This window comes from Sphingopyxis sp. 22461, from assembly GCF_052044915.1.
Taxonomy (GTDB): Bacteria; Pseudomonadota; Alphaproteobacteria; order Sphingomonadales; family Sphingomonadaceae; genus Sphingopyxis.
Map to the genome: position 1 here is coordinate 1 of NZ_JBQENY010000004.1, position 109,350 is coordinate 109,350.

115 protein-coding genes (1 of these 115 only partly in view) are annotated in these 109,350 nt (G+C 65.7%); 48 read left to right on the forward strand and 67 right to left on the reverse strand.

Annotation, left to right across the window (positions count from 1 at the left end):
* Positions 1–95: 95 nt before the first annotated feature.
* Positions 96–1,229, reverse strand: a complete 1,134-nt coding sequence (locus ACTJI5_RS07325; RefSeq protein ID WP_440859840.1) for a fatty acid desaturase family protein — start codon at positions 1,227–1,229, stop codon at positions 96–98.
* 117 nt (positions 1,230–1,346) lie between these two features.
* Between ACTJI5_RS07325 and ACTJI5_RS07330 the strand changes: the two genes are divergently transcribed.
* The 3 genes from ACTJI5_RS07330 to ACTJI5_RS07340 all read left to right on the forward strand — a co-directional run bounded on the left by ACTJI5_RS07330 (position 1,347) and on the right by ACTJI5_RS07340 (position 5,132).
* Positions 1,347–2,513, forward strand: a complete 1,167-nt coding sequence (locus ACTJI5_RS07330; protein ID WP_440859841.1) for an N-acetyltransferase — start codon at positions 1,347–1,349, stop codon at positions 2,511–2,513.
* Positions 2,514–2,576: 63 nt separating this feature from the next.
* Positions 2,577–4,007 (forward strand): DUF1800 domain-containing protein, encoded by a 1,431-nt coding sequence (locus ACTJI5_RS07335; protein WP_440859842.1) that lies wholly within the window; start codon positions 2,577–2,579, stop codon positions 4,005–4,007.
* A gap of 3 nt (positions 4,008–4,010) precedes the next feature.
* Complete coding sequence (locus ACTJI5_RS07340; protein ID WP_440859843.1) at positions 4,011–5,132, forward strand: DUF1501 domain-containing protein; 1,122 nt, start codon at positions 4,011–4,013, stop codon at positions 5,130–5,132.
* A 203-nt stretch (positions 5,133–5,335) separates the two neighbouring features.
* On the opposite strand, the gene xth is transcribed toward ACTJI5_RS07340, so the two are convergent.
* The 7 genes from xth to ACTJI5_RS07375 form a co-directional block, all read right to left on the reverse strand.
* Positions 5,336–6,106 carry an exodeoxyribonuclease III gene (xth, locus tag ACTJI5_RS07345; protein WP_440859844.1) on the reverse strand — a complete coding sequence of 257 codons (771 nt, stop codon included), beginning with the start codon at positions 6,104–6,106 and terminating at the stop codon, positions 5,336–5,338.
* Positions 6,107–6,145: 39 nt separating this feature from the next.
* Entirely contained in the window at positions 6,146–6,487 is a 342-nt protein-coding gene (gene erpA / locus ACTJI5_RS07350; RefSeq protein ID WP_440859845.1) for an iron-sulfur cluster insertion protein ErpA, read from the reverse strand.
* Between the two features lie 93 nt (positions 6,488–6,580).
* Positions 6,581–7,213 (reverse strand): M23 family metallopeptidase, encoded by a 633-nt coding sequence (locus ACTJI5_RS07355; protein ID WP_294048890.1) that lies wholly within the window; start codon positions 7,211–7,213, stop codon positions 6,581–6,583.
* Between the two features lie 186 nt (positions 7,214–7,399).
* The gene (locus ACTJI5_RS07360) at positions 7,400–8,191 is read right to left on the reverse strand and encodes a ferritin-like domain-containing protein (RefSeq protein WP_440859846.1); all 792 of its coding nucleotides are present in this window, start codon (positions 8,189–8,191) and stop codon (positions 7,400–7,402) included.
* 1 nt (position 8,192) lies between these two features.
* Complete coding sequence (locus ACTJI5_RS07365) at positions 8,193–8,660, reverse strand: peroxiredoxin (RefSeq protein ID WP_440859847.1); 468 nt, start codon at positions 8,658–8,660, stop codon at positions 8,193–8,195.
* Positions 8,657–11,362, reverse strand: a complete 2,706-nt coding sequence (locus ACTJI5_RS07370; protein ID WP_440859848.1) for a bifunctional [glutamine synthetase] adenylyltransferase/[glutamine synthetase]-adenylyl-L-tyrosine phosphorylase — start codon at positions 11,360–11,362, stop codon at positions 8,657–8,659. Before ACTJI5_RS07370 ends, ACTJI5_RS07365 begins: the two co-directional genes overlap by 4 nt.
* A gap of 153 nt (positions 11,363–11,515) precedes the next feature.
* Positions 11,516–12,310, reverse strand: a complete 795-nt coding sequence (locus ACTJI5_RS07375; protein ID WP_058536866.1) for a response regulator — start codon at positions 12,308–12,310, stop codon at positions 11,516–11,518.
* A gap of 209 nt (positions 12,311–12,519) precedes the next feature.
* Between ACTJI5_RS07375 and ACTJI5_RS07380 the strand changes: the two genes are divergently transcribed.
* Entirely contained in the window at positions 12,520–12,690 is a 171-nt protein-coding gene (locus ACTJI5_RS07380; RefSeq protein WP_156377358.1) for a NepR family anti-sigma factor, read from the forward strand.
* A 3-nt stretch (positions 12,691–12,693) separates the two neighbouring features.
* Here the strand turns inward: ACTJI5_RS07380 and tgt are convergent, their stop codons facing one another.
* From tgt to ACTJI5_RS07395, 3 genes are all read right to left on the reverse strand, one after another.
* Positions 12,694–13,818 carry a tRNA guanosine(34) transglycosylase Tgt gene (gene tgt / locus ACTJI5_RS07385; protein WP_440859849.1) on the reverse strand — a complete coding sequence of 375 codons (1,125 nt, stop codon included), beginning with the start codon at positions 13,816–13,818 and terminating at the stop codon, positions 12,694–12,696.
* A gap of 189 nt (positions 13,819–14,007) precedes the next feature.
* Positions 14,008–14,496, reverse strand: a complete 489-nt coding sequence (locus ACTJI5_RS07390; protein WP_440859850.1) for a hemerythrin domain-containing protein — start codon at positions 14,494–14,496, stop codon at positions 14,008–14,010.
* Between the two features lie 61 nt (positions 14,497–14,557).
* Complete coding sequence (locus ACTJI5_RS07395) at positions 14,558–16,744, reverse strand: EAL domain-containing protein (RefSeq protein ID WP_058536869.1); 2,187 nt, start codon at positions 16,742–16,744, stop codon at positions 14,558–14,560.
* 222 nt (positions 16,745–16,966) lie between these two features.
* Between ACTJI5_RS07395 and ACTJI5_RS07400 the strand changes: the two genes are divergently transcribed.
* Complete coding sequence (locus tag ACTJI5_RS07400; RefSeq protein ID WP_310251504.1) at positions 16,967–17,629, forward strand: helix-turn-helix domain-containing protein; 663 nt, start codon at positions 16,967–16,969, stop codon at positions 17,627–17,629.
* Positions 17,630–17,701: 72 nt separating this feature from the next.
* Here ACTJI5_RS07400 and ACTJI5_RS07405 read toward each other — a convergent pair whose 3' ends face one another.
* From ACTJI5_RS07405 to ACTJI5_RS07430, 6 genes are all read right to left on the reverse strand, one after another.
* Positions 17,702–18,115 carry a hypothetical protein gene (locus tag ACTJI5_RS07405; protein WP_058536871.1) on the reverse strand — a complete coding sequence of 138 codons (414 nt, stop codon included), beginning with the start codon at positions 18,113–18,115 and terminating at the stop codon, positions 17,702–17,704.
* Between the two features lie 110 nt (positions 18,116–18,225).
* Positions 18,226–19,143: a hypothetical protein gene (locus ACTJI5_RS07410; protein ID WP_058536872.1), complete on the reverse strand. Its 918-nt coding sequence runs from the start codon at positions 19,141–19,143 to the stop codon at positions 18,226–18,228.
* Positions 19,144–19,151: 8 nt separating this feature from the next.
* The gene (locus ACTJI5_RS07415) at positions 19,152–21,779 is read right to left on the reverse strand and encodes a hypothetical protein (RefSeq protein ID WP_310251501.1); all 2,628 of its coding nucleotides are present in this window, start codon (positions 21,777–21,779) and stop codon (positions 19,152–19,154) included.
* Positions 21,776–22,579 carry a fimbrial biogenesis chaperone gene (locus ACTJI5_RS07420; protein ID WP_440859851.1) on the reverse strand — a complete coding sequence of 268 codons (804 nt, stop codon included), beginning with the start codon at positions 22,577–22,579 and terminating at the stop codon, positions 21,776–21,778. The genes ACTJI5_RS07415 and ACTJI5_RS07420 overlap by 4 nt, the downstream gene beginning before the upstream one ends.
* A gap of 99 nt (positions 22,580–22,678) precedes the next feature.
* A complete protein-coding gene (locus ACTJI5_RS07425) occupies positions 22,679–23,458 on the reverse strand; it encodes a hypothetical protein (RefSeq protein ID WP_440859852.1) in 780 nt (259 codons plus the stop codon).
* A gap of 143 nt (positions 23,459–23,601) precedes the next feature.
* Complete coding sequence (locus ACTJI5_RS07430) at positions 23,602–24,126, reverse strand: spore coat protein U domain-containing protein (protein WP_137892064.1); 525 nt, start codon at positions 24,124–24,126, stop codon at positions 23,602–23,604.
* A gap of 527 nt (positions 24,127–24,653) precedes the next feature.
* Between ACTJI5_RS07430 and ACTJI5_RS07435 the strand changes: the two genes are divergently transcribed.
* Entirely contained in the window at positions 24,654–25,325 is a 672-nt protein-coding gene (locus ACTJI5_RS07435) for a helix-turn-helix domain-containing protein (RefSeq protein ID WP_269433269.1), read from the forward strand.
* 13 nt (positions 25,326–25,338) lie between these two features.
* On the opposite strand, the gene queA is transcribed toward ACTJI5_RS07435, so the two are convergent.
* From queA to ACTJI5_RS07460, 5 genes are all read right to left on the reverse strand, one after another.
* Entirely contained in the window at positions 25,339–26,370 is a 1,032-nt protein-coding gene (queA, locus tag ACTJI5_RS07440) for a tRNA preQ1(34) S-adenosylmethionine ribosyltransferase-isomerase QueA (protein WP_440859853.1), read from the reverse strand.
* Between the two features lie 23 nt (positions 26,371–26,393).
* On the reverse strand, positions 26,394–27,203 hold the full coding sequence (locus ACTJI5_RS07445) for a peptidylprolyl isomerase (RefSeq protein WP_058536880.1): 810 nt from the start codon (positions 27,201–27,203) through the stop codon (positions 26,394–26,396).
* 86 nt (positions 27,204–27,289) lie between these two features.
* Positions 27,290–27,796: a pantetheine-phosphate adenylyltransferase gene (gene coaD / locus ACTJI5_RS07450; RefSeq protein WP_058536881.1), complete on the reverse strand. Its 507-nt coding sequence runs from the start codon at positions 27,794–27,796 to the stop codon at positions 27,290–27,292.
* Complete coding sequence (locus ACTJI5_RS07455) at positions 27,796–28,677, reverse strand: polyprenyl synthetase family protein (protein WP_440860087.1); 882 nt, start codon at positions 28,675–28,677, stop codon at positions 27,796–27,798. The genes coaD and ACTJI5_RS07455 overlap by 1 nt, the downstream gene beginning before the upstream one ends.
* A 45-nt stretch (positions 28,678–28,722) precedes the next feature.
* A complete protein-coding gene (locus ACTJI5_RS07460; protein WP_440859854.1) occupies positions 28,723–28,998 on the reverse strand; it encodes an exodeoxyribonuclease VII small subunit in 276 nt (91 codons plus the stop codon).
* Positions 28,999–29,070: 72 nt separating this feature from the next.
* On the opposite strand from ACTJI5_RS07460, the gene ACTJI5_RS07465 reads away from it, so the two are divergent.
* The 4 genes from ACTJI5_RS07465 (at position 29,071) to ACTJI5_RS07480 (ending at position 33,354) form a co-directional block, all read left to right on the forward strand.
* A complete protein-coding gene (locus tag ACTJI5_RS07465; protein ID WP_440859855.1) occupies positions 29,071–29,733 on the forward strand; it encodes a hypothetical protein in 663 nt (220 codons plus the stop codon).
* 130 nt (positions 29,734–29,863) lie between these two features.
* A complete protein-coding gene (locus ACTJI5_RS07470; RefSeq protein ID WP_310251487.1) occupies positions 29,864–30,160 on the forward strand; it encodes a hypothetical protein in 297 nt (98 codons plus the stop codon).
* Positions 30,161–30,244: 84 nt separating this feature from the next.
* Positions 30,245–32,488 carry a phosphoribosylformylglycinamidine synthase subunit PurL gene (gene purL, locus ACTJI5_RS07475; RefSeq protein WP_440859856.1) on the forward strand — a complete coding sequence of 748 codons (2,244 nt, stop codon included), beginning with the start codon at positions 30,245–30,247 and terminating at the stop codon, positions 32,486–32,488.
* 128 nt (positions 32,489–32,616) lie between these two features.
* Positions 32,617–33,354: a DUF72 domain-containing protein gene (locus ACTJI5_RS07480; protein ID WP_440859857.1), complete on the forward strand. Its 738-nt coding sequence runs from the start codon at positions 32,617–32,619 to the stop codon at positions 33,352–33,354.
* 6 nt (positions 33,355–33,360) lie between these two features.
* Here the strand turns inward: ACTJI5_RS07480 and ACTJI5_RS07485 are convergent, their stop codons facing one another.
* Positions 33,361–33,699, reverse strand: coding sequence for a winged helix-turn-helix transcriptional regulator (locus tag ACTJI5_RS07485; protein WP_440859858.1), 339 nt, complete (start codon positions 33,697–33,699; stop codon positions 33,361–33,363).
* A gap of 135 nt (positions 33,700–33,834) precedes the next feature.
* Here ACTJI5_RS07485 and ACTJI5_RS07490 point away from each other — a divergent pair, with 135 nt between their 5' ends.
* Positions 33,835–34,482, forward strand: coding sequence for a flavodoxin family protein (locus ACTJI5_RS07490; protein WP_440859859.1), 648 nt, complete (start codon positions 33,835–33,837; stop codon positions 34,480–34,482).
* A gap of 34 nt (positions 34,483–34,516) precedes the next feature.
* Here ACTJI5_RS07490 and ACTJI5_RS07495 read toward each other — a convergent pair whose 3' ends face one another.
* Positions 34,517–35,296: a Coq4 family protein gene (locus ACTJI5_RS07495; protein ID WP_058536889.1), complete on the reverse strand. Its 780-nt coding sequence runs from the start codon at positions 35,294–35,296 to the stop codon at positions 34,517–34,519.
* Positions 35,297–35,425: 129 nt separating this feature from the next.
* On the opposite strand from ACTJI5_RS07495, the gene ACTJI5_RS07500 reads away from it, so the two are divergent.
* The gene (locus tag ACTJI5_RS07500) at positions 35,426–36,664 is read left to right on the forward strand and encodes a DUF418 domain-containing protein (protein WP_440859860.1); all 1,239 of its coding nucleotides are present in this window, start codon (positions 35,426–35,428) and stop codon (positions 36,662–36,664) included.
* On the opposite strand, the gene ACTJI5_RS07505 is transcribed toward ACTJI5_RS07500, so the two are convergent.
* From ACTJI5_RS07505 to panB, 6 genes are all read right to left on the reverse strand, one after another.
* Positions 36,658–37,062 carry an Hpt domain-containing protein gene (locus tag ACTJI5_RS07505; RefSeq protein WP_197411390.1) on the reverse strand — a complete coding sequence of 135 codons (405 nt, stop codon included), beginning with the start codon at positions 37,060–37,062 and terminating at the stop codon, positions 36,658–36,660. The genes ACTJI5_RS07500 and ACTJI5_RS07505 overlap by 7 nt on opposite strands.
* A 117-nt stretch (positions 37,063–37,179) precedes the next feature.
* Entirely contained in the window at positions 37,180–37,410 is a 231-nt protein-coding gene (locus ACTJI5_RS07510; RefSeq protein WP_440859861.1) for a sulfurtransferase TusA family protein, read from the reverse strand.
* On the reverse strand, positions 37,407–38,798 hold the full coding sequence (der, locus tag ACTJI5_RS07515) for a ribosome biogenesis GTPase Der (RefSeq protein WP_440859862.1): 1,392 nt from the start codon (positions 38,796–38,798) through the stop codon (positions 37,407–37,409). Before der ends, ACTJI5_RS07510 begins: the two co-directional genes overlap by 4 nt.
* A gap of 46 nt (positions 38,799–38,844) precedes the next feature.
* Entirely contained in the window at positions 38,845–40,179 is a 1,335-nt protein-coding gene (locus tag ACTJI5_RS07520; RefSeq protein ID WP_058536892.1) for an outer membrane protein assembly factor BamB family protein, read from the reverse strand.
* Position 40,180: 1 nt separating this feature from the next.
* The gene (locus ACTJI5_RS07525) at positions 40,181–40,990 is read right to left on the reverse strand and encodes a tetratricopeptide repeat protein (protein WP_058536893.1); all 810 of its coding nucleotides are present in this window, start codon (positions 40,988–40,990) and stop codon (positions 40,181–40,183) included.
* Positions 40,991–41,101: 111 nt separating this feature from the next.
* Positions 41,102–41,965, reverse strand: coding sequence for a 3-methyl-2-oxobutanoate hydroxymethyltransferase (gene panB, locus ACTJI5_RS07530; RefSeq protein ID WP_058536894.1), 864 nt, complete (start codon positions 41,963–41,965; stop codon positions 41,102–41,104).
* A 128-nt stretch (positions 41,966–42,093) separates the two neighbouring features.
* Here panB and ACTJI5_RS07535 point away from each other — a divergent pair, with 128 nt between their 5' ends.
* Together ACTJI5_RS07535 and ACTJI5_RS07540 are read left to right on the forward strand one after the other, a co-directional pair.
* Positions 42,094–42,513, forward strand: a complete 420-nt coding sequence (locus tag ACTJI5_RS07535) for a hypothetical protein (RefSeq protein ID WP_058536895.1) — start codon at positions 42,094–42,096, stop codon at positions 42,511–42,513.
* Positions 42,514–42,552: 39 nt separating this feature from the next.
* A complete protein-coding gene (locus ACTJI5_RS07540) occupies positions 42,553–42,774 on the forward strand; it encodes a helix-turn-helix transcriptional regulator (RefSeq protein WP_058537029.1) in 222 nt (73 codons plus the stop codon).
* Between the two features lie 59 nt (positions 42,775–42,833).
* Here the strand turns inward: ACTJI5_RS07540 and ACTJI5_RS07545 are convergent, their stop codons facing one another.
* From ACTJI5_RS07545 to ACTJI5_RS07560, 4 genes are all read right to left on the reverse strand, one after another.
* Positions 42,834–43,763, reverse strand: a complete 930-nt coding sequence (locus tag ACTJI5_RS07545; protein ID WP_440859863.1) for an aldo/keto reductase — start codon at positions 43,761–43,763, stop codon at positions 42,834–42,836.
* Positions 43,760–44,836 carry a glycerophosphodiester phosphodiesterase gene (locus ACTJI5_RS07550; protein ID WP_440859864.1) on the reverse strand — a complete coding sequence of 359 codons (1,077 nt, stop codon included), beginning with the start codon at positions 44,834–44,836 and terminating at the stop codon, positions 43,760–43,762. The genes ACTJI5_RS07545 and ACTJI5_RS07550 overlap by 4 nt, the downstream gene beginning before the upstream one ends.
* Positions 44,833–45,183: an ArsC family reductase gene (locus ACTJI5_RS07555; protein WP_439513365.1), complete on the reverse strand. Its 351-nt coding sequence runs from the start codon at positions 45,181–45,183 to the stop codon at positions 44,833–44,835. Before ACTJI5_RS07555 ends, ACTJI5_RS07550 begins: the two co-directional genes overlap by 4 nt.
* Before the next feature lie 71 nt (positions 45,184–45,254).
* On the reverse strand, positions 45,255–45,929 hold the full coding sequence (locus ACTJI5_RS07560; RefSeq protein ID WP_440859865.1) for a Crp/Fnr family transcriptional regulator: 675 nt from the start codon (positions 45,927–45,929) through the stop codon (positions 45,255–45,257).
* Positions 45,930–46,187: 258 nt separating this feature from the next.
* Here ACTJI5_RS07560 and ACTJI5_RS07565 point away from each other — a divergent pair, with 258 nt between their 5' ends.
* Positions 46,188–47,561, forward strand: coding sequence for a class II 3-deoxy-7-phosphoheptulonate synthase (locus ACTJI5_RS07565; RefSeq protein ID WP_310251458.1), 1,374 nt, complete (start codon positions 46,188–46,190; stop codon positions 47,559–47,561).
* A gap of 158 nt (positions 47,562–47,719) precedes the next feature.
* On the opposite strand, the gene ACTJI5_RS07570 is transcribed toward ACTJI5_RS07565, so the two are convergent.
* Both ACTJI5_RS07570 and ACTJI5_RS07575 read right to left on the reverse strand, forming a co-directional pair.
* Positions 47,720–49,222 carry a M28 family peptidase gene (locus ACTJI5_RS07570; protein ID WP_440859866.1) on the reverse strand — a complete coding sequence of 501 codons (1,503 nt, stop codon included), beginning with the start codon at positions 49,220–49,222 and terminating at the stop codon, positions 47,720–47,722.
* A gap of 67 nt (positions 49,223–49,289) precedes the next feature.
* Positions 49,290–50,102, reverse strand: a complete 813-nt coding sequence (locus ACTJI5_RS07575) for an HpcH/HpaI aldolase/citrate lyase family protein (RefSeq protein WP_440859867.1) — start codon at positions 50,100–50,102, stop codon at positions 49,290–49,292.
* 79 nt (positions 50,103–50,181) lie between these two features.
* On the opposite strand from ACTJI5_RS07575, the gene ACTJI5_RS07580 reads away from it, so the two are divergent.
* On the forward strand, positions 50,182–51,096 hold the full coding sequence (locus ACTJI5_RS07580; RefSeq protein WP_056372266.1) for an SPFH domain-containing protein: 915 nt from the start codon (positions 50,182–50,184) through the stop codon (positions 51,094–51,096).
* A 1-nt stretch (position 51,097) separates the two neighbouring features.
* Positions 51,098–51,544 carry an NfeD family protein gene (locus ACTJI5_RS07585; RefSeq protein ID WP_058536903.1) on the forward strand — a complete coding sequence of 149 codons (447 nt, stop codon included), beginning with the start codon at positions 51,098–51,100 and terminating at the stop codon, positions 51,542–51,544.
* Positions 51,545–51,649: 105 nt separating this feature from the next.
* On the opposite strand, the gene ACTJI5_RS07590 is transcribed toward ACTJI5_RS07585, so the two are convergent.
* The 3 genes from ACTJI5_RS07590 to ACTJI5_RS07600 all read right to left on the reverse strand — a co-directional run bounded on the left by ACTJI5_RS07590 (position 51,650) and on the right by ACTJI5_RS07600 (position 53,806).
* Positions 51,650–52,183 (reverse strand): GNAT family N-acetyltransferase, encoded by a 534-nt coding sequence (locus ACTJI5_RS07590; protein WP_440859868.1) that lies wholly within the window; start codon positions 52,181–52,183, stop codon positions 51,650–51,652.
* 32 nt (positions 52,184–52,215) lie between these two features.
* Positions 52,216–52,764 carry a hypothetical protein gene (locus ACTJI5_RS07595; RefSeq protein ID WP_231733433.1) on the reverse strand — a complete coding sequence of 183 codons (549 nt, stop codon included), beginning with the start codon at positions 52,762–52,764 and terminating at the stop codon, positions 52,216–52,218.
* Between the two features lie 151 nt (positions 52,765–52,915).
* Positions 52,916–53,806, reverse strand: a complete 891-nt coding sequence (locus ACTJI5_RS07600; RefSeq protein WP_440859869.1) for a metal-dependent hydrolase — start codon at positions 53,804–53,806, stop codon at positions 52,916–52,918.
* A gap of 56 nt (positions 53,807–53,862) precedes the next feature.
* On the opposite strand from ACTJI5_RS07600, the gene ACTJI5_RS07605 reads away from it, so the two are divergent.
* The 3 genes from ACTJI5_RS07605 (at position 53,863) to ACTJI5_RS07615 (ending at position 56,532) form a co-directional block, all read left to right on the forward strand.
* Positions 53,863–54,471 carry a TetR/AcrR family transcriptional regulator gene (locus tag ACTJI5_RS07605; protein ID WP_058536906.1) on the forward strand — a complete coding sequence of 203 codons (609 nt, stop codon included), beginning with the start codon at positions 53,863–53,865 and terminating at the stop codon, positions 54,469–54,471.
* A 175-nt stretch (positions 54,472–54,646) separates the two neighbouring features.
* The gene (gene obgE, locus ACTJI5_RS07610) at positions 54,647–55,687 is read left to right on the forward strand and encodes a GTPase ObgE (protein WP_440859870.1); all 1,041 of its coding nucleotides are present in this window, start codon (positions 54,647–54,649) and stop codon (positions 55,685–55,687) included.
* A gap of 50 nt (positions 55,688–55,737) precedes the next feature.
* Complete coding sequence (locus ACTJI5_RS07615) at positions 55,738–56,532, forward strand: MipA/OmpV family protein (RefSeq protein WP_440859871.1); 795 nt, start codon at positions 55,738–55,740, stop codon at positions 56,530–56,532.
* Between the two features lie 33 nt (positions 56,533–56,565).
* On the opposite strand, the gene ACTJI5_RS07620 is transcribed toward ACTJI5_RS07615, so the two are convergent.
* Both ACTJI5_RS07620 and ACTJI5_RS07625 read right to left on the reverse strand, forming a co-directional pair.
* Complete coding sequence (locus tag ACTJI5_RS07620) at positions 56,566–57,588, reverse strand: pyridoxal-phosphate dependent enzyme (RefSeq protein ID WP_440859872.1); 1,023 nt, start codon at positions 57,586–57,588, stop codon at positions 56,566–56,568.
* A 106-nt stretch (positions 57,589–57,694) separates the two neighbouring features.
* Positions 57,695–58,171, reverse strand: coding sequence for an Lrp/AsnC family transcriptional regulator (locus ACTJI5_RS07625; protein WP_058537032.1), 477 nt, complete (start codon positions 58,169–58,171; stop codon positions 57,695–57,697).
* Positions 58,172–58,290: 119 nt separating this feature from the next.
* Here ACTJI5_RS07625 and ACTJI5_RS07630 point away from each other — a divergent pair, with 119 nt between their 5' ends.
* From ACTJI5_RS07630 to sppA, 4 genes are all read left to right on the forward strand, one after another.
* Entirely contained in the window at positions 58,291–58,653 is a 363-nt protein-coding gene (locus ACTJI5_RS07630; RefSeq protein WP_058536910.1) for a hypothetical protein, read from the forward strand.
* Positions 58,654–58,733: 80 nt separating this feature from the next.
* The gene (proB, locus tag ACTJI5_RS07635; protein ID WP_440859873.1) at positions 58,734–59,840 is read left to right on the forward strand and encodes a glutamate 5-kinase; all 1,107 of its coding nucleotides are present in this window, start codon (positions 58,734–58,736) and stop codon (positions 59,838–59,840) included.
* Positions 59,841–59,887: 47 nt separating this feature from the next.
* Positions 59,888–60,784 carry an NAD-dependent epimerase/dehydratase family protein gene (locus ACTJI5_RS07640; protein WP_440860088.1) on the forward strand — a complete coding sequence of 299 codons (897 nt, stop codon included), beginning with the start codon at positions 59,888–59,890 and terminating at the stop codon, positions 60,782–60,784.
* A gap of 78 nt (positions 60,785–60,862) precedes the next feature.
* Positions 60,863–62,845 (forward strand): signal peptide peptidase SppA, encoded by a 1,983-nt coding sequence (sppA, locus tag ACTJI5_RS07645; protein ID WP_440859874.1) that lies wholly within the window; start codon positions 60,863–60,865, stop codon positions 62,843–62,845.
* Positions 62,846–62,947: 102 nt separating this feature from the next.
* On the opposite strand, the gene ACTJI5_RS07650 is transcribed toward sppA, so the two are convergent.
* The 3 genes from ACTJI5_RS07650 to ACTJI5_RS07660 form a co-directional block, all read right to left on the reverse strand.
* Positions 62,948–63,850, reverse strand: coding sequence for an alpha/beta fold hydrolase (locus tag ACTJI5_RS07650; RefSeq protein WP_440859875.1), 903 nt, complete (start codon positions 63,848–63,850; stop codon positions 62,948–62,950).
* 25 nt (positions 63,851–63,875) lie between these two features.
* Positions 63,876–65,150 carry an oxygenase MpaB family protein gene (locus tag ACTJI5_RS07655; protein ID WP_440859876.1) on the reverse strand — a complete coding sequence of 425 codons (1,275 nt, stop codon included), beginning with the start codon at positions 65,148–65,150 and terminating at the stop codon, positions 63,876–63,878.
* Positions 65,151–65,255: 105 nt separating this feature from the next.
* Positions 65,256–65,876 carry a trimeric intracellular cation channel family protein gene (locus ACTJI5_RS07660; RefSeq protein WP_058536915.1) on the reverse strand — a complete coding sequence of 207 codons (621 nt, stop codon included), beginning with the start codon at positions 65,874–65,876 and terminating at the stop codon, positions 65,256–65,258.
* Positions 65,877–65,929: 53 nt separating this feature from the next.
* Here ACTJI5_RS07660 and ACTJI5_RS07665 point away from each other — a divergent pair, with 53 nt between their 5' ends.
* Positions 65,930–66,391, forward strand: a complete 462-nt coding sequence (locus tag ACTJI5_RS07665; protein ID WP_440859877.1) for a GFA family protein — start codon at positions 65,930–65,932, stop codon at positions 66,389–66,391.
* Between the two features lie 5 nt (positions 66,392–66,396).
* On the opposite strand, the gene ACTJI5_RS07670 is transcribed toward ACTJI5_RS07665, so the two are convergent.
* The 8 genes from ACTJI5_RS07670 to mdh all read right to left on the reverse strand — a co-directional run bounded on the left by ACTJI5_RS07670 (position 66,397) and on the right by mdh (position 76,032).
* Positions 66,397–67,734, reverse strand: a complete 1,338-nt coding sequence (locus ACTJI5_RS07670; RefSeq protein WP_440859878.1) for an amidohydrolase — start codon at positions 67,732–67,734, stop codon at positions 66,397–66,399.
* Positions 67,735–67,758: 24 nt separating this feature from the next.
* Complete coding sequence (gene lpdA, locus ACTJI5_RS07675) at positions 67,759–69,156, reverse strand: dihydrolipoyl dehydrogenase (protein ID WP_440859879.1); 1,398 nt, start codon at positions 69,154–69,156, stop codon at positions 67,759–67,761.
* A 50-nt stretch (positions 69,157–69,206) separates the two neighbouring features.
* Positions 69,207–69,521 (reverse strand): hypothetical protein, encoded by a 315-nt coding sequence (locus ACTJI5_RS07680; protein WP_310310738.1) that lies wholly within the window; start codon positions 69,519–69,521, stop codon positions 69,207–69,209.
* A 7-nt stretch (positions 69,522–69,528) separates the two neighbouring features.
* Positions 69,529–70,770, reverse strand: a complete 1,242-nt coding sequence (gene odhB / locus ACTJI5_RS07685; RefSeq protein WP_440859880.1) for a 2-oxoglutarate dehydrogenase complex dihydrolipoyllysine-residue succinyltransferase — start codon at positions 70,768–70,770, stop codon at positions 69,529–69,531.
* A 21-nt stretch (positions 70,771–70,791) separates the two neighbouring features.
* The gene (locus tag ACTJI5_RS07690; protein ID WP_058536921.1) at positions 70,792–73,614 is read right to left on the reverse strand and encodes a 2-oxoglutarate dehydrogenase E1 component; all 2,823 of its coding nucleotides are present in this window, start codon (positions 73,612–73,614) and stop codon (positions 70,792–70,794) included.
* Between the two features lie 82 nt (positions 73,615–73,696).
* Positions 73,697–73,987, reverse strand: a complete 291-nt coding sequence (locus ACTJI5_RS07695; RefSeq protein ID WP_405053425.1) for a GIY-YIG nuclease family protein — start codon at positions 73,985–73,987, stop codon at positions 73,697–73,699.
* A 68-nt stretch (positions 73,988–74,055) separates the two neighbouring features.
* Positions 74,056–74,946: a succinate--CoA ligase subunit alpha gene (gene sucD / locus ACTJI5_RS07700; protein ID WP_037517798.1), complete on the reverse strand. Its 891-nt coding sequence runs from the start codon at positions 74,944–74,946 to the stop codon at positions 74,056–74,058.
* A gap of 123 nt (positions 74,947–75,069) precedes the next feature.
* Positions 75,070–76,032 (reverse strand): malate dehydrogenase, encoded by a 963-nt coding sequence (gene mdh / locus ACTJI5_RS07705; RefSeq protein WP_440859881.1) that lies wholly within the window; start codon positions 76,030–76,032, stop codon positions 75,070–75,072.
* A 321-nt stretch (positions 76,033–76,353) separates the two neighbouring features.
* Between mdh and ACTJI5_RS07710 the strand changes: the two genes are divergently transcribed.
* The gene (locus ACTJI5_RS07710) at positions 76,354–77,397 is read left to right on the forward strand and encodes a polysaccharide deacetylase family protein (protein ID WP_058536924.1); all 1,044 of its coding nucleotides are present in this window, start codon (positions 76,354–76,356) and stop codon (positions 77,395–77,397) included.
* Here ACTJI5_RS07710 and zapE read toward each other — a convergent pair.
* The 3 genes from zapE to ACTJI5_RS07725 are packed head-to-tail and all read right to left on the reverse strand — an operon-like array spanning position 77,394 to position 79,788.
* Positions 77,394–78,521 carry a cell division protein ZapE gene (gene zapE / locus ACTJI5_RS07715; protein WP_440859882.1) on the reverse strand — a complete coding sequence of 376 codons (1,128 nt, stop codon included), beginning with the start codon at positions 78,519–78,521 and terminating at the stop codon, positions 77,394–77,396. The genes ACTJI5_RS07710 and zapE overlap by 4 nt on opposite strands.
* Complete coding sequence (locus ACTJI5_RS07720) at positions 78,518–79,009, reverse strand: PaaI family thioesterase (protein WP_439513386.1); 492 nt, start codon at positions 79,007–79,009, stop codon at positions 78,518–78,520. The genes zapE and ACTJI5_RS07720 overlap by 4 nt, the downstream gene beginning before the upstream one ends.
* Positions 79,006–79,788 (reverse strand): succinate dehydrogenase iron-sulfur subunit, encoded by a 783-nt coding sequence (locus ACTJI5_RS07725; RefSeq protein ID WP_248456734.1) that lies wholly within the window; start codon positions 79,786–79,788, stop codon positions 79,006–79,008. The genes ACTJI5_RS07720 and ACTJI5_RS07725 overlap by 4 nt, the downstream gene beginning before the upstream one ends.
* A 128-nt stretch (positions 79,789–79,916) precedes the next feature.
* Between ACTJI5_RS07725 and ACTJI5_RS07730 the strand changes: the two genes are divergently transcribed.
* Genes ACTJI5_RS07730 through ACTJI5_RS07750 form a run of 5 tightly spaced genes read left to right on the forward strand, consistent with a single transcriptional unit; the run spans position 79,917 to position 84,761 of the window.
* On the forward strand, positions 79,917–81,461 hold the full coding sequence (locus ACTJI5_RS07730) for a lipopolysaccharide biosynthesis protein (protein ID WP_440859883.1): 1,545 nt from the start codon (positions 79,917–79,919) through the stop codon (positions 81,459–81,461).
* Positions 81,458–82,153, forward strand: a complete 696-nt coding sequence (locus ACTJI5_RS07735; protein WP_440859884.1) for an HAD-IB family phosphatase — start codon at positions 81,458–81,460, stop codon at positions 82,151–82,153. The genes ACTJI5_RS07730 and ACTJI5_RS07735 overlap by 4 nt, the downstream gene beginning before the upstream one ends.
* A gap of 45 nt (positions 82,154–82,198) precedes the next feature.
* Positions 82,199–83,275: a glycosyl transferase gene (locus ACTJI5_RS07740; protein WP_440859885.1), complete on the forward strand. Its 1,077-nt coding sequence runs from the start codon at positions 82,199–82,201 to the stop codon at positions 83,273–83,275.
* Positions 83,276–83,322: 47 nt separating this feature from the next.
* The gene (locus tag ACTJI5_RS07745) at positions 83,323–84,336 is read left to right on the forward strand and encodes a CDP-alcohol phosphatidyltransferase family protein (RefSeq protein ID WP_440860089.1); all 1,014 of its coding nucleotides are present in this window, start codon (positions 83,323–83,325) and stop codon (positions 84,334–84,336) included.
* Positions 84,333–84,761: an HIT family protein gene (locus ACTJI5_RS07750; protein ID WP_058536930.1), complete on the forward strand. Its 429-nt coding sequence runs from the start codon at positions 84,333–84,335 to the stop codon at positions 84,759–84,761. Before ACTJI5_RS07745 ends, ACTJI5_RS07750 begins: the two co-directional genes overlap by 4 nt.
* On the opposite strand, the gene ACTJI5_RS07755 is transcribed toward ACTJI5_RS07750, so the two are convergent.
* The 3 genes from ACTJI5_RS07755 to ACTJI5_RS07765 are packed head-to-tail and all read right to left on the reverse strand — an operon-like array spanning position 84,749 to position 87,227.
* Positions 84,749–85,513 carry a sugar phosphate nucleotidyltransferase gene (locus tag ACTJI5_RS07755; protein ID WP_037517822.1) on the reverse strand — a complete coding sequence of 255 codons (765 nt, stop codon included), beginning with the start codon at positions 85,511–85,513 and terminating at the stop codon, positions 84,749–84,751. The two genes, ACTJI5_RS07750 and ACTJI5_RS07755, sit on opposite strands and share 13 nt — an antisense overlap.
* Complete coding sequence (locus ACTJI5_RS07760; RefSeq protein WP_440859886.1) at positions 85,510–86,304, reverse strand: nucleotidyltransferase family protein; 795 nt, start codon at positions 86,302–86,304, stop codon at positions 85,510–85,512. Before ACTJI5_RS07760 ends, ACTJI5_RS07755 begins: the two co-directional genes overlap by 4 nt.
* Positions 86,301–87,227, reverse strand: a complete 927-nt coding sequence (locus ACTJI5_RS07765; protein ID WP_440859887.1) for an alpha/beta hydrolase — start codon at positions 87,225–87,227, stop codon at positions 86,301–86,303. The genes ACTJI5_RS07760 and ACTJI5_RS07765 overlap by 4 nt, the downstream gene beginning before the upstream one ends.
* Positions 87,228–87,454: 227 nt before the next feature.
* On the opposite strand from ACTJI5_RS07765, the gene ACTJI5_RS07770 reads away from it, so the two are divergent.
* From ACTJI5_RS07770 to ACTJI5_RS07785, 4 genes are read left to right on the forward strand one after another with little or no spacing between them, the layout of a single operon-like run.
* A complete protein-coding gene (locus tag ACTJI5_RS07770; protein WP_440859888.1) occupies positions 87,455–88,297 on the forward strand; it encodes a diacylglycerol/lipid kinase family protein in 843 nt (280 codons plus the stop codon).
* Complete coding sequence (locus ACTJI5_RS07775; RefSeq protein ID WP_440859889.1) at positions 88,294–89,142, forward strand: metallophosphoesterase family protein; 849 nt, start codon at positions 88,294–88,296, stop codon at positions 89,140–89,142. Before ACTJI5_RS07770 ends, ACTJI5_RS07775 begins: the two co-directional genes overlap by 4 nt.
* A gap of 56 nt (positions 89,143–89,198) precedes the next feature.
* Positions 89,199–90,287 carry a hypothetical protein gene (locus ACTJI5_RS07780; RefSeq protein WP_440859890.1) on the forward strand — a complete coding sequence of 363 codons (1,089 nt, stop codon included), beginning with the start codon at positions 89,199–89,201 and terminating at the stop codon, positions 90,285–90,287.
* Positions 90,284–91,324 (forward strand): aminoglycoside phosphotransferase family protein, encoded by a 1,041-nt coding sequence (locus tag ACTJI5_RS07785; RefSeq protein ID WP_440859891.1) that lies wholly within the window; start codon positions 90,284–90,286, stop codon positions 91,322–91,324. The genes ACTJI5_RS07780 and ACTJI5_RS07785 overlap by 4 nt, the downstream gene beginning before the upstream one ends.
* A 238-nt stretch (positions 91,325–91,562) precedes the next feature.
* On the opposite strand, the gene rpsI is transcribed toward ACTJI5_RS07785, so the two are convergent.
* The 4 genes from rpsI to ACTJI5_RS07805 form a co-directional block, all read right to left on the reverse strand.
* On the reverse strand, positions 91,563–92,060 hold the full coding sequence (gene rpsI, locus ACTJI5_RS07790; protein WP_058536938.1) for a 30S ribosomal protein S9: 498 nt from the start codon (positions 92,058–92,060) through the stop codon (positions 91,563–91,565).
* Positions 92,060–92,539 (reverse strand): 50S ribosomal protein L13, encoded by a 480-nt coding sequence (rplM, locus tag ACTJI5_RS07795; RefSeq protein WP_056373531.1) that lies wholly within the window; start codon positions 92,537–92,539, stop codon positions 92,060–92,062. Before rplM ends, rpsI begins: the two co-directional genes overlap by 1 nt.
* A gap of 176 nt (positions 92,540–92,715) precedes the next feature.
* Entirely contained in the window at positions 92,716–93,399 is a 684-nt protein-coding gene (locus ACTJI5_RS07800; protein WP_440859892.1) for a hypothetical protein, read from the reverse strand.
* Between the two features lie 125 nt (positions 93,400–93,524).
* Complete coding sequence (locus ACTJI5_RS07805; protein ID WP_440859893.1) at positions 93,525–94,574, reverse strand: COX15/CtaA family protein; 1,050 nt, start codon at positions 94,572–94,574, stop codon at positions 93,525–93,527.
* Positions 94,575–94,679: 105 nt separating this feature from the next.
* Between ACTJI5_RS07805 and ACTJI5_RS07810 the strand changes: the two genes are divergently transcribed.
* The 6 genes from ACTJI5_RS07810 (at position 94,680) to galU (ending at position 99,615) form a co-directional block, all read left to right on the forward strand.
* The gene (locus tag ACTJI5_RS07810) at positions 94,680–95,672 is read left to right on the forward strand and encodes a M48 family metallopeptidase (protein WP_440859894.1); all 993 of its coding nucleotides are present in this window, start codon (positions 94,680–94,682) and stop codon (positions 95,670–95,672) included.
* Positions 95,673–95,729: 57 nt separating this feature from the next.
* Positions 95,730–96,266 carry a peptide-methionine (S)-S-oxide reductase MsrA gene (gene msrA, locus ACTJI5_RS07815; protein WP_440859895.1) on the forward strand — a complete coding sequence of 179 codons (537 nt, stop codon included), beginning with the start codon at positions 95,730–95,732 and terminating at the stop codon, positions 96,264–96,266.
* Between the two features lie 106 nt (positions 96,267–96,372).
* Positions 96,373–96,945, forward strand: a complete 573-nt coding sequence (locus ACTJI5_RS07820) for a YfiR family protein (RefSeq protein ID WP_440859896.1) — start codon at positions 96,373–96,375, stop codon at positions 96,943–96,945.
* Complete coding sequence (locus ACTJI5_RS07825) at positions 96,942–98,168, forward strand: diguanylate cyclase (protein ID WP_440859897.1); 1,227 nt, start codon at positions 96,942–96,944, stop codon at positions 98,166–98,168. The genes ACTJI5_RS07820 and ACTJI5_RS07825 overlap by 4 nt, the downstream gene beginning before the upstream one ends.
* Positions 98,169–98,187: 19 nt before the next feature.
* Positions 98,188–98,688: an OmpA family protein gene (locus tag ACTJI5_RS07830; protein WP_058536944.1), complete on the forward strand. Its 501-nt coding sequence runs from the start codon at positions 98,188–98,190 to the stop codon at positions 98,686–98,688.
* A gap of 63 nt (positions 98,689–98,751) precedes the next feature.
* A complete protein-coding gene (galU, locus tag ACTJI5_RS07835; protein WP_440859898.1) occupies positions 98,752–99,615 on the forward strand; it encodes a UTP--glucose-1-phosphate uridylyltransferase GalU in 864 nt (287 codons plus the stop codon).
* 36 nt (positions 99,616–99,651) lie between these two features.
* Here the strand turns inward: galU and aqpZ are convergent, their stop codons facing one another.
* Entirely contained in the window at positions 99,652–100,377 is a 726-nt protein-coding gene (aqpZ, locus tag ACTJI5_RS07840; protein ID WP_310251363.1) for an aquaporin Z, read from the reverse strand.
* Between the two features lie 100 nt (positions 100,378–100,477).
* Positions 100,478–101,764: a methyl-accepting chemotaxis protein gene (locus ACTJI5_RS07845; RefSeq protein ID WP_440859899.1), complete on the reverse strand. Its 1,287-nt coding sequence runs from the start codon at positions 101,762–101,764 to the stop codon at positions 100,478–100,480.
* A 180-nt stretch (positions 101,765–101,944) separates the two neighbouring features.
* On the opposite strand from ACTJI5_RS07845, the gene ACTJI5_RS07850 reads away from it, so the two are divergent.
* Positions 101,945–102,250: a hypothetical protein gene (locus tag ACTJI5_RS07850; protein ID WP_058537039.1), complete on the forward strand. Its 306-nt coding sequence runs from the start codon at positions 101,945–101,947 to the stop codon at positions 102,248–102,250.
* 135 nt (positions 102,251–102,385) lie between these two features.
* Here the strand turns inward: ACTJI5_RS07850 and ACTJI5_RS07855 are convergent, their stop codons facing one another.
* On the reverse strand, positions 102,386–103,054 hold the full coding sequence (locus ACTJI5_RS07855) for a S24 family peptidase (RefSeq protein ID WP_440859900.1): 669 nt from the start codon (positions 103,052–103,054) through the stop codon (positions 102,386–102,388).
* A gap of 135 nt (positions 103,055–103,189) precedes the next feature.
* Here ACTJI5_RS07855 and ACTJI5_RS07860 point away from each other — a divergent pair, with 135 nt between their 5' ends.
* Both ACTJI5_RS07860 and ACTJI5_RS07865 read left to right on the forward strand, forming a co-directional pair.
* A complete protein-coding gene (locus tag ACTJI5_RS07860; protein ID WP_440859901.1) occupies positions 103,190–103,453 on the forward strand; it encodes a hypothetical protein in 264 nt (87 codons plus the stop codon).
* Positions 103,450–103,776, forward strand: a complete 327-nt coding sequence (locus tag ACTJI5_RS07865) for a hypothetical protein (RefSeq protein ID WP_440859902.1) — start codon at positions 103,450–103,452, stop codon at positions 103,774–103,776. The genes ACTJI5_RS07860 and ACTJI5_RS07865 overlap by 4 nt, the downstream gene beginning before the upstream one ends.
* Here the strand turns inward: ACTJI5_RS07865 and ACTJI5_RS07870 are convergent.
* Both ACTJI5_RS07870 and ACTJI5_RS07875 read right to left on the reverse strand, forming a co-directional pair.
* Positions 103,773–104,600: a hypothetical protein gene (locus tag ACTJI5_RS07870; RefSeq protein WP_440859903.1), complete on the reverse strand. Its 828-nt coding sequence runs from the start codon at positions 104,598–104,600 to the stop codon at positions 103,773–103,775. The genes ACTJI5_RS07865 and ACTJI5_RS07870 overlap by 4 nt on opposite strands.
* 57 nt (positions 104,601–104,657) lie before the next feature.
* A complete protein-coding gene (locus ACTJI5_RS07875) occupies positions 104,658–105,863 on the reverse strand; it encodes a TIGR04063 family PEP-CTERM/XrtA system glycosyltransferase (RefSeq protein WP_440859904.1) in 1,206 nt (401 codons plus the stop codon).
* Positions 105,864–105,929: 66 nt separating this feature from the next.
* Between ACTJI5_RS07875 and ACTJI5_RS07880 the strand changes: the two genes are divergently transcribed.
* The 4 genes in view from ACTJI5_RS07880 to ACTJI5_RS07895 are tightly spaced (at most 55 nt apart) and all read left to right on the forward strand, a layout consistent with a single transcriptional unit that may run on beyond the window.
* Positions 105,930–106,094, forward strand: a complete 165-nt coding sequence (locus ACTJI5_RS07880; protein WP_162835126.1) for a hypothetical protein — start codon at positions 105,930–105,932, stop codon at positions 106,092–106,094.
* Positions 106,087–107,424, forward strand: a complete 1,338-nt coding sequence (locus ACTJI5_RS07885) for a putative O-glycosylation ligase, exosortase A system-associated (RefSeq protein ID WP_440859905.1) — start codon at positions 106,087–106,089, stop codon at positions 107,422–107,424. The genes ACTJI5_RS07880 and ACTJI5_RS07885 overlap by 8 nt, the downstream gene beginning before the upstream one ends.
* A complete protein-coding gene (locus tag ACTJI5_RS07890; protein WP_440859906.1) occupies positions 107,421–108,551 on the forward strand; it encodes an acyltransferase family protein in 1,131 nt (376 codons plus the stop codon). The genes ACTJI5_RS07885 and ACTJI5_RS07890 overlap by 4 nt, the downstream gene beginning before the upstream one ends.
* A gap of 55 nt (positions 108,552–108,606) precedes the next feature.
* Positions 108,607–109,350, forward strand: partial view of a DNA topoisomerase IB gene (locus tag ACTJI5_RS07895; RefSeq protein ID WP_439513416.1) — the 5' portion only. It continues 267 nt past the right edge of the window; only the first 744 of its 1,011 coding nucleotides appear in the window; it begins with the start codon at positions 108,607–108,609; the stop codon falls past the right edge of the window.

The following is a 109,350-nucleotide window of genomic DNA, read 5'->3' on the forward strand; positions in this document are numbered from 1 at the left end:
ACCTCCAGCGGCCCCCGCCTTCGCGGGGGCGACGGACTATCCGAACCTCCACTCACCACCACCCCACGGCAGCCACGCCGCCGGCGAACTCCCGGTCAGGCAGGAGCGCCCCGCGCCGACCCCGCAACCAGGTTCATCACCAGCTTCGGCAGGCTGTCGTAATTCGCGCCATGATATTGCGAATCGGCGGGCAGAGCGTCCTTCAGGCGGCGGTGCGCCTCGGCGAGCGAATGATAGGGCACGCCCGGCAGCAGATGGTGCAGCGCGTGATAGCGCAGGCCCACCGGCGCCCACAATTCGGGCAGCAGGCCCGGCGGCGGAACGTTGACGCTGTCGAGGAACTGGCCGGTCACGGTCAGCACCGCGCCGTCATTTTCCCAGAGATGCGCGACGAGCGTGCGGATCTGGTTGAGCACCAAAGTCGCAGCGGCGATCGCGCCGAAGATGACGAGCGCGCGCAGCGGCACCCAGCCGAAAACGCCCGCGGCGATCAACAGGCTCGACCACGCCCACGCGCCGCCTTCCTGCCACGCCCATTGACGGCGAAACTCGCCCTCGGGCGGCTTGCGGCGGAACATCGGGTTGATGATCATCCCCGAATAGCGTTCGACGACGATCCGGCGCAGCGGCGGGATCAGGAGCGACAGCGGGGTGAGTACCGCATAACGGAAGACGAGCGCGACCGGCGCGAACGCCGCCGCGACCACGAACAACGGCACCGTCCACGGCTTCATCAGCGCGAGCGGCAGATATTCGGGGTCCTCGACGGTGCCATATTTGGTGCGGTTGTGGTGCAGGCTGTGGATGCCTTCGTACATGAACGACGGGATCAGCATCGGCACGCCGACGAGGATGTTCCAGCCGAGGCGGAAGCCCGGCAGCGCATTTTTGCGGATATGCGTCAGTTCGTGGATGAAGCTGCCCGCGCGGTAGAGCGCGACGACCGAAATCAGCGCGGCGACCAGCATCCACGCGGTCGAGGGCGCGAGGATCGCCGCCGCGATGCCGGCATAACCGACAAAGGCCGAGGCGAGCATATCGATCCAATAGATACGCGCGCTCGGTTGCACGAGATCGCGCGTCAGCTCCGACGCCGCGCGGATCATCGCCATATCGTCGGCAATCGCCGACTTGGGCATCTTGTCGGCATCCGCCGACGGGGGCGTCTTTACAATCGACTTCGCGAAGGGAGTCGCGACCCGATCGGCGGGGGGATTGATCGTCGTCATACGGGTGTCTTCACCATGATTTCGTGGCAGCAAAATGGCCGAATGCGGGTCGCCAGCGCCATTTCTATGCCGTAATGCGTCGCCAATAATATAGGACGCCCCTTTCAGGAAACCAGTATGAGCGGACATTCGGACGGCCCGATTACGATCCACCCGGTCAAGAACAAGAATGATTTGCGCGAGTTTGTCGAGCTCGCCTTTCGGCTCAATCGCGGCGATCCGTCGTGGGTGCCGCCGCTGAAGGGCGAGGTCTACGGCCTGCTCACGCCCGGCAAGAATCCGTGGTTCGAACATGGCAAGGCGCAGTTCTTCCTCGCGCGGCGCGACGGCCGCACGATCGGGCGCATCTCGGCGCATATCGACACCCTCGCACTCGCACAGCCCGCCGAACAGGGCATGGGGCCGGGCACCGGCAATTGGGGTCTGCTCGAAGCCGAAGACGAAGGCGCGGCGCAGACGCTGCTTGTCGCCGCCGAGGATTGGCTGCGCGGTCAGGGCATGCACCACTCATTGGGGCCGCTGTCGATTTCGATCTGGGACGAACCCGGGCTGCTGATCGAGGGGTTCGACAATCGGCCGACGGTGATGATGGGGCACAATAGTCCGCTCTATCGCGGCTGGGTCGAGGGCGCCGGCTATCGGCCGGTCAAGCAGCTGCTGAATTACGACGTCGCGATCGACGAGGGATTTCCGCCGATCGTGAACCGCATCGTCGCGGCGGGCGAGAAGAATGCGCGCATCCGCATCCGCAAGGTCAACAAGCGCCGCTTCGCCGCCGAAGCGACGCTGATCATGGGGCTGCTCAACGATGCCTGGTCGGACAATTGGGGCTTTGTCCCGCTGACCGACAGCGAGATCGCCTATGTCGGCAAAAAACTGAAGGACATCGTCTTCGAGGATCTGATCCGCGTCGCCGAAGTCGACGGCGAGCCGGTCGCGTTCATGATCGTGCTGCCGAACATCAACCAGCTGCTGATCGACATGGACGGATCCTTGCTCCCCTTCAACTGGGCGCGCCTGCTGTGGTGGCTGCGCAAACCCCAGAGCCATATCCTGCGCGTGCCGCTGATGGGCGTCGCGAAAAAGCTTCAGAACAGTCGCATGGCGAGCACGCTCGCCTTTATGATGATCGAATATATCCGCCGCGACGCGGTCGTCGATTACGGCACCAAGCGCGGCGATATCGGCTGGGTGCTCGACGATAATCAGGGGATGAATGCGGTCGCCGAGGCGATCGAGGCCAAGGTCAACCGCGTGTATCAGATTTACGACAAACCGCTCTGACACCGGGACAGCTTTGCGACAATTCGGGGCCATCGTGCGTTTTGGGCACGGAAAGGCTTTGTCATGGCAGTCCAATATCTTGCCGCCAATCGCTTCGGCCTCGGCCGCCGGTTCGACGATCCGGCGATCGATGACCCGAAAGCCTGGCTGACGCGCCAGATCGGCGATTATGACTCCGCCCCCGCCGCGCTGGCGAGCCTCGCCGGACGCGACGCGATCGCCGCCGCTTATGTCGAATATCGCGGCGAACGGCAGGCGATGCGCCGCGAAGCCGCCGACATGCCGATGAACGAGGAGGAAAAGGGCATGGACCCCGAACTCCGCCGCCTGTTGCGCTCGGCGATCCGCCGGCACTATGTCGATGCGAGCGCTGCGCGCCTGTCCGCCGCGATCGCGACGTCGACCCCCTTCCCCGAGCGGCTCGTCCATTTCTGGGCGAATCATTTCGCGGTGTCGGCGGACAAGCAGACCGTCGTCGGCTTCGCGGGAAATTACGAGAATGAAGCGATCCGCCCGAATGTCATGGGAAAATTTTCGGACCTTCTTATCAGCGCGGCCCATCATCCCGCGATGCTGCTCTATCTCGATCAGGCGCAGAGTTTCGGCCCCGACAGCCCGTTCGCGACGCGCGTGCGAAACCGCGGCAAGCGGCAGGCGCCGGGACTCAATGAGAATCTGGCGCGCGAGATATTGGAGCTGCACACGCTGGGCGTGCGCACGGGCTATACGCAGAGCGACGTGACGGCTTTTGCGAAGGCGCTCACCGGCCTGACTGTCGCTGGGCTTGGCCGCGGCGCCGGGCAGCGGCTGATGCCCGCCGATGCCCGGCCCGGCGAGACGGTGTTCATCGACCGCCTTCACCAACCCGGGGCGCAGACGATCCTTGGCAAACGATACGACGATGCCGGTGCCCGGCAGGCCGAAGCCGTGCTGCGCGACCTCGCCGTTCATCCCGCGACCGCGAAACATATCGCCGCCAAGCTGGCGCGTCATTTCACCGGCGATGTGCCGCCGGCGGCCCTGGTCGACCGGCTGTCGACCGACTTCCTCCAGACCGGCGGCGACCTTCGCTCGCTCTACCGAACGCTGATCGCCTCGCCCGAGCCGTGGGCGGCCACGCCCGCGATGTTCAAATCGCCGTGGGACTGGACGGTGTCGATGCTGCGCGCGCTGAAAGTCCCCGCGCTTGGCGAGCGGCAGAATATCGCCGCGATGTTCACCCAGCTCGGCCAGCCCGTGTGGCGCCCCGGGTCGCCCGCGGGCTATGACGACAAGGTCGCGACCTGGGCGGGATCGGCGGCGCTGATGCAGCGCGTCGAGCTCGCGAGCCGGATCGCGGGGCGGATCGGCGACCGCGCCGATGCGCGCGTGCTCGCTCCGCTCGTCCTCGCCGACGCGCTCACCCCCGAAACGCGCCAAGCGATCGCGCGCGCCGACAGTCCCGGACAGGGCATCGCGATGCTGTTCGCCAGCCCGGCCTTTTTGCGGAGATAGACGATGATCCTCTCACGCCGCTCGATCATATTGTCGGGGATCACCGTCGCCGCCGCGGGCGCGCTGCCCCGCTTTGCCTATGCCGCCGCGGGCACGCCGAAGCGGCTCGTCTTCATCATCCAGCGCGGGGCCGCCGACGGGCTCGCGACCGTCGCACCGACCGGCGATCCCGCCTTCGCCGCCGCGCGGCGCACGCTGGCCGACGAAACGGCGGGCGGCGCGAAGCTCGACGGCATGTTCACGCTGCACCCGGCGCTCGCGGCAACCGCCGGCCTCTATACGGGCAAGCAGGCGCATTTCGCACACGCGGTCGCCACGGGTTATCGCGACCGGTCGCATTTCGACGGGCAGAATATGCTCGAGGGCGGCGGGTCGCGGCCCTATGGACGCGAAACCGGCTGGGTCGGGCGGCTGCTCACCTTGCTTCCCGCCGCCGAACGCGATGCGATCGCGATCGCCCCCGCGGTGCCGCTCGCGCTGCGCGGGACGGTGCAGGTCGGGACCTATGCGCCGAGCCGCCTGCCGCAGGCCGACGCCGACCTGATCGCGCGGCTGACCGCGATGTACGCGAACGACCCGCTGCTCCACCCGCTGTGGGACAGCGCGGTGAAGACGCAGGAGCTGGCGAGCGACATCGGCGGCAACAATGGCCGCAACGGCGCCGACCTCGGCAAGCTCGCGGCGTCGCTGATGCTGCCCGCCGACGGCGCGCGCGTGATGATGGTCGAAACGGGTGGCTGGGACACGCATAGCGGCCAACGCGGGCGGCTCGCGGCGCAATTGCGCGGGCTCGACCAGCTCATCGGCGCGCTTCAGACGGGGCTCGGCCCCGCGTGGAGCGACACGCTCGTCATCGTCGCGACCGAATTCGGCCGCACGGTCGAGATCAATGGCACCGGCGGCACCGACCATGGCACCGCATCAACCGCGATGCTGCTCGGCGGCGGCTTGAACGAAGGCGGCAAAGTGTCGGCCGACTGGCCGGGGCTCGGTGCGGCGGCGCGATACGAAGGCCGCGACCTCAAACCAACGCGCAGCCTCGAAAGCGTGATCGCCGCCGCGGTCGCGCATCATTATGCGCTCGACCCGAAGCGGGTGATGACGACGCTGTATCCCGACGCTTAGGATCAGGACTCGCTAATTTCCTTTCGTCATTCCCGCGAAGGCGGGAATCCCGCTTTTCTCGCCACGGCGACGCGGTTTCCAAAGCTCTTTGCGTCTTTGCGCGAACAAGACAATCGCGCGCAAAGACGCAAAGAACGCGAAGAAGAAAGAAAAAGCGGGATTCCCGCCTTCGCGGGAATGACGGAATTTAATAGATCCTGACCCTAGTCGAGGATGGCCCAGGTCGGCGCATGGTCGCTCGCCTTCTCGCGGCCGCGATGGTCCTTGTCGACGCCCGCATCGACCAGCCGGTCGGCGAGCGCGGGGCTGAGCAGCAGGTGATCGATGCGAAAGCCATGGTCGCGCTGCCAGCCGCCCGCCTGATAGTCCCAGAAGGTCCAGATGCCGCCCGCCGGATGGCGGCTGCGGATCGCGTCGGTCCAGCCGTCGCCGAGCAGGCGGAACCAGGCGTCGCGCGATTCGGGCTGCATCAGCGCGTCGGTCGCCATGACGCGCGGGTCCCACACATCGTCGTCGTGCGGGATGACATTATAATCGCCGGTCAGGATCGTCGGGATTTCGGAAGCGAGGAGGAATTTCGCGCGCTCGCGCAGCCGCGCCATCCAGCGGAGCTTATAGTCGAATTTTGGCCCCGGTTGCGGGTTGCCGTTGGGAAGATAGATCGACGCGACGCGGAGGCCGTGAACGTCGGCCTCGAGATAGCGTGACTGTTCGTCCTCTGCTTCCCCTGCGAGCCCGCGCTGCATCTCGACCGGCTGCGTGCCCTTCGCGAGGATCGCAACGCCGTTGAAACCCTTTTGCCCGTGATAGAGGAAGCCGTATCCCGCCGCCTCGATCTCCTTGGTCGGCATCGTTTCGTCGCTCGATTTCAATTCCTGCAGGCAGGCGACATCGGGCTGCGTTTCCTCGAGCCATTCGACGAGGCGCGGCAGACGGGCCTTGATCCCGTTGATATTGAAGGTCGCGATTTTCATGCCGCACCTATGGCAGCAAGCACGCAGCTTAGAAAGGCGTCAGATCGAGAAGCTCGACCCGCAGCCGCAGCCCGAGGCGGCATTGGGGTTTTCGACCTTGAACGACGATCCGCCGAGCGAATCGACGAAATCGACGATGCAGCCGCGCACGAGGTCGATGCTGACCGGATCGACGACCAGCTTCACTCCGTCGGTTTCGGTGACGATGTCGTCGGCATCGATTTCTTCGGCCAACCCGAAGCGATAGGTGAAGCCCGAACAGCCGCCGCCATCGACCGCGAGGCGCAGCGCGGCCTCAGCGTCGCCCTTGCGATCGGCGATCCAGCGGACGCGCGCCGCCGCGGCGGGCGACAGGGTGATATCGGAAAGCTGCGTGGCCATGATCGCTAGATAGGAGCCTTATGCACAAATAAAAAGGGCGCCTCGACGGTTAACCCGCCTGGCGCCCCTCCTCTCCGACCCAGGAAAGCTCTTTTATTCGGGACCGCCCATCGCGACATTCTTGCCGGTGATGGCGGCGATCGCCATCTGGTCCGAGCGAACGAACGGCATCGGATTGACCGGCGCGCCTTCGATGCGGACTTCATAATGGAGGTGGTTGCCGGTCGAACGACCGGTCGAGCCGACGTAACCGAGGACATCGCCCTTTTTGACCGACTGGCCAGGGGTGACGACATAGGAAGACATATGGCCGTAGCGCGTCTGGATGGCGTTGCCATGTTCGACTTCGACATAATTGCCGTAACCGCCGAGGCGCTGGGCGCGGCCGACGATGCCGTCGGCGGTCGCGTAGATCGGGGTGCCGCGCGGCGCCGGAATGTCGATGCCGTTGTGGCGCGCGACCTTGCCGGTGACGGGGTGGACGCGCATGCCGTACGACGACGACAGCGACATCTGGTCGATCGGGCGGCGCGACGGCACCGCAACGCCGATCGAGGCGGTCAGGCCGGTGTCGAGGCGCTTCCATGCCTGGAAAATCGCGCGGGCTTCGCTGTCTTCGCCGGTCGACGGAACGCCAGCGGTGAAGCTGTCGTCATCGGGTTCGTCGGGAGCGACAATGCCGGCGTCGGCGCTGGTTTCGGCAGCGTGGGCGGCCGGTGTGGCCAATCCGAAACATGCTGCCGCGCAGATTATTGCGACTTGGTGCAACTTCTGCGCCAGAAGAGTGTTGATCAAAACTACGACCCCGCATCTGCCATGTCGCCAAAGTCCGTAAAATGGGCCTTGGCGCCGGTGTTTCTTGGTTTGGATGATTGCTCATCCCCCGCGGAAGCCTGTGTGCTGCCCCAATCCTTACGAAGCAATAACGGCGTAGAATTCTTGCGTTAAACCGGCGTCGTGGCGCGCCGAGTCGTTGAACGGCGGCTTCAAACTGCCCCGAAACCGCGATTTCACTAGGGCGTGCCACGTTTTAACGACGTTGAATCCCCTTTCGTCGCACTTTTGCCGGAACCAGACTGTGCCCGCGCTCACATGGCGGATTTCATCGTTGTAAATACGCGATAAAATCCTTGCCGATGCCTCGTCGCCGACGGCACGGAAGCGCTCGACGGTTGACGGCGTGACGTCAAGTCCGCGCGCTTCGAGCACCATCGGTACGATCGCGAGCCGCGCGAGCACGTCATCCGCCGTATCCTGCGCCGATTCCCACAATCCGGCGTGCGCCGGAAGCGCGCCATAATGGCTGCCGAGTGCACGCAAACGGCGGTCGAGCAAGGCGAAATGCATCGCCTCATCGGCGGCGACGCCGATCCAGTCGTCGACGAATTGGCGCGGGAATTCGCCGCCGAAGCGGCCCACCAGGTCGACCGCGAGGTCGATCGCGACGAATTCGATATGCGCGAGCGCGTGGAGCAGCGCGACACGCCCGCGTTCCGACCCGCCCTTGCCGCGCCGCGGCATCCGGTTGGGTGCGAGCAGCTCGGGTTCGGATGGCCACGCCGGCTCGTCGGGCATCGCCGTGTCACAGCGGTGCGCAAGCTTTCCCTGCCGCCACGCACGCGCCATGCTGCGCGCCGCGCGGCGCTTGTCGTGCGGGTCCGGCGTCAGCAGGACCGCGCGCGCGGCTTCACCCAGCGTCCGCATGTCAGAGGGCTTTTGCCGCCTCCAGCACCGCGTCGGCATGGCCCTTCACGCGCACCTTGCGCCATTCTCTGACGAGCTTGCCGTCGGCGCCGAACAGGAAGGTCGAGCGCTCGATGCCCATATAGGTGCGGCCGTAATTCTGCTTTTCGACCCAGGTGCCGAACGCTTCGCACACCGCGCCATCTTCGTCGGAGGCGAGGCGGACGGTGAGGCCATATTTGTCGCGGAATTTGCAGAGTTTCGCCGGCGCATCGCGCGATACCGCGAGGACCTGCGCGTCCAGTTTCGCAAATTCGGGCGCGAGGCGGGTGAAATCCTGCGCTTCGGTCGTGCAGCCGGGTGTGTCGGCTTTCGGATAGAAATAGACGACTAACGGCGCGCCTTTCAGCGCGGCGAGGTCTATCGCCGCGCCATCGGCGTCGAGGAGTTTGACCGCGGGAATCGCATCGCCAATTTGGGGACCGCTCATTTTTCATTCTCCTGTCCGGGACGAATCGACGCCCACCAGTTCGCGATCTCCTGCCGCGCCGCATCGTGCGCGGCAAGCAGTTGCGGCCAGCCGGGCTCGCCGCACTGGCTCGCCACCAATTGCCGCGCCGCGGCCGTCGGCGGCTCGCCCTCGGGCGCGGTGAGGCGCAGCATCACGAGCATCCGCGCGAGCAGCCCGTGCGCGTCGACCACCTCGGGCGGGACGAGCCCCGCCGCCTTCATGCAGCCAAGCGCCGCCGAGATGTTCGGATCGTGGCACTGGCCGCTGACGAGCTGCGTCACCTGCATCGCGAATTCGAGGTCGACGAGCCCGCCCGGCCCGCCCTTGATGTCGAGCGCGCCGTTGGCGGGCTTGTGCGCGGCGATCTTGCGGCGCATCTCCGCCGCGTCGGCCGCGAGCTTTGCCGGGTCGCGCGGGATCGCAAGCAGGTCGTCGATGATGCGCTGGACCCCGGCCTTCGCCGCATCCGAGCCATACACCGGCCGCGCACGGAGCAGCGCCATATGCTCCCACGTCCACGCTTCTTCGCGCTGGTATCGTTCGAAGCTGTCGACGGTGACGACGAGCGGCCCCTGCGCGCCCTGCGGACGCAGCCGCGTGTCGACGTCGTAGAGCTTGCCCGCCGCGGTCGGCACCGACATCGCGCCGGTCACGCGCTGCGCGAGGCGGTTGTAATAGGTGGTCGCGCCGAGCGGGCGCGGCCCGTCGGATTCGGCGAGATGATCGCCGGTGAAGAGATAGATGAGGTCGAGGTCCGACGCATGCGTCAGCGCCCTGCCCCCGAGCCGCCCGAGCGCGAGCACGACAAGCTCGCTGTCGGGAACGCGGCCGTGCGCCGCGACGAATTCGGCGACCGTCGCGTCGGCGAGCACCTGCAGCGCCGCCTCGGCAAGCTCCGAATAACCGCATGCGATCGCCAGCGGGTCGGTCGCCCCCGCGACGAGCTGCGCGCCATAGGCGAAGCGCCGCTCGCCGACATGGTCGCGCACCCGGTCGAGCAATCGCTCATAATCGAGCGCCGTGAGCCCCGGCCGCCATTCTGCCGCCAGCTGCTCCTTGTTCGCTGGCGCGTCGAAAGCGCGCTGGTCGATCAGCCCCTCGATCAGTTCGACGCGCGTGCCGAGCGCGTCGGCGAGCGTCGGTGCGAGTGACAATATCCGCGTTGCGATGCGCGCCAGCGCCGGCTGCGCAGCGAGCAGGTGGAAGAAATTGATCGCGCTCGGCAGCCCCGCGACGAGCTTGTCGAAACGCGTCAGCGTCGCTTGCGGATCGGGCGCCGCGCCCAGCGCCTTGACCAGTTCGGGCAGCATCGTCTCGAGCGCGTCGAGTGCCGCCGGGCTGCGCAGCGCGCGCAGCTTTCCGCCGCGCCATTCGGCGATCGTGCGCAGCGCCGCATCGGGCGGGTCGAACCCGGCGGCGATCAATTGCACCGCGAGACTGTCCTCGTCGCGCGGCAAGCCCGTGGTCACCGCACGCTCGGCGACGAGGCGGTCGTAACAGCCGCCGACGTCGGTCACGACGGGCTCGAGCATCGCGAGCAAAGCCGCGCCATCGGTCTCGCCATCGAGCCGCGCGACGCAGTCGAGCGCCGCTTCCTGGGTGGGAAGACAATGCGTCTGCTGGTCCTCGATCATCTGGAGTCGGTGTTCGATCCTGCGCAGCGTCGCATAGTGGCCCGACAGGCGATTAGCGTCGTCCAGCTCGATCCGCCCCGCCGTCGCAAGTGCTGCGAGCGCGTCGACGGTCGCCTTAACGCGCAGCGAGGGATCGCGCCCGCCATAGATGAGCTGATGGACCTGCGCGAAAAATTCGATCTCACGGATCCCCCCGCGTCCGCGCTTCAGGTCGAACCCCGGCCCGAACGCCTGTCCCTGCGCAAAATGGTCGCGGATCCGGTCGCTCATCGCGCCGATTTCCTTGAGTTGCCGGAAATCGAGGCTGCGGCGCCAGATGAAGGGCTGGATCGCCGACAGGAATTGCTCGCCGAGCGCGCGGTCGCCCGCCGACGCGCGGCTGCGGATGAACGCCGCCTGCTCCCACGCGAGCGCTTCGGATTCATAATAGGAGATCGCCGCGTCCACCGGCAGCACGATCGGCGTCACCTCGGGATGCGGACGGAGGCGGAGGTCGACGCGCAGCACATGGCCGTCGCCGGTGCGCGCCGACAATATTTCGGTCATCCGCCGCGCGATCCGCACCGCGGCCTCGCCCGGATCGTCGCGCTGGCGGCGCGGCAGCGTTTCGGGGTCGAAGATCAGGATCGGGTCGATGTCCGACGAGTAATTGAGCTCGTAACTGCCCAGCTTGCCGAGCGCGATCACCGCGAGGCCGCGCGGCTCCTCGCCGGGCACACGTTCGGCGAAAGCCGCGGCGAGCGCCGCATCGCACGCTGCATCAGCGAAGTCCGACAGCAGCCGGGTCGTCGTCGCCACATCATGCTCGCCCGACAAATCGCCGAGCGCGAGCAGCAGCGCCATCCGCCCGCGCCACTGGCGCAGCGTGCGCATGATATCGTCATCGACGGGCGGGGCGGCGACGGCCGCGAGCGCGGCATCGGTGCCATCATTCAAATATCGCGCAACGTCGTCGGGGTATAGTTCGGCGAGCCGCGCGAGGAAGGGCGCGTGCGCGCCAAGCCGGTCGAGCGCCGACTGGCGGCGGGAAGCGTCGGTGACAGTCATCGGTGGTGGCTATCGCTTGCGATGCAGTATGAGGCAAGGCGGTTCAGGGGAATCCGTCGCCCCCGCGAAGGCGGGGGCCGCCGGCATCCTTACTCAGCGTCTCCGTACAAGCCGACAGCGGCCCCCGCCTTCGCGGGGGCGACGCTTTTTTTCTCAGGCCGGAATCGTCGATTCGTCGAAGAACAGCACCTGCGAGATCGCCGCGCGCAGCGTCGCGGGCTGATACGGCTTGGTGAGCAGGAAGGCGGGCTCGGGCCGGTCGCCGGTGAGCAGCCGTTCGGGGAAGGCGGTGATGAAGATGACGGGCACCTTCACTTCGGTCAGGATTTCCTGCACCGCCTCGATCCCCGAGCTGTTGTCGGCGAGCTGGATGTCGGCGAGCACGAGGCCCGGCTGATGCTTCTGCGCCTCGTCGACCGCCTCGCGGTGCGTCGTCGCGACGCCGACGACGTCGTGGCCGAGTTCTCGGACGATCATTTCGATGTCCATCGCGATGATCGGCTCGTCCTCGATGATCAGGATGCGCGCGCGGGTCTGGCGGTCGATCTCGTCGGTCGCGTCCGAAATCAACGTGCGCACCGCCTCGGCATCGCGGCCGATGATGCGGCCGGTGTCCTCGAAGCTGAAACCCTCGACCGCGGTGAGGAGCAGCGCCTGCCGCGCGAGCGACGGAATCCGGCGCAGACGGGCATCGGCAATCGCGATATCGGACAGCGCCCCGTCGTCGGCCGCGGTCGCCTGTTCGGTCATCAGCCCGAAATTGTCATGCACCAACCGGTAAAGCTGAATCCGCAAATCGGCGCCGGTATCGACCGCGCCGGGATTCGCAACGAGCGTTTCGAGCAACCGCGCAACCAGTGCATCGCCGCTTTGCTGGCTCCCGGAAATGGACCGGCCATAGCGCCGCAGATAGGGAAGATGCGGCGCAACCGACTGACCCAATGACATATTTTACCTCCTGATAGCCGCACATATTTTGGCGGACGCGTCCGGAAAAGGGACAAACGCCCGTGCTTCCCCCGCACCATCCGATATATTTCAACCTTTGGGAACGATTTAGCCGCAAAATAGTTTCATCGGGAAGGAACAAACGCGCCATTGCGCTTTGGTGTACGCGCGGTTAGCAAAAGGTCCCATGTCCAGCGGATACCTCGATAATGTCGTCTAAAACCGGTTCGCCACGCAGCGAGACCTCCGGAAAGGACGCGGATAAAAAACCTTCCGCCAAGGGGCAGGACGTCAATGGCGCCCTGCGCCGCGCCTATGAGTCCACCGTCGACGAAGATATTCCGCAGTCGTTGCTCGACCTGCTCGGCAAACTCGACTGATTTTCAGCGCCGGTAACGCGCGTCGAAATCGCTTTGAAACGACGCGAAACGGCCCGCGGCGATCGCGTCGCGCATATCCTGCATCAGATCCTGATAATAATGCAGATTATGCTGCGTCATCAGCATCGCGCCGAGCATCTCGCCCGAGCGCACGAGATGGTGCAGATAGGCGCGCGACCAGGTCGTGCACACCGGGCAGCGGCAATCGGCATCGAGCGGCGCCGGATCCTCGGCGAATTTCGCGTTGCGGATATTGATCGGGCCGTCGCGGGTGAACGCCTGTCCGTTGCGCCCCGACCGCGTCGGCAGCACGCAATCGAACATATCGACCCCGCGCGCGACCGCGCCGACGAGGTCGTCGGGCTTGCCGACCCCCATCAGGTAGCGCGGCTTGTCGGCGGGTAGCTGTCCCGGCGCATAGTCGAGCACCCCGAACATCGCCTCCTGACCTTCGCCGACGGCCAGCCCGCCGATCGCATAGCCGTCGAAACCGATGTCGGTCAGCGCCGCCGCCGAACGCGCGCGCAGCTTCGCGTCGAGCGAGCCCTGCTGGATGCCGAACAGCGCCGAACGCGCGGCATGCTCCTCGCCCGCGTCGAAGCCGGCGCGGCTGCGCGCCGCCCAGCGCATCGATCGCTCCATGCTCGCCTCGGCGCGCTTGCCATCGACGCCGTTCGGCGGGCATTCGTCGAACGCCATCACGATGTCGCTGCCGAGCAGGCGCTGGATTTCCATCGATCGCTCGGGGGTCAGCATATGACGCGAGCCATCGAGGTGGCTCTTGAACGCGACGCCCTCCTCGCTCTGCTTGGTCAGCGCCGACATGCTCATCACCTGATAGCCGCCGCTGTCGGTCAGGATCGGACGGTCCCAGCCCATGAAATTGTGCAGCCCGCCGAGCCGCGCCATGCGCTCGGCGGTCGGGCGCAGCATCAGATGATAGGTGTTGCCGAGGATGATGTCGGCGCCGGTCGCGCGCACTTCGGCCGGCCGCATCGCCTTCACCGTCGCCGCGGTGCCGACGGGCATGAAGGCGGGGGTGCGAATCTCGCCGCGCTGCATCCGGATCACGCCCGTGCGCGCGGCGCCGTCGGTCGCGGCGATCGAAAAGGCGAATCTGTCGGTCATGGCGCGCGCCTATGGCGGGGGGAGCGCGAAAAGTCGAGGCCGCGAGAATCCTCCCTGTGGCGAAGCCATGGGGAGGTGGCAGCGCGAAGCGCTGACGGAGGGGCCGGTGAGTGAGGTTGCCGCCCCTCCACCATCGCCTTCGGCGACGGTCCCCCTCCCCACGGCTTCGCCGCAGGGAGGATCAAGCCGTCAGGCTTTCGCGTGCTCGCTCGACGGTTCGTCCTCGGCCGCCTTTGCCTTTTCCTTCGGCTTTTCCTTCTCGAATATCTTGATGAGCTCGCGCTTCTTCGCGTCGGACAGCCCCTTTTCGGCCTGCGGGAACATCTCTTCCTCCTCCTCGTCGATATGGTGGAGGTAACGCTCCTTCATCGACCGGAAGCGCGTGAGCCAGCCGGTCGAGGAAAAGTCCATCTCATAGAGTTCGGTCAGAAAATCCTCGATCTCCTTATGCTCGGCGACGCTGTGCTGCGCCTCGTCGCGGAGATCGGGGTTCGCGAGCATCGTCGCATAGAGCGACATTTCCTCCGACGCCGCATGCGCGGTCACCTCGACGCGGAAGGCTTCGAACAGATAGCGTCGCTCGTCGCTGTCGCCCTGCGTTTCATCGATGCGGGCGAGAAGCTCGCGATGGCGGTCGTGGTCGGCCTTCAGTCGCGCAAAGATTTTGGTCTCGGTCATGTCGGTCTCCGTCGGTGGGCGGTCGGAGAGAGAACGGGTCAGCCCAGCGAGGGTTCCGGCCTCAGGCCGCCTTCCAGTCGCTCGTCGTCGTGAAAGACGGCAGCGCCAGCGCCGCAGTCGATTGCGTCGCGGCCGCGATCAGATAGGGCGAAACGCGGTGGCGCGTGCAGAGCCCGCCATTGCCGTCGCTGACCATCGTCTGTTCGAATTCGACCCCCTGCTGGTGCCTCATCGAACGGCGGACGATCGCGGTGACGAGCTGTCCTTCGCCGAAATCGATCACGAAGCGCGTGCCGACGGGCACGTCGAGCAGACCCTCGATGAAGGCGCCGGTCGCCGACAGGTTGCGGATCACGACGGCATAGCGGTGGTTGTCATGGATCGCGCCCACTTTGCGGAACAGCGAGAAGCGGTCGTTGCGCTGGCGCGCCGGGCCCGCCGGCTTGATCGTCCACGTCCCCTCGGCATGATCGAGCAGCTCGGCCTGCGGCACCGCCCTGCTATAGACATAGCCCTGGACATGGCTGACGTTGAGCTTGCGGATGAGTTCGAGCTGGTCGAGCGATTCGATGCCTTCGGCGGTCGTTTCCATCTCGAGCGCCTCGGCGAGCGCGACGATCGCGGCGATGATCGCGCCGTTGCGCGACCCCGGGATCGTCGCGTCGCGGACAAAGCTCTGATCGATCTTGATCTTGTCGAACGGCGCGGATTGCAGATAGGCGAGCGACGAATAGCCGGTGCCGAAATCGTCGAGCGCCAGGCGAACCCCCAGCGCCTTCAGCGCCTTGAACATCCGCGCGGTCTCGGCGGTATCGCCCAGGAACACGCTTTCGGTGATTTCCAGTTCGAGCCGGCCCGGCGCAAGCCCGGTCGCGCCAAGCGCCTTGGCGACGACTTTCGGCAAGTCGGCATTCGCGAACTGGATCGGCGAGACGTTGACGGCCACCCGCATGTCGCCCGGCCAGTTCGCCGCATCTTCGCACGCCGTGCGCAGCACCCACTCGCCGAGCGCCCAGATCAGGCCGGCTTCCTCGGCGATCGGAATGAATACGGAAGGAGAGATCACGCCGCGTTCGGGATGGGCCCAGCGGATCAGCGCCTCGACCCCGCTCACCATGTTCGATTTGGAATGGACGACCGGCTGATAAACCAGCGCCATCTCGCCGCGCACCAGCGCGTCGCGCAGATCATCCTCGAGCGCGCGGCGATCTTCGGCCGCGGTGTGGAGGTCGCTCGAATAAAAGGCGAACCGTCCGCGGCCGTTCCCTTTTGCCGCATAGAGCGCAAGATCGGCGTTGCGGACGAGGTCGTCGCTGCTCAAGCCGTCGAAGGGCGCGATCGCGACGCCCACCGACGCGCCGATGATGCAGCGGCTGCCCTCGACCGAATAGGGCTGCGACAGGCTGGCGATGATGTCGGCGGCCATGTCGCCCAGCTTGCCGCGATCTTCGATGTCGGGAAGGATGATCTGGAATTCGTCGCCGCCAAGACGGCTGACCATCTCCTTGTCGCCGACGATCTTGAGCAGACGTTCGGCGACCTGTTTGAGCAGCGCATCGCCCGCCGGATGGCCGAGCGTGTCGTTGACCTGCTTGAAGCGGTCGAGGTCGAGCAGCATGATCGCGCACGAACGTTGCTGCTGCGCAAAGGCCGCGAGCGTCGTGTCGAGCTTTTTCGAAATGGCGAAGCGGTTGGCGAGCCCGGTCAGCGAGTCATAGAGCGCAAGCCGCGAGGCGTCCTCGGCCGAGCGGCGCTGCGCGGTCACGTCGGCCCCGCTGCCGCGATAGCCGGTGAACTTGCCGCCGCCGTCGAACTGCGGCCGGCCCGAGATCGCCCACCAGCGGTCGTCGCCTTCGAACGCACTGCGCAGCGGCAGCTTGTCGAATTTCGATTGTTTGGTGAGGAGGAAGGGCAATGTGCGCTGGCGCTCGCCATGGCTGTCGACGGGCAGGAACAGATCGGTGAAAACGGTGCCGAGCAGCGCGCCGGCCGTTCGCCCCATCAATCGCGCCACCGAATCGGTGATATAGGTCAGCCGGCCCTTGGCGTCGGTCGACCAGAACCAGCCCTGGCCGCTTTCCTCGTAATTCTGGAGCAGCAGCAGCGCTTCGTGGGTGTGCAGGTTCGCCGCGGTATCGCCGCGCTGCTTGCCGATACGCGAGCCGATCAGGCCGAAAAAGCCGCGCTGGCCTTCATCGGCTTCGTCATCCCTCCGATCGCCCGAATCGATCCGCGATGGACTGTCCATCAAACAAACTCTTCAGCTGGTCCCCACACGCCCGCTGCTATGCCGACAAGGAATTGCGATAGTGTAAATATCTAAGGGTTTTCCGGAAACCGTGCCGTTTGAGGACGTTGCCGGCATCGCGCGCCCGCGGCGCGGGGCGGCCCTCGTGACTTTCGGGCGCCCCGCCCTATTAACCGTTCGGCGAAGCCAAATGTTAATATCGGGCTCGCGATGGATGCGCGCATGGCGATGACTGTGTATCTCGACAACACGCCGCGATCGGCCGGAAATGGCCGTGCGTCGCGCCGGCAATTGCGGCTTCCGCTCCACGGGTCGAAGGCGGCGGGCGCCGAAATCGAGGCGCTGGTCCACAATATTTCGGCCACAGGCATGCTCGTCGAAAGCAAAGTGCCGCTCGCGATCGGCGAGATCGTCGAGGTCAATCTGCCGCACAGCGGCAAAACCGCCACCCGCGTGATCTGGACCAGCGGCGGCATCGCGGGATGCCAGTTCGAAATACCGATCTCGCCCGCGACGCTCAGCGCCGCGCAGCTGCGAAGCGTGGTAGGCGTCGATGCGCCCGCGCCCGACCACCAGCCCGCCCCTGCGGAAAGCTTCGGCGTCCGCCTGCAGCGGCTGCGAACGGCAAAGGAGCTGACTCAAGGGCAGCTCGCCGCCCATTTGGGGGTCAGCGAACCGTCGATTTCCGCCTGGGAGCTCGACAAGGCGCGGCCCAAAGCCGGCCGGATGGAAGCCTTGTCGCTCGCGCTCGGCGTCGAAATCGCCGAACTCCTCGGCATTGACGAGGCCGAAAATCTGAACGAGCTGGTCGCGAAAGCCAAGGCGCAAATCGCCAAGGCGGCCGGCGTCAGCCCGGGCAGCATCAAGTTCACGATCGAGATGTGACCCGCCGGTCGCGCAAACACAAAACCCTCCGACATCGCCGGAGGGTGCGTGTTTGGCCGTAACTGGCTGGCGTCAGGTGGGAATGATCGTCAGTTCGAAACGATCGGTATCGAAGCCCTGCTCACCGGGCACCGCCGCGATGGGGCGTTCCCGGACCCGCGGGCCGGTCGCGCGGCTGAGCACCGCACGGCCCGAGCCGTTGAGGATAATCTCGTCATTTCCGGCGATGATCCGGGCGCCTTCCAGCGAACCCGGCGCATAGTTGATCACAAGATCATAGCCCGTCGGCGCGTTGCAATATTCACGGAAGCTGCCCAGCGACACGGCATTGCCGCTGATCGCGCCGAATCCCGTCGCCTGATGCTGCACCGTGCAATGCACGGGCACCGTCAGGCTGAGGTTGAAGCCGAACGTGGCCGCCGTGGCGGTCGTCGGCGCCGCAGCGAGTACGAAGCTCGCAACGCCGAGCGAGAATTTCTGAATCATCCGCCAAACCTTTCCGCCTGTAGGCCGAAGCTGTTGGATGATTGTTTAGGCTCGCAAATCTAACATTCAGTTAAGGCGCGCCACCGGACGACGCGGCCGAAGCGCGTGTGTCAGCGTGCGGTCACCGCAATCGAGATTACGTCGCTGTACACGCCCGCGCGGCGATCGGACGTATTGCCGATCAGGAACTGGATCGGCAGCGCGTCGCGGCGGAGGTTGCCGTTCGTCGAACCGGATATCGTGCGCATGCCCGTCAGATTGACCGAATTTCCGCCGATCGCGAGGCTGTAGGGCACATACCATTCGCTCGAACCGAGACGCAGGCGGCCCGAATTGGCCGACGTGACGCTGAGGTCATAGGAGCCCGTGCTGGCGACGCGAAGCTGGAGCGGCACCGGCGCGACGCCGGGCCGCAATTCGCCCAGGTCGACGACCGCATGCCCGTCGCTCATCGTGTAGGCGCCGGCGAGGCCGATCCGCGCCGAAGGCAGGACATCGATGCCAAGCACGATGCGCGTGCCGCCGAGCGAACGGAAATTGCCGTCCTGCGCTTCGAGCGTCACATCCTGCGTAAAGGTGCCCGATTCTTTCACATCGTCGGGATCGGCGACGAGCTTGAAGAGCAAGGTGCGCGAGGCATTGGCGCCGAGCGTCAGCATCCGCTGCGAGGGGCTACGCTGCGTCCGCCCGACGCGCGGCGTCACATCCTGCGTGTCGGTCAGGTTGAGCAAGGCATAGCCAATCGGCTTCCCCGTGCCCTTCGACAGGCCAAAGGGCGGCTGGCTCAGTTCGAACGTCGGGGTGAAGCGGCATTCCGCCGTACCTTCGTTGACGAAGGTGACCCCGAATGTGCCTTCGGGAATCGCGCTGTCGAACGGGTCATAGCCCTGGATCAGCCAGCTCGACGGCGTCGCGTTGGCGCGGATCAGGCAATCGGCGCCGCGGATGTTGGCACCCGGCGCCGGCGCCTGCGCGTGAAGCGGCACAGCGAGGAAAGCCGCGGCGAGGAACAGGGTATGGCGCAGCATAATGCCTCCTAATTTTTCGTACCGGGGCGAACGGTGCCAAGGTTCAATAGACCATCGGTGTCCGCGGGTACTGTGAATTCGAAACTCCGGTCGACCGTGCCATTCGGGCCATAGGTTTCCACCAGATAGCGGCGGCCCGGCAGCAGGTTGGTGATTGCGAAGCGTCCGACCGAATTGGTGAAGAACGGAATCGGCTTGGGGCTTTCGGCGTCCTTGACGTCGAGCAACGTCACGCGGCCGCCGATCAGCGACACGGGCATTTCGGGAGCGAGGATCAACGTGCCCATCACGCTGGCAAAGGCATCGGTGCCGATGCGCGCCGCATAACCGCTCTTGTAGGGCGGATGGACGCGGAACACGCCGGGACCGGTGTCGTAGCCCGTCGGCGGATCCTCGACATCATATTGCACCGACTGGGTGGCATAGGAGCCGAGGAAATTGTTGACCGCCGCGCCCAGCGCGCCGCTCTTGCTGATATAGTCATTCTCGGCGAGCGACTGTCCGGCAACGACGCTGCGCTTGCCCAGATTCTTGTGCGGCGACAATAACATGAAACTGTCGTTGATGCGCCGCCCGATACCAAAGCTGCCGTCGGCAAAGGCCAGCGACGTCCCGACGCGGACGGTCGTCGCGTTGATTTGGGCGACATTGGACAGGTTGGGTCCGAAGGTCGCATGGCTGACCGACGCATCGAAGCGGTTGGCGGCATAAGTGGCATAGCCGAGCGCCTGCGCGCTATTGTCGTCGCGGGTCACGACACCCCCGAAACCGACGCTGCTCAATTGATTCAGGCCGCTCTGGTTGTAGGAGAGCTCGCCCAGATTGTCGCGGCTCTCATAGCGCGCCTCGGCGCGGCGGCGATAATCGGGTTGGAAGACAATGCCGATGTTGAAACTGAATCCGTTGCCGCGCGAAAAGCTTGACGGGAATTTGGTATAATCTACCCCCGCCCGAATCGTCCATTTGCGATCGAGACGGTAGTAAGCTGTCGTTCCCGCGCGATAACTGTCACCCACACCGTTGCGCCCCCGAAGATAGGACGCGGTCGACGTGCTGGTTAACTTGAAGTTGAGCTGCCGCGTATACTGCGCCGAAATCGTGGCCGACGTGGTGTTGACCCCGTCGAGGTTTCCCAAGGTCGCGAAGCGCGGCGACAGATAATCCGCGCGAAACGTTAAACTGTCGGACAGCCCCTCGCGATCGATGAAATGTTCGTAGCTGACGCCGCCCGCGAACCCCTGTCCTGCAGTTTTCGAATTGCTGCCGCCGGCATCGAGCAGCAGACGGCTACCGTTGCGCAGGACGAACTGGGTCTGTCCGGTCAGCGTCTGGACATCCTTGCTGGCCTGGAAACCGACACCGATCGCGGGATGATTGAAAAATGCCTTGCGAAAGAAACCGGTGAAGGCGATCGGACCGCGATAATCGGGCGCCCCGCCGAAGGTGCGGCTGGTCGGGCCGAAAAAGGCGCCATATTCGAAATCGCCCGGATCGAGGTCGATCGGGTCGAGATATTGCTGATAGGAGAGGTTCTGGACCGCACCGCTGTTGTCGGTAACCTGAATATCGACATCGTTGCTGCCCGCAATCAGCGGCAGCGAGCTGAAGTCGTAGCGCCCCGGCTGAAGCCGAACTTCGCGATAGAGCGACCCGTTGCGCAAAAATCGGACGGTCGATTCGCGTTGCAGCACGAGCTGACGATTGGCCTGAAGGATCGCCGAGCGAAAGCTGTTGAAACGCCGCCGCTGGCGCAGCACGCCGACGCCGCCCATTTCGACAAAGGCTTGCTGGCCACGGATTTCGGGGTCGAGGTCGCCGAGGAACCAGCGCCGAAAATCCTCCGGCTCGTCATAGACGAGACGCGCGTAGTTGCGCGTGAATTTATATGAATCGCCGGCCAGCCCGAATTGCTGCCCCAACTGCGCGTCGCCCTCGAACACGAATTTGCCGAGCCGCACCGCACCGTCGAAGTTTATCGTCGGCGGGTCGGCCTGATTGCCCTCCCAGATATAGCTCTGGACGGCGCTGAGGTTCAGAAAGGCGGAGAAATCGGCGGGCTGCAGCGTCACGTCGTTGGTGTCTTGGCGCGGCGGCGCAAAAATATCCTTGATCGCCCGCTGTTCGGCGGACACCTCGACGACGACGACCGCCAGGGTACTGGGATCGTAGGTCAGCTGAACGCCCGTCTTTTCCAGATCGTCGGGACCGAAATTGGGCAGCGACGCCAAACGCGACGCCAGCCCGGCATGTGCTTCCTCGTTCAGCACCGGCTGCATCAGCCGCACGAAGGTCGCCGAATCGAGCAGGAAACGGTCGTCCGCGGTGAGCCGCATCGGAATATCGCCGAGGCTGCTGCTCTGGAAGGTCAGCGGCACCGTCATTTCGATGTCGCGGTCGTACGGGTTGATGTCCGGGCGGCCATGCGCGCCGATCGGAAGCTGCGGCATGACCGGCGTCGGGGTCGGGATCGGCGGGATCTGCGTCCCCGGTAACGGAATGACTGTCGGCGCGCCCGGGTTTTGCGCCGACGGCGACGGCCGCGGGTTTTGCGGCAGCGGAATCGATACCTGCGCCGCCGCCGTGCTCGCGCACAGCGCCGACAGCGCCACACTACTCAGAGCGAAGCCGATCCTCACTGTTTGAACGACAGCTTGATCGGTCCGGGGCCGAAGCCGGGAACGGGGACGCGGAAAACGCGTTCGCCCTGCGCGGGCACATAGCCGGTGCCGACCGCCCGATTGAGCTCTTCAGGCGAGACATCGACGCGTAGCCATTTGCCGTCGGTGCCCGTGCCTTCGAGCTGCCAGCCGAAATTCGCCATCAGCGCGTGGCGGCGGCCGGCGTTGCGCAAGGTGATCTCCACCCCATCCTGCATCGGCGGCAATTCGCTCGATCCCGGCAGCGCGGGTGGCTGATAATTAGCCTGCTTGACGGTCGTTGCCTTCACGTCGGGCTTGGCGCCGGGAGGTGCCACCACGACCAGCGCGCGCATATTGTAAAGAACCTGAACCTGCGCCCCAACTGAATCGGCAGCGCCGGGTTCGAAGGCGACGGGTAACTGTTCGACCGAGACATAATATGCCTGCGAAGTCGACAGTTCGGCGCCGCCCACCCATTGCAGGCGGACGACCTGCCGTCCGCTGGCGGGCAGAATGCCCTGCGGCGGAAAAATCAGGAAATCCTGGTCGGCGGGGGTTTCGGAAATATTGCCGTCCTTGTCGATTTCCATCCGGAAAACGCGGGTCTGGAACGCCAGATTGCCGGGATTGATATTCTGGACCTCGATCCGCGCCACCGCACCCGTGCCGCGCGATTCCATTTCGACGACCATCGGCGAGACGCGCATCGCCAGCGCGGGGGTGACCACTAGCACGAGAGCGGCGAGCGCAGCCAAAAGCGCGCGCGCATGGCGCTTCACCGTCGCCAAAGCTGTCATATTCCCATCCCCCTGTCCTCGCCGGACATAATTGCACTTATTTATAAAGAAAGGGGAAAGATCGCTCTTTCCCCTCTCCCCATTCGTTACCGCGCGAACTTAGAGAGCGCGCAGCGTCAGCGTCGTGGTGCCGCTGTAGGTGCCTGCGACCAGACCCTTGCTCGTCACAGCCGGAGCAACGATGTCGATGTCCATGCGCGAACGCCATGCGCCCTGCGAGATCAGGTTGTTGTTCTGCGTGGTCGAAACGTTCAGCGACTGGCCCGAACCGGTGGTCACGGCGTTGAGCGCAACGCCGGTCCAAGTTGCATTCACGCTGTACGGAATGTTCGCCTGGAACTGGTTCGTGTCATAACCGCCAGCAGCCGAGTTAACCAGACCGTTGGTGCCGTTGTTCTTGGTGATCACGACTTCGTTGTTGAAGTTGCAACCTGCGGTCAGCGTGTCGATGTTGGCTTCTGCCGGACCGACCATTTCGAACGCCGAATTGACGTTCTCGTTGTTGCCCGTGCGAACGCCGATCACGCCGAAGCTGATGTTGGTCGCGCTGGCGTTGTTACCCGAATAGAACGAACAGTCCTTGTTCACCGTTCCGCTGAGGTTGAACGCGACATTGACGGTCGGCGTTGCGGTTTCGCTGTCGCTCGGAGCGTCAGCCTGGGCGCGGTAGCGGGTGCCGACCTGGGTCGCAACGCCAAGATCACCAGCACCGATGCCAATCAGGTCAAGCGGGAACGGAGCGTTCTGCGGGTTGGTGATCGTGTACGGAATCGGCGCCGTACCAGCATAGTGAAGCTGGTTGGTCGGGTTAAGCTGAGCAACGGCCGGGGTCGCGATGAGTGCGATGACGGCAACGGTGCCGCTAAGGATCTTCTTCATAATCTTCTTCCCTCTATTATAACGCCCTGCCCAAAAGCCGGGCGACGGCGTGATTTTTGCACCGTCTGGTCGGAGAACCGGGAGGGCATCGGTGCCTACCCTTCCGGCTTAATTCCGCCCGCGACCTGGCCGCAGGCGAATTTCTAGATCGGAGAAACGGTGATCGTGATCGTTTCCGAATAGTCGCCAGCCAGCAGCCCGGCCTCGCCCGAAGGCTGGCCAAGCTCGACCGCCAGGACCATTCCGTCCGTCGCGATGCCGCCGTTGCTGGAGATGACGCCGCCGGCCAAAAGCTGGCGACTGTTGAAGGATTGGCTCACCGTCTGCCGCGACGGGTATCGCACGGGCATTTCGACGGCGAGATTATAAGGCAGGACGCCGCTGTACGGGCCTTGGCCGTTCGGCATCGTCGTGTGGGTCAGGCCGCCGCGGGCGCCCTTGATCGTCATCGTGAAAGGGACGTTGCAATCGAGCGCAACGCGCGTTTCGATGCCCAGGCCGCGGCGTTCCAGATTGCCGAAATCCATATTGGCGATGCTGCCCATCGCGCAATGCTGGCGGATCGCCCCACTGACCGCGATGTCGAGCGATTTGACGTTCCGGATTTCTTCTGCGTTCGCGGGCACAGCAAAAGCCGCCGCGGCAAGCGCAAAAAGCATGAACCTCATGACTCGAACCCCCAAAAATCCCAACGGTTCGGGCTCCGCTTTGCAGATAGCCCTCGGCACCCCCCGGTGCCCGACAAGCCGCGACCCGACTCATCAACCCGTCTGTTAATAAAAACTTAGTACATAAATTAAGACAGCTTCGCACCCCCAAATTGGCTCGGGCCAAAATTGGGTGTCGGTGATGTCGTTCAAGTTTAACGGAAATTGGCGCTTTACTGCGCTTGCCGAGGGTTAATTCGGCGCGCGTCAAGCGGCCAGCCTGGCTATCGGCGTTCAGAATCGGGACAACCGATGTTAATATATTAACAGAAAAATAGGCTATAAGTTTAATTGGAGCTGTCGAAATCGGCAAAAATCCGCGGCGGATTGCCGATTCACCTGCCGCAAGCAGCGCACAGTTCGCCCCAAGGATGGCGAACGGACCTTGTTGCCGGGCATCCGGCGGAGCATGTGCCCGCGATGCGGCGCTCCCCATTAACCACTCGACAACCGATCGCGCGCATAGCTGACCCATGCCCATTCATGCGATGATCGAAAAGCAGGCCGACGGAAGCACGCGCGGGGCGCCGCGCATGCATATGCGATTTGAAGCGGCGGGCTCGCTCGAAGGCAGCGAGGGCACGACGGTCGCGATCCACAATCTGTCGGCGACCGGCATGCTGATCGAAACCGCATCCGATCTGGCCATCGGTCAGCGGCTGACGGTCGCCTTGCCCGAAGCGCCCGATTGTGCCGCCACCATCGTGTGGCGCAGCGAGGCGCTCGCGGGTTGCCGTTTCGATCGGCCGCTGTCGCGCGCGGCGCTCAGCGCGGCGCAGCTGCGCAATCCGCTTCCGGGCGACGTCGATCCGGCGCGCATCCCCGATGGCGACGAAATGCTGGCCCAGCGCCTGCTCCGGCTCCGGAAGGAACGCGGCCTCAGCCGCGCGGCGCTTTCGGATCTCACGGGGTTCAGCCGGCCGAGCATTTGGGCGTGGGAAAGCGGCAAGACCGTGCCGCGGCGCAGCAACCTGCCCGCGCTGGCCGAGGCTTTCGGCATTTCGGAGCAAGAACTGCTCGCCGGCGCGCCTTCGGCCGCGCATGGCGATCCCGCGGCAAGCGCGCAGCAAATGCATGCGCTGGTCCGTGCGAGCCGCGAAGAGATCGCCGCGCTCGCCGGCGTCGAGCCCGCCAAGGTCAAGATCACGATCGAATATTGACGGGCCGCCCGCCCTATCGTGCGGGCAACAACAGACTCGCGTCGCCATAGCTATAGAAGCGATACGCATGCCCAATCGCATGCGCATAGGCCGCCTGCATCGTCTCCAATCCCATCAGCGCACTAACCAACATGAACAAGGTCGAGCGCGGCAGGTGGAAATTCGTCATCAGCCCGTCGATCGCCTTGAAGCGATAGCCGGGGGTGATGAAGATCGCGGTGTCGCCCGCGAAGGGCGCGATCATGCCGTCATCCTCTGCCGCGCTTTCGAGCAGGCGCAGGCTGGTGGTGCCGACCGCGATGACGCGGCCGCCCGCCGCGCGCACCGCGTTGAGCCGCGCCGCGGTATCGGCGTCGATCCGCCCCCATTCGGCGTGCATGACATGGTCTTCGGTATCGTCGGCCTTCACTGGCAGGAAAGTGCCCGCACCGACGTGCAGCGTCAGCGTTTCGCTCGCAATCCCCGCCGCCGCGAGCGCATCGAGCAGCTTCGGCGTGAAGTGCAGCGCCGCGGTCGGCGCCGCGACCGCGCCATCCTCGCGCGCGAACATCGTCTGGTAATCAGCGCGGTCGGCGTCGTCGGTGGGGCGCTTGCCCGCGATATAGGGCGGGAGCGGCATCGTGCCCGCGCGCTCGAGCAGGACTTCGACCGGCTCTTCGCCGGCGAAGGCGAGGATGAAGCTGCCGTCGGCGAGCCGCTCCTCGGCGAGCGCCGCGACCCCCGCGCCGAAATCGACGCTCTCGCCGACCCGCAGCCGCTTGGCGTTGCGGATGAACGCCTGCCAGCGGCGCAGGTCGATGCGTTTGTGGAGCGTCGCGCCGATCTTCGCGTCGCCGCGACGTCCTTCGAGCTGTGCGGGAATGACGCGGGTGTCGTTGAAGACGAGGCAGTCGCCCGGGCGCAGCCATGCGGGCAGGTCCGCGACCCCCGCGTCGACGATCTCACCGCCATCGACGACGAGCATCCGCGCTGCATCGCGCGGCCGCGCCGGGCGGAGCGCGATGCGTTCATTGGGTAAATCGAAATCGAAGGCGTCGACGCGCATGATCTTGACGCGCGTGCCCGCGCTTACTGCTTGATCGGAGCGTTAAGCTCGTCGACCGTCACGGCGGGCGCGGCGACCGGCGCGGGCACGGCTTCGGTCAGCATCGAGGCGGGCGGGATCGGCTTGTTGTCGGCGGCGACCGACACCTGCACCATGCGCGACATCACTTCGGGCGGCTCGCCCTTATGGATCGCGTCGACATATTGCATGCCCGAGATGACGCGGCCGAACGCGGTGTAGCGGCGGTCGAGGCTGAAGCGCGGCTGGAGCATGATGAAGAACTGGCTGTTCGCGCTGTCCTCGCTCTCGGCGCGCGCCATCGAAAGCGTGCCGCGCAGATGCGGGGTCGGGTTGAATTCGGCCTTGAGGTCGGGAAGCTGCGAGCCGCCCTGCCCGGACGCGGTCGGATCGCCCGTCTGCGCCATAAAGCCGTCGATCACGCGGTGGAACTTGATCCCGTCGTAAAAGCCCGCGCGCGCGAGCTGCTTCAACCGCTCGACATGGTTCGGCGCGACATTGGGATAGAGCTGGACCACGATCCGGCCGCCCGTCGAAAGGTCGATGTTGAGCATATATTCGGGGACGTTGATATATTGGTCGGGCGTCATCGCGGGCACCGCGGGCGCTTCCACCGCAGGGGTTCCCTCGGCCGCCGCGGGCGCGGGCGCAGTCGGGGTTTCGACCGGCGCGGGCGGCGGCGTTTCGACGGGCGGCGCCGGCTGGCTTTGCTCGGGGTTCGGCCCCGGTGCGGGCGGCGCATCCTGCGCGACGGCCGTGCCTACGAGACCGAACGCCATCGCCGTAAGAACCAAGGGGCGGAAGGATGATTTCATGCTGGATCGGCCTTTGGATAATAAACTGGATTTGCGCCCCGATGGCGCGCCCTAGCCGGAAAAAGCTGAACGCTCAATGATCGGTATCAGCGCTCGCCCTGGAGGAGCCCCCGCTCGGCGATGCGCGCGACGACGGCATCGCGCACCGACGGCGTCACGAATTTCCGGATATCGCCGCCGAAGATCGCGATTTCCTTGACCAGCCGCGATGCGATCGGTTGCAGCCCGACGTCGGCCATCAGGAACACCGTCTCGATCCGGTCGTTGAGCTGCTGGTTCATCCCCGCCATCTGATATTCATATTCAAAGTCGGCGACCGCGCGCAGCCCGCGGACGATCATGGTCGCCCCCTCGCGCTCGGCGAAATCCATCAGCAGCGCATTGAAACCGACGACGCGGATATCGCCCTCGATCGACGCGACCTCGGCCTTCACCATGTCGATGCGCTCGTCGTCATCGAACATCGGCGACTTGGTGATATTGGTCGTGACCCCGATGACCAGCCGGTCGACCAGCTTCGCGCCGCGGCGGATGATGTCCATATGCCCGAGCGTGATCGGGTCGAAGGTTCCGGGATAAACCCCAATGCGCATCAACGGTCCCTTTCCACCACATAACGGGCGATCGCGCGCAGCAGCGCCGCCTCTTCGCCAAAACTCGCGAGATGTCCGATCGCCTGGTCGACGAGCGCGGTCGCCTGTTCGCGCGCGCGTTCGAGCCCCATCAAGGTGACGAAGGTCGCCTTGCCCGCGGCATCGTCCTTGTGCAGCGCCTTGCCCGCAAGCGCCTCGTCGCCTTCGACGTCCATGATGTCATCGGCGATCTGGAACGCGAGCCCGATGTCGCGCGAATAGGCGCGCAGCGGCGCGCGCCCCTCGGGCGGGATGCGCGCAAGGATCGCGCCGGCCTCGACCGAAAAGGCGATCAGCGCCCCGGTCTTGAGTTGCTGGAGCCGCGTCACCGTCGGCAGGTCGAAATTCGACGTCTCGGCGGCGAGGTCCATCATCTGGCCGCCCGCCATCCCCGCCGGGCCCGCGGCGCGCGCGAGTTCGCAGCAGAGCTCGCCGCGCACGAAGGGATCGGCGCTCGTCACCGGGTCGCACAGCCATTCGAACGCGAGGGCGTGGAGCGAATCGCCCGCGAGCACCGCGGTCGCCTCGTCGAACGCCTTGTGCACCGTCGGTTTGCCGCGGCGCATGTCGTCATCGTCCATGCACGGCAGGTCGTCGTGGATCAGCGAATAGACGTGCATCGCCTCGACCGCCGCCCCGACGCGCAGGGTCAGCGTGCGATCGACGTGGAACAGATCGCCCGCGGCGCGAACGAGCAGCGGACGCAGCCGCTTGCCGCCGGCCACCGCCGCATGGCGCATCGCTTCGTAGAGCGGCCCGCGCGGGTCGGACGGAACGGCGAGCAGTTGATCGAACAGCGTGTCGATCCCGGCCGCAACCTCATTCTGGGTGGCAAGCAGCAATTGCCTCTCGCGCGAAACTTCGCTGTCGACGAGCGCCACCGTGGATCAGCTTTCGCCGAAGGGGGTCGTTCCCGCCGGCCGGCCGTCGACACCCAGGCTGACCTGTTCGATGCGCGCCTGCGCCGCGGCGAGCCGCGCCTCGCAATGGCCGCGCAGCGCATGGCCGCGCTCATAAAGCGTCACCGATTCCTCGAGGCTGACATCGCCGCTCTCGAGCCTTCGCACGATCGTTTCGAGCTCGCCCATCGCGGCTTCGAACGACAGCGAGGCGATATCGGCGGCGCCAAAGCCTTCTCGAGCGGGTTCGGGGGTGTCCGTCATCGCCCTGCTTTGGCCCCTTCGCCCCCGTCCGGTCAAGCTTGACGTGGTGATTTTGCCCTATAGCGTCGCGCCATGTTCATCGGCCATTTCGCCCCGGCGCTGATCGTCGCGGCCCGTCCAAAGGCGGCGGGGCTCGGGACATTGTTCGTCGCGGCGCAGCTGATCGATATCGGTTTTGCCGCATTGCTGGTCCCGGGGATCGAGGCGATGCGGATCGTCCCCGGCATCGCCGTGATGAACCCGATGGACCTGTACCACATGCCCTATACGCACAGCCTGCTCGGGGCGCTGATCTGGGCCAAGATATTCGGCGTGCTCGTCTGGTTCGCGACCAAGCGCAAAGGGGCGGCGATCGGCGCCGCGCTGGTCGTGGTGTCGCACTGGTTCATCGACCTTCTCGTCCATATTCCCGATCTGACGCTCTATGGCATGCCGCCCAAATTGGGGCTCGGGCTCTGGAATCATCCGCTGATCGCGATGCCGCTCGAGATATTGCTGATCGGCGGCGCCTTTCTTTATTATCAGCGCCGCACCGAAGCGCCGGGCGGCAACCGCCGGCTCTGGATACTCGCCGGGCTGCTCGCCTTTGCGCAGGCGATCGACTGGTTCGGCCCGAAGGAGCCCGCCTATTCGCTCGCCGTCCCCGCGACGATGCTCTTCGCTTATGCGCTGCTCGCCGGGACCGCGGCGTGGGCGGGCGCCAACCGGCGGCTCGCGGTGTCCGTCCGCACCTGACCCCTTCGCGCCGCGCAATCACGCTTCTGTTTTTTGCAATTGCCCGCGCCGCGCGAGCCGGTCATGCTGCACTGCACAAGAAGAGAGGGGCTCAAAGGCAAGTTTTGTTCATCAGACAAGGACTTGCATCATGAAAAAATTCATTCTCCCCGCCCTCGGCCTGCTCGCGCTGGCGCCGTCCGTCGCCTTCGCGAAGGATGCGCCGACCAACCGCTTCGAGCATGAAGGCAGTACCTACAGCTATAGCGTCACGCAGGTCGGCGACACGCGCGTGATCAGCGGCGTCGAGGAACGTACCGGCAAGCCGTTCACGCTCCGCGTCGGCCAGCACCGCGTGCGCGGCACCGTCGGTTCGCAGCAGGTCAGCTTCGCGCTGCGCGACGTCGCGCCGCTCGTGAAGCCGTCGGCCACCCTCGCCTCGCGCTAAACCCTCCCTCCGACCGCAGACCCCATGGTGCAAAATGCATCATGGGGTCTGTTCGTTTTGCGCCTGTGCGGCTAAAGGCGCGCCATGACTCAGCAAGCGCCCGCCATCACCCCCGAAATCGTCGCCGAACATGGGCTTTCGCCCGAGGAATATGATCGCGTCCTGCACGCGCTCGGGCGCGAGCCGAACCTTGTCGAACTCGGCATCTTCTCGGTCATGTGGTCCGAGCATTGCAGCTATAAAAGCTCGCGCCTCCACCTCAAGAAACTGCCGACCGAGGCGCCCTGGGTGATCTGCGGCCCCGGTGAGAATGCCGGCGTCATCGACATCGGCGAAGGCGAAGGCGGCAAGAAGCTCGCCGCGATCTTCAAGATGGAGAGCCATAACCACCCGTCGTACATCGAACCCTATCAGGGCGCGGCGACCGGGGTCGGCGGCATCCTCCGCGACGTCTTCACGATGGGCGCGCGCCCGGTCGCAAACCTCAACGCGCTGCGCTTCGGCCGCCCCGACCATCCGAAGATGAAGCATCTGATCTCGGGCGTCGTCCACGGCATCGGCGGTTACGGCAATTGTGTCGGCGTCCCGACGGTCGGCGGCGAGGTCAATTTCCACAAGGCGTATGACGGCAACATCCTCGTCAACGCGATGACCGTCGGCGTCGCCGAACAGGACAAGATCTTCTATTCGGCCGCATCGGGCGTCGGCAATCCGATCGTCTATGTCGGATCGAAAACCGGCCGCGACGGTATCCATGGCGCGACGATGGCGTCGGCCGACTTCGGCGAGGATGCCGAGGAAAAGCGCCCGACGGTACAGGTCGGCGATCCCTTCACCGAAAAATTGCTGATCGAGGCGTGCCTCGAACTCATGGCGTCGGACGCGATCGTCGCGATCCAGGACATGGGCGCCGCGGGCCTCACCTCCTCGTCGGTCGAAATGGCGTCGAAGGGCGGCGTCGGCCTCCACCTCAAGATGGACGATGTGCCGCAGCGCGAAACCGGCATGACGGCGTATGAGATGATGCTGTCCGAATCGCAGGAACGCATGCTGATGGTGCTGAAGCCCGGTCGCGAAGATTTCGCCGCCGCGATCTTCCACAAATGGGAACTCGACTTCGCGGTCATCGGCACCGTCACCGACACCGGCCGTATGGTGCTCGAGCATAAAGGCGAGATCGTCTGCGACATCCCGCTCGCGCCGCTCGCCGACGACGCGCCGCTTTATGACCGGCCGCACGTCCCGACGCCGAAGCAGGCTGACCTCACCAACGTCCCCGAGACGAAGGATGTCGCCGCGGACCTCAAGGCGTTGATGGGCACCCCCGACATCGCCAGCCGCCGCTGGATCTGGGAACAATATGACAGCCAGGTCGGCGGCGACACGGTGCAGATCGGCGGCGACGCCGCGCTCGTCCGCATCCACGGCACCAACCGCGCGCTCGCGATGTCGACCGACTGCACCCCGCGCTATTGCTATGCCGATCCCGTCGAGGGCGGCAAGCAGGCGGTCGCCGAGACCTGGCGCAACATCAGCGCGGTCGGCGCGACGCCGCTCGCGATCACCAATTGCCTCAACTTCGCGAACCCGCAGCGCCCCGAAATCATGGGGCAGATCGTCGGCTGTCTCGACGGCATGGCACAGGCGTGTATCGCGCTCGACTATCCGATCGTGTCGGGCAACGTCAGCCTCTATAATGAGAGCAAGGCGACCGGCGGCGGCAGCGCGATCCTGCCGACCCCCGCGATCGGCGGCGTCGGCGTGATCGAGGATCTCGGCAAAGCGGTCGGTATCGGCTTTAAGCGCACCGGCGACATCGTGCTCGCGGTCGGCGAACGCGCCGGCCACCTCGGCCAGTCGGTGTGGCTCCGCGAAATCCTCGGCCGCGAGGAAGGCCCGCCGCCGCCCGTCGACCTTCGCGCCGAAAAGCGCACCGGTGACTTCATCCGCGGCGCGATCAACGCCGGCTGGATCACCGCCTGTCACGACGTCTCCGACGGCGGCATGGCGGTGACCCTCGCCGAAATGGCGCTCAAATCGAACATCGGCGTGCTCGTCAGCGAAGAACAGCCGTTCGGCGTCGCCGAAAGCTTCTTCGGCGAGGATCAGGGGCTTTACCTCGTGACGGTGTGCGACACCTGCCTCGCCGACTTCCTCGACGCCGCGGGCCGCGCCGACGTGCCGGTCGATCCGGTCGGCCGCACGATCAAGGATCGCATCGTCTTCGAACTCGAAGGCAGCGACCATCAGGTGACGCTCGCCGAACTGCGCGAAGCGCATGAAGGCTTTTTCCCGAACCTGATGGGAGCCGACGCGGCGCTGGCTTGATATTCCCACCTCGTCATCCCGGCGAAGGCCGGGATCTCGCCGGTGCGGCAGGACGCGACGATGAGATCGTGTTTCAGAGTCACGTGCCTCTGAACACCCATCGCCGGGATGACGGAGGTATTTAAGTCATGAGCATCTATGTCGGCGTCGGGGGCTGGACCTTCGAACCATGGCGCGGCCCCTTCTACCCCGCCGGCCTCCCGCAAAAGCGCGAGCTCGAATATGCCGGCCAGCATCTGACCGGCATCGAGATCAACGGCACCTATTATGGCAGCCAGAAGCCCGAAACCTTCGCCAATTGGGCGGAGTCGGTGCCCGACGGGTTCCAGTTCAGCGTCAAGGCGTCACGCTTCACGACCAACCGCAAGGTGCTGGCGGAAGGCGCGGCATCGATCGAGAAATTTCTGACGCAGGGGCTGACGCGGCTCGGCGACCGGCTCGGCCCGATCCACTGGCAGTTCATGGCGACGAAGAAGTTCGACCGCGACGATTTCGCAGGCTTCCTCGATCTGCTTCCCGATACGCAGGACGGCCTGAAGCTGCGCCACGCGATCGAAGTGCGCGACGAAAGCTTCCGCGATCAAGCCTTTATCGACATGGTGCGCGAGCGGAACATGGCGGTCGTCTTCGCCGACAGCGACGAGTTCCCCTGCATCGACGAACAGACCGCCGACTTCACCTATGCGCGGCTCCAGCGATCGCAGGAGGATGTCGAAACCGGTTATGACGACAAGGCGCTCGACGGCTGGGCGAAGCAAGCGCGCGACTGGGCGAAGGGCAACCGCGACGTCTATCTCTTTTTCATATCCGGCGCGAAGGTCCGCAACCCGGCTGCCGCGCAGACGCTGATCGCCAAGCTCAGCTGACCAACGTCACCCGCCGCCGGTAGCCGGGGGTTGCAGATTATGTTTCCCCCACTCGCATAGCGGCGTCAGCGCTTCGTTGAGCGATGCCCCCAAGGGGGTCACCGAATAATCGACACGCGGGGGAACCTGATGGAACATCTCGCGGTGGACCAGGCCATCGGCTTCCATTTCCCGCAATTGCTGGATCAGCATCTTTTCGCTGATTCCGTCGATGCGCCGCTTGAGCGCGCCGAAGCGCACCGGGGTGCCGTGAAGCTCCCAAAGAATCAGCGCCTTCCACTTCCCGCCGATAATCGCGAACACCGGCCCAAGACCGTCATTATAGGGTTGATTGCGTGTCGTCATGATCGCCAATTCTTACCTGAAAGTGTGTACCTGATAAAATAGTAGGTAGTTGATCAATCGAAAGTATCACGCCACCCCTTTGCGTCAACAAGACATGGCAGCCGCGCCGTGTCCCACGCGAAAGGATCGGCCGATATGCCGGAAAAACTGCTCATTCTTGTCGGAAGCCCGCGCAGGAACGGAAACACCGCGACGCTTGCCGAAGCCGTCCGGCGCGGCGCCGAGGCGGCGGGCAGCGATGTCGTGCTGCGATTTCTGGATGACCATATTTCGGGGTTTCTGCGCGATTGCCGCCAATGCCGCGGGCCCGATGGGGAATGCGCGATCGACGACCCGTATCGCGCCCTGTTCTTCGACGAGTTCTTGCCCGCGCGCGGGGTGATCTTTTGTTCGCCCATCTATTGGTACGGCGTGTCGGCCCAGATCAAGGCGTTCTTCGATCGCAGCTTCTGCTATTATGCGGCCTCCTATCCGGGCTCGCAGGACGCGCTTGCGGCGATGGCCGGCAAACGGCTCGGCTTGGTGCTCGCGTCCGAGGAAACATATCCCGGCGTCGCGCTCGGCATTATCCACCAGATTCAGGAATTTTCCCGCTACACCAATTCGGACTTCGTCAACGTAGTGCGCGGGGCCGGCAACAGCCGCGGCGAAGTGCGAAACGATCCGGCGAACCCGGTCGGCGACGCCGAACGCCTGGGCCGGGAGATATTTTCGCGCTCCTATTCCGACTACAGGCTGGAGACGCCGCGCAGCCCGCGCGTCTGGCCGGAAAGCGTAGGCTGAGCACCGGGTTCCCCGGCTTTCGCCGGGGAACAGTTCAGGCCATCGCAGCCTTTGCCGCGAGGAAGTTGTACGGATCGATCCCACGGTTGCGGTACGCGCGGTGCGCTTCCTGATAGAGCGTCGGCTCGCCGATCCCCAGCCGCGCACGCGCGGCTTCGAGCGGTTCGGCGAGCAGCGAGCGGATATCCTGCTCGATGATCGCCTTCGCCGCCTTGCCGTGGCGCTGGCCCTGGCGGATCGCGCCGAACACCGGCGCGTCGCTTTTGACGCCGCGCTTCACCTCATAACCGCCGGCATAGGCGATGAAGAAATTGCCGTAGTTGCCCGTCTGGCCATAGGTGAAGCCGAGCACGCACTGTTCGCCGAGCGCGTCGCGGCCATAGCCGGTCAGGATATGGAACAGGTCGTGCGTGTCGCGCAGGCGATTGCTGTACCATTGCACCTGATCGTCGAACTTGGGACGGCCCATCTTGTCGCTTTCGGCGACGAGCCCCGCGGCCGAGAGGCCTTCGCGGCGCATGAAGGTGACATAGGCGTGGCCGACGCTGCCCTCGGGCAGTTCGTCGATCCATGCATGGTCGTCGAGCAGGTCGGGCAGATAGGGTTCGCGTTCCATCAGCTTCTGGCCGAAATCGCTTTCGACGAAGGCGCGCGCGTCGTCCATGAAGCCCTTGCGCGGCAAATTTTCAAAGATGTGGAACACCTGTTCGGTGTCTTCCTTGTCCGCGATCAGCTTGCGGAAGTGCTGGAACGCCTTGAACGGGCGGAACTTCTGCGGCTGGCGGTCGGGGTGGGAGAAGATGGTGGGGGTCATGGCTGGCCTCGTCCGAATCAGGTGATGATGCTCAGATAGCATTACTGACATAGATGTCAATAGTAGGTTAAAGCGCTGGACGGATCGTCGCCCCAACCGTTATAGGCGAATAATACAGTGGAGGGCGATATGCGCGAAGATAGACAAGTTGCAAGCGAACGCCTCGTCACCCTCGACGCGCTGCGCGGCTTCGCCGTGATGGGCATTTTGGCGATGAACATCGCCGCCTTTGCGATGCCCGAAATGGCTTACGTCTCCCCCAAAGCCTATGGCGGCGACACGGGGTCGGATATCGCCGCCTGGGCGCTCGGCTTCCTCCTCTTCGACGGCAAGATGCGCGGGCTGTTCTCGATCCTGTTCGGCGCGAGCATGGTCCTGATCGTCGACCGCGCGGAGGCGTCGGGACAGGATCCGGGCTCGGTCCATTACCGCCGGATGGCGTGGCTCGCGGTCTTCGGTCTCTGCCATTATGTCTTCCTCTGGTGGGGCGACATCCTGTTCCTTTATGCCGCCGTCGGCTGCGTCGCCTTCCGCTTCCGCGCGTGGGAACCGCGCCGATTGATCAAATGGGCGCTGGGCATCTTCACCCTCGGTGTCGTCCTGACGTCGCTCTTCTTCGGCGCGCAGCTTGCGATCGGAAGCGCGGCCGACAATCCCGCTTCGCCGATGGCCGAGGCGGGCCGCGAGGTCCGCGCCGAATATGCCAAGATCGACGGCGAGGTGACCGAGGAGCTCGCACTCTATCGCGGCCCCTATCTACCGATCCTCAACTCACGGCTCGATACCGCGATCAATCCGTTCGTCGGCGTGCTGATGACGATATGGGAGACGCTGCCGCTGATGATGCTCGGCATGGCGCTGTTCCGCAACGGCTTCCTGACGGGGGCATGGGCGGCGGCCGACTACCGGCGGATCGCGCTGCGCTGGCTGCCTCCCGGCGTGCTGCTGACATTGCTCGTCGGCTGGCTCCAGTGGCGCGCGGGCTTCGATTATCTCGTCGCGGTCAATGCCTTCATGGCGTGGGCGGGGCCGGGACGACTGATGATGACGATCGCCTATGCCGCGCTGCTCGTGCTGCTGATCCGGCGCGCTGCTGCCAGCGCCTGGATAACCCGCGTCGCCGCAACAGGCCGCGCCGCCTTCTCCAACTATCTCGGCACCAGCATCGTGATGACGACGATCTTCTATGGCTATGGGATCGGCCTGTTCGGCGACGTCGGCCGCTGGACGCTCTATCTCTTCTGCATCGCTATGTGGGCGGTCATGCTGCTCTGGTCGAAGCCGTGGCTCGACCGCTATCGCTATGGCCCGCTCGAATGGCTGTGGCGCAGCCTCGCGCGCGGGTCGCTGCAACCGATGCGTCAGTAGCCGACCGCGCGGCCGAAACCCGTCGGACGGCGCTGGACGAGCGGGTTCGCTTCGCGTTCGAGCGCGCCGAGCGTCTCCTCGAACAGCCGGCGCAGTTCGACGACGCGCGGCAGATATTCTTCGGGGCTCGTCTGGCTTTCGACGCAATGGCGCGCGAAGACTTCGATATCCTCGGCGAGCGCGCCGAGTTTTTCGCCGCCGAACTGCCGCGCTTCGCTTTTCAGCGTGTGCGCGGGCATGACGAGACCGCGGGCATCGCGCGCGCGCATCGCCTCTTCGATGGCGGCGACCGATTTGGTGCCGTCTTCGCGAAAATAGCCGAGAATCCGTACGAACGCGGCGCCCAACTGGGTGCGCGTCGCGCGAAACTCATCCCAATCGACCAGGATTTCGTCCAATGCTTTAGTCCCTTGGTGTTCAAATTCGGCCGTGGTCCCAACCGGTCCATGCCGAAGTTGGGTAAAAAAGACGTTACGGTGTCAGGGGTGCCGCAAAGAAAGTCGCCCCGTTTTGGGTCAGCGTCGGACGCGCCAGCGTCCCTCGTCGGCGGTCGCGACATCGGTCTCGACCGACCAGCCATGCTCGCCCGCAAGCGCCGCAACCTCGCGCCCCGCCTGCGGATCGTCGGCGATCAGCAGCACGTCGGACGCATCGCGCATCGCGCGCGCGAGCCTGAGCGCGGGCCAGGGGCAGCGCATGCCGCGCGCATCGACGACCAGCGCCTCCAATGTCTTAGGCGTCGTCATTCATCATAGGGATTGCGCGAATTGCGGAAGTTGAGGCGTACCGGAACGCCCTGGAAACCCAATTCCTTGCGCATGCCATTGACCAGATAGCGCGTATAGCTTCCGGGCAAGCTATCGGTCCGCGTGCCGAAGACGACGAAGGTCGGCGGCCGGGTGCGCGCCTGCGTGATATAGCGCAGCTTGATCCGCTTGCCGCCGGGTGCCGGCGGCGGGTTGTTTTCGACCGCATTTTCGAACCAGCGGTTGAGTTTCGCGGTCGAGACGCGGTTGGTCCAGATCGCGCGCTGTTCGAACGCGACGCGAACCAGCGTGTCGATGCCCTTGCCCGTCGCGCCCGAAATGCTGAGAACCGGAACGCCCTTGACCTGGCTGAGCCCGTCCTCGAGCGCGGCGCGCACGCCGTTGAACAGCGACGACGGGTCTTCGGCGACATCCCATTTGTTGAGCGCGACGATCAGCGCGCGGCCTTCCTGCAGCACCCGGTCGGCGATGTGCAGATCCTGCGACTCAAGGCCTTTGGTGGCGTCGAGCAGCAGGACGACGACCTCGGCGAAATCGACCGCGTGGAGCGCGTCGGCGACCGAGAGCTTTTCGAGCTTTTCGACCACCTTGGCGCGCTTTCGCATGCCCGCGGTGTCGAACAGCTGGATCTCGTGGACCTCGCCGTCCTTTTCCCATTGCCAGTCGACGCGGATCGAATCGCGCGTGATCCCGGCTTCGGGCCCGGTGATCAGGCGGTCCTCGCCAATCATGCGGTTGATCAGCGTCGACTTGCCCGCGTTGGGGCGGCCGACGATCGCGAGCTTCAGCGGACCGAGCGGCGCGTCTTCATCCTCTTCGTCGCCTTCGACCGGCGGGGGCACCGCTTCGAACGCGGCGGCGTCAAATGCATCGACGATCGGGCGCAGCGCGTCGAACAGATCGACGACGCCCTCGCCATGCTCGGCGCTGAGCGCGATCGGATTGTCGAAGCCGAGCGAATAGCTCTCCATCAAGCCGTTTTCGCCCTGTTTCCCCTCGGCCTTGTTGACGACGAGGATGATCGGCGTGTCCTCGCTACGCAGCCAGCGCGCGATTTCCTCGTCGAGCGGGGTCACGCCGGCACGGCCGTCGATCATGAACAGCGCCGCATCGGCCTCGCGCACCGCCTTTTCGGTCTGCACGCGCATGCGGCCGGGCAAGGTCGCGGCGTCATAATCCTCGAAACCCGCGGTATCGACGATGCGAAAATCGAGGCCGAGCAGATGGCCGTCGCCCTCGCGGCGGTCGCGCGTCACCCCGGGCTGGTCGTCGACGAGCGCAAGGCGCTTGCCGACCAGCCGGTTGAACAGCGTCGATTTGCCGACATTGGGCCGGCCGACAATGGCAATCGTCGCGAATCGCGACATGAGACTTATCCCTATTACACCGGGCCGCCCCGGCCCGGACGCTGTATCAGCGCCAGGCCGTGATCTGCCCGTCGTCCGCGAGGACGTACAAAATATTGTTCGCAACCACGGGGGCCTGCGACAGCGGCGATTTGAATTCGGTCGTACCGAGGAGCGAGCCGTCGGTCGGCGAGAATTCCGACAAGACGCCCTCGCTGTTGACCGCGATCAGACGGCCGCCGGCGAGAATCGGTCCGGTCCAGCGGATCGGGTCCTTCTTCTTCTTTTCGGTTTCGACGCGGAAGCGTGCGAGCTGTTGCAGCCAGCGCACCTTGCCGTTCGCGCGCGCGACGGCCAGCAGTTTGGCGTCGTCGGTCATCGCATAGACCCATTCGCCGACGACATAAGGCGTCGAGATGCCGGCGATCGAGATTTCCCAGCTGCGCTGGCCGGTGACGAGTTCATAGCTCGCCATACGGCCACCCTGCCCGAGCGCGAAGACGCGGCCGCGATCGACGACCGGATCGGCGTCGACGTCGGTGAGCGTCGACACCGACAGCGCCATCGAGGTGCGCGCGAGCGCGTCTTCCCACAGGTCGCGGCCGTTTTCGTAACGATAGGCCTGGACCTCGCCCGACGAGAAGCCGGCGACGATCGTCCCCTGCCCCGCCGCGGGCGACGCGGCGCCGAACACGCTGCCCGCCTCTGCCGATGCGGTGGCCTGCCACTGCACCGCACCATCAGCGGCGTTGAGCGCGAAAATCTGGTTGTCCTGGCTGATGACATAGACACCGCCAAAGGCAATCGTCGGCGCGCCGCGCAGCGGGCCCGCGGGTTTCACCTTCCAGATCACCGATCCGTCGGCGACGTTCAGCGCCGCGACGTCACCGACGCCGCTGGTCGCATAAACGACATTGCCGTCGACCCCGGCGCCGCCGCCGAACAGCGACGCCTTGAAATCCTTGCCGGTACTGCCGATCGGCACGCTCCACAATTTCGCGCCGGTGTCGGCGGCGAAGGCGGTGACCACGGCGTCGGTATCGACGACGAACAGGCGGTTGTCGGCGATCACCGGCGAGGCGGCGATCCGCTGCTTGTTGGTGCTGCCCGCGATATTGGCTTCCCACAGCTTCGTCCGCGTCGCGGCGAGCGCCGGATGGCCCATCGATTTCGATGCGTTGCCGCCCGACTGCGCCCAGGCGGCGTTGACCGCCGGTTCGGGCAGCACGACCGCGATCGACGCGGTGGCCGGATCGACCTTGACGCTGTTGTCGTTCGACAGGATCGAGACGCGGTCACCGACCGTCGGGGTCTTTGGCGGACCGTCGCCCTTCAGCACCCCACATGCCGTCAGCGGCAGCGCGAGTAGCGCCGCATAAATTCCGAAACGCGCTTTCCGCATATTAATTGGCTTCCTCAGTCTTTGCGGCTGCAGCGGCCTTTGGCGCGGCATTGCCTTTCTGGTCCCCGGCGGCGGCGGCTTGCGCCGCGCCCTTGTTTTCGGCTGCGGCGCTTTCGTCCGCCCGGTCCGCGACCGCATCGACGCCGAGCATCCCCGCCATCTGCACCGAGCGCGATTGCAGCGATTTGGCCACATTGGGCAGTTTGGCGATGCGGCCATACAGCGCGCCCGCCTGGTCGAACTGGCCCAGCTGGTAATGCGCGGTCGCCGACAGTTCGGCGGCACTCGCGAACCAGCTCGACGCCGGATCCTTCGCATCGACCATCGGCTTCATCCGCGCGATCACCACTTCGGGCTTCAGCGTGTCATATTCGAACGCCGTCTGGCGGATCAGCGCGAGATCGCGCAGCGCCTGGTCGAGCTTCGTATCGGCGGCGACTTTCGCCATCAGGGCGGCGGCGGCCTTCAGATCGCCGGTCTGCGCCTTGATGTTCGCTTGCTGCATCTGCGCGACCGCGCGATAGGCGGGATCGCCTTCGGCGGCGAGCTTCTGCAGATCGGTCGCCGCGGCGCGCGGCTGGTTGGTGCCGAGCTTTTCGAACGCCGCGATCAATTCTTCGGCCTGCTCGCCGCGCGCGGCATCCTGCTGGTGGCTCCAGAAGAGATAGCCGCCGAACGCCAGCAGGGCGGCGATGACGCCGCCGATGATCCAGCGGCCATAGCGCTGCATGATCGTATCGAGCCGGTCCTTGCGGACGGCTTCGTCGACTTCCTGCAACAGCGCGGCATCATTCGTCGGGCTCAGCGCCAATCAAACCTCCATATACTCGTCATGGCTCTGGGCACGCGTCCCGCCGGTCGCTTCCTTAGCGACAGCACGGAAAAAGGCCAAGCGTTTCACTTTGCGCGGATCGCCGAGCCTTCAACCTGCGTAGGTCTGATCCTCGGTCGGGAATGAACGGGACCTGACTTCGTCGGCATAGTCCTTGACCGCGCCTTCGACGACGCTCGCCATATTTCCATAGCGCTTCACGAACTTGGGAACGCGTTCGAACATGCCGAGCATGTCATCGGTGACGAGCACCTGGCCATCGCACTCTGCCGAAGCGCCGATACCGATCGTCGGGCAATCGACCTTGTTCGTGATCTCGATCGCGATCGATTCGAGCACGCCTTCGATCACGATCGAAAAGGCGCCGGCCTGTGCGACGGCAATCGCGTCTTCGACGATCGAGCGCGCTTCTTCCTCGCTCTTGCCGCGCACGCCATAGCCGCCGAGGATGTTCACCGCCTGCGGGGTCAGTCCGACATGACCCATCACCGGAATGCCGCGCTGGGTGAGGAATTCGATCGTCGGGGCCAGCACCTTGCCGCCCTCGACCTTCACCGCCGCCGCGCCGGTTTCCTTGAGCAGCCGCGCGGCATTGTCGAACGCCTGCTGCGGGCTGCCCTCATAGCTGCCGAACGGCATGTCGACGATTACCGCGGCGTGATAGCTGCCGCGCACGACGGCGGCGCCGTGCAGCGCCATCATGTCCATCGTCACCCCGACGGTGTGCGGCAGGCCGTAGATCACCTGCGCGAGCGAATCGCCGACGAGCAGCATGTCGCAATGCGGGTCGAGCAGCTGCGCCATGCGGACGGTATAGGCCGTGAGCATCACGAGCGGTTCGCCGCCCTTGCGCTGGCGAATGCGCGGTACGGTGAGGCGTTTCATCGGCTGCGGCGTCGGATTGGCGCGGCTGGTCGATGTGTCGAAGGTGAGCGTTTTCGGGAGCGTGGACATGGGGCGGGGGTCTAGCCCCTCGTGGGCCGGAGCGAAAGGTCGAAGAGCAGCAATGGTAATCCTGCTTGACTCCATGTTATATATTTTTAACATAAAGTCAGACATAACGAACATTGGAGATTCGCAGGATGGCGTTTCGCGAAAAAATCGACTGGCTGAGCTTTGCGGTGATCCTGCTCGGCTTTTCAGCCTATTTCTGGATTTTCCCTTATGGTGTCGGCGACCGCGAGGGCATGGCGGCACAGGCGGGATTGCTGATCGCGCTGGCGATCATCTTCACGATCGTCATGACGACTGCGGCGACGCTGTTTGCGGTGATGCGACCCCGGGATGCAAATGCCCCCGCCGACGAGCGCGACCGCAATATCACGCGGCGCGCCAGCGGCTTCGCTTATTATGTCCTGATCGCCGGGCTTGCCGGCTGTTTCGCGCTCGCGCACATCACGCGCGACCTGGTGCTGGTGCTCAACGCCGTTCTGGCGGCCGCCGTGGTCGCCGAACTCGTCCGGCTGGGACTGCAGATCCGTTTCTATCGGACCGGCGCATGAGGATTGGCAACGCTCGGACAGCCCATCGTCGAGGCCCGCATGGCTAGGCCGCCTTTCACCAACGACATTCGCACGCTCCGCTTCCTCGCCGACGAAATGACGCAGGGCGAGCTTGGCGACCGTGTCGGCGTGACCCGGCAGACGATCGCGGCGATTGAGCAGGGCAAATATTCGCCGTCGCTCGAGGTCGCGTTCCGGATCGCGCACGTCTTCGACAAGCCGCTCGAGGTCGTATTCCAGTGGGATGACGCCAGCGATTGAGACAGCGCGGCCGCGCGGGCCCGGACCGATGCCCCTCCCCGGTGGTGTCGGGCCGGGCCTTAGGCCGCGCTGAGCGCCGCGAGCTGCTCGTCGCTGAGGCGGAGGTCGAGGCTGCCCATCAGCTCGTCCAGCTGCCCCACCGACGTCGCGCTAGCGATCGGCGCGGTCACGCCCGGTTGCGCGGCAACCCATGCGAGGGCGATCTGCGACAGGGTGGCGCCCGTTTCCGCCGCGATGCGGTCCATCGCGGCCAGCACCGCCGGCCCCTTGCCGCCCAGATAGGGTTTGACGCGCGCGCCGCGCGGACTTTTGCCAAGGTCGTCGGCACTGCGATATTTGCCCGAGAGATATCCCGAGGCGAGGCTGAAATAGGTCACGACCCCCAGCCCCTCGTCGATGCAAAGCTGTTGCAGCGCACCTTCATATTGCTCGCGGTCGAGCAGGTTGAGTTCGGGCTGCATCGCGGTGAAGCGCGGCAGACCCCTTTCGTCCGCCACCCGCAGCGCATCCGCCAGGCGCTCCGCCGAATAGTTCGAGGCCCCGATCGCACGCACGATGCCGGCATCGATCAGCTCGGCAAAGGCACCGAGTACTTCGTCGAGCGGCACGTCGGGATCGTCCTTGTGCGCGAAATAGAGGTCGATGACGTCGGTGCCGAGCCGGTCGAGCGAGCCTTGCACGGCCTCGCGAATGCGGTCGGGCTTCAGCCCGCCGGGCATCATGCCGACCTTGGTCGCGATCAACACGCTGTCGCGCGCGCCCCTTTCTTTGAGCCACGCGCCCATCATGCTTTCGGATTCGCCGCCCTTGTGGCCGGGAACCCACGCCGAATAGACGTCGGCGGTGTCGATCATCCCGCCACCAAGCAGGGCGAAGCGGTCGAGAACGGCAAAACTCGCATCGCGCCCCGCGGTCATGCCAAAGACATTGCCGCCGAGGACGAAGGGCCGGATCGACAGGCCGCTCTGGCCCAAGGCTCTTTCGGTCATTGTCCGCTTTCCTTCCTTACCGTCGCCACCGCTTCGCGCGGATTGTCGCTGAACAGGCCGTCGATACCGGTCTTCAGATAGGCGGCGATTTCACCCGCGAGATCGCCATGTCCGGCCGGGTTTACCCCGCCCTTGTCGTCCAGCGGCAGGAAATAATTTTCGCGGCGGAACGTCCACGGATGGACCTTGAGCCCCGCGGCATGCGCATCGCGCACGAGGTCGGTGGGTTTGCCGAGCCGGCCGAGCGCGCCGCGCGGGATCACCATCGCCTTGTTCGGGCCGATGCCGTCGGCATAAGCGGCGATCATTTTCAACCCCGCGCGCGACGTCATGGCGGCATAGCTGGTGCCCGGCCGGTCGGCGGGTCCGCCCTCGCCATCCATCAGCTGGATCAGCGGCAGGTCGCTCCTGGCGCGCAGGTCCATCAGATTGCCGACCTCGAAGCTCTGGATAAACACCGGCGCGGTGCGGCCGCGATAACCGAAGCGATCGAGCACCGCGAGCAACGGCGCCTCGTGCGGCAGGCCGATCGACGCGAAATAGCTCGGGTGCTTGGTTTCGGGATAGACGCCGACAGGCTTCTTCCGGTCCTTGTTGACCTCGGCGAGCAGGGTCAGAATTTCCTCGAAGGTCGGGATTTCGAACTGGCCGTCATATTCGGTGCTGCGCAGCTTCGGCAGCCTTTCGCGCGCGCGCAGCGTCTTGAGTTCGGCCAGCGTGAAATCTTCGGTGAACCAGCCGGTGACCTCCTGCCCGTCGATTGTCTTCGTCGCCTTGCGGGTAGCAAATTCGGGATAAGCGGCGACGTCGGTCGTTTCCGAAATCTCATTCTCATGCCGCGCGACAAGCACGCCGTCCTTGGTCAGCACCAGGTCGGGCTCGATATAATCGGCACCAAGGTCGATCGCGAGCTTGTAACCCGCCAGCGTATGTTCGGGGCGTTCGCCCGACGCGCCGCGATGCGCGATCACGATCGGCGGCTGGCCATCGAGCGTCGGCTGCGCGGTCACGACATCAGCCCCGCAACCGGCGAGCAGCATGAAGGCCAGCAGCGCCGCGAGCGAGCGGATCATGCCGCAAAACGCGCCTGCCAGTCATCGGCCGAAAAGCCGACGCTGATATTGCCCGCGGCCTCGACGACCGGGCGGCGGATCATCGCCGGCTGATCCAGCATCAATGCCTTGGCGGCCGCAGCGTCGAGACCTTCCTTCTCGGCATCGGGCAGCTTGCGAAAGGTCGTCCCGGCCTTGTTGAGCAATTTTTCCCAACCGAGCGCGTCGATCCAGTCCTGCAGCCGCACCGCGTCGAGTCCATCCTTGCGCACGTCGTGAAAGCGATAGGCAACGCCCTGCTCGTCGAGCCAGCGCCGCGCCTTCTTCACCGTGTCGCAGTTCGAAATGCCATAGAGAATCATCGTCATGGACCGAGGACTAGCAGGCGCCGGTTGCAGTTTCGAGGCCGGGAAAGGTCGGACTCCAGAAAAGGTTGGGCTCAAGAAATTGTCGACCGCTCGGCGATGCGCGTGTTCGCGCTCGCCAGCTTGCCGCGAAGGGCGCGCGCAAAACCCTCGTGGAGCGCGCCCGCGATCCCGGGATTGGCCGCCAGATAGGCGCGCAGCGCCGCGGCCGGGACAAACCACAGCCGGGCGTTGCTGCCGAGCGTCACCGTCCCGGTCGCATGCGCGCCATCGAGCACCGTCGCCTCACCGATCAGCGCGCCGTCCGAGAGCCTCCCGATCTCGGCGCCGTCGCGCAGGATCGCAACTTGTCCCTCGGCCAGATAGAAGAGGCTGGGTGCCGCCTGATTCTCGCGGATCAGCACCTCGCCGCGCTTTGCCGAAATCCAGTGCCCCTGATCGATCAGATCGCGCGCGGCCGCGGTGCCCAGGCCGGAAAAATGCTGGCGCCGCAATTCCTCTTCTTCAGGCGAAAACAACACCTTCGTGCCGCGCAGCCACAGCCGCGCCAAAATGCCGATGTTGACGACGAGGATTGCGAGCACGAGCAGGCTGGAACCGACGTCGGGCCCGCGAAACAAGGTCAAGGGCAAAGCCACCAACGCCGCCGCGGCAAGGCCGATGCGGACATAGTCGATCCGCACGACAAAACTTGTCGCCAACAGGAGCAGCAGCGCCCCATAGAGGAACCATGCGGAATCGAAACTCATAGCCAATCGCTTCGCATCGAGACCCAGGCTTGGGTCACGGGTGTATAACGTTGTCGATAGCCAAAAGCCTTGGTCGCGCGAGGCTAATCGCATTTCCGCAGCGTGTAATAAACTACCAGTTTTGGTCTCTCAAGAAAAGCATAGGTGCGCAGATGTCACGATAATGCTAATTTTCGGGTTTGATCGTGCCGGAAACATTGCTTCCGCGCGGCATAGGCGCCATGTGGCGCTCGATTCGAACGCGAAAAGATTAGGCAGATGACAAAAAACTGGCAACCGCATAGCTGGCGCTCGCACGAAGCCCGCCAGCTTCCCACCTATCGCGACGCCGATGCGCTGGCGGCCGCCGAGCGCGAGCTCAGCAATTATCCGCCGCTGGTGTTTGCCGGCGAGGCGCGCGACCTGACCGCCGACCTGGCCCGCGTGGCCGAGGGAAAGGCGTTCCTGTTGCAGGGTGGCGATTGCGCCGAAAGCTTTGCCGAATTCCATCCGAACAACATCCGCGACACTTTCCGCGTGCTGCTCCAGATGGCGGTCGTGCTGACCTTCGCGTCGAAGATGCCCGTCGTAAAGCTCGGCCGCATGGCGGGCCAGTTCGCCAAGCCGCGCTCGGCCGACCTGGAAGATATCGATGGCGTGTCGCTGCCGAGCTATCGCGGCGACATCATCAACGACATCGCGTTCGAGGAGGCGGGCCGCGAGCCCGATCCGCAGCGCATGGTCAAGGCGTATAACCAGTCGGCGGCGACGCTGAACCTGCTGCGCGCCTTCGCGAACGGCGGCTATGCGAACCTGCATCAGGTCAACGCCTGGACGCATGACTTCATGGACCGCAGCCCGTGGGCGAAGAAATATCAGGAAACCGCGGCGCGGATTTCCGAAGCGCTCGCCTTCATGGAAGCATGCGGCGTGACCCCCGAAACGGTGCCGCAGATCAAGGGCACCAGCTTCTACACCAGCCACGAGGCGCTGCTGCTGCCCTATGAGCAGGCGCTGACGCGGCAGGACAGCCTGACCGGCGGCTGGTACGACACGTCGGGCCACTTCCTGTGGGTCGGCGACCGCACGCGCTTCGAGGGCTCGGCGCACATCGAATATCTGCGCGGGATCGGCAATCCGGTCGGCATGAAGTGCGGGCCGAGCCTCGAGCCCGATGTGCTGCTGCGCCTGCTCGACACGCTCAACCCGAACCATGTCGCGGGCCGCATGACGCTGATCACGCGTTACGGCCACGACAAGATCGAGGCGCACCTGCCGAAGCTGGTGCGCGCGGTGAAGGAATCGGGCCATCCGGTCGTCTGGTCGTGCGACCCGATGCACGGCAATGTCATCAAGACGCCCAACGGCTACAAGACGCGCCCGTTCGAGCGCATCCTCGCCGAAGTGCGCGGCTTCTTCGCCGTGCACCGCGCCGAGGGCACGCATGGCGGCGGCATCCATATCGAAATGACCGGCCAGAATGTCACCGAATGCACCGGCGGCGCGATGGACGTGACCCAGATGGATCTCGCCGACCGCTACCACACGCATTGTGATCCGCGGCTCAACGCGGGGCAGAGCCTTGAGCTCGCGTTCCTGCTGGCGGAAATGCTCAATCAGGAAATGGCCGACCGCGCCAAGCAGGCGGCCTGATCATTAGCGTCGCCCCCGCGAAAGCGGGGGCCGCCGGCAGCCTTGCGCTACGCCGATAGCGGCCAGTTAAGGGTTGGACATGCCCCGCATGTCCAAGGATTGTCCGGGGGACAATCCGACCCTTCACTCCTTCGCGGGGGCGACGTCTATTCTTTCTATTATTTACCCGGCCAGCGCTTGGTATCGGCGAACGCCCGGCCGATCGCGACATGCAGATCGGCATCCTCGGCCGCGCCGCCGAGCGGGATCTTGTCGGAGAAATTGTCGGCGGCGCTGTGATAATCGCTGCCGAGGAAGGCTTCGAGCAGCTTCATGTCCGAGAAGCTGCCGCCGACCATCAGCGACGTCACGCCCTTGGCGCCGAGCGCCCAGCCGTCCTGCCGCTGGATGAAGGCGTCGGCCTCACCATCCTCGTCGAGCTTGCGGCCGAGCTTCGTCGCCGCCTCGCGCACCACGGCGTCATAGGCGGGCTTGCCGCGCCCGATCGTCGCGACCGGGGTGCCGCGCGGCGAGATCGCGATGGTGTCGATGTTGAGCGCAACGGTGATGTCCGACAGCGGCACTACCGGATGATCGGCGAAATAATGCGCGCCGAGCAGGCCCTTTTCTTCGGCCGTCGTCGCCATGAAATAGATGTCGCGGTCGGGACGCGCCCCCGATCCGAGCCGCTTCGCAACCTCGATCAGCACCGCGATGCCGCTCGCATTGTCGACCGCGCCGTTGCAGATGCGGTCCGCAGCACCCTCGGGCTCGCAAATGCCGAGATGGTCCCAATGGCCGAGGAACAGGATCGCCTTGCCGTCGGGCTTGGCGCCGGGAAGCTTGGCGATGATATTGTTGCTGGCGAAGGGGCGCGCGGCCGATTTCGCCGTGATATCGGCGGTCACCGGCAGGACCGCGCCCTTGTATTCGGGCGATTTCGCGGCTTCGCGGAGCGCACCGCCATCCTGCCCCGCCTTTTTGAGCAGCGCATCGGCCGCCTCCAGCGACAGGAAGCCGCTGACCGGCGCGCCGGGCTTGGCGCTCGCGAGGCGCATCGACTTGGCACCGGCGCTTTCGCGGAGCTGCGCCCAGGGCACCGCGTCGGTGGCGATCACCAGCACGGCGCTCGCGCCGGCATCGGCGAGCATCTGGCGCCGTTCGCGATAGCGCGGCAGCTTGTCACCGAAGGGGACATTGTCGAACAGCATGATCGCGAGCTTGCCCTTGACGTCGGCATTGACCTTGCCCGCGCCGTCGACGCCATAGCCGACGAAGACGGCGGGAAGATCGGCGAACGAGGCCGACGCGTCGCGGCTGCTCAGGATGAGCCCGTCATCCTCCAGCGCGAAGTCGCGGCCATTGACCTTGAACTTCGCACTGCCGCCGAGTGCCTGCGTTTCGACGAAAGGCACCGGCTGGAGCCAGGGCGTTGCGCTGCCCGGAACGGCTTCGAGCCCCGCCTTCGCCCATTCGCCGACGATATAGGCGATCGTGCGGTCCTCACCCTCGGTTCCCGGGGCGCGGCCTTCGAACGCATCGCTCGCCAGCACCTTGATATGATCGGCGAGCTGGGCCTCGGTGATCGGCGCGTCGCCCTTGGCAGGCGCGGCCGACGCGGCGGGAGCAGTGGCAAGAAGGGCGATGGCCGCGACGGCGGCGTGGAAACGGGTGGTTTTCATGGCGCCGCCGCATGGCATTTCCGCCGCGCCCCGGCAAGGCGCGTTCGTCGAAAGACGAACGGCGGCGTCAGGCTTGCCCGGCGCGTTCGAGCAGCGCCCGCGCCGCCGCGACATGCATATCCTCGATCATCCGCCCGTCGTGACGCTGGGCCCCGCCCGTCGCCGCGGCGACGAGCGCCTCAGCGGCCGCGACCTCGCGTTCGGACGGGGCAAAGGCGGCGTTGCACGGATCGACCTGCGACGGGTGGATCAGCGTCTTGCCATCGAAACCGAGCCGCCGTCCTTCGGCCGCCTCGGCCGCGAAGCCCGCGGCATCGTCGATCGCATTATAGACGCCGTCGAAACCCCAGACGCCGCCCGCCCGCGCAGCGAGGACGATCGCCTGGATCGCATGGCTCATCGCGCCGCGGTCCATCCCGTCGGGCAGTTTGAGTTCGTGCGCGAGGTCGTTGAGCCCGGCGATCAAGCCGCTGACTGCCGGATCGGCGGCGATGTCGCGCGCGGCATAGATCGCCGCCGGCGTCTCGATCATCGCGAAGACCGGCAGACCGAGGCCGCGCAGCGGGTCGAGATCGGACGGCGCATCGACTTTCGGAAGCACCAGCGCGTCGAGCTTCAGCCCGGCAATCGCGGCGATGTCGGCCGCCTGTTCGGCCGCTCCCGTCGCATTCACGCGCACCGCGACACGCTTGCCCGCAAAGCCGGTCGCGACCGCCGCGGGCATCGCGGCGCGCGCTTCGTCCTTGCGGTCCGCGGGCACCGCATCCTCAAGGTCGATGATCAGCATGTCGGCGGCAAGCCCGCCCGCCTTTTCGAGCGCGCGCGCGTTCGATCCCGGGACATAGAGCAGCGAGCGCGGCGGATAGTCACTTGGCGTCATATGCTTTTCTGTGGCGCAGCCGGACCATTGCCGCAATAAGGAAGGCGGTTGCAGACGGAAATTGCTGAGGGGGTATTCGATGTATTTCGCACTTGCACTGGTAGTTCTGGCACTGGTGTTCCTGATCTGGGCGCTGACCCCGGTCCGGCAGGGCTTTGCCTATACGATCGAACGCTTTGGCCGCTACACGCACACCGCGCAGCCGGGACTGAACTTCATCATGCCGATCTTCGACCGCGTCGGTCGCAAGGTGAACATGATGGAGCAGGTGCTCGACATTCCCGGCCAGGAAATCATCACCAAGGACAATGCGATGGTCGCGGTCGACGGCGTCGTCTTTTTCCAGGTGCTCGATGCCGCGCGGGCCGCTTATGAGGTCAGCGACCTGTATCTGGCGATCATGAACCTGACGACGACGAACCTGCGCACCGTGATGGGGTCGATGGACCTCGACGAGACGCTGTCGAAGCGTGACCATATCAATGCGCGGCTGCTCGTCGTGGTCGACGAAGCAACCTCGCCCTGGGGGGTCAAGATCACCCGCGTCGAGATCAAGGACATCCGCCCGCCGGCCGACATTTCGAACGCGATGGCGCGGCAGATGAAGGCCGAGCGCGAAAAGCGCGCCAACATCCTCGAAGCCGAAGGCATGCGCGCCTCCGAAATCCTGCGCGCCGAGGGCGAGAAGCAGGGTCAGATCCTGCAGGCCGAGGGCCGCCGCGAAGCCGCCTTCCGCGACGCGGAGGCGCGCGAACGCGAGGCCGAGGCCGAAGCCAAGGCGACGCAGATGGTGTCCGACGCGATCGCGGGCGGCAACGCGCAGGCGATCAATTATTTCATCGCGCAGAAATATGTCGAGGCGGTGAGCCAGTTCGCAACGAGCCCGAACGCGAAGACGATCCTCTTCCCGGTCGAGGCGACGCAGCTGATCGGCACATTGGGCGGGATCGGCGAGCTCGCGCGCGACGCGCTCGAACGCAAGACGGGAGCCTGACATGCCCGACTGGTTGACGAACATGGAACCGCATTGGGCGTGGCTGTCGCTCGGCGTGCTGCTCGCCGCCGCCGAGATCGTCGCGCCGGGTTTCTTCCTGATCTGGCTGGGCGCCGCCGCGATCGTCACGGGCGCGATCGCGTGGATCGTCCCGCTGACCATTCCCGTACAGCTCGGCGTTTTTGCCGTGCTGTCGTTCATCGCACTCTATGGCGCGCGCCGCTGGCTGAAAGCGAACCCGATCACGTCGGCCGACCCGCATCTCAACCAGCGCGGCGGCCGCCTGATCGGTGAAGTGCTGACGGTGACCCAGGCGATCGAGGACGGGCGCGGCCGCGCGAAGGTCGGCGACGGCGAATGGCCGGTGCGCGGGCCTGACGTGGCCGAGGGCAGCAAGGTCCGGGTCGTCGGCGCCGACGGAAACGTGCTGGTGGTCGAGGCCGTTTGAAAACAGACGTCGCCCCCGCGAAGGCGGGGGCCTCTGTCGTTTTACGCTGTGGCGCCGGACAAGGCCGATAGCGGCCCCCGCCTTCGCGGGGGCGACGCATATTCTTTAACCGCCTTTGGGCCGCGAATAGATCGCGACGACATGCCCCAACGCGTCGCTTTCGCCGATGCGGCGAAAGCCGAGCTTCGCCGACACGCGTTCCGACGCGTCGTTACCCAGATCGATGATGCAGCGCACTTCCTTGGCGTCGAGGTTCGCGTCGGCCCAGCCGAGCGCCGCGGTCATCGCTTCGGTCGCATAGCCGGCGCCCCAATGATCGGCATCGAACGCCCAGCCCGCCTCGGGCATTCCTTCGAGTTCGGGCATGCCGCGGCAGAAATAGCTTAAGCCGCCCATGCCGACGAGCGCATCGCTCGAGCGGTCGGCGAAGACCCAATAACCGAAGCCCATCACCGGCCACAGCCCGGCGGAGCTCAGAAACTTCCCCCAGCTGACGTCGGGCGCGCGCGGTTCGCCGCCGATGAAGCGCGTGACGCGTTCGTCGGCCCACATCTCGATATGGACGTCCTTGTCGGACAGGCGCCCCGGGCGCAGGCGCAGGCGTTCGGTCTCGATGACGGGCGGTGCGGTAAATGACATGGTCGCGGGTGTGCCCAAGCCGGCGCGGGCGGTCAATCGGGGATCAGATAATGGTCGAACAGGTCGTGCAGCACCGCCGTGCCGTCGACCTGCTGCTTCGCGCGCATCACCGCGAGCGTGTCGACGCGTGCCAGCACGTCGACATGGCGGAGCACGCCATGATATTGCGGCCGGTCCTGAAAATCGTGGAACAGAAAGACGCAGTCGGGTTTGCAGTGGATGATCGCCTGCAACAGGCACGCGACCCGAAAGCGCCCGTCGATCAACACCGCATCGGGGCTGCCCTGCACGTTGCGCCATATATCGGTGTGATAATGCGGCCAGTCGCGGATCCGGCTTTCATCCGCCGGATAGCCCCATTCGCCGACGGGGCCGATGTCGACGTGAAAGGGTGTGAATTCGACGACTTCGCGCCTGACGTCGGCCTGGACCTTGGCCAGCCAGGCGGGATCGCTGTCGACGCTGACGATCCGCCGCACTTGCCGCGCCGCCACCACCGTGCTGCCGCCGCAACCGAATTCGAGCAAGGATGAACGCCCCGCAAGTTGCAGCTCGAACTGCGTGACTTCGGCCGCGGTCATATGTGGCTGCATTGGTCCCTCCACGCATGAAGGGATATGAGACCGCATCGGCGGCGTCCAGCGGCTTTGACGTCACCTCTCCGCGGATGAGGCGGCCCAGAAGCAGGGAGAGAGAACCGCTCTGGACCGCCGCAACCGCGGAGAAGGGCGATCAGGCGGCGGCGGCGGCCAATTCGGGTTTCGACGAATGCGCCGGCATGATCGCATCGGCATAGTCGCTTTCATATTTCCCGATCAGCGCGCGATCGTCGTGGTTCCACGGATGGAAGCCGGGCATGAAATAGGAAAGCCAGGGGAAGAAGCTCTTGCGCAGCACCCCGGGCGTGCCGAGCAGATACCACCAGATGCGCGCGGTGACGCGCCAGCCGGTCAGGCCGTCCTGACGCAGCAGCGCCTTCATCCCCTTCACGCGCTTCGGCCAGAAACGCGTGGTGACGAGGATCATCATCAGCGACTTGGCGCGCCAGCGCCGGAAGCGGCTCCAGTCCTTCGTCGCGTGCAGCCAGGTGTCGTAGGCGACGCCCTTATGCTCGATTTCCTCAATCGCGTGCCATTTCCACAGCGCGGCCCATTCGGGCTCGGCGCCGGCGTACATCTTGTCCTCGCGCAGCATCACCGCCGCCATCATCGCGGTATAATGTTCGAGCGCGATCGTCGCCATCAGGTTGACGATCTGCGGGCGCGTCTTGATGAGGTCGAGAACCTGCTTCACGTCATCCTCAAGCTCCGAAAGATCGTATCCCGCTTCCGCCGCCTTTTTGTTAAAGACGACATGCTCGCGGCTGTGGATCACTTCCTGCTGGGTGAAGGCACGGATTTCGCGCGCCAGCTTGTCGGGCACACCGTCGCGGTGCGCCTTCACCGCCTCGATGAACATCGCCTCGCCGCGCGGAAAGGTCACCGACAATGCGGTGTGGAACGCCGAGGCGATCGGGTCGCCGTTCAGCCACCAGCGGCCCTGTTTGTCGTCGCGGCCAAAGCGCATATCGCGCGGGGTGATCGAAAGATCGGCGGGCGTCGGCGACTGGGAAAGGCTGGACATATGGCTCATACCGTCGAAAAGGGGAGACGGGCCAGCAATAGGGTTTACTTACACATATGTCAATAGTGAAGAAGCGTTTGAGTCCCGAGGAAAGCCGTTCGGCGGCGCTCGAGGCTGCGCGTCAGATTCTGGTCGAAACGGGACCGGCGGCGGTGACGCTGAAGGCCGTGGCGGCGCGCATCGACCGCACGCACGCGAACCTGCTCCACCATTTCGGCAGCGCCGCAGGGCTGCAAAAGGCGCTCGCCGCCTATCAGGCCGAAACGGTGTGCGCGACGATCGGCCGGAAGATGGCCGAATCGCCGCCGGGCGAACGTAACGTGCGCGAAATCGTCGATCTCGCCTTCGATGCCTTTAACGAGGGCGGCGCGGGCGCGCTCGCGACGTGGATGGCGGCGACGGGCAATGACGATGCGCTCGACCCGATCGTCGATGCGATCCACAAGCTGATCGACGGCATGTCGCCCGACGCGCATGAAAAGCGGCTGATGCACGAAGACACGCTCGCGCTGGTGCTGATGGCACTCGGCGACGCGCAGCTCGGCGGACCGATGGCCGAGGCGCTCGACCTGCCGCGCGACACCTCGCGCGTGCTAGCGACCGAACTCATCACCGGGCGCATCGCCAAATTCTGGGTCGAGCATGGCGGGAAGCCGCAGGGCTAAGCCGCTGGCAATTTTGTTGCGCGCGCGCTAAGGGGCCGCATCCCCGATCCCCGTTCGCATCGAGCGAAGTCGAGATGCCCCTCGGCTTGGCGCCATGCTGCCGGGTGTCTCGACTTCGCTCGACACGAACGGGATTGAATGTTTAGTCTCTCGTTTCCGCCCTGAAGGCCCCGCCATGCATTTCCTCGACCAAGCCAAGATTTTCATCAAGTCCGGCGACGGCGGCCCCGGCGCCGTCAGTTTCCGGCGCGAAAAATATGTCGAATATGGCGGCCCCGACGGCGGCAATGGCGGCAAGGGCGGCGACGTGATTTTCGAAGCGGTCGCGGGCCTCAACACGCTGATCGATTTTCGCTATACCCAGCATTTCAAGGCGAAGCGCGGCACCCCCGGCGCGGGGCGCGATCGCACCGGCGCGGGCGGCCCCGACCTCGTGATCCAGGTTCCGATCGGCACGCAGATTCTCGACGACGACGAGGATCGCAGCCTGCTCGCCGACCTGACCAAGGAAGGCGAACAGCTCGTCTTCCTGCGCGGCGGCGATGGCGGGCGCGGTAACGCGTCGTACAAGACATCGACCAATCGCGCCCCGCGCCAGCATGGGCCGGGGTGGCCGGGCGAGGAAATGTGGGTGTGGCTGCGGCTGAAACTGCTCGCCGACGCCGGCCTTGTCGGCCTGCCCAATGCGGGCAAGTCGACCTTCATCAACGGCGTGTCCAATGCGCAGGCGAAGGTCGGCGCCTATGCCTTCACGACGCTGCGCCCGCAGCTCGGTGTGGTGAGCCACAAGGGCAATGAATTCGTCGTCGCCGACATCCCCGGGCTGATCGAGGGCGCCGCCGAAGGCGCCGGAGTCGGCGACCGCTTCCTCGGCCATATCGAACGCTGCCGCGTGCTCCTCCACCTCGTCGACGCGAACGACGAGGATGTCGCAACGAGCTACCGCATCGTGCGCGACGAACTCGAAGCCTATGGCGCCGACCTCAATGACAAGCCGGTGATCGTCGCATTGAACAAGATCGACACGCTCGACGACGAACTGATCGCGGCGCTGTCGGCCGAACTCGCCGAAGAAAGCGGGCATCCGGTGATGGCGCTCTCGGGTGCGAGCGGCGCCGGCGTGCCCGCGGTGCTCGACAAGCTGCTGGAGGCGATCGGCCACCCCGAACCCGGCGAGGACGAAAGCGACGAAGCCCCGGGCTGGTCGCCGGTCTAGGAACGAAACACTACCGCTGGGAATTTCATGCGGAACAACAAGGATTTCGCATGACCGATCGCAATAAGTTTCCCGCCCTGTTCCTTACCGCGCTCACGCTGGCGTCCGTCCCGGCAAATGCGCAGGAGGGCAATGAGGGCGGAGAAAAGCGCACGCGCATCATCCTCGGGCCGCAGTTGTCGCCGTCATGGCCGGGCGCGGACAAGTTCAGCGTCGGTCCCTACGTCGATGTCTCGCGCACCCGCGATAGCGAGTTCACATTCGAGGCGCCTGACGAGAGCTTCGGCTCGCCGCTGATCCGTTCGGGCAATTTCGCCTTTGGTCCGGCTTTCGGCTTCATCGGCAAACGCAGGGCGTCCGATATCGGCGCCGACCTGCCCAAAGGCGGTTTGTCGATCGAGGCCGGCGCGTTCGGGCAGGTTCATCTGACCCCCGAACTCCGCCTTCGCCTTGAGGGGCGCAAGGGGCTGAGCGGTCACAAGGGCTGGACCGGCGAAGTCAGCGCCGATTATGTCGCGCGGCAGGGCGACGACTGGCTCTTCTCAATCGGCCCGCGCGTGACGCTGGGCGACGCCAAATATACGCGCGCCTATTTCGGCGTGACGCCCGCGGCCGCCGTAACGTCGGGCCTGCCCGCCTATGATCCGGGCGGCGGCGTCCAGTCGGTCGGCGTCGCCGCGGGCTATCACCGCATGCTCGGCAAGCGCTGGGGCATCGCGGTTTACGGCCGTTACGACCGGCTCGTCGGCAATGCGGCCGATTCGCCGGTGACGCGCGAGCTTGGATCGCGGAGCCAGCCGTCGGCGGGTGTCGCGCTCAGCTACACTTTCGGCGGGGACCAGTGACGCAACACAGGCGCCCATCCTGATTGGGCTGCGTCAGACACCCTCGGTTACGACAAGCAAGATGCGGGACTCGCGATCGAGCTTTAACCGCACCCCTGCCCCCGTATCGCGCGAAACATGGAGAAGGCCGGCCAGACCCGTGGCGCCCGACGGGGTGGTCCGGGGACCGCCCGCAAGATCGAGCAATTCTACCGCTTCCTCGATCACGCCTTCGTCGACCAGCAGCGGCTCGGCGCCGTATCGCAGCAGCGAGGCCACCGCGGGGGCCGATGCGAGTCCGCAGGACAGCATTTCGGCCGAAGTTTCGAGCGATCCGGGCACGAGGATCGGTGAACCATTTCGCAGGGCCCGTTCGACACACGGCGCCGATTGCGGCTCGACCGTGACCAATTGGCAAAGCCCCCCTTCATACGGGCAGAGTCCTTCCGCCATCGCGGCTGCGAGCCCGCCGACGCCCGCCTGGATAAAGGCGTGGGCGGGATAAGCGGATCCATCGGCGCGAAGTTGGGCGCGAATTTCCAGTGCGATCCGTCCATATCCCTCCATGACCTTGGCAACGACCGGGTCGTCCATATCGTCGGTCGTGTCGGCGATGAGCAGGGTTCGCACACCGTCGCTTGCTGCGGCAGCAGCGGCGACCGCCTGGTCATAGGTTCCCTCGACACGAATGATGGTGGCCCCCATCGCCTCGATCCGTGCCGCACGGGCTCCGCCCACCGCGGCGGGAAGATAGATGCGAGCCGGCGCGCCGACGCGGCGCGCGACGGCGGCGACCGCAAGGCCGTGATTGCCGTCGCTCGCACACACCAGCGTGGGAAGCGGCATGGGCAGGCGGGCCAGAAAGGTCGGGACATCATCCTGCCCCGTCACCGTTGCGAGCGCCCATAGCGCGGCATGCGCGCCGCCCAGTGATTTGAAATTGCCGAGTGGCCGTTCGCTTTCCAGTTTCGCCCATATTTTTGCGACGCCGCATCGCTCCGCGAGCGACGGCAGATCGACAAGCGACGTGGGCCGATCGGACATCAGATCGTCGGGATGCCGGGATATCTGTTCCATGTCGCGATTTTATCATCGCTCTGGAACGGCCGGCCGTGTTTCGCGACTGCCCCGCGCGGGATTTTGGCAATGCTGCCGCGCGCCAAGCGGATTTTCCGCGATCGAGTCAATCTTCGGCGATCGGTATCATCAACCCTCTTTTGACCACGCCGAGCGCGACGTTGGTGGTGAAGCGTCGGACATTGGCATTTTCGCTTACCAGTCGCGTCATCAGGGCATCATATTCCTCCGTGCTCGGCGCGGTGACGATCAGGATGAAATCGGCCTCGCCCGTCACATAAAAGGCCTGTTGAACATGGTCTTCCGCCGTGAGCCAGCGGCGGAGTTGCGCGAGCAGCTCGGGGCGTTCGCGCTCGACTTGAAGCGCGACCACAAAAAGGGTCGGGTTGCCGACAAAGCGGGGGTCGAGGATGGCAGTTTCGCGGACAATGGCGCCAAGATCGCGAAGCCGCCGCAACCGGCGCTGGATCGCCGACGGCGACAGGGCAATCGTCTCCGCGAGCTTTTCGGACGTCGCGGTCGCGTCCGATTGCATCGCAGCCAGCAATTGGCGGTCAAAACGATCGAGGTCGGTTGTGGCCATATTCAGCATGATAGGCGCGATTTCCGCCGATTGCCCGCTAATTGACGTCCATCAACGCGGAAAATCGTCGAACGCGCGCACTAGACTGCGCTTTCCCAACCCTCATCTGGAAAGAATCCATGCTCGACCATCTCGAAATCCGTACACGCCGCATGGACGATTGTGTCGCCTTCTATCGCACCGTCCTCGGCCCGCTTGGATATGAACTTGCCGTCGACGGCCCGGCCAAGGGATTTGGTCACGAAGGCCGGCTCGATTTCTGGATCGTAGACGGCGATCCCTCGATCGATGTTCATTATGCATTTGGCGCGCCAACGCGCGCGCTGGTGCAGGATGCCTATTTGCGGGCCAGCGGGAGCGCCGGCCAACAGGATCGCGCCCCGGCGCTCGCGCCGCATATCCACCCCCACTATTATGCGGGCTACGCGCGCGATCCCGATGGGCGACTGGTCGAATTCGTCTGCCACTCCGCCGAAGGCTGAGCGGAACATGACCCTCCCTATCATGGCTCGCACCAAGCTAGGCATTGGCGTTACGCCCACCGCGCGCTATCGGCGGCGCCATGAGCCTGTTTCCGCCCGCCTCCTGCCCCCGGCTGATCGTCAAGATCGGATCGGCCTTGCTCGTCGATCCGTCGGGCGCGGTAAGGCGTGACTGGCTTGTCGGCATCGCGGCCGACATTGCCGAACGGACGCGGGCGGGCCAGCAGGTTGCCGTCGTCTCATCGGGCGCGATCGCGCTTGGCGCGCGGCGGCTCGGGCTCGGCAAGGGCGGGCGCGGGACGCTCGAGGATGCACAGGCGGCCGCCGCGACGGGGCAGATCGCGCTGTCGCAGGTGTGGGCCGAGGTGCTCGGTGCCGAAGGGCTGACCGCGGCGCAAATGCTGGTGACGCTCGACGATCTCGAACATCGCCGCCGCTACCTCAACGCCGCGGCGACGCTCGACCGGCTGCTCAGCCTTGGCGTCGTACCGATCATCAACGAGAATGACAGCGTCGCGACCGAGGAAATCCGCTTCGGCGACAACGACCGCCTCGCCGCGCGCGTGGCCCAAGCTGCAGCGGCGGGCGGAGTGATCCTGTTGTCCGACATCGACGGGCTGTACGACCGAAACCCCGCGCAGGACGGTGCCGTCCATATCGCGCGCATCGAACGCATCGACGCGAGCATCGAGGCGATGGCCGACACGGGTTCGGCATCGGGCATGGGATCGGGCGGCATGGTGTCTAAGATCGCCGCGGCGCGCATCGCCAACGCTGCGGGCGCGCACCTTGCGATCGTGTCGGGGCGCATCGACCGGCCGCTGTCGACCGAAGCACGCCACAGCCTGTTCGTCGCCGACAAGGGCGCGAGCGCGCGCAAGGCCTGGCTGGCGGGCGGCTTGACCGCGAAGGGCCGGATCGAGATCGACGCGGGTGCCGCGAAGGCGCTGCACGGCGGCGCAAGCCTTCTCGCCGCCGGCGTGACCGCGGTCAGCGGCAGTTTCGCGCGCGGCGACATCCTCGACATCGCCGGCCCCGACGGGCGCGTCATCGCGCGCGGCCTGTCCGAATATCCGGGTGCCGACGCCGCGAACATCGTCGGCCTTGGCCGCGACGCGCAGGAAGCGGCGCTTGGCTATGCACCGCGCAGCGCGATGGTCCACCGCGACCATATGGTGCTGCTGTGAGCGTCCCTCCCCGTTCCGGGGAGAATCAGGACAGGCGCGTGCTCGCGATGACCGGCGCGACCGGCTTCGTGGGCGGCGCAACGATGCGCGATGCGGTCGCGGCGGGCTGGCACGTCCGCGCCCTCACCCGCCGCCCGCAGCCCGCGCGCGATGGCGTGACATGGGTCGCGGGCGCGCTCGATGACAAGGACAGCCTTGCCGAGATGGCGAAGGGCAGCGACGTCGTCATGCATATCGCGGGGGTCGTCAACGTGCCTACCCGCGCGGCGTTCGAGGCGGGTAACGCGACCGCGACGGCGAATGTCGTCGATGCCGCCCGCGGTGCCGGGGTGACGCGCTTCATCCATGTGTCCTCGCTCGCGGCGCGCGAACCCGGCATCTCCAACTATGGCTGGTCGAAAGAGCGCGCCGAGGCGGTGTTGATGGCAAGCGGTCTCGACTGGACGATCGTGCGCCCGCCCGCGGTGTTCGGCCCCGGCGATACCGAGATGCTCGACCTGTTCCGCATGGCGCGGCGCGGCATCGCGCTGGTGCCGAGTGGGCGCATGTCGGCGATCTATGTCGATGAGCTTGCGCGGCTGCTCGTCACGCTCGCCGCCGACCGGGGCGCCAGCATCGGGCAGATTTACGAGCCCGACGACGGCAAGCCCACCGGCTGGTCGCATCGCGGCTTTGCCCGCGCGGTCGCGCGTGCCGTCGGGCGGCAGCGCCTGTCGACGGTCGCGACCCCCGCCTTGTTGCTCAGGGCCGGCGGACGGCTCGACAAGCTGGTGCGCCGCAGCCGCGCCAAGCTGACCCCCGACCGCGCGCGCTATATCGCGCATCCCGACTGGGTCGCGACCGAAGGCGCGTGTCCGCCCGCTGCGCTGTGGCGCCCCGAGCGCGACACCGACGATGCTCTGGCCGAGACTGTGCGCTGGTATCGCCGCGAAGGCTGGCTTTGACGTCACCGGTGCGGTGTCGGTGTTCGCCCGTCGAAGCGTGCATTGCCAAGGGCGAGCCGCATCCCTAGGTTTGCGGACATGACCGACACCACTGCGAACACGCCCAACGATCCCGCCGGCCCCTGGGCCATCCCCGTGCGCCGCCCGCTGCCCGGCGACGACAAGCCGAAGTCGACGACGAGCTTTCCGCGCAAGGTCTGGCACCTGCTCGTCGGGATCAAGGACGCGCTCGCGCTCATCTTCCTGCTGCTCTTCTTTGTTGCTTTGTTCGGCCTGCTTTCGGGCCGCCCCAACGCCGGCCTGCCCGTCAGCCAGGGCGCGCTGCTGATCGAACTCGACGGCATCGTCAGCGAACAGCCCTCGGAAGTCGATCCGCTCGCGGCCTTGTCGGGCGGCGCGCAGCTCAAGGAAATCCGCGTCCGCGACGTCGTCCACGCGCTGGAGGTTGCCGCCGACGACAAGCGCGTGACTTCGGTCGTGCTCGACCTCGACCGCTTCCTCGGTGGCGGACAGGTGTCGCTCGCCGAAATCGGCGCCGCGGTCGACAAGGTGCGCGCGAAGAAAAAGCCGGTGCTCGCCTTTGCCACCGCCTACACCACCGACAGCTATCAGGTCGCGGCGCACGCCAGCGAAATCTGGGCCGACGGCGTCGGGGGCGTCGCGATCGCCGGACCGGGCGGGTCGCGTCTCTATTACAAGGGGTTGATGGACCGCCTCGGTGTCACCGCGCATATCTACCGCGTCGGTACCTTCAAAAGCGCGGTCGAACCCTTCCTGCGCACCGACCAGTCGCCCGAAGCGAAGGAAGCCGACCTCGCCTACGCCAGCGTGCTGTGGGACAACTGGCTGACCGACGTCAAAAAGGCGCGTCCGGCGGCGAAGCTCGACGCCTTCATCGCCGACACCGCGGGTGCGGTGCGCGCGGCGGGCAATGATCTGTCGAAGGCTTCGGTCGATGCGGGCCTTGTCGACAAGGTCGGCAGCCGCATGGCGTTCAACCGCCGCGTCGCCGAGATCAGCGGCGCCGCCGACGACAGCAAGCCGTGGGAATATAACGCCATCCCGCTCGAAAACTGGGTCGCGGCCAATCCGCCCTCGACAAGCGGCAGCACGATCGCGGTCGTCCCCGTCGTGGGCGAAATCGTCGATGGCGAAGCGCCGAGCGGCGTCGCGGGCGGCGAAACCGTTGCAAAGCATATCCTCGACGCCGCGACCGACAGCAGCGTCAAGGCGATTGTCCTCCGCGTCGATTCGCCCGGCGGGTCGGTGCTCGCGTCGGAAGAAATCCGCCAGGCGCTGCTCGCCGCCAAGGCGAAGAAGCTGCCGATCGTCGTCTCGATGGCGAATGTCGCGGCGTCGGGCGGCTATTGGGTTGCAACCCCCGCCGACCGCATCTTTGCCGAGCCCGAGACGATCACCGGTTCGATCGGCGTGTTCGGCATCCTGCCGAGCTTCGATCAGGCGCTCGCGAAGATCGGGGTCAACGCCGACGGCATCGCGACGACCCCGCTGTCGGGCCAGCCCGACGTGTTCGGCGGCGTGAACGATGAGTTCAACGCGCTGGCGCAGGCGAGCGTCGAGGACATCTATGCGCGCTTCACCGGCCTTGTCGCCAAGAGCCGCAAGCAGCCGATCGAGAAAATCCGCACGATCGCCGAAGGGCGCGTGTGGGCGGGCGGCACCGCGCGCCAGATCGGCCTGATCGACCAGTTCGGCGGCCTGCCCGACGCGCTGAAAGCCGCGGCGAAGCTTGCGAAGGTCGACGGCGATTTCCACGCCAAATATTTCGAGGACGAGCCGAGCGAATTCTCGAAGATGCTCGCGAGCTGGTCGGGTGCCGAGGAAGAGACGGCGGCATTGCCGCGCGGCTGGTTCGGCATCGCGGCGATGAACCGCCAGCTGACCGAACGGCGGCTGGTGCAGGATCTGACGATGCTGACGCAGGCGGGGTCGGTGCAGGCGTCGTGTCTCGACTGCCGCGCGTACCTTCCCGCCGTCCCGCGGCCGGGCCAGGCCGAGGCGAAGGGCTTCTTCGCGACGCTGGCGTTGCTGCTGCGCTAAATCCCCCTCCCGCTTGCGGGAGGGGTTAGGGGAGGGCCTGTTACGACGGCTCTCTCAGCAACATGCCCTCCCCCGACCCCTCCCATAAATGGGAGGGGAGAACTACGCCGTTACGGCAACTTCCTTCGCGTGTTCCGAAATCGCATCGGCCATCGTTTCGACCAGCCCGAGCGGCAGGTCGTGGCCCATGCCGGGGATCGTCAGCAGCCGCGCCCCCGCGATATTCTCCGCGGTGTCGCGCCCGCCGGGGAGCGGCACGAGCGGATCATCCTCGCCATGGATGACGAGCGTCGGCGCCTTGATGTCTTTCAGAATCGGACGCCGGTCGCCATCGGCGACAATCGCCGCCATTTGCCGCGCAACACCCTGCGGATACCAGCCGCGCTCGAAGTCGGCGCGAACCCGGCGCTGGAGCCGTTCTTCGGTCGCGGGATAGCCGGGGCTGCCGATCACGCGCGCGGCGTTGACCGAGTAGGCGATCAGCGCCTCCTTGTCGCCGTTCATCGGGCGGTTCGCGAGCACCTGCATCGCTTCCTTCTGCGCGCGCGGCAGGCGGCGGTTGCCCGTGGTCGACATCACCGAGGTCAGCGACAGCACGCGATCCGGATAGCGCGCCGCGATATGCTGCGAAATCATGCCGCCCATCGACACGCCGACGACATGGGCGCGCTTAATCCCCAAATGGTCGAGCAGCCCAATGCCGTCCGCGGCCATGTCGGCCAGCGTGTAGGCGGGCTGGATCGGCAGCCCGATCACCGATTTGACGATCATCCATTTGACGTTCGGCACGCCGGCCGCCTCGAAGCGCGTCGACAGCCCGACGTCGCGATTGTCATAACGGATCGTGCGAAAGCCGCGGTCGTTCAGCGCATCGACAAACTCGTCGGGCCACAGCGTCAATTGCCCGCCCAGCCCCATCACCAGCAGGATCGCGGGCGCGTCCTTCGGTCCCTTGTCCTCATAGGTGATGCTGATGCCGTTGACGGTCGCTTGCTCGGTCTGCATGAAAATCCCTTGGCTGGAAAATGGATCAACCCGCCGTGGCGGGCTTGTAATTTGCCGCGTTCGACGTGAATTCGGCGCGCCCATAGCCGTCGAGCTGGCGCTCGATCCGGCGCACAAGACGGCGGTCGGCCAGGTGGCGGAGCACCGGCAGGCGCGAGGCGACGCGATACGCCGCCATGCGCCCCGCAATGCCGAGCATCGTCGCGCCATAGATCAGGTGATCGCGGCGCTTCACCGGCACGCCGACATTCGCCGCGCGCGCCTCGTCGCCGGCGAGGAAGGCTTTCACGAAAAAGACGCGGCTGACCGAATATTCGAGGCGGCGCTTCACCAGCCCCTTCGGCGACCTGTCCTTCGACAGCTCGGCATCCATCGTCGCGCGCAGCAACCCGCCGCAGACCTGGTCGTCATATTCGTAGCGCAAGGTCGCGCTGCGCGTGCGCCAGATGCGGACGATCTCTTGCGGCGTGTCGGCGAGCAAATCCTCGGGCAGCCCGAGCAGATAGCAGCGATAACGCGCCAGTTCGACGCGGCCGCGTTCGAGCCGGGTGAAGGTCGTGCGGCCCTTCGCGAGCACCTCCTGCGACAGAAAATAGACCGGGATCAGCCCCGCGGGCATCTGGTCGAGCTGCGGGATCGGCATGCCATAGGTTTCGGTGTCCCACATGCCGGGCCGCGACAGCACGTTGACGCGCACCATCGAGTGCATAAGCCGCACCATCGCCGCCGCCTTGAACCCCGGCCCGAAGCGATCGAGCGCGCCGGGGAGCGCGGTGGTGGCAAAGAAGGTCGCGGTTTCCTTCACCCGCCGCGCCGCGGTCGCCTGTCCCAGCGTGCCGGTCAGCGCCATCGGCAGCGCCGAATATTTGTTGAGGAAGGTCGCGATGAACGCGCCGCGGATCAGAAAGGGCGACAGGTTCGCGGTCGCATTGCGTTCATAGGCGGCGCCTTCTTCGACCAATGTCATGTCAAGCCAATCGGGCTTCTGCTCCATCTCGCGGATCAGCGCGGCGAGTTCGGGCGGCGCTTCGGGAACCGCCTCGATCCCCTTGTCGCACGCCTCGACCAGCATCGCGACGGTCTGCTGGAACCCGAGGCTTGGCATCAGCGCGGCATAAGCGTCGCCCGTCCGGTCGCCGAGCATTGTATATTCGCGAATGCGGCCGAGCAGCTCGGGATCGTCCAGATAGGCCGCGCGGTCGATGCTGCGGACGCGGCTGAGTTCGCTGACGGCGTCGGCCTCGGGCGCCCAGCGTTCGGGCGCCTTGTCGAAATCGAAACGGCCGAACAGCTCGGGCAAGGCGTCCGCCTGGCCCCGCACCCGGCGGGCGATGGTGCTGACATCACTGTTCATAAGCCGAAACTGACAGAGTTTCGCGATTTGGCAAGCCTAACTGATTTTGGCCTATCCGCCTTTGGGATCGCGATAGGCCGGAAGCGCGAGCGACCAGCGGATCGCCGCGCCGCGCAGGATGAAGCCCGCGACCGCGCCCGCGACTGCCGCGACCGCCGTCCCCGTCCCCAGCCATTGCAGCAGGAGGAACAGGCCCGACGCGAGCGCCGCCGCGGTCACATAGACTTCGGGCCGCATGATAATCGATGGCACGCCGGCCAGGATATCGCGGATCGTGCCGCCGACGCAGCCGGTGATCACCCCCATCATCAGCGCCGGAACAGGCGGGACGCCCCACGCCAGCGCCTTCGCGGTGCCGAACACCGCATAGGCGGCCAGCCCCACGGCGTCGGCCCATTCGAGCAATTGCCCTTGCCACCAGCGTTCGGGGGTGAGCCAGACGACCATCGCAATCGCAATGCACACCGCCGCGATCGCGCCATCCTGCACCCAGAACACCGGCGCACCGATCAGCAGGTCGCGCACGCTGCCGCCGCCGACGCCGGTCACCAGTGCGAAGAAGGCGGCGGTTACCAGCGTCTGGCGCAGCCGCACCGCCATGAGCGCGCCCGACAGCGCGAAGACGCCGATGCCGACGAGGTCGAGCAGGCGGACGAGCGTTTGTGTATCCATCGCGCGCCGGGCTATCATCGCGCGCGATACGGCACAATGGAGAGGAGGCAGTCATGGAAGGCAGATGCACGTGCGGCGCGGTTCGTTACCGGCTGACCGCGGCACCGATGATCGTCCACTGCTGCCATTGCCGCTGGTGCCAGCGCGAGACCGGCAGCGCCTTCGTCATCAACGCCGTGATCGAGAGCGAGCGCGTCGAGGCCGAAGGGATAGTCGATTATGTCATGACCCCGTCGGAAAGCGGCCGGGGGCAGGAGATCGTCCGCTGCCCGACCTGCCGGATCGCGCTTTGGAGCCATTATCCCAGCGCGGGCCGCCGCTCTTCCTTTGTCCGGGTCGGCACGCTCGACGACCCCGACCAATGTCCGCCCGATGTGCATATCTTCACGCGCAGCAAACAGCCGTGGGTCGTCCTGCCCGGCGACGCCAAGGTTTTTGCAGATTTCTACCCGTCACCCGAGCACGTGTGGAGCGCCGACGCACAGCGCCGGTGGCAGGCGATGATGGCTCGCTGAAAGCCCTATTTCGCGTCGGGGCGCACACCACCGATGACCGACAGCACGATCGCCGCCACCGCGTTCCGGATCACCGGTTCGGCTTTCGGCGCGAAGAAGGGCGAGTGGTTCGTCGGCACCGGCTGCCCCTTCGCCTTCAGGTCGGCAAGCACCGCAGGGTCATAGCCGCCGATCGCGAAATAGAGCGACGGGATGCCCGCGTCGACGAACTCCGAATAATCCTCGCTCGCCGACACCGGCGCGGCGCTCGCCGGCGCGAAGAGCAGGCGCTCGCCGAACACCGGCTTCAACGTTGCAAATCCGTTCGCCGCCATCGATTCATTGTTCACCAGGCTCGCGGTGCCGGTCAGATAGGTGATCGTCGGTTCGGGCGCGTTGCCCATCATCGCCGCCGCCTTCGCCGAGCGCTCGGCGCCCGAACGCAGCAGCTGGCGCACCTCGGGGGTCAGCGAGCGGATGTTGACCTTCACCTCGGCGCTGTCGGGGATGATGTTGGGCGCGCTGCCCGCGTTGATCGCACCGATCGTCAGCACGCCGAAGGCACCCGGATCCTTCTCGCGGCTGATCACCGTCTGCACATCGGTAACGAAGCGCGCCGCGATCGGGATCGGGTCGAGCGCCATCGATGGCATCGAACCATGCCCGCCGCGGCCGTGGAAGGTGATCGAATAGCTGTCGGAGGCGGAGAAGGCGGTGCCCGCCTTGATCGCGACCGTGCCGGTGGGGCCGTTCAGAACATGTGCGGCGAAGCCATAATCGGGTTTCGGGAAACGCGTCAGCAGCCCGTCGTCGAGCATCGCCTTCGCGCCCTTCAAAATCTCTTCGGCGGGCTGGCCGATCAGCACCACCGTGCCCGACCAGCTATCGCGCATTGCGGCGAGCGCCTGCGCGACGCCGACCAGATAGGCGACATGCGTGTCGTGCCCGCACGCGTGCATCACGGGCACATCCTTGCCTTCATAGGTCGCGCGCGCCTTGCTCGACCAGGCGAGCCCCGTCTTTTCCTCCATCGGCAGCGCGTCCATGTCGGCGCGGATGAGGATGGTGGGGCCTTCGCCATTCTTCAGCACGCCGACGACGCCGGTGCCGCCCACCTTCTCGGTCACGGTGAAACCCGCCTTGCGCAGATGCTGCGCGAGGATGCCCGCGGTGCGGACCTCCTGCAGCCCGAGTTCGGGATTCTGGTGCAGATCCTTGTAGAGCGCATCGAGCGCCGGGTAATTTTTGTCGAGCAGCGCGGTCAGCCGCGCATTGGCGGCATTGAGGTCGGGCGCCGCCTCGGCTCCGGTCGCGGTGAGGGAGAGAGCCAGCGAAGCCCCTGCCCAGAGCCAATGCTTCGCCATGTTTCTCTCCCCCATTATATTTTGTCAGATGTGGATCGGCTTGCCCGTCACCGCCATCGCGGCTTCCTTGATCGCCTCGCTATGCGTCGGATGCGCGTGGCACGTGTAGGCGATATCTTCGGACGTCGCGCCGAATTCCATCGCCTGCGCGGCCTGTGCGATCATCGTGCCGGCGACGCTGGCGATGCACCACACGCCGAGCACGCGGTCGCTCTTCGCGTCAGCGATCACCTTCACGAAGCCGTCGGGCTCGTGGTTGGTCTTGGCACGGCTGTTCGCCATCATCGGGAACTTGCCGACCTTGACCTCACCCTTTTCCTTCGCCTGCTCTTCGGTCAGGCCGACGCCGGCGATTTCGGGCCAGGTGTAGACGACCGACGGGATGACGTCGTGGTTCACGATGCCGGTCAGTCCGGCGATATTCTCGGCGCAGGCGATGCCTTCGTCCTCGGCCTTGTGCGCGAGCATCGGGCCAGGAATGACGTCGCCGATCGCCCAGATGCCGGGGACCAGCGTCGAAAAATCATGGTCGGTTTCGATCTGGCCGCGCTGGTTGACCGCGAGGCCCGCCTTGTCGAGACCGAGGCCGTCGGTATTCGGACGGCGACCGATCGACACGAGCACGACATCGGCTTCGAGCGTTTCAGCGTCGCCGCCGGCCGCGGGCTCGAGTGTCAGCACCGCCTTCTTGCCCTTGACGTCGGCCTTGGTGACCTTGGTCTTGAGCTTGAATTCCATGCCCTGCTTCTTGAGGATCTTGTTCGCGTCCTTGCGGACGTCGCCGTCCATGCCGGGCAGGATCTGGTCGAGGAATTCGACGACGGTGACCTTGGCGCCGAGGCGGCGCCACACGCTGCCGAGTTCGAGCCCGATCACGCCGCCGCCGATCACGACCATGTGACCCGGAACCTTCGCGAGTTCGAGCGCGCCGGTCGAATCGACGATGATCTGCTTGTCGTTATCGACGTCGACGCCCGGAAGCGGGGTCACCGACGAGCCGGTGGCGATGATGATGTTCTTCGCGCGGTACGTCTTGCCCGCAACTTCGACGCTGTCCTTCGACGTGAACTGGGCATAGCCCTTCAGCCAGTCGATCTTGTTCTTCTTGAACAGGAATTCGATGCCGCCGGTCAGGCCCTTGACCGCATCCTTGCGTTGACCGTGCATCACGGGGAGGTCGAGCTCGGGCTTCACTTTGATGCCCATCGCCGCCATCGCGCCGCCGGCGGCCGCCTCGAAATATTCCGACGCGTGGAGCATCGCCTTCGACGGGATGCAGCCGACGTTGAGGCAGGTGCCGCCCAGCGTCTCGCGCCCTTCGGCGCACGCGGTCTTCAGGCCCAGCTGCGCCGCGCGGATCGCCGCGACATAACCGCCGGGGCCCGAACCGATGACAAGGACGTCGTAGTCGTAATCAGCCATGTTCAATCTACCTCAATTTTCTGCCTGGCACCGTCAACGAGCGAATCCGCTCAAACGGGCAGCCCGGATTTCGCAGCGCATGACTTCATAACCGGTGCCGCCATTTCGGGCGACAGGCCGATCAGTTCCGATGCGCGATATTTCTTGATCAATTCGCCGGCCGCGCATTTGCAGACCTCGGCAGCGAGGCCCGCCGCCGCGCCGCCGCCCTCGGCCGTGGCGCGGCACGTTTCGCCGAAGCTTTCGACGAAGCTGGTCCTCAGGCCCTCTTCGAGTCCCTTCGCCATGCGGCTTTCGCCTTCGCTGCAGCCCGCCAGGGCGGCAGCGGCAGCGACGAACAGAATCGCGCGGAGGGGGAGCGCCATCATCGGATCAAAGGTCGATCAGCAGGCGCGTCGGATCCTCGATCGCTTCCTTGATCGTCTTCAGGAAGGTCACCGCCTCGCGGCCGTCGATCAGGCGATGATCATAGCTCATCGCAAGATACATCATCGGGCGGATCACGATCTCGCCGTTGCGCACGACCGGGCGATCCTCGATGCGGTGGAGGCCGAGCACCGCCGACTGCGGCGGGTTGATGATCGGGGTCGACATCAGGCCGCCGAACACGCCGCCGTTCGAGATGGTGAAGGTGCCGCCGGTCATGTCGTCCATCGTCAGCGTGCCTTCCTTGGCGCGCTTGCCGAGGTCGGCGATCGCTTTCTCGATGTCGGCGAACGACAGGCTGTCGGCGTTGCGCACGACGGGAACGACAAGGCCGTTCGGCGCGCTGACCGCGACCGAGACGTCGAGATAGTCGTGATAAACGATCTCGTCGCCGTCGATGCGCGCGTTGACCGCCGGAATGTCATACGCGGCGAGCGCCACCGCCTTGGTGAAGAAGCTCATAAAGCCCAAGCGCACGCCATGCTTCTTTTCGAAGCTTTCGCGATATTTGTCGCGCGTCGCCATCACCGCCGACATGTCGACGTCGTTGAACGTCGTCAGCATCGCGGCGGTATCCTGCGCCGCCTTCAGCCGCTTGGCGATCGTCTGGCGCATGCGCGTCATCTTGACACGCTCTTCGTGGCGGCCCGGGGTGCCGGTGGCGACGGGCGCGGCGGCAGCAGCCGGGGCCGGGGCAGCAGCCGGCGCGTTGTTCGCGGCGGCGAGCACATCTTCCTTGGTCAGACGGCCATCCTTGCCGCTGCCCTGAATCTTCGTCGGGTCGACGCCATGTTCGAGCACGAGGCGGCGCACCGCGGGCGACATGGTGGTGACGGTGTCGACGCCATCGGCAGCCGGGGCTGCCGATGCCGCGGGAGCCGGCGCGGCGGCTTCAGCTTTGGCAGGCGCGGGTGCCGGGGCAGCGGCGGGTGCCGGAGCGGCAGCAGCACCACCAGCCTCGATCGTCGCGATCGCTGCGCCGACATTGACCGTGTCGCCGACCGCGGCGAGTTGCTGGCCCATCACGCCCGCGACGGGTGACGGCACTTCGACCGCGACCTTGTCGGTCTCGAGGCTCGCGATGGGCTCGTCGAGCGCAACGGCGTCGCCGGGCTTCTTCAGCCATTCGCCGATCGTCGCTTCGGTAACGCTTTCGCCCAGCGTGGGGACTTTGACTTCGGTGCTCATAGGTGCAGTTCCTTGGGGGGCTTAAGCTTTGTTCTTCGTACGGCGGATTTCGGCGCGAACCGACAGGCCGAGCGCGTCAGCGACAAGCGCCGACTGTTCGGTCTGGTGGCGGCTCATCAGGCCTGTCGCGGGCGACGCCGCGGCGGCGCGGCCCGCGTAACGCGGCCGCATGCCCTTCTTGCCGGCATCGGTCAGCGCCTCTTCGATCAGTTCGTTGACGAAGAACCATGCGCCGTTGTTGCGCGGCTCTTCCTGCGCCCAGACCACCTCTTCGAGGTTCGGCATCCGCTTCAGGCGAACCGCGAGCGGCTCACCCGGGAAGGGATAGATCTGCTCGACGCGAACGACCGTCGTGTCGGTGAGGCCCGCGGCATCGCGCGCTTCCATCAGGTCGTAACCGACCTTGCCCGAGCAGAGCACGACGCGCTTGACGTCCTTGTCCGCCGGCGGCGTACGGTCCGACATCAGGCGGCGGAAATGCGCGTCGCCGATGAAGTCCGAACGCTGCGACACCGCGAGCTTGTGGCGAAGCAGCGACTTCGGCGTCATGATGATCATCGGCTTGCGGAACGGGCGCAGCATCTGGCGGCGCAGGACGTGGAAATAGTTCGACGGGGTCGAAATATTGCACACCTGGATATTGTCGCCCGCGCACAGTTGCAGGAAGCGCTCGAGGCGCGCCGAGCTATGCTCGGGCCCCTGCCCTTCGTAACCGTGCGGCAGCAGCATCACGAGCCCGTTGGCGCGCAGCCACTTGGCTTCGCCCGACGCGATAAACTGGTCGATCATGATCTGCGCGCCATTGGCGAAATCGCCGAACTGCGCTTCCCAGAGCACGAGGCTCTTCGGATCGGCCATCGCATAGCCATATTCGAAGCCGAGCACGCCATATTCGGAGAGCGGGCTGTCGAGCACCTCGAACCGGCCGTGCGGCACGGTCGTCAGCGGGACATATCGGGCTTCGGTCTTCTGATCGATCCAGACGGCGTGGCGCTGGCTGAACGTGCCGCGCCCCGAATCCTGACCCGACAGGCGGACCTGATAGCCTTCACTGAGCAGCGTCCCGAAAGCGAGGCTCTCGGCGGTCGCCCAGTCGAACACTTCGCCGTCGCTCTTGTCCGCGAACATCGCGCCGCGCGCATCGATCACGCGGCGCAGCGTCTTGTGGACCTCGACGTCGTCGGGGATCGTCGTCAGCGTGCGGCCGATCGAATCGAACAATTTGTCCGACACGCCCGTCGCGATGTTGCGGCGCGCGTTTTCGGGATCGGCGGGGGCGTGCAGCCCCGACCAGCGGCCCGCGAACCAGTCGGCCTTGTTGGGCTTGTAGCTCTTCGCCGCTTCGAAATCCTCTTCGAGCCGCGCGACGAATTCGGCGCGCCGGGCATCGGCCCAGCCCGCATCGACCACGCCTTCGGCCTCCAGTTTCGCGGCGCAAAGCTGCGACACGGGCGGATGCTGGCGAATGACGGCGTACATCAGCGGCTGTGTGAACGACGGCTCGTCGCCCTCGTTGTGGCCAAAGCGGCGATAGCACCACATGTCGATCACGACGTCGCGCTTGAACTGCTGGCGGAAATCGATCGCGAGCTTGCACGCAAAGGTCACCGCCTCTGGATCGTCGCCATTGACGTGCAGGATCGGCGCCATCACGCCCTTCGCGACGTCCGACGGATAGGGCGACGAGCGCGCGAATTGCGGGCTGGTCGTGAAGCCGATCTGGTTGTTGACGATGAAGTGGATACAGCCGCCGGTGTTGTAGCCGCGGATGCCCGAGAAGCCGAGGCATTCCCAGACGATCCCCTGCCCCGCGAACGCCGCGTCGCCGTGGATCAGCACGGGCAGCACCTGCTCATGTTTGGCAAGGTCGTCGCGCACGACCTGCTGCGCGCGCACCTTGCCGAGCACCACCGGGTCGGCCGCTTCGAGGTGCGAGGGGTTGGGGACGAGCGACATATGCACCGACGCGCCGCCGAACTCGCGGTCGGTCGAGGTGCCGAGGTGATATTTGACGTCGCCCGAACCGCCGATGTCGTCGGGGTTCGCCGATCCGCCGGCGAATTCGTGGAAGATCACCTGATACGGCTTCGCCATGACGTTCGCGAGCATGTTGAGCCGCCCGCGGTGCGCCATGCCATAGACGATCTCGCGCACGCCATATTGGGCGCCATATTTGATGATGGCTTCCATCGCGGGGATCATGCTCTCGCCGCCGTCGAGGCCGAAGCGCTTGGTGCCGACATATTTGCGCGCGAGGAATTTCTCCCACTCCTCGGCCTGGATCACCTTGCTCAGGATGGCGCGTTTGCCCTCGACCGAAAATTCGATGATCTTGTCGGCGCCTTCCATGCGTTCCTGCAGGAACTGGCGCTCCTCGATGTCGGCGATGTGCATATATTCAAGGCCGACATTGCCGCAATAATTGGCGCGCAGGATCGCAACGATCTCGCGAATCGTCGCCTTTTCGAGGCCGAGCGTTCCGCCGATGTAAACTGGACGATCGAGGTCGGCGCCGACGAAGCCGTGATATTCGGGCGTCAAATCGGCGGGCAACTCGCGCTGGCTGAGGCCGAGCGGATCGAGATTGGCGGCAAGATGCCCGCGCACGCGATAGGTGCGGATCAGCATCATCGCACGGATCGAATCGTCCGCCGCGCGTTCGACTTCGGCGTTCGACAGTGCGGCGCCCGCCTTGGCGGCGGCGGCCTTTACCGCGACCTGCATCTGCTGCGGGTCGAGCGCGGCGGTCAGGTCATCGCTGTCGATCTGGGGCCAGTTCTTCGGCGCCCAGCTCGGGCCGGCCTGCGGCTCGTCGATGTCGAAGCTTTGTCGTTCGAGGTTCATAGTCTTAAACTCGCAGTGCCCCTGCGAAGGCAGGGGCCCATCTCCTGGGGCCTAAACATGGTGCCGACGGAGCAGATTTTCATCAGCCCTGAATCTCGAACCACAAATCCCGCCAATCGGGATTTGTTTCCTCGATCATCCGCACCTTCCAACTTCGTTTCCATCGCTTGATCTGCAGTTCGCGTCTTCGCGCTTCCTGCAAATCCTCATGCGCTTCAAACCACACCAGAAGCACACAGCCATGGGTCTTCGTAAAACCCTCGATCAACATCGTGCGGTGCTGATAAACCCGCTGCACCAGTTTCGATGTCGATCCGGTATAGATGGCGCCGTTCTTGCGGTTCGCCATGATATAGACTGCGCCGCTCTTCATTCATCGCCCGGGCAGGAGATGGGCCCCTGCCTTCGCAGGGGCACGATGAAAGAGCGGCGCGATCTGAATTACACGCGTTCCTTCAGCACTTCGGCGAGGGTCGAGCCGAGTTCCGACGGGCTTGCCGACACCTTGATGCCGGCGGCTTCCATCGCCGCGATCTTGCTTTCGGCGTCGCCCTTGCCGCCCGACACGATCGCGCCGGCGTGGCCCATGCGGCGGCCCGGAGGCGCGGTGCGGCCCGCGATGAAGCCGGCCATCGGCTTTTTGCGGCCGCGCTTCGCTTCGTCGATCAGGAACTGCGCCGCCTGTTCCTCGGCGTCGCCGCCGATTTCGCCGATCATGATGATCGACTTGGTCGCTTCGTCGGCGAGGAAGAGTTCGAGCACGTCGATGAAGTTGGTGCCGTTGACGGGATCCCCGCCGATGCCGACCGCGGTCGTCTGACCCAGCCCGACGTTGGTGGTCTGGAACACCGCTTCATAGGTGAGCGTGCCCGAGCGCGAGACGACGCCGACGCTGCCCTTCGAGAAGATGCTGCCGGGCATGATGCCGATCTTGCACTCGCCGGGGGTCAGCACGCCGGGGCAGTTCGGGCCGATCAGGCGCGACTTCGAGCCCGACAGCGCGCGCTTCACCTTGACCATGTCGAGCACCGGAATGCCTTCGGTGATGCAGACGATCAGCTCCATCTCGGCGTCGATCGCCTCGAGGATCGAGTCGGCGGCGAACGGCGGCGGCACGTAGATGCAGCTCGCGGTCGCGCCGGTCGCGGCCTTGGCTTCTTCAACGGTGTTGAAGTTCGGCAGGCCGATGTGCGTCGTGCCGCCCTTGCCCGGCGTCACGCCGCCGACCATCTGCGTGCCATAGGCGAGCGCCTGTTCGGTGTGGAAGGTGCCGGTAGCACCGGTCATCCCTTGCGTGATGACCTTGGTATTCTTGTCGATGAGAATGCTCATGAATTTCGTTCCGTTTCTCGTGCCCCTGCGAAGGCAGGGGCCCATCTCCAATTGTATCGGCCACCCACCGCCCGATCTTTCGAGCGCAGGTGATGGGCCCCTGCCTTCGCAGGGGCACGGATATTAAGCGAGGCTGGGATCCAGCGCCTTGCACGCGTCGAGCAATTCCTTGACCGCGTCGACCGAGACCTGCAGGCCCGACTTGTCTTCATCGTCGAGCTCGATCTCGACGATCTTCTCGACGCCGCCCGCGCCGATCAGCACCGGCACGCCGACGTACAGGCCGTCGAGGCCATATTGGCCGTCGACATAAGCGGCACAGGGCAGGATGCGCTTCTGGTCGCCCAGATAGGCTTCGGCCATCGCGATGCCCGAGGCTGCGGGGGCATAGAAAGCCGAACCGGTGCCGAGCAGCGCGACGATCTCGCCGCCGCCGCCGCGGGTGCGCTTGACGATCGCGTCGATCTTGTCCTGGCTCGACAGGCCCATCTTGACGAGATCGGGAACGGGGATGCCGTTGATGGTCGAATAACGCACGACGGGAACCATCGTGTCGCCATGACCGCCGAGCACGAAGGTGTTCACATCCTTCACCGACACGTCGAATTCGTCGGCGATGAAGTGGCTGAAGCGCGCCGAATCGAGGACGCCGGCCATGCCGACGACCTTATTGTGCGGGAGCCCTGAGAATTCGCGCAGCGCCCACACCATCGCGTCGAGCGGGTTGGTGATGCAGATAACAAAGGCGTCGGGGGCGTTGGCCTTGATGCCTTCGCCGACGGCCTTCATCACTTTCAGATTGATGCCGAGCAGATCGTCGCGGCTCATGCCCGGTTTGCGGGCGACACCGGCGGTGACGATGATGACGTCGGCGCCGGCGATGTCGGCATAGTCGTTCGTGCCGGTGATCTTCGCGTCAAAGCCCGCAATCGGGCCGACCTGCGACAGGTCGAGCGCCTTGCCCTGCGGCACGCCTTCGACGACGTCGAACAGGACGACGTCGCCGAGTTCCTTCTGCGCGGCGAGCAGCGCCAACGTTCCGCCGATATTTCCGGCTCCGATCAAAGCGATCTTCTTGCGTCCCATGGCGCGCGGCACTCCCTTCCTGGCAAGCCCGGCAATTGGTTCACAGACCGGCGGGAGCACGGGCTAAAGCTCCGCTCCGGTCCCAAGACTGGCGACGCCCCTACGCCGATTCCCTTAACGAAACAACCGCGAAAAGGACGAAAAACAGGCTTTCTTTGCTAATAGTTCGCAATAACTATAAGTCGCCTTGCGCAACGCTCTCCGGATGGGAATAGGCGCGGGATGTGACAAGCGCGAAGCGGCCGCACGCCCCGTCGTCGCGGCGATCGCGTAGGAATCGGTTAACCCTCCCTTATCGCTGCCATGCTACGCGCGGGAACAATGACCCGGGCAATCATCAGCTTCGACACCGAATTGTCGGCCGGCCTTTACCAGCGCGGCGCCGATGCGCGCGCCAATTTCGAAAGCTCGATCCTCGGCCGCTGCCGCGATGGCGATTTCGGCATCCATTTCCAGATGGACATGCTCGAGCGTCACGGGCTGACCGGCGTGTTCTTCATCGATCCGATGCCCGCGCTCGTTTACGGCCCCGAAGTGGTCGACGCGATCGTCCAGCCGGTGGTCGCACGCGGGCACGAGGTGCAGGTCCATATCCACACCGAATGGCTGGCCTTCGCGCGCTTCAACCCGGTCGGCCGCCTGACCGGACGCAACATCGGCGATTTTCCGCTCTCGGCGCAGAAGAAGCTGATCGCGCTCGCGCGCGACATCCTCGTCGGGGCAGGCGCGCCGAAACCGACCGCGTTCCGTGCCGGAAATTTCGGCGCCAACGACGACACGCTGCGCGCGCTCGCTGCCCTGGGCTTCCGCTTCGACAGCAGTTTCAACGGCGCGTACCAGGGTCATGGCTGCGACATCTCGCTCGACCCCGGCAATCTCGGCATGCGCATCCATCATGGCGTGTGCGAAGTGCCGGTCAGCGGGCTGATGGACCGCGCCAGCCGTTTCCGCCCCGCGCAGCTTTGCGCGATGTCCGACGAGGAAATGCGCGACGCGCTCGATCACAGCGCGGCGAGCGGCGCGATCCAGTTTTCGGCCTTCAGCCACAGTTTCGAACTGCTGAGCCGCGACCGCGAAGTCCCGAACGGCTTGGCGATTTCGCGGATGGAGGCGCTATGCCGCGCCGTCGCGGACGACACCCGCGTGACCAGCGGGGGATTCGCGACTTTACCCGGACCGCCCGAGCGCCCGGCGCGGATCGCAGTCGCCGCGCCCAAGCCGCTGCGGACGCTGCGCCGCACGATCGAGCAGGCGTACGGCCATCTGGCGCATGAGGTGCGCTACGTCCGCGATCTCATTTCTGTGACGGTCAATTCGTCACGTTGGGGAAAGATTGCCAGCGGCCTGGTCCTCGCGATCGCCTAGGCGATCGCGCCTTCGGCAGACCCGTGGCCTAGCGCGAGATAGTCATCCGACTGCATTTCGGCGAGGCGGCTCGCCGTGCGCTCGAATTCAAACGCCCCGTCGCCTGCGATGTAAAGCTGGTCGGGCATCGCCGCCGCGCTCGCGAGCAGCTTGACCTTATATTCGTAGAGCGCGTCGATCAGCGTGACGAAGCGCGCCGCCTCGTTGCGGTTCTCCGGCCCCATGCGCGGGATGCCGACGATGATGACGCTGTGGAAATGCCGCGCGACCGCGAGGTAATCGGCGGCCCCGCGCGCCTCGCCGCACAAGCGCTTGAACGAAAAGACCGCGACGCCCTTCAGCGCCTTCGGCACGTGCAGCATCCGCCCGCCGCCGACGTCGAGTTCGAGCGTCGGGACATGCGCGCGGTCCTCGGGCGGATAGTCGGTGAGGCGGAAGAAAGCCGCCGAAAGCGCCGCGCTCGCGGCATCGTCGGCGGGAACGAACCAGCGCGCACCGTCGCCCAGCCGGTCGCGGCGATAATCGGTCGGGCCGTTGAGGCTCATCACGTCGAGCCGTTCCTCGACGAGCGCGATGAAGGGCAGGAAATGCTCGCGGTTGAGTCCGTCCTTGTAGAGGTCCTTCGGCGGCCGGTTCGACGTCGCTACCATCGTCACCCCGCGGTCGATCAGCGCGGTAAACAGGCGCGAGAGGATCATCGCATCGGCACTGTTGTTCACGACCATTTCGTCGAACGCGAGGCAGCGCGTATTTTCGGCGAGCGCATCGGCGACGAGCGGGATCGGATCGCCGCTCTCGCTCTTGCGCACCTCGCGCATCCGCGCATGGACGTCGAGCATGAAGGCATGAAAATGGACGCGCCGCTTCCGCTGGATGGCGAGATGGTCGTAGAAAAGATCCATCAACATCGACTTGCCACGCCCGACGGCACCCCACAGATAGACACCCCGCAGCGCCTCAGGCTTGCGACCCGCGAGGCGCCAGAGCAGGCTGCCGCGCTTGGGAACGGCTTCGAGCTCGGCTTGCAACTGGTTCAGCCGCTCGGCAGCGGCGCGCTGTTCGGGGTCGGGGCGCAGTTCCCCCGCCGCGACAAGCGCGTCATAGGCCGCAAGAACGGTGGTCACTTGGCGCTCGCCTTGCGGATCGTCCCGGCGAAGGTCAGTACGATATGGCTGTCGCCCTCGCCCTGCACGACAAGGCCGCGCAGGAAGATCAGCCGGCCGGTTTCGCGGACCAGCTCGACCACGGCGTCGAGCGGCTCGCCGATGCGGCCCGCACCGACGAACTGCGTCGACAGGTCGAGCGTCACCGAATGGCCCGCGTTGAGCGAACCGAACTGGTGCGACGCCGCGAAGAGCGCAATGTCGACGAGCGCGAGCGTCACCGCGCCATGGACGTTATCGCCAAGGTTGCTGTGCTTGCGTTCGGGGATCATGCGCACCCGTGCGCACGGACGGCCATCGGACGTCGGCGGTTCGACGCGCACCGTCAGCGGTTCGATGAAGCTGTTGAAGCGCGTCGGGTCCTTGAGGTCCCAGCTCAGCCAGCCGCCGTCCAGTTCCTCGGCGCTGAAATGGTCGCGGCGCTTCGGTTCCTCGATCCCGTCGTTCACACCTGCCGCTCGGCCTCGAGCTTCTTGATCTCGGCGATCGCACGCGCGGGGCTCAGCCCCTTGGGGCAGGCATTGGCGCAGTTCATGATCGTGTGGCAGCGATAAAGGCGGAACGGATCTTCGAGCTCGTCGAGCCGTTCGCCGGTCATCTCGTCACGGCTGTCGGCGAGCCAGCGATACGCCTGGAGCAGGATCGCGGGGCCAAGGAACTTGTCGCTGTTCCACCAATAGCTCGGGCAGCTCGTCGAGCAGCAGGCGCACAGGATGCACTCGTAAAGCCCGTCGAGCTTTTCGCGTTCGGCGGGCGACTGCAGCCGCTCCTTGCCGCTCGGCGTCGTCGTCTTGGTCTTGAGCCACGGCTCGATCGACGCATATTGCGCATAAAAATGGGTGAAATCAGGGACGAGATCCTTGATCACGTCCATCGCCGGCAGCGGGGTGATCGTGATGTCGCCCTTCAGATCCTCGATCGCGGTCGTGCAGGCGAGGCCGTTCTTGCCGTTCATGTTCATCGAACAGCTGCCGCAAATGCCCTCACGGCACGAACGGCGGAAGGTCAGCGACGAATCCTGCTCGCTCTTCATCTTGATGAGCGCGTCGAGCACCATCGGGCCGCATTTTTCGGTGTCGATCTCGAACGTGTCGAAACGCGGGTTCTGGCCGCTATCGGGGTCGTAGCGATAGACTTTGAATTTCTTCACCGCCGCGGCGCCATCGGCCTTGTGGACCTTGCCCGTCTTTTGCGGGCGGCTGTTCTTGGGCAGGACAAATTGGGCCATATCGCGGGGTTCCCTATGCAATTGCGCGCTGCCTAGACCCGATTGAAAGAGTCGACAAGGGGGTGAAGCGGGATGCGCGCACGAAAGCCGCTGGCGGCACGGCGGACGAGCCGCTAGGTGCGGCAAGGATGAGCGAAGACGTCGCCAAACCCGCCGTAACCAGCCGCAGCGTCGCGCGCGGGCTTGGCACGACCGTGCTGGCGCGCCTCGGCGCAGTGGTCGAGATCGTCGCGCAGCCGCTTTACGTCCTGATGTTCGGCCTCGCCGGCTATGGTCTCTATGCCGTGCTCTGGGCCGCGGTGAACCTGCTCGAAAATATCTTCGACCTCGGCATGACCAGCGCGATGCAGCGCACCGTCCCGCAATCGGCGAGCAACGCCGAGGCGGCGGCGGCGCTGCGCACCGCGATGATCTTCGGCGTCGGGCCTTGCATCATCGTCGCGGCGCTGGTCGCCCTTTTTGCCGCCGATCTCGGTTCGCTGCTCAACGTCGCTGCGAAGGACCGCGAACTCGTCACCCCCGCGATCCGCATCTTCGTCTGGGCGCTACCGCTGTGGGCCTTTGTCGAAATCGCGACGTCGGCGCTGCGCGCGCGCATGGTGTTCGGCGCCGAAATCCGGCTGCGGATCGTGTGGGAACAGATGTTGCGACTGGTGTTCGCGGCGCTGTTTTTCGCCGGTGGCTTCGGCCTCAAGGGGCTGTTCATTGCGCACCTTTGCTCGCTCGCGATCACCGCGGCGCTCAGCGTGCGTCTGCTCGCGCGTCACTATAGTTTCGCCGATCTGTGGCGCGGACCGTGGGCCAGCGAGACGGCGCGCAACACTTTCTGGGCGGGGCTTTCGATCCTGCCGTCGAACATCATCGCCCGGCTGTTCGGCGATGCGCCCGCACTCATCCTCAACATGCTGCTCCCCGGCGCAGCGGGCGCGGCGGCGGCGGGCCTGTTCACGATCGCGCGAAAATTGTCGAGCGTCGTCCAGCTTGTGCGCATCGCGTTTACGTACGTAATGGCGCCGCTCGCCGCGAGCGCCGAGCGCGAGGACCGGCGGCAGGTCGCCGACATCTATGCCTATGCGACGCGGCTGATCTCGGCGATTGCGCTGCCGCTCGCCGCGGTGCTCGCCGCGGGGAGCGCGTCGTTGCTCGGACTGTTCGGGCATCAGGCGCAGGCGGCACAAGCCGCACTTGTCATCCTGCTGTTCGCGCGCGCCGCCGAAGCGGTGCTCGGTATTTCGGCGCCGGTGCTTCAAGTCGTCGCCGCTTTCCGCCAACAGCTTACCGCCAGCATCTTCGGGGTTGCCCTCGCGGTGGGTGCCGGATGGCTGATCGTGGGGCACCTCGATCCGCTGACCGGCGTAACGCTCGCGACCGCGATCGGCCTTGTCTCGATGGCCGCCATCCCGACGCTCCAGCTCGCGATCGTCGAAAAGCTTCATCCCTTCGACGCCCAATTCCTGCCGGTAGCGTTGCGCGGGATCGCGATCACCGTGGTGGCAGGCGTGGCGGCGGTGCTCGCCGACCTTTTGCCCGACCCGATCTCGCTGCCGCTGCTCGCGCTCATCGCCGTCGCCGCTATCTGGCTTGCGCTGCGCTTCGCCCTGCCGCTCGCCGACCGCGCCTCGCTCGGCAAGACGGCGCGTAAATTACGCCTGATCGGACCCACAGAGCGATGAGCGAGGAGCTGCCCATCCGCGTCGCGATCTACGACCTCGACCGCACCGTGCTGCGCAGACCGACCTTCACGCTGTTCCTGCTGTGGGCGGCGTGGCGCGAGGCGCGGTGGCGTGTGCTGTTGCTTCCGGCGCTCGCAGCGCTGATGATCGGCTATGCGCTGCGCCTCTATGGCCGCGACCGGTTCAAGCCCGCCGCGATTCGCCTGATGCTCGGCGCCAGCATCGCCCCCGCCCGCGCCGATAAGCTCGCCGCCGATTTCGCGGCGTGGCGCGTATCGCGCGACGTGCCGCCCGGCGCGCAGGCGTGCATCGCGCGCGACCGCGCCGAGGGATACCGCCTGCTGATGGCGACAGCGGCGCCCGAATTCTACGCCGGCGCGATCGCCGAAGCCCTGGGTTTCGACGCGATCGTCGCGACCCGACACCGGCGCGCCGCCGATGGCAGCTGGCTCCCGCTGCTCGACGGCGGAAATTGCTATGGCGCCGAAAAAGCGCGCCGGGTGACCGAGTGGCTTGACGCGAACGCAGCCGACGGCGCGGTGCATATCCGCGCTTATTCCGACCACCCGAGCGACGCACCGACCTTTGCGCTGGCGCATGAATCCTGGCTGATCGGACGCAGCCGCAAGCTGGTCCGTCTTGCCGCACAGCAGGGCTGGCGGACGCTGGATTTCGAGATCGGGCCCGGTTGAATGCGCCCGGCCCCCTTCGCCAGTTCCTCGCAACCGGAGCACAGCTTGCCGACCCCTATCGCCTTCCTTGCCCTTGCCGAAGCACAACAGCTTTATCATTGGCTGCCGGCGGCGCTCGAACTCGCGAAGCGCGACGATGTAAGGGTTTCGATCTTGTCGCCGTCACGCCAGATTCTCGATCTCATACTCAGCTATGATCCCGATGGCCTGTTCGAACCAGTGCTACTGCGCCGCCCGCCCTTTGGTCCCGATACGCTGTTCCGCCAGCCCTCGCGGCTCGCGACCTTGCTGCTCAACTATCCAGCGATCCGGCGCTTTCCCCTGCTGGTCACGACCGAGATTTCGAGCGCGTGGCTAAAACGCATTCCCGGCTTTTCATCACGCATCGTCGTAATCAAGCATGGCGCGGGCGACCGCGCGGGCGGTTATCGGGGGCGGCATGCGCTGATCGACCTGACCCTCGTCGCGGGCGAAAAGGACCGGCGGCGCATGATCGAACACAAGCTGTCCGAACCCGGCAATGTCTTGGTGGGCGGATATGCCAAGTTCGAAATATGCGCGGAGCGGCAGCGCTATTTCGATAATGACCGGCCGACCCTGTTTTACAATCCGCATTTCGACGCGAAGCTGTCGTCGTGGCCGGCGCACGGCCCCGAAGTGCTCGCCGCGCTTGAGGCACTCGAGGGGTGGAACGTCATCATCGCGCCGCATACGAAACTGGCGCAGCGCGTGTCCCCGATCACGACCACCGCGGCGCATATCCGGGTCGATATGGGCAGCCACCATTCGATCGACATGAGCTATACGATGAGCTCCGATGTCTATCTGGGCGACGTGTCGAGCCAGGTTTACGAGTTCCTGCTGCGCCCGCGTCCGTGCATTTTCCTGAACCTCGACCGGTTAGCGTGGCGCGACGATCCGGCGTTCGCGCACTGGCATCTGGGTCAGGTCATCGAAGATATCGCCGACCTTCCCGCCGCGCTGGACCGGGCTGCGGACTTGCAACCGACCTTTGTTGATGCTCAGGAAGCCGCCATGCACGATTCCATCGACCAGTTCCCGATCCCCGCCTCGATACGGCAGGCCGATATCATCCTCGATTTCGCGAGGGCACCGCGGTGAGCGCGCCGATCCGCCTGCTCGGCGAAAACAGCACCCCGATCTGGGGCATGACCAACGCCGAGCGCTGCCGCCGCATGGCGGAAAAGGACGGCAAGCCGGTCGCGCCGGGCCACGAACTGGTCTTCAACCTCGCCTATGTCTTCGACCCGATGCTGCTGCGCTGGGTGATCGAACAGCCGGGCACGGTGTTCGCTTGGGGCGGCGACCCCGTGATCGGACAGGTCCCGGCCGGCAGCGACCCGATGGCCGCGACGGTCATCGACCTGTCGGACGGGCGCAAGCTCTATAATCGCCAGCTTCGCAAGCTCGAACAGCCCTTCGTCAGGGAGCTGACCCCCGAAACGCGGCGCGAGATCGAGCGGAAGAGCTATTTCGGTGCGTATAAGGGCGTCACCGATGCGCTGACCAAATATCTGTGGCCCGAGCTCGCATTGTGGCTGACGCGCGGCGCCGCGAGCGTCGGCATGACCCCGAACATGGTCACCGCGATCGGCGCCGCGCTCTGCGTCTATGCGACCTATTTGTTCGCCTACGGCCACTACTGGCAAGGCATGCTCGCGGGTTTCATCTTCATGGTGCTCGACACCGTCGACGGCAAGCTTGCACGCTGCACGATCACATCGTCGAAATGGGGCAATGTCGCCGACCATGGCGTCGACCTGATCCACCCGCCCTTCTGGTGGTATTTCTGGGGCGTCGGGCTTGGGACATGGGGCCTTGCGCTGTCGAACCAGACTTTCCTACTGGTCATGGTCGCGGTCGTCGCGGGCTATGTGCTCCAGCGCGTGATCGAAGGGATGTTCATCAAGGACTTCGGCATGGACATCCATGTCTGGCAAAAGTTCGACAGCGATTTCCGCCTGATCACCGCGCGCCGTAACCCGAACTTCGCGATCCTCTTTTTCGCGACGCTCGCGGGGCGCCCCGACATCGGGCTGATCGTGCTCGCCTGGTGGACCGTCATATCGCTGGTCGTCCATGCGGTGCGGCTGGTGCAAGCTTATGCCGTCAAGCGTTCGGGCCGGCCGATCGTCAGCTGGATGGAAGAAGCACAGCCATGAACGACACGATCGCCAAATTCGGCCATCCCGCGACGCTGATTGCCGAATATGATCATTGGGTCGTGTTGCTGCGCCCCGCGCAGCCGACGCTCGGCGCGCTGATACTCGCGGCAAAGTCGGATGCGACAGCGTTCGGCGACTTGCCGGCCGAAGCGCATGCCGAACTCAAGACCGCGACCGCCGCGATCGAGGCCGCGCTGGGCCAAGCGGTCGGCTATGCGAAGATCAACTATCTGATGCTGATGATGGTCGACCCGCACGTCCATTTCCACGTGCTGCCGCGTTATGAGGGCGAACGCTCGGGCGCGGGGCTGACAATTGCCGACGCGGGCTGGCCGGCGCAGCCCGACCTTGGGCAAGCGGTGAAGCTGGGCGACGCAGAGGTCGCCGCGCTCGCCGGCTGGCTCAAACCCTATTTCGCGTAGCGGCCTTCTTCGGCCCATTTCGCGGTAAGCGCATCGGCGGCTTCGACGTCCTGCGGGAAGTCGACTTCCTGCCATTCGAGCCCTTCGATCGACACGGTGCCGACGCGGTTGCCCTTGGCGATGATGTCGATCGCGCGCAGATACCAGCGCTCGACCCCGTCGGGGGTGCGCATCATCTGGTCGACCTGGTTGCGGAAGATCGACGGGCCGTCGCCGACGAACGCCAGCATGCCGATCGACTCCGCATTGGTGTCGGGGGGCAGCAGCCGCTTGCCGATGTGATGCAGGCGGCCTTCGGCGTCGCGGTTCACCTTCATATCGTCGTCGTCATAGTCAGCCTTGACGTCGACGGTGACATTGATCGGCTCGTTTGCGCCCGCGATCAGCTTTGCGACAATCTCGTCCGAGATGATGGTGTCGCCGTTGAGGATGATGAAATCGCGGTCCATCTCCTCGCGCGCGATCCAGCAGGTGCCAAGGTTGTCGGCGACCTGAAAGAAGGGATTGAACAGCGTCCGGATGCGCGCGCCGGTGTCGCGATAGAGCTGGAGCGCATGATCCTCAACGCGTTCAGTGCGAAAGCCCGTGACGACGACGATGTCCTTGATGCCGTTCGCGACGAGCGCCGCGACCTGCCAGCTGATGAGGCTGCGGCCGTTGAACTCGATCAGGCATTTGGGAATGTCGCGGGTCAGCGGCAGCAGGCGCGAACCCTGTCCGGCCGACAGGATGATGGCTTTGTCGATGGTCATAGGGGCTGCCCTATAGCGCCTTGGCGTCGCGCGGCAAATATCGCTTCGATCAACTCGATGTCGGCGGGCTTGTCGGCATCGATGCACGCCTCGGGCTCGGGCATCGGCACGACCTTCGCGTTGAGGCCGAAACGGAGGCCCGCGCGCGCAACGCCCTGCTGGATCGTGAAGAGGCGAAGCAGCGCGCCGATCAGCAGCCACGGGCCAAACGCCGCGATGATCTTGAGCCCCTTCTTGCGGTCGCGTTCGATGCGGCCCCAGAAATCGAGCAAGGGCAGCACGCGACGCCCGCGCAGGCGGAACATGTTCGCCCCCGACCACCAGCCGCCGCGGAACTTCAGCCAGGTACGCTTCGACTGCGGATAGCGCGCGAGCAGCGTGTCGCGCTCGACCATCGCGACCGCGACGTCGCTGTCCTCGGCGCCGCGCAGGAATTCAGCGATCATAGTCGGGGTCAGCAGTACATTGTCGGCAGTGGTGACGAGCAGCGGATCGTCGCCCGGCGGCAGCGCCGCGGCGAGCGAACTGCTGATGCCCTGCCCCGAATCGGCAAAATGCAGGTCGGCAAGCCCAGCGAGCCCCGGCTCGGCCGCCAGCTCGGCACTCTTCTGTGCGAGGATCGTGATTGCGCCGACTTCAGGCGAAGCGCGCAGCGCCTTCACCACATGGACGAGCATCGCCTGCCCCGCGATCGGCAGCAGCGCCTTGGTCGACACCCCGCTGCCGGTCAACAGCGAATCGGGACCGGGCCGGCTGCCCGCGAGGACAATCGCCGGGATCGGGGCGTTCACTGCGTCGCTTCCGACGCGGGCGCAATGCGGCGGCCGGTCACGCCGCGCAGGAAATCGGTCGCTTCCTCCAGCACCGGCCCCTTGTTCTGGAACGGCGCGGCGAGCGCCATCACGATGCCGCTATGCCCCATGCCGGGGTAGACGCGGAGCGTCACCGGGCCGCCCGCCTTCTCGATCGCGGCGGCGAGGTTCTGGCTGTTGCGCGGCCGCACCGTGTCATCCTCGTCGCCGGTCGCGAGCCACAAGGGCGGCGCGTCGCCGCGCGCGAAATGGATCGGCTGGGTTTTCTCGATCGGCTTGACCTTGCCCATCGCCTTGTCCCCGCGCCCCCCTTTTTCGATGGGCAAGAAGTCATAGGGGCCGGCAAGCCCCGCGACGCCGCGGATGATCGACGGATCGCTCTTCACCGCATGCAGCCATTGCGGGTCGAGCGCGAGCATCGCGGCGTTATAGGCGCCCGCCGAATGGCCCATCAGCGCGATCCGGTCGGGATCGCCGCCAAGCTTTGCGATATGCTCGTGCGTCCATGCGACCGCCGCCGCACTGTCCTCGATAAAGTCGGGCCAATAGGCTTTGGGCACGAGCCGATAGTCGGGGATCACCACGACAAAGCCCTGCCGCGCGAGCGCGCGCCCGGCGAAACCATAGCTGCCCCGCTCACCGCTTTCCCAGCCGCCGCCATAAAAGAAGACGACGACGGGCAGCCGGTCGTCCGCCTTGGCATTTTCGGGAACCCAGATGTCGAGCGACTGGCGCGGACCGCGACCATAGGGCTGATCGGCAAGCAGCAGCCGCGCGCCGTCGCCCTGCCCGAGCAGCCGATCGGCCATGTTGAGCGATTTCGCGCCGCCCGCGACGATCATCTTGGCGCCGCCGCCGAACAACAGCACGAGCAGCAGCACCACGAATAGGAATTTGATCAACCGTCGTCCTTTGGAAACCGGCCCCGCCATCTTTCGCGCCCTACAGGGCGGCGAGGATCGGGACAAGGTGGCTCCCCTGCCCTTCGGGATGTCCATCATCTTCGTCATCCCGGACTTGATCCGGGATCCAAAGGCCAACGCCGGCGGGGATGGACCCCGGATCAAGTCCGGGGTGACGAGAAATGATTGGTCGCCACCTTTTCCGCGTTCGCGCGTAGGACAGGGCGATGACCAGCAGCTTTAACCGCCCCGCCCTTATCTGCAACCTGCGCAGCGGCAGCTCCGACGAAGCACTCGTCGGCCGTTTGACCGAGATATGCCATGCGGCGGGCGCGCCGCTCGTCCGCACGATCATTCTTCCCGACGCCGACCTCCCGTCGGCCGCCACGCTCGAGGGCGACGGCATCGACCTGCTGCTGGTCCTCAGCGGCGACGGCACGCTCAACGCCGCCGCGGGCCGGCTCGAAACATGGCGCGGCGCGATGCTCCCGCTTCCCGGCGGGACGCTCAACCTGTTCCACAAGACGCTGCACGGCGATCGCAGCCCCGAGGACATCTTGCACGACGCGCTCGCGGGCAAGGCGCAGAGCGTCCATCCGCCGACGATCCTCTGCGACGCCGGGCGCGCCTATATCGGTGTCATCGCCGGGCCGACGACGGCATGGGCCGAGGTTCGCGAGCAATTCCGCTCGCTCAGCCTCAGCGGCCTCGCCGAAACCATTCCCGAAGCAATCGATGCGACGCTTTACGGCGACGGCGTGCGCATCCGCGGCTCGGACGAATCTTTCCAGGCGATCAACCTGACGCCAAAGCCCGACCGCATCCTCGCCGAGGGGCTGATCACCGACAGCGCCGGGTCGATCCTGAGCCACGGGATCGCCTGGCTCGGCGGCGATTTTCGCGAAGGGCCGAGCGTCGACCTGTCCGAACGCCGCGCGGTGGTCATCGAAAGCAAGGGATCGATCGGCCTGCTCCTCGACGGCGAGCCCGCCGAATTGCCGTCGGGCGCAACCTATCGCCTCGAGGCCAGCCCGCTCGCATTTCTCGCCACGGCGCCCGCCACGCCATGACGCGGCTGTTCCACATCAGCGACCTGCATTTCGGGCTGGAGGACCGCACCGCGCTCGCCTGGTTTACCGATTGCGTGCGCCGCGAGCAGCCCGATGCGGTGCTGATCACCGGCGACCTCACGATGCGCGCGCGCAGCCATGAATTTGCCGCGGCGTGCGACTGGGTCGGTGCGCTCGACGTGCCGGTGACGGTCGAGGTCGGCAACCATGACCTGCCCTATTTCAACCCCTTCGAACGCTTCTTCGACCCCTATCGCCGCATTCGCGGGATCGAGCGGCTTGTCGAACGCGAGCTCGATCTGGCGGGCGTCGCGGTGGTGCCGCTCAAGACGACCGCGCGCGCGCAATGGCGGCTCGACTGGTCAAAGGGCTGGGTGACGGCGCGGGCGCTGGAGAAGACGCTCGCTGCAATCGATGCGCTGCCGCGCGGCTCAACGGTGCTCGTCACCGCGCACCACCCGTTGGTCGAAGCCGGCACGAAGGGGCGCGCGCTGACCCGTGGCGGCGAGCGGGCGCTGCGCGAACTGGCCAAGCGCGGCGTCGCGGCAGTGCTCACCGGCCATGTCCACGACGCCTTCGACCTCGTAGCGCAAACCGCATCCGGACCGATCCGCATGATCGGCGCGGGAACGCTGTCGCAGCGTATTCGCTCGACCCCGCCGAGCTTCAACGAGCTGCGGATCAAGGACGGCGACATCGCGGTCCGCGTTCGCAACGTCGAGGCGGTTCCGACCTTCGACATGCAGATCGACGACGTGCCGCCTGACGCATTGCCGCCGCGCGCGCCCGGTGAACCCGTAGCACCGATCGACGCCGTGCCGCCGGTCGATCCGCCGGTGCATTGACGCGCCGCCGTATCCCGTTACGTTGCAAGAAAAAACGCAAAATGGGATGAGAGACGATGCTGACAAAGGGCGACGATTTCCCGCTGCACCAGAGCGCCGAGCCGATTGCCTTCGCGGGCACCGACCGCAATTTCTATGATCGCTATTTCTTCAACGGCTATTCGCCCGACGGGTCGGTCTTCTTCGCCGCGGCGATGGGTTTCTATCCGCAGTTGGGCATCGTCGATGCGGCCTTTTGCGTGTTGGCGGGTGGCGTGCAGCATAATCTGCGCGCAAGCCGACGCTCAGGCGGCGAACGGCTCGACCTGTCGGTGGGGCCGATCGCGATCAACATCGACGCACCGCTCGAAACGCTGACGCTGCGTATCGTCGCCAACGATGGCCCGCTCGCCGCCGAGCTGCGGTTCACTGCGCGCCATTTCCCGATCGAGGAACCGCGCTTCACCCGCCGCAACGGCACCCGCCTGTTCATGGACTATACGCGCATGACGCAAAACGGCCATTGGTCGGGATGGCTCTCGGTCGATGGTGCGCGCGTCGATGTCGGGGCCGACTGGGCCGGAACGCGCGACCGCAGCTGGGGTATCCGCCCCGTCGGCGCGGCCGAGCCGCAACCGCCGCCGCAGGGCAATTTCCACCAATTCTTCTGGCTGTGGACGCCGTGCAATTTCGAGGGTCGCTCGCTCTTCTTTCACAGCAACGACGATGGCGAGGGGAGCCCATGGAACCGCCGCGCGGTGCTGGTCGGCGCGAACGGCGGCGAGCGCCATTATGCCGACCCCGCTTTTGCCGCCGAATGGCAGCCGGGCACGCGGCGCCTGAGCAGGCTGACCGCCGATTTCGATGGCAAGACGCGCCTGACGCTGACCCCGAGCGGGCCGGTGTTCGCGATGAGCGGGCTCGGCTACACGCACCCCGTCTGGGGCCATGGTTTCGACCATGGCGACCTCGAGGTGTCGCACGACAGCCTGTCCGAGGCCGAACGGATGTGGGGCAATCCGCTCGCGATGCATGTGCAGGCGCTCATCCGCGCCGACCTCGCCGACGGCGACCGCAGCGAGGGCGGTATCGGGGTGCTCGAACAATTGTTCGTCGGCCCGCACGCCCCGACCGGCCTCACCGGTCTGATGGACCCCGCGCCGTGAGTTTTCCGACCTCGCCCGAGGCGATGCAGCCGACGTGGCTCAGCGCGGTGCTCGGGCATCCGGAAAAGCTGAAGGGTTTCGTCGCGGCCAAGGTCGGCACCGGGCAGATGTGCGACAGCTATCGCCTGACGCTCGACTGGGACGCGGGCGTCGACGCCCCCGCAACGGTGATCGCCAAATGCCCCAGCCATGACGAGGCGAGCCGCAATATCGCCAAGCTCACCGGCACCTATGTCAAGGAAATCAGCTGGTATCGCGAGCTTGCCGCCGCCAGCGGGGTTCCCGCGCCGATATGCCATTATTGCGATATTGCCGACGATGATGTCGACTTCGTCCTGATCCTGTCTGACCTCGCTCCGGCGCAGGCGGGCGACCAGCTTGCCGGTCTCGGCCTCTCCGGGCTGATCCCCTGCATCGAAGCCGCGGCAAAACTTCACGCCTATTTGTGGAACGACGCCCGGCTCGCGCAGATGCCCTCGCTTGCACGCGACAATGCGGGGCTGATCCGCACGCTGTTCCCCCAGCTCTATGCCGGCTTTCGCGAACGTTATGCGGAAAGGCTCGCGCCCGAGGTGCTCGATCTCGGCGCCGGGCTCGTTACGAAACTCGACGCCTATCTGGCGCGCGAGCCTTCGGTCCGGACGATCGTCCATGGCGACCTGCGCGTCGACAATATCCTCTTCGCGCCGGACGGCGAAGCCTGCTGGATCGTCGACTGGCAGACGCTGGGGCGCGGCAGCGGCGCCGCCGACCTCGCCTATCTGGTCGGCACCAGCATCGCCGACCCGGTCGAGCGCGCGGCGGCCGACCGGCCGGCATTCGACCATTGGATCGCGGCATTGACCGCCGCGGGCGTCAAGCCCGATGCCGCAGCGCTGTGGACCGACTACCGCGTCGGGGCCCTGAGCGGCTATTTCATGGCGGTCTTCGCCTCGATGAGTGTCGAACGCACCGCGCGCGGCGACGAGATGTTCGCGGTGATGGCCGAACGGCCCGCACGGCAGGCGCTGGCGCTGGGGAGCCTCGACCTGTTATAGCAATACCAAGAACCGACCGGTTCTGACCTGTCTTTCATCGTCATCCCGGACTTGATCCGGGATCCATAACCGCACCATCGTCGTGGATCCCGGATCAAGTCCGGGATGACGAAATGGGTAAGGGAACGGCAACTTCCCACCCCAAAGCCGACATTCCCGACCTCGTTCCCACAAAGGAAAAGGGCGGCCCGTTGCCGGACCGCCCTTCCTTTCTCCGTCCGTCGACGAAAGAAACTGATTAGCGCTTCGAGAACTGGAAGCTGCGGCGGGCCTTGGCCTTGCCGTACTTCTTACGCTCGACGGCGCGGCTGTCGCGGGTCAGGAAGCCGGCCGACTTCACAACGCCGCGAAGCGCGGGTTCGAAGCGGGTCAGCGCCTGCGCGATGCCGTGCAGCACGGCGCCCGCCTGGCCCGAGAGGCCACCGCCCTTGACGGTTGCGATCACGTCATACTGGCCAACGCGCTCGGTCAGGCCGAAGGGCTGGTTGATGACGAGACGCAGCGTCGGACGTGCGAAGTAAACTTCCTGGTCGCGGCCGTTGACGGTGATCTTGCCCGTGCCGGGCTTGACCCACACGCGGGCAACGGCGTCCTTGCGGCGGCCGGTCGCATAGGCGCGGCCCTGCTTGTCGACGATCTTTTCGCGCAGCGGCGTGGTCGAGACCGGAGCGGCAACGGTGCCTTCGACGGCGCCGGCGAGATCCTTGAGATCGGTCATGGTCTGTTCGTCAGCCATTATGCACCCACCTTGTTCTTGCGGTTCATCGACGCGACGTCGATCACTTCGGGGCTCTGCCCTTCATGCGGATGTTCGGTGCCGGCGAAGATGCGCAGGTTGCGCATCTGCTGGCGGCCGAGCGGGCCACGCGGGATCATGCGTTCGACGGCCTTTTCGAGCACGCGCTCGGGGAAACGGCCTTCGAGGATCTTCGCGGGGCTCGTTTCCTTGATGCCGCCGGCATAGCCGGTGTGCTTGTAGTAACGCTTGTCCTGCAGCTTCTTGCCGGTGAACGCCACCTTCTCCGCGTTGATGACGATGACATTGTCACCGCAATCGACGTGGGGGGTGAACGACGGCTTGTGCTTGCCGCGCAGGATGTTGGCGATAATCGATGCAACGCGGCCCACAACGAGACCCTCGGCGTCGATCAGCACCCATTTCTTTTCGACCGTCGCGGCGTTCGCCGATACAGTCGTCTTGGTCAGCGCCTTCATCATGGCGACCTCCTTGACAGATATGGACTAGGACGAGCAGCCAAGCCGCCGCCCGAAAACAAACCGCGCCGCCTGATCCTTGAAGGGACGCAGCGGCGCTTCGGAGCGGGCCAATGGCGCCAACCGAGCGGAAAGTCAAGCAGATCGCGGCTTTGCTGACAGGTATTATGATACCTTTAGCTTTGCGGAACGATCTCCAGCGCGCGAACCCGCTCTTCGACGAGGGTCCGTCCGTCGCCCTCGGCATCGACGATCCAGCTCTGCCGCTGCTCGCGCATCACCAGCCCCGTCGCGGTGTCGACGGTCCACAGATTGTCGATTTCCAGCGGCTTGGCGGCACCGGCAACGGGCGCAGAATCGCGCTCGACCTTGGCGATCGTCTGCAACGCGCCGCCGTGCGTGATCGATATGCTCGCGCCGTCCGCCTGTGCCGAGAGCGGAATAGCGCCATTGGCAGGCGCAACCAGCGCCCGGATATCGGCGGTCGCCAGCTTGTCGCGTTCGGCAGCGGGGAGCGCCGCAATCAACTGCGCCAATTGCCTGGCTTCAGGCCGCCCCGCCTTGGCGCCCACTGCCTCGATCCGCGCGGTCACCCGCTCCCACAATCCGTCCGGGTCGACAAGATCGATTCGGCTGCCGTCGGGCGCGACAAGATAGGCGATCGGTTCGCCGACGAGCGGATCGAGCATCAACGACAGCGCGCGGGTCACTTCGGGGCGGGCATCCGAATCGATCCGCTGCAGCACCGCCTCGAGCCGGTAACCGCGCCCGACACGCTGCCATTGCAGCGCATAGACGAGTGAGAAGTTGATCAGCGATCCTTCGCGGCCGATCCGGCGCGTGGTCACGCGATAGGTCATCGGTCGGCCCACCGGGGGAGCGAACTGGAAATGCACGGCCGTCGCAGCCGGAACGTCGCCCGGCTCAGAGGACGGAAGGGGCTGGGCCGCCAGCAGCAATAGCGCGCCGAGGCTGCCGGCCGGGATCATGCCGAGCAGCGGCCCAGTCGGTGAAGCCCCGCCGCGGCGATGGCGACGAGGATCGCACCGGTCACCTGATGCCACACGGCGACCCACATCGAAACGCCCGAGACGACGGTCCAGATGCCGAGCAGCATCTGCGCCGCGACGACCGCGACGAGCAGCCGCGCCTCGATAGGCGCGCCGCGCCGCGACAAGGCGCGCGCGAGGAGGAGCAACGCGAGCGCCGCAACCCACGACCACCAGCGATGGAGGAAATGGATGAGGAAAGGATCGTTGGTCAGCGCCAGCCAGGCGCCGCCCGCCCAGTCGATACCCTCGGGCACGAAATGATCGTTCATCAGGGGCCAGCTGCTCGCGACATAGCCCGCGTTGAGCCCCGCGACCCACGCGCCGAGCAGCAGCTGGACGAAGAGGATCGCGATGACGCCGATCGCGGGTCCGGTCAGGCGCGCCGGCCGCGCCGCGGGATCGTGCGCCAGGCTGCCCAGATCGCGCGCCGTCCACACCAGCCCTGCGAGCAGGAACAGCGCAGTCAGCAAATGGGTGGCCAGGCGGAAATGGCTGACGTCGACGCGATATTCGAGGCCCGAGGCGACCATCCACCAGCCGATCGCGCCCTGCAGCCCGACGAGCGCGGCAAGTGCGAGCAAGCGCAAGCCGTAACCGCTGGGGATCGCGCGGCGCCAGGCGTACCAGATCAATGGCACGACCAGCGCCATGCCGACGAGCCGCCCGAGGATGCGGTGCAGCCACTCCCAGAAAAAGATCGCCTTGAACCCCGCCAGCGTCATGCCGAGGTTGATCTCCTTATATTCGGGGATCTGCTTATACTTCTCGAATTCCGCGATCCATCCAGCCTCGCTCAGCGGCGGCAGCACGCCCGAAACGGGGCGCCATTCGGTGATCGAAAGCCCCGATTCGGTGAGGCGGGTGATACCGCCGACCCCGACCACGATGATCACGAGTAATGCGACCGCCCACAGCCAGCGCGCGAGCGCCGCGGGGCGGGGTTGGTGGGCGGCAGGCGCCGGCAAGACAGAGGCGTGCGTCATGGCCCGCCCTATCGGCGCTTGCCGGGCGATAGGCAAGAGGCCCGGAACCCGGCGTCCCGCGGGAAATTCATGGCCCCGACAGCTGCGACTTGATAGGGGACGGCGATGCCGCCCCGCGCCCCGATGATCCTTGCAGCTCTGCTGGCGTCTATGGCAGCGCCCGTCCTCGCTGCGCCGCCCGCCGCACAATCGCCCTATGCCGCATTAGCGTCGATCGAGGCGCGCGTCGCTACCATCGGCTTTCGGTTGACGACCGCCAACGCCGCCTGGTGCCCGGTACGCCAGCCGCAGTTCGGGTGGATATGGGGCGACCCGCGCCTTTATGCGGCAGACCGGCGCACCGAAGCGCTCGCGGCTTATGGTGCCGTCGACCAGCTTCACCCTTACATTGCGGCGCTGGCCCCGCACTCGCCCGCCGCATCGGCGGGGATGAAGGTCGGCACACCCGTCACGGCGATAGCGGACGCGCCCGTCCCCGACGGAATCGGGGACCATCCCTTCGCGCGGATCACGGCGATCGAAGGCAGCATGGCGGCGCTGCCGGTCGATACCGCGATCGCATTGCATGTCGGCGCCGGGCGCATCGTCAGCCTCACCCCGGTCGCCGGCTGCGTCAGCGATTTTCGGGTCGAAGCCAATGAAAGGCCCGCCGCCGTCGCCGACGGACGGATGGTCCTCGTCAACCAGGGCCTTGCCGATTTCGCCGCCGATGACGCGGAACTCGCGGCCGCGATCGCCCACGAGCTGGCGCATAATATATTGCGGCACCGCGCGCGGCTCGACGCGGCGGGGGTCGATCGCGGGCTCGGCAAGCAATTCGGCCGCAATGCGCGCCTGTTCAAGCAGACCGAGGTCGAGGCCGACCGGCTGTCGGTTTGGCTGCTCGCCGGCGCGGGCTATGATCCCGCCGCGGCGGCGCGCTTCTGGTCGCGCTTCGGCCAGCGAAAGGGACGGCCGATGTTCCAGGCCAGCACCCACCCGAACTGGCGCGACCGCGTCGCGTCGCTCGAAGCCGAGGCGGCGGCGATCGCTTCGCTGCGCAAAGCGGGCCAGCCGCTGCGCCCGCCGCTGGTCGGCGCCCTGCCGCCCTTGGAATAGGCGCGCGCACATCCTATTTCGGGAACAATCACTTCCCCCCGAAAAGGATCGACGCCCATGACCCAAGAGACCGCCATTTTCGCCGGAGGCTGCTTCTGGTGTACCGAAGCCGTGTTCCAGTCGCTCGGCGGCGTCGAGGGTGTCGAGAGCGGCTATATCGGCGGGACCGTCGAGGATCCGACCTATAAGCAGGTCTGCGGCGGCGACACCGGCCACGCCGAGGCGATCCGCATCACTTTCGATCCCGCCGTCATTTCTTACGACGATTTGCTCGACGTCCATTTTGCGACGCACGATCCGACGACGCTCAACCGCCAGGGTAACGACATCGGCACCCAGTATCGCAGCGCCCTCTTCCCGCTCGATGCGGCGCAGGCCGATGCCGCGCGCGCCGGGATCGCGCGCGCCGCTGCCGATTGGCCCGCACCCATCGTCACGACGATCGAGAGCGCGTCGAAATGGTATCCGGCCGAAGATTATCATCAGGCCTATTGGGACGGCGAAGGCCAGCGCAATCCCTATTGCATGGCGGTGATCCCGCCGAAGCTGGCTAAATTGCGCAAGGGATTCAGTGACCGTTTGCGCGCCGAATAGACGAGGATGAATCGATGCGGCCGCTGTTTCTATATGGTCGCATGACGTCACTTTTCATTGACTTTCCAATTGTTTTGACTAGCGGACGCGCCTTCGCTGGGGCAGGATGCCCCTGAAACGCAGTTGGGGGCGCGGCCAGGTGCTGGCATCACTGTTTCTGATCGGCGCGTTGGTGACGACGCCGCAGATGTCGGTTCAAGCCGCAAGCCAGACCGCTGTCGAAGACGGGTCGGGCGGGATGGCGCGCGCCGTCAACCGGATGGTGGGCGGCATCGTCAGCTATGCGCGCTGGCCCGATGGGTCGGCGGCAACCGCCCGGACGATGTGCGTCGTCGGCGCGCCGCGGCTGGCCGATCGCATGGCGCCCGATGTCCCGGGCCCCGGCTCGGTCACGGTCCGCCGGACGACCACCGCCACCGTCACCCCCGAGTGCGACATCTTGTTCCTCGGCCGGATGCCCGTCGCCGATCGCCGGCAGCTCATCGCCTGGGTGCGCGGCCGTCCGGTCCTGACCATCACCGACGATGACGCAGCATGCATCTATGGCGCGATGTTCTGCCTCAGCAACAAGGCGGCGAGCATCAGCTTTTCGGTCAATATCGACGCGATCGGGCGCGGCCCGCTGCGCATCGACCCGCGTGTCCTGCGGATCGGCGGCGGCAAAGGGGGGGCGGCATGACCGGCCAGACCCCCACGCCCTCGGTCGAACGGATCGGTGCACGCACGACGCTGCAAAAGCTGCTGTCGCGCTTTCATTTCGGGATCACGCTGTTCGCGGTCGCGCTTTCGGGTCTGACGATCCTGCTCGCCGGGGTGACCGCGCTGCGCGGCTATGCCGATCGCAATATGGAACTCGCGGCGCAGCTCGGCGCCTATGGCGTCGAACCCGCGCTGGTGTTCAACGATCCGCAGGCAGTGCGCGAAGGGCTGGAACCCTTGACCCGCATTCCCGGCATCGCCCGCTTGCGCGTACTCAACGACGTCGGCCGGCCCGTCACCGAATGGGCCTCGCCCAGTGCCGACCCGGCGCCGATCCTCACCCGCATCTTCTTCCCCCGGCCCTTTGCCGTCACCGTCCAGCGCAACGGGTCGGCGATCGGCACGATCGAGGTGTGGGGCGACAGTTCGACATTGGTCGATTATGTCCGCCTCGGCCTGCTTGCCGGCTTCGGCTGTCTGCTCATCACGGCGTTCGGCACCATCTTCCTCGCGCGGCGCTTCGAATATGAGCTGGTCAAGCCATTGAACGAAATTGCGACCGTCGCCCACGACGTGCGCCTGCACCGGCGGTTCGACAAGCGAGTGAAGCCGCTCGGCATTGCCGAGCTCGACCGGCTGGGCGGCGATATCAATGCGCTGCTCGACGAACTGCAGGGCTGGCAGGGGCATATGGAAACCGAGCGCGCGCTGCTCGCGCACCGCGCGTCGCACGACACATTGACCGCGATGCCGAACCGCGCCGCGTTCGACGAGCAACTGGCGGAGCATATCCGGTCCGCAGAGGGGCGTGGCGACCGCTTTGCGCTGCTTTTCATCGACGCCGACAATTTCAAGGCGGCAAATGACAATTTCGGCCATGCCGCGGGCGACACCGTGCTCGTCGCGCTGTCGGCCTGCATCAAGGAAACGCTTCGCAAGGGCGATTTCGCGGCAAGGATCGGCGGGGACGAATTTATCGTCATCGTCGACCCGCTCGACACCGACGCCGTCCCCGGCGATCTGGCGAACCGGATCCGCGCCTGCGTGTCGCAGCCCATCGCGCTGCCGGGCGGCGAAACCTACCGCGCGGCGGTCAGCGTCGGCGTCGCGGTCTTCCCCGACGATGGCACCAACGCCACCGCGCTGCTCACCGCGGCCGACGCCGCCATGTATGCCGACAAACTGACCAACCGTTCCCGATGATGACCAGCGGAGTGATGCCGTGACACTTGATTTCCCCCGATCGATCCGAACCCTTTTCCTCATGGGCTTCGCGGCCTTGCTCGCGGCGTGCCAAAGCGTGCCGCCGACCACCGGCTTCACCCCCGGACAAATCGCCGTTCTCCAGTCCCAAGGCTTTGTGGAGGACGGTCCCGGGTGGATGCTGAGCATGCCCGAACGGCTGCTTTTCGCGTCGAACGAAAGCAGCGTGTCGCCCGACCAGCAGCAGCGGATCAGCGATATTGCCGCCAAGCTCGTTTCGGTGGGCATCGCGACCGCGCGGGTGGAAGGTCATACCGATTCGACCGGCGCCCCGGCCTATAATCTGACGTTGTCGCAGGCGCGCGCAGAGGCCGTCGCGGCGCCGATGCAGGCGGGCGGCATGCGATTTACCGCGGACCAGATCGTCGGCCGCGGCGAGACCCTGCCGCTGTCGAGCAACACGACAGCGGAGGGGCGGCAGGACAACCGGCGCGTGGTCGTGATCGTCACGCCGCAGTGACGCGGCCGTCGGCGCTGTCCCGGACTCTTTTCTTGACCAAAGTTCGCGGCTAAGCCCTCGCTCATGAAACCGATCCGCAAAGCCGTCTTCCCCGTCGCCGGCCTCGGCACCCGCTTCCTCCCCGCGACCAAGGCGATCCCCAAGGAGATGCTGCCCGTCGTCGACCGGCCGCTGATCCAATATGCGGTCGACGAAGCGCGCGAGGCGGGGATCGAGCAGATGATCTTCGTCACCGGTCGCGGCAAAAGCGCGATCGAGGATCATTTCGACGTCGCGTTCGAACTCGAAAAGACGATGTCCGAGCGCGGCAAGGATCTGTCAGTGCTCGAACCGACGCGGCTCGGCCCCGGCGCCTGCGCCTATGTCCGGCAACAGGAACCGCTGGGCTTGGGGCACGCGATCTGGTGCGCGCGCGACATCGTCGGCGACGAACCCTTCGCGATCTTCCTCCCCGACGAATTCATGCACGGGTCGCCCGGCTGCATGAAGCAGATGGTCGATGCGTATCAAAAGGTCGGCGGTAATCTGATCTCGGTGCTCGAAGTGCCGCACGAACAGGTGTCCGCCTATGGCGTTATCGCGCCCGGCGCGCGCGACGGGGCGCTGACCGAAGTGAAGGGCCTGGTCGAAAAACCGCCGGTCGCCGACGCGCCGTCGAACCTGATCATTTCGGGCCGCTATATCTTGCAACCCGAAGTGATGCGCGTGCTCGAACGCCAGGAAAAGGGCGCGGGCGGCGAAATCCAGCTCACCGACGCGATGGCGACGATGATCGGCAACCAGCCCTTCCACGCCGTCACCTTCGAAGGCGCGCGCTACGACTGCGGATCGAAAGCCGGATATATCCAGGCCAATCTGGCGGTCGCGCTCGAACGGCCCGACATCGCGGACGAAGTGCGCGCTTTTGCGATCGATCTGCTGAAATAGGAGCGGCGGAGGCAGCAGCCTCCGCCGGCCTGGCGCTTATTCGCCTTCGATATTCGGTTTCGGGAAGCTGTCGGCCCCGAGCGTCTTGTAGAGCAAGCCGCCAATCGCCCCGCCGATCAACGGCGCGATCCAGAACAGCCACAATTGCTGCAGCGCGATGCCGCCCACGACCAGCGCGGGACCGGTGCTGCGCGCCGGATTGACCGAGGTGTTGGTCACCGGGATCGAGATGAGGTGGATCAGCGTCAGCGCAAGGCCGATCGCGATCGGTGCGAAACCCGCGGGCGCACGGCCGTCGGTCGACCCCATGATGATCCACAGGAAGAAGGCGGTGAGCACGATCTCGATGATGAAGCCCGACCAGATGTCATAATGTCCCGGCGAACCCGCATCGAAGCCGTTGGCCGCTAGGCCGTTCGTGGCGAGATCATAGGCCGGATTACCACTGGCGACGTAAAAGAGCAGGAACGCCGCGACGATCGCGCCGAGCACCTGCGCGACGACATAGAGCGGAATATCGCGCGCGTCGAAACGCCCGCCCGCCCACAGCCCCACGGTGACTGCGGGGTTGAGGTGACAGCCCGAAATATGGCCGATCGCATAGGCCATGGTGACAACCGTCAGACCGAAAGCAAGCGAGACGCCGAGCAGTCCGATCCCGACGTCGGGGAATGCCGCGGCCAGAACCGCGCTGCCGCAGCCGCCGAAGACAAGCCAGAACGTGCCGATAAATTCGGCCAGACCCTTTTGGATATTCGTCATGATGACCCTCCTCCCCGCCGATGGCCTCAGACGCCCCCGGCGCGAGCGGCATCCTATCAGCGCTGCGCGAACGGGCAAGCCCTTGTCCGGCCAAGACGAATCAGGCGGCCGCGACCGCTTCGACGAAGTGGCGCGCACGCTGGTGCAGCGACAGCGCCGCCTCGGTCAGCCCGGCGGACAATTTGCCCAGCGCCTGCGCGCCATCGCCGACGGCGGTCGCGCCATGTCCGATTTCGCGGACGCGCGCGTCGATTTCGCGGCCCGCAAAGACCGCCTGTTCGACATAGCTCGCGATCGTCAGCGTCGTCGCGCTCTGTCCATCGACCGCGCGGTCGATCGCGTCGGAAAAACCATTGTTGGCGTCGATCGCCTTCTCGACCTCTTCAAATCCCGCCGCGACCTGTTCGACGATGTCGCGGATCCGGTCGACATATTGGGTGATGTCGCCCGCTGCGACGCGCGTCTGGCTGGCCAGCGTCTTCACCTCCGACGCGACCACGGCAAAGCCGCGGCCGGCATCACCGGCGCGCGCCGCCTCGATCCCTGCATTGAGCGCGAGCATATTGGTGCGGCTCGCCATGTCGATGATCAATGCGAGCATCTGTTCGATCGACTGGCTCGCCGCCTTCAATGCGATCGACCGATCGCTGGCCTGCTTGATCTTGCGATGCGCGTCGCCGCGAACGGTGCGCGCGCGCGATCCGTCGTCGACGATCTTCGCCATCGTCGCCGCAAGCGCATGACCGCGATCGCCGAGGTCCTGCAGCCCGGCAAGCGTCTGCGCGGTCGCGCCCGCGACGGTGACCGCGTCGCGCCCTGTTTGCTGAGCACGTTCGGACAGCGTGCCGGCGACCGCTTCGACCTTGCGCGCCATGTCGGACAGCGTCGCGGTCAGCGCGGTGATGTCCTGCTGGAACCGCCGCCCGGCATCGTCGATGTGCGTCGTGCGCGCCGCCCGTTCCTCTGCCAGTTCGACCTCGCGCAGCATCGCCAGCTTGGCGAGCTGGCCGCTGTCGAGCGTTTCGACGAAGCGTCCCGCGCGGACGAGGATCAGTTCCTGCTGCCCCGGCGACTGCGCCACGACGCGCAGCAAATCGGTCGTCGATCGTGCGACATCGGCGGTCGGACATGCTTCGATCATCGAGGCGATCGAGCCGCCGATCGTCGGATTTTGCATCAGCGAAAACCAGAAGGGACAGAAGAGCAATTCGCGCACCCGCTGTTCGCGAATGATGCCCACCGGCCGCTCTTCGCCATCGACCACCGCGAGCGCCCGAAGCTGCGGATTGCCGCGGAACAGATCGATGACCTCAGACATATGCGCGTCGGCGCCGATCGCGGACGCGTGGCCCGGCGATGGCGTAAAGGCATATCCCATGGCGTTCATCACTCTCTCTTCAGTCTGCGACCTTGTTCGCGCATCGACCTAGAGGCTGTTGGTAAACAGCAATTTAACCATTTATTTCAGTGATGTGACACGCCGACCGCGCGCGGCGCCGATCCGTCGCAATATCCTGTTCAGATCGCGGCGGTTATGCGATGGGGCGTCATCGGCGAGGAGAAGAAAATGCGCGTTTTAATTCTGGCGGTCATGGCCGCTCCCCTGCTCGCCGGCTGTTTCAGCGCGGTCAAGACGGTCGTCACCGCGCCGGTCAAAGCCGTCGGCCAGGTCGCCGACTGGTCGACGACCAGTCAGGACGAATCGGATCGCAACCGCGGCCGTGAAATGCGCAAGCGCGAGGAACAGATGGGCAAGCTGTCGCGCCAGCGCGACAAGGCGGCCGAAAAGTGCCGCGACGGCAAGGCCGACCAATGCCAGCGCGCCGAAGTGCTCGAGCATGAAATCGAAGCATTGATGGCGGCGCCGCGTTAAAATCCTCCTTGTGCCGCAGGCATGGGGAGGTGGCAGCGCGAAGCGCTGACGGAGGGGCTATGACGCTTGCCCCTCCACCACTCGCTACGCGAGCGGTCCCCCTCCCCATCGCTGCGCGACAGGGAGGACCGAAAGCTACCGCACCCGCCGGCCCGTCCATACGACGCGGCCGACCAGTTGCACCGACGCCATCGGCAGGTCATCCCAGCTGCGATAGTGCGGATTGTCGCTGATCACCGAAATGCGGCCCTGCCCCGGCGCGCGCGCGACGCGCTTCACCATCAGCACATCGTCCATGCGCAGGACATAGATGCCGTCGCGCAGCCGCGCCGCGGCGTCGCCGCCATCGACCAATATATCGTCGCCATCGTCGAGCGTCGGCGCCATCGAATCGCCCTCGACGCGAATGATGCTGAGCGCGCGCGGATCGGCCCCCAGGTCGCGCAGCCATTTCGGGTCGAACGCGACCTCGCCCTCGACGGCTTCGCCATCGACGCTGGCGCCCGCGCCCGCCGAGGCGCCGATCGCGAGTTTCGGCACCAATATCATTCCGGGCCCGCGCCCCCGCGCCGGGGTCGCGACGCGCTGCACCGGCCCGCCCAGCATCGCTTCGGACACGCCGAGATAGGCGGCGATGCGCGCACGATCCTGCTCGGCCAGCCGCCGCGGCGAACCGCGCTTGATATATTGCTGGATATAGGCGGGGTTGCGCCCGATCACCTGCGATATGCGCGCATAGTCGATCCCTCTTTCAGTCAAGAGGCGGTCGAGCGCGGTGCGCGGATCCTGATCGAAATCGGCCATAGTCGCTTGGGGCTGGTCCTTCCTATTTCGTCTCTAGCAAACGGATTTTTCCTAGACAAGTAGGAAAATGAGCATCAAATAGGAAATATCCTATCGGGTGAGTCGCCCGGTTTCAGCGCGATCAGGGAGGAAAATATGGAGCGCAGCCTGCTGCAACGGATTGAGGCCTTCCTGAAGGAATCGGCGATGCCGCCAAGCGTATTCGGCCGCGCCGCGGCGCACGACCCGCGCCTCGTCGCCGATTTGCGCGGGGGACGCGAGCCGGGGCTCGACATGATATGCCGTGTGGAACATTTCATGAACAAATGGCGTGCCGAGCGGCGCGCGGGCCATGTCGCGCCGCAGGGCGACCGGCGAACCCGCGCCTTCCGCCGCACCGAACTGGGAGCACAGGCATGATGCGCTGGTCACCCGCCTTGCCGCCGCGTCCCGGTTGTCCGCATCGGCGGCTTCGCCATCTGCTCGTCCGAGAATTGCCGCATGGGCTGGCGCCCGGCGCGTCGACTTTTCGCCCTTGGGCGAGCGCGAGTTTCGTCGGCGCGCGCCACCTGTTCCCCTGCGTGCTCGCGGCCGGCGACAGCGAGCCGGTTCGCCGCGCGCTGCACGACCGGCTGAACGCGACCGAATGGACGCTCCCCGGCCATATCGTCGCCGATGTCGTGGTGGAATGCGGGACCGCGCCGCAGACGCTGCGGATCGAAATATTGACGGTCGAGGATTAGCCGACCGACTGGCGCGTCATCCGCTGCAAGGTGCTGAGCGCGGCTTCGAGCGCGAAGTCGACTTCGGGCTCGACGGTTTCCGCGGCATCGTCGGGCACCGGAATCGCAGCAGTCGAAGCCGGGGCAGCCCGCTGACGGCGCGTCAGCCCCGCTTCGAAGCGCGCGACCATCGCGCCGAGCGACTTGTCGGCGGGGTCGGGCATCGGCGGCGGCGAAGTCATTTCGGCGGGTTGCAGCCAGGGCGCGTCGCCGTCGAATTCTTCTTCGGGCGCCAGATCGGCAAGCACCAGTTCATCGGCGTGATCGGCTTCGGCTTCACCCAACCACAGGCCGGGCGCAACCGGTTCGGCGATAGCGCTGCCGTCCAGACCGCCCGCCGGCAGATCGCGGCCCGCGCGGATCGGCGGGCGCGGCGGATCGTCGGGGTGCAGGTCGACGCGGCGGCGGCGCGTCAGAATCTCTTCGCTATCGTCACTCTCCACCTCATGCGACGTACGGCGGAAACGGTCGCGCAGCGACGACAAGCCGGCCGCTTCGGGCTTTGCGATCAGCAGCGCAACGAGGCCCGCGATCAATGCGGCGAACGCCGACATGCCGAAGGCGAGCGCGAGCCGCCCGCCATTGCCGATCGGCTGCACGAAAAGGTCGGAGAGCCGGTCGAGATAGAGGTTCCAGCTGATCCCCGCGACCCACGAAAAGGGCATGACCGCGGCGAACAGGAAGGTCAGCGCCGCGGCGCCGATCACCGCCGGAATCGCGGGCTGGAGCGCGCGCAGCAGAGCGGTCGCTGTCGCTTTGGCCCGATTCTCGCTGGTCTCTTCCATATCGTTTCAAATCCATCGGCCCGTCGGGCCATTTGCCTTCACTCGGTATCGCGGCGCTCAGGCGCCGCGCAGCAATCGCTGGTAAACCGGCTCGTAACGTAAAATGTTTGATGACCAGTTACGATGGCTTTCCACAAAAATACGTGCTGTCCGCCGTCGCGCGGGCCACATTTCCCGATTTTGCAGCAGCTTGGCGAGCGCATCCGCAATCGCGGCGGGGTCGTCGGGCGCGAACAAGGTGCCCGTGGCGCCATCCTCGATCAGCTCGCGATGCCCGCCGACATCGGACGCCGCGACGAGCTTACCCTGTGCCATCGCCTCGAGCGGTTTCAGCGGCGTGACGAGGTCGGTCAGCCGCATCTTCTTGCGCGGATAGGCGAGGATATCGATCAGCGAATAATAGCGCTCGACCTCCTGATGCGGCACGCGGCCGACGAAATGGATGTGCGCCGCCGCCGGCGATGCCGCCGCTTGGGCTTTCAACGCCGCCTCCATCGGGCCGCCGCCGACGAGGAGCAGCCGCGCCTTGGGCTGCGCGGCGACGAGCGCGGGCATCGCCGCGATCAGATCGTCGATCCCCTCATAATCGTAAAAGCTGCCGATATAGCCGATCACCGCATCGTCGGTGGCAAGCCCGAGCGTGTCAGCAAGCGCATCGTCACGCGGGGTCGGATCGCCGAACAGTTCGAGGTCGACGCCATTGGGCGACACGGTGATTTTGTCCGCGTCGATCCCGCGCGCGATCAGATCGCCGCGCAATCCTTCGCAGATTACTGCGACCGCATCGGCCGATTTCACCGCATAAGTTTCGAGCTGCCTGGTAAGCCAGTAACGCACACTCCCCTCGCGCCCTGTCCCGTTGCCGACCGACGCATCCTCCCAGAAGGCGCGAATTTCATAGATCACCGGGATGCCGAGTTTCTTGCCGACGCGCAGCGCCGCGAGCCCGTCGAGCACCGGCGAATGCGCATGCAGCACATCGGGTTTCCACTCCCTCGCCAGCGCTTCGACGCGCTTCGCCAGCGCCCCGATTTCGCGCCACTCGCGGATCGGCGCGCGCGCGGGCGCAATCGGCGGGGTGCGATAGAAGGTCAGCCCGTCGACGGTCTCGCCATCCGGCCCCGGCTCGGGATGCCGCACGCCCGTTACCCCCGCAACTTCCCAGCCCTTCGCCACCTGCGCCTTCATCAGCGCGCGGGTGCGAAAGGTGTAGCCGCTGTGCGCGGGCAGGCTATGATCGAGGACGTGTAAAATTCGGGTCATCGTGCAGGGCTTTGACATACAAGGCTTAACGCGGCGTCAACCCCAATAGCCTAGGCAACGCCTTATATGGTCGACAATTTTTCCCTTGGCTTGACGCACGTCCTGATGGCGATTGCGCTCTGGCGCCTGCTCCATCGCGACGATCTCGATCGCGAGGTCAGCCCGCGCCTGCTGTGGCAGCAACGCCGCGATGCCGAACGCGCCGAAGCGGATGCCCGCCCCGATGCGTGACCTCGCGTTCGTCGCTTTCCTCTTTGCCTTCATCGGGATCGGCTTCAGGAAGCCGTTCCTGTTCATACTGTGCTTTTGCTATATCGACATCGTCGCGCCGCAGCGCCTGAGTTATTTCCTGATCAACTCGATCCCGGTTTCGCTGATCGTTTTCGGGCTCGCGATTGCCGGCTGGCTCGTCGCCGACGACAAGAAGGATACACGCTGGTCGGGGCGGCAGACCTTGCTCGTGATGCTGCTCATCTATTGCTGGATGACGACCATCTATGCCGATTTCCCCGTCGAGGCGGCGGACAAGTGGAGCTGGGTATGGAAGGCGCTGATCTGGGCGATCTTCCTTCCGCTGACGCTGCGCACCAAGCTGCGGATCGAGGCGCTGGCGCTGATGCTGCTGCTTTCGGCGGCGGCGATCGCGATCGCGGGCGGCATCAAGACTGCCGCGGGCGGCGGGGGCTATGGCACGCTGCAGTTGCTGCTGAGCGAAAATTACGGGCTTTACGAGGGCAGCACCATGTCGTGCGTCGCCATATCGATCATCCCGCTGATCCTGTGGTATCGCCGCCACGGGACGATCTTTCCGCCCGACTGGATGGTGTCGGCCTTCTGCTTCGCGCTGGTCTTCGCCTGCGCGCTACTGCCCGTCGGCACCCAGGCGCGCACCGGGCTGATCTGCCTGTTCGTGCTCGCGCTGCTGTCGCTGCGCGCGGTCAAGCACCGCCTTCTCTACATCGCGGGCGCCGGGCTGCTCGCGGCCGCCGCCATTCCCTTCCTGCCGCAAAGCTACACCGACCGCATGGAAACGATCCGCGGCTACAAGTCCGACCAGTCGGCCTCGACGCGCGTCGCGGTGTGGGCGTGGACCTGGGACTATGCGAAGGACAATCCCATGGGCGGCGGCTTCAACGCCTTTCTTCAAAATCGCGTACGCGTCGAAAAGGAAGCGAGCAGCCCGGAAGAGACGGCGAGCGTTTATGAGGAAGAATCGCGCGCCTATCATTCGAGCTATTTCGAGATGCTGGGCGAGCAGGGCTATCCGGGAACCGCGATGTGGTTGCTCCTCCATTTCGCGGGACTGATGCAGATGGAACGGATCCGGCGGCGCTACCTGAAAACGCGGCGCGGCGAAGAGCAATGGATCGCGCCGCTGGCGACCGCGCTGCAGCACGGCCATATCGTCTATCTGGTCGGGTCGCTGTTCGTCGCCATCGCGTTCCAGCCCTTCATCTACATGATGCTGGCGCTCGAGATCGGGCTGACGACCTATTGCCGCCGCCGTGAGAAGGAAGCGGGCTGGCGGCCGCTGACGCCGCGCTCGACGGTGGCTGCGTGAGCGGCACTGCCATCCCGCGGCAGATGCTGCCGACGCTCACCGGGCTGCGCGGGTTCGCGGCGCTGATGGTGCTGCTCTACCATATCCGCGGCGCGATGGGGGGCTTCCTGCCCGAGCGGGTGATTGCGGTGCTGGCGGAGGGTTATCTCGCGGTCGACCTGTTCTTCGTGCTGTCGGGGTTCGTTCTGTGGTGGACCTATGGCGCCGAGTTCCGCGATCAGGGCATCCGCGCCGCGCCGCGCTTCATCGTCCGCCGGTTCGCCCGCATCTTCCCGCTCCATCTCGCGATCCTGTCGGCGATGCTGCTGTTCGCTGTGGCGCTGCTCGTCAGCGGGCGCGACCCCGGCGCGCATTACAGCTTCACCGCGCTGCCCGCGCATTATCTGCTGGTCCAGAATTGGGGGTTCGGCAACGGGCTGACGTGGAACGATCCAGCCTGGTCGATCTCGACCGAATGGGCCGCCTATCTGCTGCTGGCGATCGCCGGCGGCTGGCTGACGCGGCTGCCGCGCGGCGCGTGGAGCTTTCCTTCGTTGATCATCGCGATGGCGGCCGGTCTGGGCTGGTGGTTCGCGGCAACCGGCCGCGCGAGCATCGGCGACGATATTCCCGCGACCGGGCTGCTGCGCTGCCTCGTCGAATTCGGCATCGGCATCCTGCTTTGCCAATGGTGGACGGCGCAGCGCGAAGCGCCCCGCGGCACGGCGATCATCTATGGCACCGCGCTCGGCCTTGTCGGCGCCGCGGCATTGCTTTTCGGAGTGGCCGGATCGCAGCCGGCGGCGGTGCCGCTGATCATGACCGCCGTCGTGATCCTTGCGCTGCAGGCCTCGACGGCGCCGCGGCCGCTCCTCTCAGGCCGGATCGCGCAATGGCTGGGGGATATCAGCTATGCCGTCTATCTGTCGCATTTCTTCCTGTGGATCCTCTTCAAGCTCTTCTTCGTCGACGATCCCATGCTGGTCCATCCGATCAAGATCCTCGCCTTCATCCTGTTGACGCTGGCCGCGTCGCATCTTCTCCATATCGCGCTCGAGGTGCCGGGGCGGCGGATCGCCCAGCGGGCCGGCGACCGCCTGCTCGCCGCCCCGCGCACCATCTTCGCCGCGGGCCGCAGCGAGACCTGACCCGCCGACGCCGTATCACGGGGAACCATCGGCGGCGGCGAGGCGCTATGGACCCATGTCCGCACCGCGTCTTGTCCATGTCGACGACAGCCTGCCCGGCATCAGCCGCGCGCGCTCGGGGGTCGGCTGGCGCTACCGCGACGCCAAGGGAAAGATCATCCGCGACCGCGACGAGATCGACCGCCTCAACGCGATCGCGCTGCCGCCCGCCTATGAGGATGCGTGGTTCTGCCCCGCAGCGAACGGCCACATCCTCGCGACCGGCTATGACGCGCGCGGGCGCAAGCAATATCGCTATCATCCCGATTTTCGGATGGCGCGCGAGGCCGACAAATATGACCGGTGCGCCGCCTTCGGCCACGCGCTGCCGCTTCTCCGCGCGCGCCTCGAAGACGATCTGAACCGCCGGACGCTCTGCTCGGAACGCGTCGTCGCCGCGGTCGTGCGCCTGCTCGACCTCGCCGCGCTGCGCGTCGGGAACGAGCAATATGTCGCGGCGAACAAGAGCTTCGGCGCGACGACGCTGCGCCAACGCCACGCCAAGCTGTCGGGCAAGACGCTTCGCCTGAAATATATCGCCAAAGGCGGGGCGAAGCGCGAGGTGACGATCAGCGACCGCAGCCTCACCACGCTGGTGCGCCGGTTGCAGGACCTGCCCGGCCAGAATCTCTTTCAATATGAGGATGGGGGCGACCTCTGCGTCGTCGGCTCCGACGATGTGAACGCCTATATCCGCGAAGCGATGGGTGACGAATTCAGCGCCAAGCATTTCCGCACCTGGTCGGCGAGCGTCGAGGCA

Bases quoted from the DNA above. Each gene is read 5' to 3' on its own strand.
- ACTJI5_RS07325 (WP_440859840.1), bottom strand. From the start codon at position 1,229: ATGACGACGATCAATCCCCCCGCCGATCGGGTCGCGACTCCCTTCGCG.
- ACTJI5_RS07330 (WP_440859841.1), top strand. From the start codon at position 1,347: ATGAGCGGACATTCGGACGGCCCGATTACGATCCACCCGGTCAAGAAC.
- ACTJI5_RS07335 (WP_440859842.1), top strand. From the start codon at position 2,577: ATGGCAGTCCAATATCTTGCCGCCAATCGCTTCGGCCTCGGCCGCCGG.
- ACTJI5_RS07340 (WP_440859843.1), top strand. From the start codon at position 4,011: ATGATCCTCTCACGCCGCTCGATCATATTGTCGGGGATCACCGTCGCC.
- xth (WP_440859844.1), bottom strand. From the start codon at position 6,106: ATGAAAATCGCGACCTTCAATATCAACGGGATCAAGGCCCGTCTGCCG.
- erpA (WP_440859845.1), bottom strand. From the start codon at position 6,487: ATGGCCACGCAGCTTTCCGATATCACCCTGTCGCCCGCCGCGGCGGCG.
- ACTJI5_RS07360 (WP_440859846.1), bottom strand. From the start codon at position 8,191: ATGCGGACGCTGGGTGAAGCCGCGCGCGCGGTCCTGCTGACGCCGGAC.
- ACTJI5_RS07365 (WP_440859847.1), bottom strand. From the start codon at position 8,660: ATGAGCGGTCCCCAAATTGGCGATGCGATTCCCGCGGTCAAACTCCTC.
- ACTJI5_RS07370 (WP_440859848.1), bottom strand. From the start codon at position 11,362: ATGACTGTCACCGACGCTTCCCGCCGCCAGTCGGCGCTCGACCGGCTT.
- ACTJI5_RS07375 (WP_058536866.1), bottom strand. From the start codon at position 12,310: ATGTCATTGGGTCAGTCGGTTGCGCCGCATCTTCCCTATCTGCGGCGC.
- ACTJI5_RS07380 (WP_156377358.1), top strand. From the start codon at position 12,520: ATGTCGTCTAAAACCGGTTCGCCACGCAGCGAGACCTCCGGAAAGGAC.
- tgt (WP_440859849.1), bottom strand. From the start codon at position 13,818: ATGACCGACAGATTCGCCTTTTCGATCGCCGCGACCGACGGCGCCGCG.
- ACTJI5_RS07390 (WP_440859850.1), bottom strand. From the start codon at position 14,496: ATGACCGAGACCAAAATCTTTGCGCGACTGAAGGCCGACCACGACCGC.
- ACTJI5_RS07395 (WP_058536869.1), bottom strand. From the start codon at position 16,744: ATGGACAGTCCATCGCGGATCGATTCGGGCGATCGGAGGGATGACGAA.
- ACTJI5_RS07400 (WP_310251504.1), top strand. From the start codon at position 16,967: ATGGCGATGACTGTGTATCTCGACAACACGCCGCGATCGGCCGGAAAT.
- ACTJI5_RS07405 (WP_058536871.1), bottom strand. From the start codon at position 18,115: ATGATTCAGAAATTCTCGCTCGGCGTTGCGAGCTTCGTACTCGCTGCG.
- ACTJI5_RS07410 (WP_058536872.1), bottom strand. From the start codon at position 19,143: ATGCTGCGCCATACCCTGTTCCTCGCCGCGGCTTTCCTCGCTGTGCCG.
- ACTJI5_RS07420 (WP_440859851.1), bottom strand. From the start codon at position 22,579: ATGACAGCTTTGGCGACGGTGAAGCGCCATGCGCGCGCGCTTTTGGCT.
- ACTJI5_RS07425 (WP_440859852.1), bottom strand. From the start codon at position 23,458: ATGAAGAAGATCCTTAGCGGCACCGTTGCCGTCATCGCACTCATCGCG.
- ACTJI5_RS07430 (WP_137892064.1), bottom strand. From the start codon at position 24,126: ATGAGGTTCATGCTTTTTGCGCTTGCCGCGGCGGCTTTTGCTGTGCCC.
- ACTJI5_RS07435 (WP_269433269.1), top strand. From the start codon at position 24,654: ATGATCGAAAAGCAGGCCGACGGAAGCACGCGCGGGGCGCCGCGCATG.
- queA (WP_440859853.1), bottom strand. From the start codon at position 26,370: ATGCGCGTCGACGCCTTCGATTTCGATTTACCCAATGAACGCATCGCG.
- ACTJI5_RS07445 (WP_058536880.1), bottom strand. From the start codon at position 27,203: ATGAAATCATCCTTCCGCCCCTTGGTTCTTACGGCGATGGCGTTCGGT.
- coaD (WP_058536881.1), bottom strand. From the start codon at position 27,796: ATGCGCATTGGGGTTTATCCCGGAACCTTCGACCCGATCACGCTCGGG.
- ACTJI5_RS07460 (WP_440859854.1), bottom strand. From the start codon at position 28,998: ATGACGGACACCCCCGAACCCGCTCGAGAAGGCTTTGGCGCCGCCGAT.
- ACTJI5_RS07465 (WP_440859855.1), top strand. From the start codon at position 29,071: ATGTTCATCGGCCATTTCGCCCCGGCGCTGATCGTCGCGGCCCGTCCA.
- ACTJI5_RS07470 (WP_310251487.1), top strand. From the start codon at position 29,864: ATGAAAAAATTCATTCTCCCCGCCCTCGGCCTGCTCGCGCTGGCGCCG.
- purL (WP_440859856.1), top strand. From the start codon at position 30,245: ATGACTCAGCAAGCGCCCGCCATCACCCCCGAAATCGTCGCCGAACAT.
- ACTJI5_RS07480 (WP_440859857.1), top strand. From the start codon at position 32,617: ATGAGCATCTATGTCGGCGTCGGGGGCTGGACCTTCGAACCATGGCGC.
- ACTJI5_RS07485 (WP_440859858.1), bottom strand. From the start codon at position 33,699: ATGACGACACGCAATCAACCCTATAATGACGGTCTTGGGCCGGTGTTC.
- ACTJI5_RS07490 (WP_440859859.1), top strand. From the start codon at position 33,835: ATGCCGGAAAAACTGCTCATTCTTGTCGGAAGCCCGCGCAGGAACGGA.
- ACTJI5_RS07495 (WP_058536889.1), bottom strand. From the start codon at position 35,296: ATGACCCCCACCATCTTCTCCCACCCCGACCGCCAGCCGCAGAAGTTC.
- ACTJI5_RS07500 (WP_440859860.1), top strand. From the start codon at position 35,426: ATGCGCGAAGATAGACAAGTTGCAAGCGAACGCCTCGTCACCCTCGAC.
- ACTJI5_RS07510 (WP_440859861.1), bottom strand. From the start codon at position 37,410: ATGACGACGCCTAAGACATTGGAGGCGCTGGTCGTCGATGCGCGCGGC.
- der (WP_440859862.1), bottom strand. From the start codon at position 38,798: ATGTCGCGATTCGCGACGATTGCCATTGTCGGCCGGCCCAATGTCGGC.
- ACTJI5_RS07520 (WP_058536892.1), bottom strand. From the start codon at position 40,179: ATGCGGAAAGCGCGTTTCGGAATTTATGCGGCGCTACTCGCGCTGCCG.
- panB (WP_058536894.1), bottom strand. From the start codon at position 41,965: ATGTCCACGCTCCCGAAAACGCTCACCTTCGACACATCGACCAGCCGC.
- ACTJI5_RS07535 (WP_058536895.1), top strand. From the start codon at position 42,094: ATGGCGTTTCGCGAAAAAATCGACTGGCTGAGCTTTGCGGTGATCCTG.
- ACTJI5_RS07540 (WP_058537029.1), top strand. From the start codon at position 42,553: ATGGCTAGGCCGCCTTTCACCAACGACATTCGCACGCTCCGCTTCCTC.
- ACTJI5_RS07545 (WP_440859863.1), bottom strand. From the start codon at position 43,763: ATGACCGAAAGAGCCTTGGGCCAGAGCGGCCTGTCGATCCGGCCCTTC.
- ACTJI5_RS07550 (WP_440859864.1), bottom strand. From the start codon at position 44,836: ATGATCCGCTCGCTCGCGGCGCTGCTGGCCTTCATGCTGCTCGCCGGT.
- ACTJI5_RS07555 (WP_439513365.1), bottom strand. From the start codon at position 45,183: ATGACGATGATTCTCTATGGCATTTCGAACTGCGACACGGTGAAGAAG.
- ACTJI5_RS07560 (WP_440859865.1), bottom strand. From the start codon at position 45,929: ATGAGTTTCGATTCCGCATGGTTCCTCTATGGGGCGCTGCTGCTCCTG.
- ACTJI5_RS07565 (WP_310251458.1), top strand. From the start codon at position 46,188: ATGACAAAAAACTGGCAACCGCATAGCTGGCGCTCGCACGAAGCCCGC.
- ACTJI5_RS07570 (WP_440859866.1), bottom strand. From the start codon at position 49,222: ATGAAAACCACCCGTTTCCACGCCGCCGTCGCGGCCATCGCCCTTCTT.
- ACTJI5_RS07575 (WP_440859867.1), bottom strand. From the start codon at position 50,102: ATGACGCCAAGTGACTATCCGCCGCGCTCGCTGCTCTATGTCCCGGGA.
- ACTJI5_RS07580 (WP_056372266.1), top strand. From the start codon at position 50,182: ATGTATTTCGCACTTGCACTGGTAGTTCTGGCACTGGTGTTCCTGATC.
- ACTJI5_RS07585 (WP_058536903.1), top strand. From the start codon at position 51,098: ATGCCCGACTGGTTGACGAACATGGAACCGCATTGGGCGTGGCTGTCG.
- ACTJI5_RS07590 (WP_440859868.1), bottom strand. From the start codon at position 52,183: ATGTCATTTACCGCACCGCCCGTCATCGAGACCGAACGCCTGCGCCTG.
- ACTJI5_RS07595 (WP_231733433.1), bottom strand. From the start codon at position 52,764: ATGACCGCGGCCGAAGTCACGCAGTTCGAGCTGCAACTTGCGGGGCGT.
- ACTJI5_RS07600 (WP_440859869.1), bottom strand. From the start codon at position 53,806: ATGTCCAGCCTTTCCCAGTCGCCGACGCCCGCCGATCTTTCGATCACC.
- ACTJI5_RS07605 (WP_058536906.1), top strand. From the start codon at position 53,863: ATGTCAATAGTGAAGAAGCGTTTGAGTCCCGAGGAAAGCCGTTCGGCG.
- obgE (WP_440859870.1), top strand. From the start codon at position 54,647: ATGCATTTCCTCGACCAAGCCAAGATTTTCATCAAGTCCGGCGACGGC.
- ACTJI5_RS07615 (WP_440859871.1), top strand. From the start codon at position 55,738: ATGACCGATCGCAATAAGTTTCCCGCCCTGTTCCTTACCGCGCTCACG.
- ACTJI5_RS07620 (WP_440859872.1), bottom strand. From the start codon at position 57,588: ATGGAACAGATATCCCGGCATCCCGACGATCTGATGTCCGATCGGCCC.
- ACTJI5_RS07625 (WP_058537032.1), bottom strand. From the start codon at position 58,171: ATGGCCACAACCGACCTCGATCGTTTTGACCGCCAATTGCTGGCTGCG.
- ACTJI5_RS07630 (WP_058536910.1), top strand. From the start codon at position 58,291: ATGCTCGACCATCTCGAAATCCGTACACGCCGCATGGACGATTGTGTC.
- proB (WP_440859873.1), top strand. From the start codon at position 58,734: ATGAGCCTGTTTCCGCCCGCCTCCTGCCCCCGGCTGATCGTCAAGATC.
- ACTJI5_RS07640 (WP_440860088.1), top strand. From the start codon at position 59,888: ATGACCGGCGCGACCGGCTTCGTGGGCGGCGCAACGATGCGCGATGCG.
- sppA (WP_440859874.1), top strand. From the start codon at position 60,863: ATGACCGACACCACTGCGAACACGCCCAACGATCCCGCCGGCCCCTGG.
- ACTJI5_RS07650 (WP_440859875.1), bottom strand. From the start codon at position 63,850: ATGCAGACCGAGCAAGCGACCGTCAACGGCATCAGCATCACCTATGAG.
- ACTJI5_RS07660 (WP_058536915.1), bottom strand. From the start codon at position 65,876: ATGGATACACAAACGCTCGTCCGCCTGCTCGACCTCGTCGGCATCGGC.
- ACTJI5_RS07665 (WP_440859877.1), top strand. From the start codon at position 65,930: ATGGAAGGCAGATGCACGTGCGGCGCGGTTCGTTACCGGCTGACCGCG.
- ACTJI5_RS07670 (WP_440859878.1), bottom strand. From the start codon at position 67,734: ATGGCGAAGCATTGGCTCTGGGCAGGGGCTTCGCTGGCTCTCTCCCTC.
- lpdA (WP_440859879.1), bottom strand. From the start codon at position 69,156: ATGGCTGATTACGACTACGACGTCCTTGTCATCGGTTCGGGCCCCGGC.
- ACTJI5_RS07680 (WP_310310738.1), bottom strand. From the start codon at position 69,521: ATGGCGCTCCCCCTCCGCGCGATTCTGTTCGTCGCTGCCGCTGCCGCC.
- odhB (WP_440859880.1), bottom strand. From the start codon at position 70,770: ATGAGCACCGAAGTCAAAGTCCCCACGCTGGGCGAAAGCGTTACCGAA.
- ACTJI5_RS07690 (WP_058536921.1), bottom strand. From the start codon at position 73,614: ATGAACCTCGAACGACAAAGCTTCGACATCGACGAGCCGCAGGCCGGC.
- ACTJI5_RS07695 (WP_405053425.1), bottom strand. From the start codon at position 73,987: ATGAAGAGCGGCGCAGTCTATATCATGGCGAACCGCAAGAACGGCGCC.
- sucD (WP_037517798.1), bottom strand. From the start codon at position 74,946: ATGAGCATTCTCATCGACAAGAATACCAAGGTCATCACGCAAGGGATG.
- mdh (WP_440859881.1), bottom strand. From the start codon at position 76,032: ATGGGACGCAAGAAGATCGCTTTGATCGGAGCCGGAAATATCGGCGGA.
- ACTJI5_RS07710 (WP_058536924.1), top strand. From the start codon at position 76,354: ATGACCCGGGCAATCATCAGCTTCGACACCGAATTGTCGGCCGGCCTT.
- ACTJI5_RS07725 (WP_248456734.1), bottom strand. From the start codon at position 79,788: ATGGCCCAATTTGTCCTGCCCAAGAACAGCCGCCCGCAAAAGACGGGC.
- ACTJI5_RS07730 (WP_440859883.1), top strand. From the start codon at position 79,917: ATGAGCGAAGACGTCGCCAAACCCGCCGTAACCAGCCGCAGCGTCGCG.
- ACTJI5_RS07735 (WP_440859884.1), top strand. From the start codon at position 81,458: ATGAGCGAGGAGCTGCCCATCCGCGTCGCGATCTACGACCTCGACCGC.
- ACTJI5_RS07745 (WP_440860089.1), top strand. From the start codon at position 83,323: ATGACCAACGCCGAGCGCTGCCGCCGCATGGCGGAAAAGGACGGCAAG.
- ACTJI5_RS07750 (WP_058536930.1), top strand. From the start codon at position 84,333: ATGAACGACACGATCGCCAAATTCGGCCATCCCGCGACGCTGATTGCC.
- ACTJI5_RS07755 (WP_037517822.1), bottom strand. From the start codon at position 85,513: ATGACCATCGACAAAGCCATCATCCTGTCGGCCGGACAGGGTTCGCGC.
- ACTJI5_RS07770 (WP_440859888.1), top strand. From the start codon at position 87,455: ATGACCAGCAGCTTTAACCGCCCCGCCCTTATCTGCAACCTGCGCAGC.
- ACTJI5_RS07775 (WP_440859889.1), top strand. From the start codon at position 88,294: ATGACGCGGCTGTTCCACATCAGCGACCTGCATTTCGGGCTGGAGGAC.
- ACTJI5_RS07780 (WP_440859890.1), top strand. From the start codon at position 89,199: ATGCTGACAAAGGGCGACGATTTCCCGCTGCACCAGAGCGCCGAGCCG.
- rpsI (WP_058536938.1), bottom strand. From the start codon at position 92,060: ATGGCTGACGAACAGACCATGACCGATCTCAAGGATCTCGCCGGCGCC.
- rplM (WP_056373531.1), bottom strand. From the start codon at position 92,539: ATGAAGGCGCTGACCAAGACGACTGTATCGGCGAACGCCGCGACGGTC.
- ACTJI5_RS07800 (WP_440859892.1), bottom strand. From the start codon at position 93,399: ATGACCTATCGCGTGACCACGCGCCGGATCGGCCGCGAAGGATCGCTG.
- ACTJI5_RS07805 (WP_440859893.1), bottom strand. From the start codon at position 94,574: ATGACGCACGCCTCTGTCTTGCCGGCGCCTGCCGCCCACCAACCCCGC.
- ACTJI5_RS07810 (WP_440859894.1), top strand. From the start codon at position 94,680: ATGCCGCCCCGCGCCCCGATGATCCTTGCAGCTCTGCTGGCGTCTATG.
- msrA (WP_440859895.1), top strand. From the start codon at position 95,730: ATGACCCAAGAGACCGCCATTTTCGCCGGAGGCTGCTTCTGGTGTACC.
- ACTJI5_RS07820 (WP_440859896.1), top strand. From the start codon at position 96,373: ATGCCCCTGAAACGCAGTTGGGGGCGCGGCCAGGTGCTGGCATCACTG.
- ACTJI5_RS07825 (WP_440859897.1), top strand. From the start codon at position 96,942: ATGACCGGCCAGACCCCCACGCCCTCGGTCGAACGGATCGGTGCACGC.
- galU (WP_440859898.1), top strand. From the start codon at position 98,752: ATGAAACCGATCCGCAAAGCCGTCTTCCCCGTCGCCGGCCTCGGCACC.
- aqpZ (WP_310251363.1), bottom strand. From the start codon at position 100,377: ATGACGAATATCCAAAAGGGTCTGGCCGAATTTATCGGCACGTTCTGG.
- ACTJI5_RS07845 (WP_440859899.1), bottom strand. From the start codon at position 101,764: ATGAACGCCATGGGATATGCCTTTACGCCATCGCCGGGCCACGCGTCC.
- ACTJI5_RS07850 (WP_058537039.1), top strand. From the start codon at position 101,945: ATGCGCGTTTTAATTCTGGCGGTCATGGCCGCTCCCCTGCTCGCCGGC.
- ACTJI5_RS07855 (WP_440859900.1), bottom strand. From the start codon at position 103,054: ATGGCCGATTTCGATCAGGATCCGCGCACCGCGCTCGACCGCCTCTTG.
- ACTJI5_RS07860 (WP_440859901.1), top strand. From the start codon at position 103,190: ATGGAGCGCAGCCTGCTGCAACGGATTGAGGCCTTCCTGAAGGAATCG.
- ACTJI5_RS07865 (WP_440859902.1), top strand. From the start codon at position 103,450: ATGATGCGCTGGTCACCCGCCTTGCCGCCGCGTCCCGGTTGTCCGCAT.
- ACTJI5_RS07870 (WP_440859903.1), bottom strand. From the start codon at position 104,600: ATGGAAGAGACCAGCGAGAATCGGGCCAAAGCGACAGCGACCGCTCTG.
- ACTJI5_RS07875 (WP_440859904.1), bottom strand. From the start codon at position 105,863: ATGACCCGAATTTTACACGTCCTCGATCATAGCCTGCCCGCGCACAGC.
- ACTJI5_RS07880 (WP_162835126.1), top strand. From the start codon at position 105,930: ATGGTCGACAATTTTTCCCTTGGCTTGACGCACGTCCTGATGGCGATT.
- ACTJI5_RS07885 (WP_440859905.1), top strand. From the start codon at position 106,087: ATGCGTGACCTCGCGTTCGTCGCTTTCCTCTTTGCCTTCATCGGGATC.